Below are 87,286 nucleotides of genomic sequence, written 5' to 3'. Positions count from 1 at the left end.
GATGCTCGCTTTCCGCGGGCATGCACCCTCCGCTACAAGCAACTAAAAACTGTAGTAACATACGTTAGTATTGAACAAAAAAAAAATTTTAACGGTAAATAACAACCTAATATTCCCCTAATCAACACACCTGATAACATTAATATAAACATTAATTTAACAGAAGAAAAAACTAAAAAAGATAAAAAAGAAGTTCAGAAAATTGCACGTAATATTATAAAACAAAAAGGATTTAACCCTGATTTATTCCAAATTAATGTGACAAATACTATTATCATTGAATAACTAGTTCATTATAAAAAATTCTGGTCCATCTGCACCACCACATGGACTTGTAGTTTAGCAACAGCCTTTTCTTCTTCTTTAACTCTAAGTTCTTACTCTTCTTTAGCCTCAAGTACAGCATTTTCTTAAGCTATTACTTCTTAAGTTTTACCTGCTACTTTTTCTTTGCTCTCTGTATTGGATACGTTGTCATAAGTAAAGTTACAAAATAAACAAGTCCAGTTAGGTTATTTCTTTTTTATATCAACCTTAAAGGCGGTGTGAGTGGTGCCACCCTGTTGCCATTGCACTTGCCGAATAAACTTGATAATCAGATAAAAAATTCCGATAAGAAGCATTCATGGATCAAGCACTGAATTTGGCAAAGTATCTCAAGAAAAAAACGTTAGTGGAATATATAATAGATAATATGTTCCTTCATACAAAAAGGCCGTGTTCGTAGTTATTGTTGTTGGTTTCCTTATTCCATTTTATGTTAAAGTGAGGTTAGATATTAAAAATCTTCATTGGACAGGTTATTATATTGTAATGGGATCAGGGGGATGGATTATGGATACTGAGGGGCTTATCGTATTCACAGTAGTCGGATTGATTTGTATTTTTTTAGGATATTTGATTTGGTTTAAAAAGATGCTTTTTTTAATCGCGGGTTACAATGAATCAACTTTTGAAGGGGATAAAGAAAAATTAGCAAAGGGAATAGGAATTGTTGCTATCATATCAGGTATAGTAACAATACTTTTCCCATTCTTTTTATACTTGTTTGGAAACACTGTTGGGATAACATATTGCCTAATCATCATTATAGGGTTAATAGTAATATTTTGGATTTTTGATAAAAAGTAAATGATGAACAAACTTCTATCAGCTGCGTTTATATAATTCTTCAAAATAATTGGGACAGGTTAGACAGCACACCTTATACTTTCAACAGTTGTAAATGTTGCACTTTGGTAAGAAAAAACAACATTTCTTATGTTTTATCTTGAAGTGATAATTTCTATGTAGTCCAAGGAAGCGATGTCAGAACAAGTAGCTGTCGAGATGTTTAGTAGCCACTCCTTGGAACCTGTCCATCCATTTTTTAAGTCGTTTATGATACCGTTAACGTGTTGTATAGAATAGCAGCCCTTCTTATATCCCCCTTTACTTACATTATTTAATACAAACTCCATTTACTTCTATTACCAATTCAAAATCTCCTTAATAGACAATATAGAGACCTGCTTGCTATTAAGGAGACCTGCTCATCCATTGTTATTCTACTTCTTGAACTAACCCATTCTGTAATTGATACATTTTATGATACAAACCATTTTTCGCAAGTAACTCTTGGTGTGTTCCCTGCTCAACAATTTCTCCATGATGCAGCACTAAAATTTGCTCCGCATCTTGAATCGTACTAAGGCGATGTGCAATAGCAATTGTCGTTCGGCCTTGACGCATTTTATCGAGGCTCGCTTGAATGGCTACTTCTGTTTCCGTATCAATTGTTGCGGTGGCTTCATCTAACACGAGAATTTTTGGATTCGCCGCAACCGTTCTCGCAAAAGCAATGAGCTGACGTTGCCCACTTGAGAACGTGGACCCACGCTCAGTTACTTGATGTTTATAGCCCTTTGGCATTTGCTCGATAAATTTATCTGCTTGCACAAACTCCGCTGCAGCTCTCACATCTTCATCTGGTAACTCCTCATTAAATAGCCGGATATTACTTTCAATCGTACCGTAAAACAGAAACGGATCTTGTAGTACTAACCCCATTTGCTCTCTTAATGTTTGTTTCGGATAATTTTTAATCGACTGACCGTCTATTAAAATATCACCTTTCTCAAATTCATAAAAGCGCATTAATAAGTTAATGATGGAACTTTTCCCGCTCCCCGTATGACCAACAAGTGCTACCGTCTCACCAGGATTTACGTTGAATGAAATATTTTTCAATACATCTGTTTTTCCATCATAAGAGAATGTCACATCGCGAAACTCGATGCGACCATCTGCCATTTTCACAGTAGTATCCTCCATCTGACGTGGGTCAAGCTCATGATCATCCAATAAAGTAAAGACACGAGACGCTGACACAATAGCTTGTTGGAAAAGTGACAACCTCTGCATCACTTGGTTAATCGGCTCAAAGAAACGATTAATATAAGTGATGAACGCATAAATAACCCCGATTTCTATTGGATCATTAAAAGATGTAATACCAAAAAAGCTTAGCAGTAAAATAACCCCTAACGCATAAACCAAATCAATTACTGGTCGCAAAAGCAAGCCATCTAGCTTAATGCTACTCATTACTGCCTTGTAATGCTTCTCATTAATATCGTCAAACTCATCGCGGAAGCGTTTTTCCTGACGAAATGCTTGCACGATTGACATACCAGATAGCGATTCTGCTAGTTTGGCGTTTAATTGACTTAGTTGTTCACGCATATCCATATAATAAACGGCACTATATTTTCGATACGCATAAATGATCCAATAAAGGAGTGGTAGTAAAATCATCGTTGCAATTGCTAACTTCCAGTTTAGTGTAAACATTGCGATATAAACACCGATGATTAAAAAGCCACTCTGTACAAAGCCGATTAACACACTTACGAACATTTCCATAATCGCTTCCGTATCATTCGTCACTCGCGACACGATACTACCCGCTGGTGTACGGTCAAAATAACGCAAACCAAGCTTATGCACCTTCGTATATACATCAATACGTAGCTGTTGAATGACCTTTAAAGCTAATACGTGAAAGCGCAGCATTTGTAAATAACTAATAATGGCATTCAAAATTTGTATACCAATATATGTAACACCTAGTATGATCAAAGGATTCGTAGGGAAATGACGCGGTGTTAAATAGTCATCCATAAACATTTTAATCAGCAATGGACCGAAAATATCACCAAGAACTGTAATAATAAGCAATAATAACGCAATCGAAATTGATTTTTTATGTGGCTTTAAATAAATTAGTAGTCGCTTTAATACTTGCCACTGGTCTTTACCTGTCAGGGTGATTTTTTGATCTTCATTCACGATGGCTCACCCCCTCTTTCCACTAACTGCTCAAGCTGCTGTAATTGATACATTTCAAAATAGCGTCCTCTTAGAGCCATTAATACATCATGTGTTCCCTTTTCTACAATTGTCCCTTCATGTAACACAATGATGAGGTGCGCATGTATTAGTGCACTTAATCGATGCGAAGTAATAATCGTCGTTGCATCTGTTCTGGCCCCTTTTAATGCCGCTAAAATAGCTTCTTCTGTCTTCGCATCGACCGCTGATAACGAATCGTCTAGAATGAGCATTTCAGGTTTCATTAACAACGCACGTGCAATCGAAATCCGCTGCTTTTGACCACCAGAAAGTGACACTCCACGCTCACCGACAATGGTATTATACCCTTTAGTAAAATGCAGTATATCATCATGGATTTGTGCAATTTGCGCAGCATTTATCACTTCTTCTTCAGTAGCCTCCGGGTTTGTAAATGCGATATTTTGATAGATTGATGCCGAGAATAAAAAATGCTCCTGTGGTACATAGCCAATTGCCTCACGAAGTTTTAATGTTTCGTAATCACCTATAGCATGGCCACCGTAAATAATGTTACCGTCATAACCATCAAATTCACGCATTAACAGCTTTAATATGGCTGTTTTTCCAGCACCCGTTTTACCAACAACACCAAGTGTTTCACCACGTTTTAATATGAATTGTATATTTTTTAGTGATGGTGTTTCCTCTCCTGGGAAAGTAAATGATTGAATATTAAATGCAAGATTCCCTTGTGGACGAATGGCTAAAGCATCTTCTTTATCCTGTATATCCATCTTTTCAGCTAATAAATTCCGGATCCGGTCATACGATGCACTACCACGCTCCATAATATTAAAGAGCAAGCCAAACGCTAGCAACGGCCAAACAAGGAGCCCTAAATAAGATGTAAATGCGACCAAATCACCTAACGTCATATCTCCAGCAACAACAAATTTAGCCCCAAACACAATCGTTAAGAAAAACGATATACCTACAACGAGCGAAATCGTTGGATCAAATAGCGAATCCACTTTTGCAACTCGTATATTTTTCTGTACAACATCATCAGATAAACGTTTAAAATCCTCGATATCCTCTTTGTCCTGACCGAATGTTTTCATCACTTTAATGCCAGTAATACTCTCTTGCGTTTTATCATTTAAATCCGAAAATGCAGCTTGAGCATGATGAAAATGTTTATGCAAAAGTTTACCGTAGTAATTCGTTGAAAGCGCCATAAATGGCATTGGAATCAAAGCGATTAACGTCAACTTCCAATCAATTGTAATAGCCATCGCTAATATAACAAAGCCACCCGTTGTAATAGAGTCCACAAGCGTTAAAACCCCATTACCTGCTGTTTGTTGCACAGCTGATACATCATTTGTTGCATGCGCCATTAAATCGCCAATACGGCGCTTTTGATAAAAAGACGGCGCCATTGATGTAAAATGGCGAAATAAATCTGCGCGGAGCTTTTTAGCTAGTGTCATAGACGACCCATAAATCATAATCCGCCAATAATAACGAATCACATACATAATGAGTGCGGAAGCAGCTAATACGCTCAGCCATTTTACTAAGGAACCACCAGTCAAATTGCCTGCACCAATTTCATCGACAACAACACCAATAATTTTCGGTGGCACTAACTGTAATATCGCCACGATGATTAAAAGTGAAATCCCCATGAAATATTGCTTCTTGCGTTCTTTAAAAAACCAACCTAATTCAAAAAATACCTTCATCTCTATTCACCCACTTTTCTTCATAAATTATAGTTTATCAAATATTCTGAAATGGTAAAAGATGTGAAAGGAAAATAATTTCGGATATTGAAATATTTTTTAAAAATGATGGAAATTGATTAAATCAGTTCCTATTTAACAAATCATTGCTACGTTATATGAGCAGAAGAAGCGTATGACAACTTCAACAACCAACTAGAAGAATTATTAGAGTCTTTCTTCATAGAGATACACACTGATTTGATAGATGTAGTTGAAAACTAACCCTTTTTCACATTTCATAATGAATGGACTTAAGCAAAAACAAAAAACCAACTCCCCTCTGGAAGTTGGTTTTGCTGGAACATATATGTATGCCCATAGCTTATGGAATTAGTTCTCCTCTGTGAACGTTCTTCCAATCTATTTTTTTATAAACATTCTTTCGCTTTTGCAATTTGAATTTTTACTTGATCGAAACCAGTGCCACCTAAGGAATGACGACGTTTCACAGCTGCTTCTGGTGCTAACACATCAAATACATCTGATTCGATTAATGAACTCGCCTCTTGCAAGTCTTCAATTGGTAAGTCCAATAAGTAAATACCACGTTGGATACAAAGGAATACTAATTTTCCTGTAACGGCATGTGCCTCACGGAAAGGCATGCCTTTTGTTGCTAAATAATCCGCTAATTCCGTAGCATTTGAGAAATCTTGATGCACGGCTTTATGCAATGTTTCTTTTGCAACTGTCATAGTACGAACCATTCCTTCGAAGATCTTCAGTGAGCCGACAATTGTATGTAATGTGTCGAACATACCTTCTTTATCTTCTTGCATGTCTTTGTTATAAGCTAATGGAATCCCTTTTAATACTGTAAGTAAGCCCATTAGATTACCGTAAACACGACCTGCTTTACCACGGATTAACTCCGCCATATCCGGATTTTTCTTCTGTGGCATAATACTTGAGCCTGTAGAGAACGCATCATCTAACTCGATGAATTTGAACTCTTCACTTGACCACAAAATAATTTCCTCAGCAAAGCGTGATAAATGCGCCATTAAAAGTGAACCATTACTTAAAAATTCCACGATGAAATCACGATCACTTACTGCATCCATACTATTTTGGTAAACAGCAGAGAATCCTAGTAGTTCTGCACTCATTTCACGATCAATTGGGAAGGTCGTTCCAGCTAGAGCACCTGCCCCAAGTGGTGAAATATCGATTCGTTTTAATGATTCCACGAAACGTTGTTTATCGCGTTCTAACATCCAGAAATATGTCATCAAATGATGCGCAAATGAAATTGGTTGTGCACGCTGTAAATGAGTATATCCAGGTGCTAGCGTATCAATATTTTCTTCTGCTTGTGTCATAATCGCTTTTTGGAAAGCTTCTATTAAAGAAACAACCTCATGCACACGTTTTTTTAAGAACAAGTGCATATCTGTCGCTACTTGATCATTTCGGCTACGGCCAGTATGAAGTTTCCCTCCTACTGGACCAACCAAATCAATGAGCATTTTCTCTAGATTTAAGTGAATATCTTCATTAGCAATCGAGAACTCAAGAGAGCCCTCAGTTGCTTTTTGTTGTAATTGATGTAGACCATCTTTAATCGTGTTGACTTCGTCCTGTGATAAAATGCCACAAGCACCCAGCATCGTAACGTGAGCAATACTGCCTTCAAGATCTTCCGTTACAAGCTGTTGGTCAAACCCGATGGATGCCCCGAATTCATCTACCCATTGTTCGGCAGAATTTTGGAATCGCCCGCCCCATAGTTTACCACTCATGCTTGCACCTTCTTTTCTCCTTTGTTTACCATAGAGTTCACTACTGTTGGAAGACCCCATAGTTCGATGAAACCTACAGCTGAAGCGTGGTTAAATTCATCTTCTTTTGTATATGTTGCTAATTTTTCATTGTATAAAGAGTTTGGAGATTTACGTCCTTCAACAATTGCATGGCCTTTGAATAATTTTACGCGAACTGTACCATTTACATATGTCTGAGTTTCTTTTAAGAATGCTACTAATGCTGGTCTTAATGGAGAGAACCATAAACCTTCATAGATTAATTCAGTTAATTTTTTCTCAATTACTGGTTTGTAATGAGCGATTTCTTTTACTAGGGTAATATCTTCTAATTCTTTATGTGCTATTAGTAAAGTGTGTGCACCTGGGATTTCGTATACTTCACGTGATTTAATACCAACTAAACGATTTTCAACATGGTCTATACGGCCAACGCCATGCTTACCAGCTACTTCGTTTAATTTTAAGATTAAGTCAGCTAATTTATACGCTACGCCATCTAGTGCTACTGGTACACCTTGTTCGAATTCGATTTCGATCACATCTGCAGTATCAGGAGCATCTTCAAGAGCAACTGTTAAGTCATATGCTTCTTCTGGTGGTGCAGCCCAAGGATCTTCTAAAATACCACATTCGTTAGCACGTCCCCATAAGTTTTGGTCAATTGAGAATGGTGAATCTAAAGAGATAGGAAGTGGAATATTTTTTTCCTTCGCATATTCGATTTCTTCCTCACGGCTCCAAGCCCATTCACGAACTGGTGCAAGAACTTCTAAATTAGGATTTAATGCTTTAATAGAAACTTCGAAACGAACTTGGTCATTCCCTTTACCAGTACAACCATGTGCTACTGCAACTGCGCCAGTTTGTTCAGCTACTTCTACTAATTTTTTAGAAATAAGTGGACGAGATAGAGCTGATACTAATGGATACTTTTGTTCGTACCAAGTATGTGCTTGAAGAGAAATTAATGCGTATTCTTCAGCGAATTCGTCTTTTGCGTCGATCATGTAAGATTCAACTGCGCCAACTTCTAATGCTTTGTTTTTGATGAAGTCAAGGTCTTTCCCTTCACCTACGTCTAAGCAGCATGCTACTACTTCGTATCCTTGATCGATTAACCATTGAATTGCAACTGATGTATCTAAACCGCCTGAATATGCTAGTACTACTTTTTTAGCCATGTAACATTCCTCCGTATTATGTATTTTTATGCGAATTTATTTTATATTTATGCACTCATCATAGCATGGAATAAAAATGAATACAAGTGTATTTTTTTGCATTTATAAAAAAACTTTAATATTTTTTTATTACGCTTCTATCATAACTACATTCATCTGAAACCACTATATATAAAAGAAAAAAGGACTATTCAAAGTAGAAATCCCCTACTTGAATAATCCCTTTAACGGATGAATCTATTTATACACTCAATACAGTTATTTCTGCATAAATATAATTTCTGATAATTAAAGTCATCTATAATTCCAAATACAATAATGTATATTCATAAATTTACTTTTTATTAAAAAATCGCTTCCCTAGTTTTTCTACAATAGATGGAGCAACCGCATAAAGCTTACTTGTAATCGCCATATACGATGGTAAATTAACTTCTCGTACATTTCGCCCAACCGTCTTCACTGTCGCTTCCGCTACTCGCTCTGGTGTTAATAGCACATTTTTCATCGAGTCGCGATATGTGTCTGTTTTATCCGCATGATCCAAAAATGGTGTATCAATTGGACCTGGATGAATCGCTGTCACATGAATGCCAAATGGTGCAAGCTCCATGCGCAAAGCATTTGTAAAACCGATAATCGCATGCTTTGTTGCTGCATATACAGAAGCTTTCGGAGTAGCAACCTTCCCCGCTTGTGAGCCGATGAAAATAAGTTGACCACTTTTTCGCTTCATCATATTACGCGACAACTCTTTTGCTAAAAGGATCGGCGCTTGGATATTCACATGAAGCATCTGCTCAATTTCTATTTCCGTTAAGTCAGATGCATACTCAAAAGTACCAACACCAGCAGAAAAAATTGCCACATCAATTGCTGGTAATTTTTTAAGTAACAAATGAATTCCTTCTATAGTAGAAAGATCAGCTTGAATCGTTTGTATGTTCGGTGCGGTAAATGACTGCAAAACTTCTATAGAACGGCCAGTCGCAATTACCGTATGCCCACTAGTCGCAAGCAAAGCCACGATACATTTGCCAACTCCACTCGTGGCTCCTGTAACGAGGATTGTTTTACGCTTGTTCATAAAGATAGACGCCTTCTTCATTCATGTTCTCCTTAATCAGCCCTTCAGCTAATAAATAATCTAGCTGACCAATTGTTTCTGATAAAGTCAAACCTAGCTCCTTCTCGTAAGCATATGGGAATAGCTGCACAGTGAGGTCAAACGTAGTCTTTGGTTCACCTTGCAACATGCCAAGTACTTTCATCGCACGATTATGCTGCTTTTCAAGGCGTTCCTTTATAAGCTCATGCACATTGCGAACTTCTTCCCCGTGACCGCTATACACTACATCAATAGGTAAAGTTAATAACTTTTTCAATGACGCATTTTGCTGTAATAATGATTTTGCACGCTTCGCTTTCGGGTTCAATGGTGGTTCAATTAAAGGATTGGGTGAAACATGGGCAATCAGTAAGTCCCCACCAATCATCTCTTGTTTTTCTTCATGCCAATAAACTAAATGACTTTGCGCGTGTCCTAGTGTCTCCATCGCAATGACACCAGGATGTCCCGGTAGTTCATCCCCGTCATGCAAAATAGATGTTAAAGGTTTTGTTCCGACAAAATCAGTAGATCTTGTCATCTTTTTTACCCAAGAAAAATATTCTTTTGGCACGCCCTCTTCTATTAAGCGATCTGTATAAAAATCAAAATGCGACGCAAGAAAGACCGGATCTCTACGTAGCCAAGCATCATTATATACATGACCCAGCACCTTAGCGTTTGGAAATGCATCAACTAAGCCCATATGATCTGGATGATGATGCGTTAAAATAACTTGCTCTATATCTTCAAAGCGATAGCCCGCTTCTTTTAAACCAAATTTTAAAGCTTCATACGCTTCCGGCGTTTTCGTCCCAACATCAACAATAGATAAAGCGTCTCCTTTTAGTACATATGAATTCACAGTCCCAACTGCAAATGGCGTTGGCGTGATAATCTTTTGAATCATGACAAAATCCCCCTAAAAAATGAATGACTATTCACCTCATTGTACAAGATTTTCACGAAACCGTCACCTGAAAATGTTGACAAAGTATTGTTAAGACACTATACTTGCAATCACATACAAAAAAGCGTAGACGAAGAATACTACAAATGATGATGGTGAAAAGAGAGTGTGACCACCGGCTGCAAGTCACATGACCCGCTCAACATTTGAAACCTACTTCAGAGCTGCTATGAAAACATAGCCGTCCCTTAGCGATAATAAGGAGCGAAAGTTGTGCTAATTCATTTAGCAAAACAAGGTGGTACCGCGGAAACATGCGTTTTCGTCCTTTATATAAAGGATGGGAAGGCTTTTTTTATTGAAAAAAACAGGAGGCGACAATTATGCAGACAATTGTATTTGCTGGCGCAGGTTCAATGGCAGAAGCAATGATTCAAGGTTGGGTAAAAGAAGGTGTCGTATCACCTAAAAAAATTCATATTATGAATAAATCTGATCGTCAAAAACTGAATCGTATCGCTAATGCTCATGGCGTACAAATTGTTTCTGACAGTCGCGATATTGTAAAAGTTGCAGATTGCATTATTTTGGCTATGAAACCGAAAGACGTTATAAAAGGAATGGAAGCTTTAGCACCCCTTATTCAAGAACACACCGCTGTCTTATCCGTTGTTGCAGGTATTTCTATCTCAACAATTGAAAATAGTTTAGGGAAACGACCAATTGCTCGCGTTATGCCAAACACATCGGCAACAATCGGCATGTCAGCAAGTGGCGTATCATTTAACGAACAAATTGATGCTAGTTTAAAACAAGAATTTATGACAATGTTAGAAGCAATCGGTACAGTAATTGAAGTAGAGGAAGATAAACTACATGTAGTAACAGCCGTTTCAGGAAGTGGCCCCGCATACCTCTATTATCTAATCGAAGCGTTTGAACAAGCCGGTATGCAATACGGTCTATCACGCGAAACCGTACGGTCACTTGCCGTTCAAACAATGGCAGGTGCTGCAGAAATGCTAAAACATTCTACCGATGATCCCGCTGATCTTCGTCGTAAAGTGACAAGCCCAGGTGGCACAACTGAAGCCGGCATAAAAGCCTTAGAAGAAAATCACTTCAAAGACGCCATCATCGCATGTATCCATGATGCAGAAGCAAAATCACGTGAATTAGCGAAAAGTGAATAATATGAATGACATTAACCCTGGAAAAGCATCGATTTACTATGCTCTTTCAGGGTTATTTTATTCAATACTTATAGCTAAATGCGAATGAAAGATGCTTTTTTACTTGGAACAGTAGAAATTCACATATTCATCCTCATAATTGTTCTGAAATATAACCTCATACAAAGCCATTACATCCCCTGCCCGTTTCGAATACGATTTTCCTTACCGTCAACCATATAAGCAACAATAGCCTTCAGAACATTTAAACGGTTACACGCATATAATAATTGAGGAAAGTCGCACTTTCAACGTAAATTATTCATACGATACCTTTTATTTAGTATGATGTGAAGAATCATTCACCGTGAGTTACGCTCCTTCGCATATGTAACGTGAAGAAGCATGATTTTGTCATACAGCACTATGAACAAACGATTAAAGAATTGAGGTACTTTTATGAAAATTAGTTTTATAACTCCAGCCTATAATAGCGAAAAATGGATTAAGACAATGCTAGACAGTATTCCTAAAGAATATGCATATGAATTGATTGTATGTGATGATTGTTCTACTGATAAAACAGTAGAACTATTAGAAGAATATAAAAAAACTTGCCCACAATTAAAAATATTATTTAACGAAAAAAATATTGGTGCTAGCAATACTTATAATAGATGTATTGCCGAAGCAACTGGTGATTATGTAGCCATAATTGATAGTGATGATCTATATTTGCCTACTATTAGAGAAGTTTTAGCACAAATAGATGGCGAACATGACATCTATTATTACAATATGATCACAAAACTTGGAGAACATTATATAAAAAGGGAAACAGACGGTTATTTATGGCCTGGGCAATTTAAAATTATTAGAAGAAGTTTTATAGGTGATGCAAAATTCACAATTAGACAAGGTGTTGCTGGTGATTGGGATTTTAATAGATCATTGGTTGATAAAAATCCTAAATGTAAGTTCACTGGTATATTCGCCTACTGGTATAACTTTCCTAGAGGAAATTCTGAATCCGATTTGCATATAAGAGGGCTGAAATAATAGTATATGCATAGATATTTTTTTGAACAAAATACTTAATTGTGGTGTGTATATATAATCGGATATTCATTTATAAACGTTGCTAACAACTGGTGGGGCTGGTTCATTTGGAAACATCATATTACAAGAATTGAGGTACTTTTATGAAATTTAGTTTTATAACTCCAGCTTATAATAGTGAAGAATGGATTACGACAATGTTAGAGAGTATTCCGAAAGAATATGCATATGAAATTATAGTATGTGATGATTGTTCTACTGATAAAACAGTAGAACTATTAGAAGAATATAAAAAAACTTGTCCTCAATTAAAAATATTATTTAATGAAAAAAATATTGGTGCTAGTGATACATATAATCGATGTATTGCAGAAGCAACTGGTGATTATGTAGGCATAATTGATAGTGATGATAAATATTTGCCCGCTATTAGAGAAGTTTTAGCACAAATCGACGGAGAATATGACCTATATTATTACAATATGCTAACTAAAGATGGTCAGGAATTTATTAAAAAGGAAACAGATGGTTATCGATGGGCTGGGCAATTTAAAATAATTAGAAGAAGTTTTATAGGTAATGCAAAATTCACAAATAGAAAAGATCTTGCTGGTGATTGGGATTTTAATAGAGTCTTATTAGATAATAAACCCAAATGTAAATATACTGGTATATTAGCGTATTGGTATAATTTCCCTAGGGATAATTCCGAATCCGATTTGCATCTAAAAGGGTTGAAATAATGGCATATGTGTTGTGATATTTCTATAACGTCCTACGGAAAAGAGAGGTGTGGAGATATAATTATATGTTTAAAGATAAAACGTTGCTAATAACAGGTGGTACTGGCTCATTTGGTAATGTGGTATTACAACGATTTTTAAATACAGATATCAAGGAAATTAGAATATTTTCAAGAGACGAAAAAAAACAAGATGATATGCGCATTTTATATCAGAATGATAAAATCAAATTTTATATTGGGGATGTACGTGATATTAGTAGTTTAAATAATGCTATGTATGAAGTGGACTATATTTTTCATGCGGCAGCCCTTAAACAAGTCCCCTCATGCGAATTTTTCCCAATAGAAGCCGTAAAAACGAATATACTTGGCACAGACAATGTATTAACTGCTGCGATAAACGCAGGTGTAAAAAAAGTTATTTGTCTTTCTACAGATAAAGCCGCATACCCTGTAAATGCTATGGGGATTTCTAAAGCGATGATGGAGAAAACATTCATTGCCAAGTCTAGAATGGTCAATCCTGACAAAACGCTAATTTGTGGAACTAGATACGGTAACGTTATGGCATCTCGTGGATCGGTCATACCATTATTCGTAGAACAAATTAAGGCTGGAAAACCTTTAACGGTAACTGATGCCAAGATGACTCGCTTTATTATGAGCCTAGATGAAGCTGTCGAATTGGTTTTATATGCTTTTAAAAATGCTGCGAATGGTGATATTATGGTTCAAAAATCACCAGCTTCTTATGTAGCAGATTTAGCACAAGCACTGAAAGAATTATTTAAAGTGGACAATGAAATTGAAATTATCGGTACTCGTCACGGAGAAAAAATTTACGAAGTACTCCTTACTAAAGAAGAAGCTGCCAAAGCGAATGATTTGGGTAAATTTTATAAAATCCCCGCAGATAACCGCGATCTGAATTATGGGAAATATCTTGAAAAAGGTTCTCCTAAAATCACTTTAACGGATGAATACAACTCAAATAACACTAAAATTCTTAAAGTAGAAGAAATAAAAGAGAAATTGCTAAAACTTCCTTTTATTCAAGAAGAACTGCGCAAATGGAATGGAGGAATAAATTGAAATTTTTAGTTCTTGGAGCAACTGGAATGGCTGGTCACACGATCTCATTATATTTAAATGAGAAAGGTCATGAAGTCACTACCTATTCGAGAACATCTTTTCCATATTGCGAGAACATAAATGGTGATATTACGGAAAAGTTATTATTACATTCTATTCTATTAAACAACTATGATGTCATCATAAATTGCATAGGTATCTTAAACCAATCATGTGATGCAGATCCATCAAAAGCTGTCTATATAAATAGTTACTTTCCACATTCCATTGTTGAACAATTGAAAAACACCCATACTAGACTAATTCATATGAGTACAGATTGTGTTTTCTCAGGAAAATCAGCACCGTATACTGAAAATAGTGTTCATGATGGTGAGACTTTTTATGATAGAACAAAAGCTTTAGGCGAAATTGATGATAATAAGAATTTAACCTTCAGAAATTCGATCATTGGTCCAGATATGAAAAAAGAAGGTATTGGCTTATTTAATTGGTTTATGAAACAAAAAGGAACCATTAGCGGCTATACGGGCGCTATTTGGACTGGAGTTACTACCCTAACTTTAGCCAAAGCGATGGAGAGAGCTGCAATTGAAAATGTTACCGGGCTATATAATCTTGTGAATAATACGAGTATTAGTAAGTTTGATTTATTAAAATTATTCAATGAAAATTTCAAAGAAAATGAAGTAAATATTTTGCCTAGTCATTCCGTTAATGTTGATAAAACATTGATCAATAACCGAAACGATTTTTCATTCGAAGTACCCAGTTATGAAAAAATGATAATAGAGATGAAAGAATGGATCTGGACACACAAGAACTTATATCCTCATTATTTTAGTGAAAGTTGAACATGCGCTTCGGATAAAAGCGAATTACTCCATTAAACTCCTCCATTACTGAAAACAGTCACTTTATTCCCTCTAAAAAGCTACTATTTTTCAATTCCATTCGGAAAGAAATCTATACTCCCATGAAATAATGTGCTGAATCCTATGCATATTAGTAACGGGAGTTTTTTTATCTCTTTTGATATTGGCATTTATTTGGGGGAATATGCAGCAAGAAGAACTGCAAATGACTTTCCAACAGTAGAATCTAGTCCTATTAGTACAAGTATAAAGAGCATTCGGATTTCTCCACATTGAGAGATTTCCATACGCTCTTCTACTACTTTCTGATACTAAGCAACTTCCTCAAAATCAGCTTCTTTTTTGTAAACTTCGCCTAGCCATCCATAAACTGTTTCATTTCTTTATCAAATTCATCCAACTTACACATACCCTTTTCCTTAAAAACTTTCCTGCAACTATATTTTTTATCTTATTCTATAGTTTTTTTGAGTCATAGAAGCTAATACCTGAGTCACAATAGATGGGCTGCGAGTCATAGAAGTTGATGCCTGAGTCATAATAGAAGAGCTGCGAGTCATTGAAGTTGATGCCTGAGTCGCAATAGACGGGCTGTGAGTCATAGAAGATGATGTGAGTCATAATAGATGGGCTACGAGTCATTGAAGTTGATGCCTGAGTCATAATAGAAGAGCCGCGAGTCATTGAAGTTGATGCCTGAGTCACAATAGATGGACTGCGAGTCATTGAAGTTGATCTGAGTCATAATAGAAGAGCCGAAAGTCATAGAAGCTGATGCCTGAGTCACAATAGATGGACTGCGAGTCATTGAAGTTGATCTGAGTCATAATAGAAGAGCCGAAAGTCATAGAAGCTGATGCCTGAGTCACAATAGATGGACTGCGAGTCATTGAAGTTGATCTGAGTCATAATAGAAGAGCCGCGAGTCATAGAAGCTAATGCCTGAGTCACAATAGATGGACTGCGAGTCATAGAAGTTGATCTGAGTCATAATAGAAGAGCCGCGAGTCATAGAAGCTAATGCCTGAGTCATAATAGATGGGCTGCGAGTCATAGAAGCTGATGCCTGAGTCACAATAGACGGGCTGCGAGTCATAGAAGTTGATGCCTGAGTCATAGTAGAAGAGCCGCGAGTCAATATTTACCTGACTTCTCTCTCAATATGAGCAAGCAGGGCTGAAGCAAAAAGCGTAAGTATTTCTTCTAAAAACCATAACTTCATTATGAATTGCTATGTCGAGTTTTAATGCTGATTTTTTCTTAAAAGTTGGTTGTATTCATTCCAAAAACCTTCATACATTTCTTTATCAAAGTCATCTATAATTTGTTTTTCATTCGATTGTTCAAATAGCTTTTTTGCTTCCAGGGCAAATGAAACAACTTGGTTTTTATAGTCGTTTTTATTTAATCTGATTTCGAGTCCATTAAAGTGCACACTCCCAGATTCCGGGCTAGTTGTAGTAACTTTAACAAAATCCGATAGAATCACTTCGTCGTCCATATGTTTTACAGACCAATGAATTGAAATCGGACAACCCATCATTAAAATTAAACCGCAACCATGGAGAATTAGCCCTTCTTCATGATTAGGGTCACAAATATAATCTTTATCAAGGGTTCTTAACAATGCTAATGCAGACTCACTAATCCCCCATTCTTCGTATATACCAGATTGTGTAATAATAGTCTCATTAACGTTCAAGTAAATTTCACCGTGTGAGCATAAGTCTTCTTCATCGTTGTAGAGCCATTTTTGATTTTCAATTTTTATTATCAAGCGGTTAGAGTGTTCCATCAAAATTCACCTTTTCCATTAAATTCAGTTCAACGAGTAACAAATTACATCTCTTAAACTATTATAGGGTTCATTGGGTGAATTTAAAGAACTTTCCACAATCATTTTACTCTCTGCTTCTTGATCGCTACAATGTTTAACACCAACTGAGAAATGGAACCAATTCAAATAATGGTCACGATACTTTATATTATGTCATTGAAATGATGCAAGTGAACTAAAACCCGATATTACATCTTCAATGAACACTCTCATCAAAGTACTGTAATGTATTCAAGTCTTTTTAATAAACCTAATTCCTACTGTTTTGCTATAATATAGTCATTAATAGAATTGGAGTGATTTCATTCATGGCAAAATTATTTGAACCCTATACGATAGGTAATGTAACATTAAAAAACCGCATTGTAATGTCACCCATGTGTATGTATGAATGCTCTGATGAGGACGGTTTGGTCCAGGATTTCCATAAAATTCACTATGCAACAAGGGCTGTTGGTCAAATAGGTCTTATCATTTTGGAAGCGACGGCCGTGCAAGAAGAAGGACGTATCTCACCACAAGACCTCGGTATTTGGAGCGATGAACATGTTAATGGCTTATCTGAATTAAATCGCTTAATGCATGATGCAGGCTCCAAAACAGGTATTCAGTTGGCACATGCTGGCCGTAAAGCACAGCTTGAAAGCAATATTTATGCACCTTCTGCCATTGCCTTTAGCGATGAATATAAAACGCCAATTGAAATGACAACAGATGAAATAAACAATACGGTAGAAGCATTCAAAAAAGCAGCTATTCGATCAAAAGAAGCGGGCTTTGATGTGATTGAGCTACATGGTGCACATGGCTATTTAATAAATGAATTTTTATCGCCATTATCAAACAAACGTACAGATGAATACGGAGGCTCAGCAGGAAATCGCTACCGCTTTTTAAGTGAAGTCATCGATGCTGTAAAAGGAGTATTTGATGGCCCATTATTCGTCCGCATTTCTGCGAAAGACTATGCAGATGGTGGAATGGAGCCATCAGATTATATTCCAATGACACAATGGATGAAGGAGCAAGGTGTCGATTTAATAGATGTTAGTTCTGGTGCAGTTGTTCTTGCAAGAATTCCAGTATTCCCAGGCTATCAAGTACCATTTGCTGAAAAAATCAAACATGAAACACCTATTGCAACAGGTGCTGTCGGACTTATTACTTCCCCACTACATGCCGAGGAAATTTTACAAAATGACCGAGCAGACCTAGTCTTTTTAGCAAGAGAATTGTTACGTAATCCCTATTGGTCATACCGTGCTGCGAAAGAATTGGGTGTTGATATTGAAGCACTAAACGGCTCATATCAACGTGGTTGGAAATAACTTTCGTATAAAAAACTAATAGCCATTGTGCAAATGTCAATAAAGTCATTTAACTATATAGTTTGGCTATGTTAATTGATATTGTTGATATTTCAATAATAAATAAAAAGGACCAATTTTAAGGTCCTTTTTATTGTGTGCTTGTTCAACTAAAGCACTCCGTTCGTATTATAAGGTCAGCCAGATATTTCTAGTTGACCATTTTTTATATCGATATATGATAACTGTAGCCGGGGAGCAGCTCTCTAAACTCATACTTGTAGTTCATTTAAAGAAACCTGACCAATAATCTCAAACCCCAAACCTACCCCACGAGGTTTTACAATAACTGTTCCCATGTATGGGATTGCCCCCAAACCAATCCCTTTCGGAAAGCTGTGGGCAATGATAACTTTATTGCTACCTGCTGGTGGTGGAATTTCTAGGGCTGATTTGAGGTTATTTAGGATTCTTTGTTGTTCTGCTGCGCTTGAGTTGCTGCTTAAATTATATGTTTCAAGCCAGAAAGGGTCGACTTGGACGTTTTCTTTACCGAAAGCCAATTCTGCGGTTTCTCTCGTTCTACAAAATGGGCTGGCGAGGACAGGATAGTAAATAGGTATGTAAAGAGAGCGAAGTGCCTCTCCGTAGGTCATTGCTTGTCTTTTCCCTTCCTCAGAGAGATTTCTTTGGGTCGAACAATCCTGGAAGTTCATGTTTGCTTGATCTTCTCCTATTGTTGCTTCCCCGTGCCTAGCATATAGATTATATCCGCCATTACGAAGTAAAGTAAGTATTGGACTTGTTAGGAGTTTATCCCCTTTTGGTTTCATCGCTTCTGCTATCGTTGCTTCGTATCTGTGTGCAAGTGCTTTATTAAGATATTGCTGTTCTGCGTATTGATGAAATAAGGCCGGATTGTTTGCAGAAGCCATTTTTAAACGCTTGTAATGATCTACTTTTGCCAAATGGTACGACACTAAATGGTTAAGGCTTGGATTTTGTCGGTTAGTCAATGTTGTTTCTCCTTCAAATTGAATTTCCTTGACTATTACAATCTATGTTACTCGCCCTAAAGTGTAAATTATGTTTGCCTATTTAAAAACCAAATATGAGATACTTAATCCTTATTTGTATTTGATTTAATTGTCCTACCTTATTTAACAACCTCATCTTCAAAGAATTCTTCTACGTCGCCACGTAATAGTAAATTATATAGCAGGAAAGCAAGAAAATAAGCGTCAATTACAACCCTCCTAAACAACAGTTGGGATATATTTGACGCTTACATAAAAAAATAATATTTAGTTTGAAATAATACCTTAAAAGAGGATTATTTCACAATTTTTCAAACCTCACTTACTTATGGTACTGTTCACCGCACCAACTACTGTATATAATTGTAAAACACCAAAATGATTTGGCCCCTTGATTTAAGTCAATGACCAGTTATAATCTTCCTTTTAAAATGAAACCAACATTATAATATAGGAGGGTATATTATGGTTAACTCAGTAAAAAAACTATCGTATCAACGAAAATCTACTCTGATTGCTGGCAACTCCTTTGATTAAGTCATTATGATCAACAGCATCTTTGTATTACAAAATCTTAACAAGTATTTTTAAAAATGAATTTTCTTACTTTTATAATATCTATAATACTAAAAGCCGACACTAATAAATAATTTAGTGTCGGCTCATGATGTTATGGAAAATAAGGAACAATCGTAAAATAATTAGCGAGCGAAATAGCGCTTAATAATAGGGTAAATTACCTCCTAAATTGACACATAAACACGGATTTAGGCGGCTGGTCTATTTTGTCTATAAAACGTGGTTAACTATAATGAAACATGACCTATAGCCGTTTGGCAACCTTTCTACTTACTAGGCTATAATTCATATTTTTATTCTCTTTCCTCCATCCAAAATATTGTTTCTTGTATTCCCTGGCTGTAAGGTGTATTGGGTAAAGAGCCAATTTCTTTTTCATACTTTTCTCCACTCAATAGGACTGGGATTTCTGTTAAATACATCATTTCCACCATTTCTTTCATAAAAGGCGAAAAAACTCCAAGGAAGCGAATCATTCCTTTCGAAATACTCCGAACCTTTTTTGTATATCCAGTTGCATGGCAAATTATCATGATCAACTCTTCTCCTGTAATAGGGTGAGTTGAGGGAATATTCCAGTTTTTATTATACGTATCGGAGCGTTCCGCCAATTCAACCATTGCTCTGGCACCATCGTATGTATAAAGAAACTCTCTAGCCACCTTCGTATTTCCAACAAAATTCACTTTTTTATTATGAACCATGTTTTTTATCGTTTCATGAAGTATAGTATTTTCAGCATTTGGTCCATATAAATCAGGCATATGGACGATTAATGCTGGAACATTACAATTTTTTAATTTGTTTTCCATCTCTAGACGAATTTTCCCCTTTTTAGTGTGAGGGTTCTTCCTCATTTCTTCTGTTACCTTCAGTTTAGACTGTTGCCTTCCATAAGCATAAATATTATCGACAAATGCAATTTTTGCATGTTGTGATTCTGCAACCTTTATCATTATATCTAAGCATTTAAGATGTTTCTGAGCCCATTCTTGATAAGGAAAACTAATTGCATGAAAAATAACATCCACACCTTTTGCGGCCTCTAACAATTCACTTTCATTTAAAGCATCTCCTGAAAAGATGGTCACTTTGGATTGATCTTTAAAAAGAGATTCTAGCTTATCTTTATCTCTAGAAAATGCAATAATATCTATATTTCTAGAAACTAATTCCCTAACTAATGCATAACCCATTCCGCCGGACGCACCTACCACTAATGCCTTTTTCATAAATATTACCTCCCTTTAATTAACCACTGGTCAATAAAAATGAAAAATTTTCTCTAGATCTATAAATTAGATCTAGAGATTTTTTCTGAACTTAAGGATTTGATTAAAAAATCTACATGTGCATATGCAGCATCTTTTACTTCTTCAAAACAGGTAGCATACCCTCGATAAAAGACAACAAACCCATGTAGAGAAATGAATACAGCATAAATATCTTTAATTAACAATGTATTATTAGATAAGGTTTGGACAGCTTGAGCGAATTTTTGATAACTAAAATTTGCTGCCTCTTGAGACAACACATCTATTTCACTGTTTCTCAGCATGAACATAGATTCATATTGACTTTGATTGTTTAAACCAAATTCAATAAAGCTGATAAACAATTTGTAAAGTTTAGTACAATTTTCTTCCCTGTTAATAACAACCTCGTCTATAATCCCATTTAGCTCCAAAAAATACTCTTGCAAAACAACATAAAATAATTCGGCTTTGTTTTTGAAATGATAATAGATTGCCCCATGACTACAATCCAGTTCCTTTGCAATACTTCGCATAGATACTTGATGAAAACCTTCTTCGACAAACTTAGTACGTGCTTCATGTATAATCATTTCCCTAGTTAATTCTTGTGATGATTGTTTACGTGGTGACATTTTCTCCCCCCTTTTATTGACCGCTGGTTAATAAAAAGTATAACAACCTATAATTAATTTGACAACTACATATTATTATTTTAAATTACTGAAACAAATAACATTTCTTTTATGATTTTTTCAAATGCCCTTTAGTTTAGAGAGTGTAACTGAATAAATAGAAAAAGAAAGACCCTTTTTTGTAAAATTAAATCATCAAAACACAATTCACAAAAAGAAGTCTTCCCTATGGTTTCAAGCTGTTCTTTTCCACATAAAAATTAATCACCGATCTATTCCTTATTTAATATGGAATGTAGTATGACTATGGCCCTCTTTTGATTTTTTCACTTCTAAAATAGCCGGCATAGCTGCTTTAAGTTCTGCGACATGTGAAATCACGCCGATCATACGCCCTGATTTTTGCAAATCAATCAGTGTATCAATCGCTTTTGTTAAAGATTCCTCATCTAATGTACCAAAACCTTCGTCAATAAACATCGTATCGATTCGGATATTTCCTTGGAAACTTTGAATAACATCTGACATGCCTAACGCTAAACATAGTGAAGCATTGAACTTTTCCCCTCCTGATAGTGTTTTCACATCACGAGTTTGCCCAGTATAGGCATCATATACATCTAAACCTAATCCACTTTGCTTACCTCTTGCTTCTTGGCGATCACTGCGAATTAAATTGAATTGACCATTCGATAGCGGTTTTAAACGCTCATTTGCTGCATGAATAATTTGTTCTAAATACTCAATTTGAACATACCGCTCAAATGATATTTTCATACTATTTTGACCACGAAGTAAATCATAGAGACCAATAATCCGGCCACATGATGCCTCAAGATTAACTATATTTTTACTGATATCTGATAGATCATTGATCAGTTGAACGATTGTTTGATGATGCTTTTTAGAGTTATTCCATTGTTCAAATGCAACTTCATAAGCATGTTTCAGCTGATTCACAGAAGCTAACAATATAGCGAGGTCAATTACTTCTTTGCCCGCTACATATTCTTTTTCTTCTTCGATTTGAATTGCTAGTGTATACACTGTATTTTTATATTGCATACAGTCATCTTTTAATTGCTGGCATTCGGATTCATTTCTTCTAGCAGCTATATAGTCTTTCCCTTTTTCAAACCCAGCTTTTTCAACAGCTTGTTTAAACTCTTCTTGCGCTTTTTCAAGTAATTTATTGGACTCAAGTAAAGCAGTTGTTGCATGATTTAAATTTGCTTGTGCCGTTGTATTTTGCTCACTGGCTTGTTGCATACACTGTTGTGCCAATGTCCAGTTTTCCGCTAATTGTGTTTTCAACTGAATCGCTTCATTTATTAATTGATATAAATGATTTAGCGAAGTGATGTTTTGCGGAATGGATTTTTGTTTTTCTTCATAAATAGCCGCTGCATTGTTCAAGGCATTTAATTGATGTTGATATTTTTTTTCAAGTTGTTGCAATTGAATCTGGAATTCGGATACAGCTTGTTTTTGAGCTTTAGTTTTCTCTTTTAACTCATTCCATAGCTCTTTTTCTTTCTTTAATTGCTGAACATTAGCGAATAATGCTTTATATCGCTCCGTCAGTAATGGTCCTTGTTCTATCGTTACACTGAGTTCTTGCAGACTTTCTTCCAGCCCTTTAAATGTCTCCATTTCAGCCTGTAGCTGACCGTTTGTTACAAAGAATTGCTGCTCCAAATTTGAAGCATACTTTCGAACTTGTTCTAATTGACGCTCATCAATTACTTCTGCCGTTCCCTCATGTATCGTTGAATGCTCAGTGCTACCACAAACCGGACAGGGGGCACCTTCTACTAACTGTGCTGCAAGAATACTTGCTTGATTTGCAACCCACTTATCTTGTTCAGCTTTCGCCTTTTGTTCTGCATCTTTAAATTCTTTTTCTTGCTTATTCACTTTTACTTTTAAGTCGATTACCTTTTGTTGTTGCGTAGACCATGAATGGTAAACATGCGCGCGGTCTTTCAGTTGTGCGAGCTGCTCTATCTTTTCATCTAATGGATGTATTGTAGTTTCAAGTGTTGCAGACTGCTCTTCCACCGCTTGTAGTGATTGCAATCGCAGTTCATATAGCTGACTTTGCTCGGTAAATACAGCTTGTAGCTGATTAACTTCATGCTGTAATCTATCTTTTAGCTGACTCTGTTCTTCTAGTTCTTTGAATACAGGTTCAAAAGATTGTAGCTGCATGACCTTTTTCAAACTGTCATTACGCTCTGTCTCTTTTTGTTGTTCAGCTGTAAATTGAACGTTCACTTCTTCTAGTTGAAGCTTCATTTTTTGCTCTGCATTTTTAGCTTCTTCGAAAATTACCTCCTTCTGCAAAATCGTTTGCTTCGCCTCTCGGTAATACTGCTCAATCGGTATAATATGGCTTGCCTTTTCAGCCGCTGCCAGTTCACGTTCTTTTTCTAAGAAAAGTGGTTCTTGCTGTTTTAGTGCGAGAAATTTTTGTTCCTTCTCTTTAAATGACTCTATCTTTTGATTTAACGTAATGGCTTCATAGTGTTCTCGTTGTTTATCTTCATGTTGCTTTCCAACAGCTTTATAGTTAGTTTCATCTTTTGCTATTTGCTTTTCATAAAAAATGATTTCTTCCTGTAGCGCATCAATCAGTTGGTACATATTAAATTGATTTGTTTGTAGTAGCAGAAAAAGATTAGATTCCCTATTAGGGAGCGTGCTTGCAATTTTACTTGTGTGTAAGTCACGGACGGCTTTCGCCTGTTGTAATTGCTTATCAGCCTCATCCTTTTTCACCTTAAGCTGATCTGCTATATGTCGGTAGGATTCTGTTTTGAAAATTTTACGTAATATAGCTTCTTTATTTTCTGTTTCAGATGTTAACAGTTTACGGAATTCGCCTTGAGGTAGCATTACAATTTGTTTGAATTGATCTTTCGATAGGCCGATAATATCTTCTATTTTTTTATTAATTTCACCGACTTTTTGAGATTCAACTACTGGCTTTTCTCCAGTAGGAAGAATTTCGACAAGTTCAAATGATTCGCCTGTAGCAGTTTTATTTCCCTTTTTACGATGGGCTAGCTGGCGAAGAACACGATACTGTCTATTATGAATTTCAAAGATCAATTCTGCTGATGTATGTGTATCTTCATCTGCGAAGTCGCTTCGTATTTCTTTAATATCTGCACGATCCTCGCCGCTCGCACTTCCATACAATGCAAAGCTAATACCATCAAAAATTGTCGTTTTTCCAGCACCAGTTGCACCGGAAATAACAAATAAGCGATGCTCGCCTAATTCTCGAAAATCAATTGTTTCTGTTTTTTTATATGGACCAAATGCGGTCATTTTCAGTTGAATTGGCTTCATTTAACATCGCTCCCTACTTCACGTTCTTTCGCTAAGCCTTCTTGTAACACTTCTTGGAATAGTTGTTTTGTTGCATCTTCTACTTCTGCACCTACTATTTCCTTATAAAACGCCTCAAAGAGTGTTAAGTCGTCCATTTTTTGCCTTGATGTTGTTAGTTGCTCAGTACCATCTATTGTTTGTTTCATCAATTTGCGCTCCACATGCATAGCATTTGGGAAAACTGTGCGAATTTTCTCCATTGGAGAGATGATCGGTGCATCGTCAAGTAATTTTACATAAATATAGTCTTCACTTACTTCTGTTTTAAGTAAATTATCTAAATGATCCTCTACCGTACGCATATCTCTACGTGGCTGTAGTAATTTTTTCTCGATTGTCACTTGTCCATCTTCAGCTAAATCCACGATTAAATAACCTTTCTTATGATTTTCCTCAGAAATCGAATATTTCAAAGGTGAACCCGCGTAACGAATTGTTTCATTTAAAACGAAATGAGCTTGGTGTAGATGTCCAAGTGCGGTGTAATGAAACGGCTCAAAAAGTGCAGCATCAATGCACTCAGTACCGCCGATTGCTAAAGGTCGTTCAGATTCACTCGTATTCTCCTCTTCTTGCCCATGAGAAGTCACAAAAGCATGTCCAACAAAGACATGTCTAACCGTTGGATCCATCTTCTTTTTCAACTCATCTGTTATACGTTTCATCGCAGATTGGTGAGATTTGATGGAGTCATCATTAAACACATATCGAACTTGCGACGGATCAGCATATGGAATTAGGTGAAAATGCACTTTTCCGAATTCATCGTTTAGCACGACCGGTGATAGCTTGTCGTCAAGATTCCCTACTATATGTAAACCACTTTCCTTCATTAAATGACTACCAAAATGTAAACGACCTGGACTGTCATGATTTCCGGCAATGCTAATAAGCGGTATATGCCTTTTCAACACAATTTCCTCGAAAATATCGTCTAACAAACGGACCGCTTCTGTCGGAGGTACAGCTCTGTCGTATAAATCACCGGCTACAATTATGACATCTGGCTGTTCTTGGTCAATTTCAGCTAAGAATTGCTGTAAAATATATGCTTGATCTTCGGTCATATAAACCCCTTGAACAAGCTTACCTAAATGCCAATCAGCTGTATGAAATATTTTCATGAAAATTCCTCCTTTTAAATCGTATTATCTATTTTAACACTCTATCGATATTGTCGTGATTGAAAAATATTACACAGAATTCATTGTAAATTCAGTGTAACATAATCACAATACCAGAACAAGTGTTCCTTTTTATTTCAACTTATCAAATAGCTTTCAATTTGTAGATGTTTTGAGAGATTATACGCATTAGAACGTTAATATATATATATTAACGACCAGAGCTTTGAAAAGGGAAAATATAATTGATACGATGGTTCAGTTAGCTCATTTACTTGAGAGCGGCAAATGACGTCTGTAAACTAGTTCAAGAGTACATTGATCGGATTGTTGCGTATGATGAAAATAGGACCAAACTGAATTCCATAAACTACTTACACCTTCTGGAACAAGCTCAGGATTAGTTGTTGCTCTAGCTGCAAAATTCCGTCTTAAATATTCTTCAATTGTTTGTTCAGAACTACTTCTTTAAATACATTTAAAAATTCACTATATAATGTGAAAGCAGAGTTGGTTTTAATAAGAATCTAAAATAAAAAAAGAACCGAAAAATTCGATTCTCTTACACTTCAAAATATAAATGATAATGTGCCTCACAGCGCTCGTTAAATGCAGATCCACATTGTAAACAATGATTCGTCCCAACATATTCCGCAATCGTATGCTCTTTGTCACAGACACCACAGAGAATCGCTAACTCAGCCCATTCATTCTTTGACCAAACTTCCGGCATATGATCTTCACATGCAGCATGGCATTCAAAACAAGGATAGTATTTATCGCAACACTTAAATTTCAAGGCTACAATATCTTTTTGAGTATGATAATGCAGACAGCGTGTTTCATTATCAACTACCATTCCATATACTTTCACCTATTAACCTCCTAGCATCTTCAATATTAAAAAAGTCCCTACCATAAAAAGGCTAATACTCATCGCTATATAATCACGGGTTTCAAATCGCAATGTCTTATACCGCGTGCGTCCACTGCCATCGCCATAAGCTCTTGCATCAATGGCATTCGCTAAGTTTTCTGCTCTATTAATTGATGTAAATAAAAGTGGCACGATAATCGGTATATAACTTAATACCTTTTTCATAAGTGATTTATCTTCAAAATTAACGCCTCTAGCTTTTTGTGCTTCAATAATTTTGTCTAACTCCATTACAATTGTTGGGATAAAACGCAATGTAATAGCTAGCATTAAAGAAAATTGCTCAACTGGAAAACGTAGTTTTTTCAGCGGTTTGCAAAGTACTTCGAAGCCATAAGCTAACTCAAGTGGTTTTGTAGTTAAGGTTAATAGCGAGGTTATTAATACGAGCAAAATAATACGCACTACTAAACGACTTCCACTAATAATTCCTTCAATATATATAGACAAAATGCCGTAATGAAAAAGCAAGTTCTCTCCTTTTGTAAACAAAATATGATAAACAATCGTAAATGAGAGAATAAATAATATTGGCTTTAAGCCCTTTAAGAAAATGCGCCACGGAATATGTGACAACGTAATACAGCCAAATACAAAGAGGCCTGCTAACAGATAACCTGCAGCGTTATCGATTAAAAAGAATGCGATGACAATACAAAATATGCTTATTAATTTCGAGCGAGGGTCTAAACGATGGAAAACAGAAGATGTTTCAACAAACTGTCCAACTAGCACATTTTCAATCACAAAAGGTCATCCCCTTGTTTCGTAAAATATGCTACAACCTCTTCTAGAACAACTTCTTCCTGTAATGAATGTACTTCAATACGTTTACCAAAACGATGCTCAAATAATTTCAGAAGTTTTACAGAGTCAGGTATATCTAACCCAAATGCCTTTAATTCATGATCATGCTCTCGAAAAAGCGCGATTGGATTCTCTTGAAAGACTATCTCACCGTCATTCATAACGAGTACTTCATCCGAATACTCGGCAACTTCATTCATTTGGTGTGTTACGAATATGACGGTACGCTGTCCACCTCCAGCTTTTTGCCAATCATGGACTAATTGTAAAATCAGCTTACTTCCTTGTGGATCTAGACCAGCTGTAGGTTCATCCAAAATCAATACTTCCGGATTCATCATTAGCACTGTTGCAATTGCCACTCGTCTTTTTTCACCACCGCTTAATTCAAATGGTGCCTTGTCAAAATACGCTTCGGATAAACCAACTAGCTCTATAATAACCTTTGTTCTGTCATTGATTTCTTCCTTCTTCACGCCTTGATTTTTAGGTCCAAATGCTAAATCTTTCAAGACAGTTGTTTCAAATAATTGATGTTCGGGATACTGAAACACCAGTCCAACCTCTTGAATAATTTGGGCATTGCCCTTTTTAGAAAGCTTATTTTCTTGTCCATTGATTAATAATCTTCCAGCCGTAGGAGCTATTAATCCTTTTAATAGTTTCATTAAAGTAGATTTCCCTGAGCCTGTTTGGCCAATTACGGATAACCATTTTCCCGTTTCAAACATACAATTTAGTTCTCGTATGCTTTCCCAGCTGTCATTTGAAAGACTTGGATATTTGTAAGAGACATTTTCTAATTTGATGTCCATATATAATCAACAATCCCTTCTAGAGTGACTAGCTGCTTCGGAACTACAATTCCTGCTTCACTTAAGCGGCCCTTTAATTTCAAAGGAAGTGGTACATCCAATTCATTATTTTCTATCACCCTACTATTATGAAAAACATCTACCGGAGCCCCTTCTGCCACAATGACGCCACCATTTAAAACGAGCACTCTTGTGGCCTTAAGCGCTTCTTCCATAAGATGTGTTATATGAATAATCGTGAAGCCTTCATCATGTAGATGCTGCATGAGTGTCATAATACTTTTTTGGCCGTTGGGATCTAACATCGCTGTGGATTCATCAAAAACGATATATTTTGGTTTCATCGCTAAAATGGCTGCAATAGCTACACGCTGTTTCTGGCCCCCTGAAAGCTTATGCGGCTCTACATCTTTATAAGAAAGCATACCGACCTTCTTTAATGCATCTTCCGCAATCGATTGCATTTTATCCGGTTCTACCGCAATATTTTCTAAGCCGAAAATCACCTCATCAAAAACCGTCGTCGATATGAATTGATCTTCAGGATTTTGAAAAATCAAGCCGACAATTTGACGGATTTCTTTTAAGTTTTGTGGACTTTGCGTATCTAATCTATCCACCAATATTTGTCCTAGATACGGCTGGATTAGGCCGTTCATTAATTTTGAAAGCGTCGATTTACCTGAGCCGTTTGGACCGATAATTGTTAGAAATTCACCTTCCATTATTTGTAATGATATATTTTTCAACACCGCTTGCTGCCCATATGCAAACGATACATTGTCAAAAGTAAGCAAATCTTGCACCTTCTTTTATTAGTTTTCTCTACAAACTATGTCTTTTAGTTCTTCCAGCGTTAGTTCAGCATGTGAGGGTTTTTCCCATTTACCGATTTTGGAACCATTGACTGAAAACACTTGACCAGATACAGTACTGCTATCATCAGCTATTAAGACAACAACTTTAGCTACATCCTCTGGTGAACCCACTTTCCAAAAATCAGGGAACGGCTTGCTTTCTGCCTCACATTTTGCTTGAATACGCTCAATAACGGGTTGTGTCATATCTGTTAAAGCGGCAGGTGCTATTGCATTGACACGAATGCTAAAACGTTTAAGTTCTTCTGCCAATGTCCAAGTAAGCCCTAATATACCGGCTTTTACAGCACTATAGTTCACCTGACCAACCGTTCCCATCAAACCTGCTGTTGATGTCATATTTATGAGGCACCCGCCTTCATCACGAGTCTTCATATGTTGTACAACGGCTCTTGTACAAGCAAAAGTGCCTGTCAAATGGACATCTAGTACTTCCTGCCAAGCTTGATCTGACATATTGACTAGCAATTGATCCCTTGTAATACCTGCATTATTAATAAGAATGTCGATTTTCCCGAAATGTGTCAAAGTCTTGCTAACTATATATTCTGCCCCTGCAATTGTGGCAACACTTTCACAAATACCCATTGCATGTCCGCCTATTGAATGGATCTCATCGACTACTATTTGAACGCTATTCGCATTCGTTCCATTTACAGCAACTAAAGCACCCTCTTTTGCCATTTGTAGTGCAATACTTTTACCAATCCCTCTTGTGGACCCCGTTATTAGAGCAACTTTTCCCGTAAGCAATTTATCACCCTCTAACCTCTGTAAATTGAATAACACCGATGATCGCAGTATTTTCGTTTTCTTTCGTTGCCTCAATTTTTATAGCAATCGTGTCTAGTTCCTCTTCGATCACTACATATGAAAAAGTTAATACTTCGCCAACCAATACTGGCTGAATAAATTTTGTTTCATAAGAGACAACAACACTTGTTGGGAAAATGGTAGATAATCGACTTTCCGCAATTCCCATCACAAGCATGCCATGAACAATTTCACGTTCAAATCCCGCTTTTACAGCACTCTGAAAATCTAAATGAATTGCATTAAAATCTTTTGAAGTTTCAGCGTATTTTTTTACATCGTTTGCTGAAATAATCACGCTCTCATTAGCACAAATATAGTCACCTACAGTGAATGAAACCAATTATTCCACCTCATTTTCATCAAGTTCTCTTAAAATCAAAGTTGTTTCTGATGTGAAACATAATCTTTCATTTTGATAGCCTTCTAGTACATGTTTCAAAATCCATATAACGCTTGTAGAGCCTTGCTTTTTCATTACATCTTTCAAAAAAATTCTGCACTTATATATATCTCCAGCGACTATTCGTTTTATATAAGTAAACTTTTGTTCTCCGTGGATTAACGGGGCTTCTACTTGCTCTAACCAATCCAGTTTCGCATTTTGCCAAAATAAAATAGGTAATGTAGGAGGAGCAATAATATCGGGAAATCCAGCCTTTTTCGCAGTTTCCAAATCGTAATGTAACTGATTTCTATTTTTTATACTTCTCGCAAAGTTTTGAATGTCTTGTCGGTCAACTTTCACAGTAAAAGAATCTGACACCATTCCAGTTTTAAAGTGCATGATTACCTCACCCCTTCAAATAATGTAGCGAGTCCTAATCCACCACCAATTCCTAAAGTAGCGATTGCTTTCTTAAATGGCTTTTGCTGTATTTGGGTAAGCAATCGAGTAACCAAAATGGCTCCAGAAGCACCATACGGATGTCCTAATGCAATAGCTCCTCCTCCAGCATTTACTTTCGATTTGGGGATGTCCAAACATTTTAATGATGCAAGTACTTGAGAGGCAAATGCTTCATTAAATTCCATATATTCAATAGTTTCGATATGTAATTGGTTTCTATCTAGTAATTTCTTAACTGCCGGGACTGGACCAATGCCTAAATAGTTTGGATCGACTCCAGCTGCTACTGCATCAACGAACTTCATAACGGGTTTCAACCCAAGCTCACGACATTTTTCCCCTGACATAAGTAAAGCAACTGCTGCACCATCGTTTATCGGACATGCATTACCTGCAGTTACAACCCCTTTTTCTTTAAAAATCGGTTTCAATGTAGCCAATTTTTCTACATCTGTTGTTTTCCGCGGACACTCATCTTCTAACACAGTGACAATCTCTTTCCCTAACTTAACCGTGATGGGCACAATCTCTGATGAGAAATCTGTAGCAAGAGCTTTTTGATGACTTTCATATGCATAAGCATCCTGTTCCGCGCGTGAAATATTGTATTTCTCCGCTACATTTTCAGCTGCAATGCCCATATCAGGATCTCCGATTGTATCTGGTGAAAATCTTGAGCGCATATAAATTTCTGGTGCACCATTACTATATAGCGATGATGGTTTCTTCATACGCCAAGGCGCTCTACTGACACTTTCTACTCCACCAGCTAAGTATATATGTCCAGCACCACTTTGAATTAGCCGGGCTGCCATATTGATTGCTTCTAGACCTGACCCACATTGACGATCTACTGTCACACCAGGTACTTCTACAGGGAGACCTGCTGTTAATAAGGCAAGTCGTGCAATATTACCACCGGGTCCAACCGTGTTGCCCATGATAACATCATCAATTTCCTTTACTGGCAAATTGGCTTCACTCACAATATTTTGGATAACTTGCGCTAGTAGATCCTCTGGTTCAATATCCTTTAATATGCCACCAAGCTTGCCAATAGGACTGCGTTTAGCAAGTATGATAAATACGTCTGTCATATCAGAATGCCTCCAATAATTGTTTTTTCATCTTATCTCTAGCAATTTTCCCACTACTCGTATATGTAAATTGCTCTACGGACATTATGTTTTGTGGTATTTTATAAGTGGCTAAATGCTTCAGACAATACGCTTTTATTTGTGAATGTGTCATCTCTTTTCCTGCCTCCCACTGGATGATTGCAACAATTTTTTCTCCCCAGTACGTATCAAATTGACCAAATACCATCACTTCAGAAACTTCATCTGCTGCAAGAAGCACCCCTTCAACTTCTTCAGGAAAAACATTTAATCCACCACTAATCATCATATTTTTCGCTCGACCTGCAATATATAAATAACCGTCTTTATCTAATGATGCATAATCTCCGAGTGCTAACCAACCATTTTGCAACACTTTAGCTGTTTCTTTTTCATTGTCGAAATATCCTTCAAACATCATTTCACTAGAAACAAATAACTGTCCAATCTCATCCGTTTCAACCTCACTCCCATCATCACGACGAATTGAAATATTCACCTTAGGAAATGGTTTTCCAACAGATTGGGGCTTAAGCATTTGCTCAGCAGCTGTTACATAAGCGATAAAACTTGCTTCTGATGATCCGTAAAATTCAAAAATAGTACTGCCGGGAAAGAATTGCTGTGCATCTGTTTTCGATTCGATAGACCATTTTGCTCCAGAAGAAAGTATCGATTTTGGTGCAAAATAGATGCTAGCATTTTGTTTTAAATATGGAAGTATACCTTCTATCATTGTTGGAACGACATAGAGAATCATATTTTCAACTTTTTGCAATACATGTACCACTTTCTCTGGAGAAAATTTATCGATTAAATGGAAGGTAGCCCCTATGAAAAGTGTATGTATTGCAGCAAAAAGTGTCATAGAATGTACTAGTGGCCCTGGTGCAATGACGTGATCTGTTTGTTTTATTTGAAACGCATCATTTGTTGCATAAAAACTTTCGATCCAGGAAAGGTGGGACCGCATGAAGCCTTTTGGAGTACCTGTTGTGCCTGATGTAAATCCTATAAATAGTGTCGATGGTTGATGTAGAATAGTAGGAATGCTTCGTTTAAATTGCTGTTTCCACTCTGAATAACTTCTTCCTATAAAAATGATAGGACAATTATTGTTCAGTAGCTTCTCTTCAAATTCTTCATCTATAAAAAGCACTGCAGGTTTACACATGCCCAATACATAACTTATTTCCTTATCACTCCATTTTGGATCCATTGGAACTGGTATGAAACCTGCTGCAATTGCACCTAGGAAAATCTCAAAGAACTCCACTTTGTTGCGCATGAAAATCGCTACTTTGCAATGCTTTTGTGTACTTATACTTGAAAGACCAATAGCAACTAGGTCAATCGAATGGATAAGGTCTTTATATGTAATAGAAGCTCCAGCAAATTGAATCGCTATTTTACTTGGAGTCAACTGTTCATAAGATCGTATTTGATCGACAATATTCATAGAATTATCACGCCTTATAACTTAAATTTTATAAAAAAAGAGGAGAATTTCTTGTCTCCTCCTACGAAAATTCAACTAGATTGTTGCATGCCTTGTCTTAATACAGGTGCTTTTTTCGTGATGGGACTTACTGCTTTTAGCTGAACAGCAATCATTGCAGCGACTACTGCTTTTATAGTATCCCCTGGCAAAAATACAGCTGATCCTGTAATACCTGCCCAAATAGATGTGTTAGTCATAATGGCCATAATCGGTGCCCCAATTAAATTAATAAGTAGTACGCCACCAACAAAGTTCACGATGATCATCTTCCAGATTTTCATATTGTCCCATAATTTTTCTGTTAAATAACCGATAACAAAAGCCGCGATTGGCCAACTAATTAAATAGCCCACTGTTGGGCCCATAAAAACTGCAGGTCCGCCTCGTCCGCCTGCTAAAAGTGGTGCACCTAATGCAACCAATACGAGGAAAACGAGGACGCTCAAGCTACCCACTTTACGTCCTAAAATGCACCCTGCAAGCATAATGCCTAATGTTTGTGCTGTAATCGGTACTGGAATAATTGATATTGTAACCGGTGGAATAAGTCCTAGAACTGCAATTATTGCGGCAAAAAGTGCTGCCATTACCATATCTTTTGTCTTCAAAAATGTCATCTCCGTTATTTTATATTTATGTATCATTCTCACATCGTCGACAATGTAAATTAAATTAAAGCGCTTCAAAGAATTGTGTACGAGATCTAGGGAAGTAAAGTATGGAAATGATCTTCGTACACTATTATGATAATAAAACTTTTCACGCTGTTTGTAAACCTATTTTAAAATTAGGTTAACACAAATGATTTGCATAAAAAAACCTAAGCCAATATTTCACGACTTAGGTCTTTATTAATACGATTAATATTGAAGTATTGAATATACTAAAACGACTGTAATAACGATTGGTACTACGCAAGTCATTAATAGTTTCCACGTTTTGAAAAACACCGGAGATATGTGACTACCTTGCATAAACTCATCTCTCACAAGTGATTTCTTTACTTTATGCATGATGAAAATGGCGATTAACAAATTCCCTAATGGCAGCATAATATTACTTACTAAATAATCTGTCGCATCGAAAATACTTTTACCGAATATAGCAAAATCACTCAAACTGCTCGATGATAAAGCAGCTGGAATAGATGCTATAAACACAACCCCCCCTAAAGCAAACGCAATATTACGACGTGCATTTGGCCATTTCTCAACAAGAGCTGCTACGATAATTTCATATAAACTAAATGATGAAGTCAGTGTCGCAAATAAAAATAGCAATAAGAAAATCGCTAAAAATAATTCACCAAACGGTAGTTGGCTAAATACTGAGGGCAACACCATAAATAATAATCCAGGCCCTTCTGCAGGTTCAAAACCAAATGCAAAAACAACAGGGAATATCGCAAGTCCTGCAAGTAATGATACGAAAATATTCATCAGTACGACAGATCCTGCTGAATAAGGTAAGCTTTCATCCTTTTTCAAATAAGAGCTATAAGTCACCATGCAAGAAAATCCTACAGCTAAAGCAAAAAACGACTGCCCCAGCGCATACAACACGGACTTACCTGTAATCTTTGAAAAATCAGGTGCTAAGAAAAATTTTACTCCTTCCATTGCCCCATCCAATGATAATGCACGAATAACCAGAATAAAAAAGAATATAAATAATAAGGGCATCATATATTTATTTGCCTTTTCAATACCATTTTGCACACCTAGTGAAATAATAAGCACGTTGATCAATGTGAAAAGTGCTAGTCCAACTAATGTAATCCAAGGTGTTCCTGTAATCATCCCAAACAACTGATCTGGCGTGGTTCCGCTTTGAATAACATTACCAACAACCGCTTTGCCACTATAAATGAGTATCCAGCCACCTACTACACTATAAAAAGATAGCAATAAGAAGCATCCGGCAACGCCAAGGCGTCCAATCCAAACCCACGCACTTTTTGGTGCCAGTCTTTTATATGCTGTGATCGCTTCTGCACCTGTTCCGCGACCTATTATGAATTCTGAAATTAGCATTGGTAAACCAATTAGTAGCGTAAACATGACAAATAATAAAAAGAAGGCTCCACCTCCACTTTGTCCTGTTACATACGGCATTTTCCAAATGGCACCTAGCCCAATTGCCGCTCCAGCCGACGATAATATAAAACCAATTTTCGTCGACCATTGTCCTCTTTTTGAATCCAAAGGTAATCCTCCTCTACTCTGCTCAGCTCAACAATTCTGACAATTGATGAGACGTAAATAATCACTCCCTATTCTATCATGGAAAATAGCCATTTTGAAAAAAGCTTAGTCATTTTTAGCAAAACATGTTAGACACTATGAATACTACTCATGTAGACTAGTAGTTGCGTAGTATTTTTTGAAGGAGATGTAGTATGGAAAAAACAGCATTAAGTGAGCGTGCGATTTCTAAAACATGGATCGTGCTCATTTTAGGTTCATTGACAGCATTTGGTCCACTTTCAATGGATATGTATTTACCCTCTTTACCAACGGTCGCAACTGATTTAGGTACGACCACATCATTTGCACAGTTAAGTTTAACAGCTTGCTTATTAGGTTTAGCTTTCGGTCAGCTGATTTTCGGACCATTAAGTGATATAAAGGGGCGTAGAAAACCTCTACTTTTCACATTAATTATCTATGCGATTGCCTCGTTACTGTGCGCCTTTAGCAGCAATATTTGGATGCTAATTGGGTTACGCTTTATGCAAGGTTTCTCTGGAGCTGCGGGAATTGTAATTGCTAGAGCTTCAGCAAGAGATATGTACGACGGGAAAGAATTAACGAAGTTTGTCGCTTTATTAGCATTAGTGAACGGTGCGGCGCCAATTCTAGCACCTATTTTTGGTGGTATGGTATTAAAATTTGCACCGTGGCCAATCGTTTTTATCGTTTTAGCAATCATTGGACTAATCATGTTTGTTTGCGTCGTCACTATTTTACCAGAAACATTGCCAATTGAACGCAGAGCGACAGGCGGTGTTTTCGCTACTGTCAAAACATTTGGAGGCTTAGTGAAAGATCGTTCCTTTATGGGTTTAGCTCTAACACAAGCCTTTATTATGACAGCCATGTTTGCATACATAGCAGGTTCTCCCTTTGTTTTGCAAAAAATATACGGCCTCTCACCTCAAGCCTTTTCACTGTTTTTTGGATTTAACGGCATAGGTATAATTATTGCCTCACAATTGACAGGAAAATTAGCGCAAACAGTCGCGGAAATTAAATTACTTTTTGCTGGGATCTTAATTGCTTTTACAGGCAGTCTACTATTAGTAACTGTCATTGCCTTTAAGCTACCGCTTGCCTTTATACTGTTATCATTATTCATCATTGTTTCGACAGTCGGTATCGTTGCGACAACCGCTTTTTCACTTAGTATGCAAAAACAAGGTAATAATGCAGGAAGTGCCTCAGCTTTACTTGGCCTATTACCGTTTATCGGTGGTGCCATTGTCTCACCATTAGTTGGCATTGCAGGTGAGATGAATGCCTGGCCAATGGGCATCATTATGTTAACAAGTACAACTGGTGCCATCATCGCCTTTTTGTCATTACCGAAAAAGTAAAATCAACCGTCCTATTTGATGGAAATCAAATAGAGCGGTTTTTCTATTGTTCATTAATGAGAGAAAGGAATTTTTCTATGTTTCGCATGCTTTTCTTGCAAATAATTAGTATTTTCGTGCAATTTCAGCAACTTGGAATACAACAGCATTTATCTGTACTATAATAGAAGAAAGCATTGATTTTAGGGGGATTTTTATGAAGGTTACAACTACACGACTTGAGGCAGAGGATGCCAAAATTGTTTATCAAGAAACAGCTGGTTTAGCCATTATTACCATTCATCGCCCACAAGCAAAAAATGCGTTAACGGCTAATATGTGGGATCAACTACGTAAAATTGCGCTGCAAACATTAGAAAATCCAAAAAACAACGTACTTATTATCCGTGGTTACGGTGAACAGTTCACTGCTGGCTCTGATATTAAAGAATTCCACTCTATTTCTCTTGAAAAAGCGGAAGAAGCTTTTATTCATATGGAAAAAACCATTTCAACAATCGAGCATTTACCGATTCCAACGATTGGTGTTATTAATGGACCCGCAATGGGAGCTGGCCTTGAATTAGCACTTGCTTGCGATATTCGTATCGGTTCGGACAAAGCAAAACTAGGCATCCCAGTTGGTAAATTAGGCATCACACTAAACAACAAATTTGCTCAACGTCTAGTAAACTTAATCGGTCCAAGTATGACGAAAGATTTAGTTTATACAGGACGTATACTAAAAGCTGACGAAGCGTATCGTGTTGGTATGCTAAACTATTTAGTTGCTGAAAAAGACTTAGATCGCTACGCTATACGCATGGGTAAATTAGTCGGCTCTATGTCTCCAGCCTCACTACTTGCTGTCAAACGCTCTGTACAGGAATGCGTGGATTCGGCACCGGATTTATGGAAAGGATCCACTCCATTTGTAGATGCCACAGACTTTCCAGAGGGTGTTAGCGCATTCGTAGAAAAACGACCAGCTAAATTCGCACGTCAACTGCATAAAACAGAAGAATAAAAAAATACCTTCTTTGGGGCTGACACCCTGTTTGAGGCAGGGTGTCAGCCCCTTATTAATAGAAGGTTTTTTATACAATCATATGTACTAGGTTTTACTATTTAAATTCGATATTTCTGGGAAATAATTCAACAATACCTTCCCCTCCTGCGTTATAAACATAGAGAGAATAAAATCCATTAGGGGTATCCACATCCGGGTAATTCCACTTCATAACTTTACCTTCTTGAAGCGTCCCAGTATGGAAACGAGAACCGTCGGGAGTAATGAGTACCCACTTAAAGTAAGTAGTTCCTTTATTTGTGATTTTCACTTCTAATGACTGCCCTCCTCGATACATAAAACCGGCTAAACCTTCATTTTGGAAAATAGTAGACTGGTTCACTAGTGTTGCCTTAGGGGTAATTAAATTTTTCTCTCCAGAGGAATTTGTACTGTTTTCCTTGGTTAAAGTCTCTACACTCTGTTGATAAAAATGCTATAGTTGTTTTCCATGAATCTAAGCTAGCAGAAGTGGTGTCTTTTTTATTGCCTTGATTTATAAAAACATTTGGTATTCCTTTTGCCTATTGCATGTCCGGCACCATGATATACAATATGTTTGTAATAATGCGTTGGTTTACTCTTTTCTAATGATCAATAGCTCTTTTAGAAAAACTACAGGTAACATCTGTTGGTTTAGAATAAAGTTTGATTAAAATTAATTGAACCCTTAATAATCCGATTTTTTATTTTCGCCAAAAAGTTGAACAGTCTGCCTTATCGAAAATATTAAACTCAATCATTTTCTCAAGTAATGAGCAATCAACCGGACTATTCCACTGGATACGCATCAACTGCTTCGTGTGATCATAGCCAGCCTGCACAATTTCATCAGAAAAATGATTAATCCCTGCACTTTCAGGGGCAACAGCCAAATGTTGTTTGGCTACGCTAAAGCCAATAATAAATGTGTCGTGATCGGTAAACATAGGCTGATTCCACGCAATCTTTGGCTTTAAATTTGGAAATGTCTTAGCTACCCAAGCCAAAACTTCTTCCGTTCGTTCCCGATGTTGCGGGTTATCAATCTGTGCTAAATACTCTGCAAAAACTTCCATGTTGTTCTCTCCTAAACTAAAAAATTATTAAAGAAATAACCTCTTACAGGCATCATACCTGAAGAGGTTATTTTTTATCAATCTTTGTTATAAATTATCAATCTTTATTCTAAATCTACAATAATATTAGATCTCAAGAGTTTATGACATTGGTGATTGCTTTACTTATACCTAGATTATTCACCAATCAACAGAAAAACTCACTGAAAAGCTGATGAGTCAGGTTTTCAGTGGGTTTTTCTACTCCACTTAAAAAGTGAAAAAAGAATCCACTTCTGTTAAGGTTAAATCGACTAAGAACTAACCAATAGAAAGGATTCTTCTAATGAGTAGATTACCGCAAACGACGCTTCATTTCAACCGCCGACTGAAATTATCCAACGATGGCGGCGAATTATCTTCAGATACAGGTCAATTTTTATTCCGTGAGTTTGACGAAAAATCGTTTTTTCACAAACTATCGCCAAACATCTCCACTTAAAAGATGAACATTCTTTTTGTATGCATCCAAACGAACAGCTGCTTCGTCAGGCATAATGGAAGGCACCAATAATAAAATTAAGCTCATCAAAAGACGGAGTTTTGGGTATCGAAACGACGCCCATTTCTTCCTGCGATTTCGCTTGGAAACCGGACGTTAATTTTGTCATCCCCGACTTTTGGTGATGAACCTTTTATTTACTAAAATAACATATCATTTCTAGGTAAATAAATCGAACAGTTTTTAGTATATTCAGAATTTTTCGCAGAAAAAGATATAGAAACAATAATATTTATTCGATTTCTATTGAAAATAGCATAACTGCTATCTCTTGTTGCCAGTTAGACGTAATGTGATAAATATAAATTCCTTTTTGTGAAGGTACTGTAATTTTATTATCTTTAATTTCTACATTATCACTTGTGTTTTCGTTCACCCATTCTTCAACTACAAGGCTTCCTGGCAATGGTTCACTGTTAAACTGAATATCTATTTTAGAATTTGGTTGTACTGCAACTGGCGTATGTTCCTGACCCATTTCAAAAGGGGATGCATAAACTTTATCTACACAACGACCCATTCCAATAACTTTCCAACAATATGAGCCTTGAGTAGTGGGTATCTTAGTATCTTTTATAGTCACTTTTGGCATTGGAGGTTCAAAATATATTTTTGTACTGACTGAATAAATACCAAATCCTATTAAACCAAGGCTAACCATAATTAATATTATTTTCTTCAATGAAGTTCCATCCTTTAAATGTTAATTGTTACCTTAATATTATATTAATACCAATTTTTTTATTTATATTATATGTTAATTTGATGATATGTGTTAGTTTGGAATAAAGTTTGATTAAAACGAGTCTCCCCCTCTTATTACTATTCGATATATTTTATAAAAAAGTTTGTTCACCTTTCATTTTTACTACTACAAAAATTTAATCTAATAGATCAAAATTCAGATCATATGCTACAGAATACAAGTCTATTGATTTGATTTCACAATATGTTTTTATATCATTCCACATAGGCCATCCCTTAACTTGATTAAGTTTGCTAATATAGGTAACACAATTTAAATAGCCAAACTTCTCTAAATAACGTGTACCTAGTAAATCATCAATTGCTTTAAAAAAGCTCTTGCAAATTGTTGAAAGGCTCCCGTCATAAGGACAATCAATTTTGAGCCAAACAATTTGTGTACGATTAAACGGCTGTTCTTCGTATACTTCATGTTTAATCACTTGTGGATACATCAATAATAGGCGCTCGATTGCAGTAGTTTTACCAATTCCTGAAATACCAATAATGGAAAGACTGTCAGCTGTCGAGCGAATATAATTTAAACGCACATCAATATATTTATGTGCTTGTTCCTCATCTTCACGTAGTTTATGCAACACTTGTAAATTTGTAACAAAATTGGATAGAAATAGCTTACAAACCTTGATTAAACTACATTATGGTCTATAAAACATTGAGATTTTGATCAATCTTTTTTCAAAACGGTACAACTTTTTTATAAACGAACAAACTTTATTTCAAATCAACAACATCCTCTCGTCGAAGCATCTGATTTTGTATTTACCAAATCGACACCTCTTTTATAAGATCTAAAGAACCAACTAGACACTTACTTCTCTTTCCATTATAAAATGCCTCTTTCATCGTTGCGTTTTTTGATTGAACTAGTGAAACATTTACTGAAATAATCCTTGAAGTGCAGTTAATTGAAAATAAGACGGCTTAAAGACCTTACTGAGTCACCTTCTTTTAGTATGATTCTACAAGTATATCTATTCCATCAATCCACTTCCTTCAATTTTAAGTAGAACTTCATGAAAACGGTGTTATTTTTAAATATAGATCGATGGCTCTCCAAGAACCCCAATATTAAGGGGAAATAAAAAGAATCCATTTTGAAAAATATGACTTCAAAATGGATTATTCTCTGTGTTTTAGTATACAGCTCTATAAAAAATGAGATCATTTTTCAATTTAAAACGCCTTTTTATTGCAACACTCTTAATGGAATAAGAAAGCACTATAGTCAGTTGAATTGGTTACTAAAAAATCTAAACAACTAACTCAACTTCATATTTTATTATTCTGCAAGTGTAAGTAAAAGTTCTCTAATCGTTTTACAAGCAATTGCTGTAGATGCCCCTGATGGATCGTAAGGTGGTGATAGTTCTACAACATCAGCTGCAACAATTTGATTTAGCTCTTGAAATTGTTTTATAGCTTCTAGCAATTCACGATACGTAATTCCACCAGGTTCTGGTGTTCCAGTTCCAGGGAAAATACCTGGATCAAGTACATCTAAATCAATCGTAATATAGACTGGCACATTTTGCATTTCAAGTATCTTCTCTTTTAGAGTTTCAAGGGAAAAACGTTCGAGATGCGTATGTTCTTTTGCCCAGGTAAACTCTTCCTTCAGACCCGAGCGAATGCCAAATTGAAAAATACGGTCGTCTCCAAGAAATTCATGGCAACGGCGAATAACCGATGCGTGCGAGAGTTTTTCTCCTAAATAATCCTCACGTAAATCTGTGTGAGCATCTATATGAATAAGGTGTAAATCTGGATATTTTTCGTACGCTGCTTTAATAGTAGGCAAACTGACAAGATGCTCTCCACCAACCATAAGAAATTTCTTTCCATCTGCCAACACTTCTTGGCTGTACTCAAAAATCTGATCTAAAACTTTAGCCGGATTTCCAAAAGGCAAGTCCAAATCACCGCCATCGAAAATCGCTGCATCTTCTATATCTTTATCTAAGTAAGGTGAATAGGTTTCTAGCCCATAAGAATCTGGTCTAATAGCTTGCATCGCAAAACGGGTTCCTGGACGAAAACTCGTTGTACCGTCAAACGGTACTCCAAACAACACAATTTCTGCTTCGCTATAAGATTTTTCACAGCCGATAAAGGTGCTAACATTCATAGCTTTATTCCTCACGTTCAAGAGCCTCCTTTACGTAATTTGGCAACCCGAACGCGCCAACATGTAGATTTGTATTATAGTATTTCGTTTTAAGACCAAATTTCCCCCAAGCTTCGGCATCCAAGTTTTTAATTGGATCAAAGGATTTAGATGCAAAGCCAAACAGCCAATGGCCAGAAGGATAAGTTGGCATATGGTATTGGTAAACGTTCGTAATTGGGAAAATGCTCTTAATCTTCTTACGTGCCTTTTTCATATTAGTAGCATATTCTTCAAAGTAAGGTGATTCATGCTGATTAATTAATATACCTTCATCATTTAAAACGCGATAACATTCTTTATAAAATTCAGTTGTAAAGAGCCCTTCACCGACTGAAATCGGATCTGTAGAATCTACTAGAATTAAGTCAAAAGAATGATCAGGTGCATTCCTTACATATTCCAAGCCGTCCTCAAAATGTAGCTTCATACGGCTGTCTTCTTCAACACCGCTTGCAGTAACCGGTAAATACTGCTGACATAAACGGAAAACACGTTCATCAATTTCTGCCATGACCACTTCTTCCACTGTCGGATAACGCAGCACTTCACGCGCTGTTCCGCCATCTCCACCACCAATAATTAGCACCTTTTTAATACCTGGATTTGTCGCAAAAGCAGGATGTACGATCATATCATGGTAAATGAATTCATCTTTCTCATTTACCATCATCAAACCATCTAAAGTGAAAAATGTACCAAATTCTGTTCCTTGATAAAAATCAATTTGTTGAAAAGGGGTTTTTTCACTGTATAATTCTTTTTCATAAGCAATTGAAAATTTACATTCTTTACTCCACTGTTCTGTATACCAATTCATTACTTAACACCTTCTAATTCTGTTTTTACTTGAATTTGCTCGATTTCTCTCTCAGCAAATTGGCGTATTTTATCAGCCATGCCACGTGGAATTTCGAAAGATTCTGTTTTTGTAGCTTGCAGCTTTTCAAATAAGTAATCTGCTGCTTTCCATGGATTTACTGAATCGCCGCAAGTATACACATCCACAGAAGCAAAACCATATTCTGGCCATGTGTGGATCGTCAAATGTGATTCTTCAATAATGACCGCACCTGAAACGCCATATGGATTGAAATGATGGAAAACCGACTCAACAATCGTTGCACCAGAGTAATCTGCCGCTCCCCTCATATACTTTTCAATCGATGCATTGTTCTCAATTATTTCACTTGGACAGCCATAAAACTCAATCAAAACATGTCTCCCTAAAGTTGATAATTCTAAACCCATTTACGCTTCCTCCTTGATTACTGTAATATGATTTGCTTCTTTGGCTTCCGTTAGAACATTCCCTAATGTCTGACAATAATAACGATATTGCTGAAGAACATCATGAGAGATCAATTCTCCTGGAATAACAAGAGGAATACCTGGCGGATAGATCATCAAAGAGTCTGCACTTATCCTACCAATAGCAGCTTCAATTGCGATCGACTCATGTTCAGCATAGTAAGCTTCCCGTGGACTTAAAACCAGCTCGTTAACTTGATCAGCTGTTACATAGGTTGATATAACCGTTGTACTCTTACCTAAGTTCTTTTCAATGTCCTTTAAAGCAAAAACAAGCTTGCCAATCGATTCTTTCGTATCGGAACTAGTAATTACTGCCATAATTACATAACCTTCTGCCAACTCCATCTGAATTCCGTACTTTTCTTTTAAAACAGTATAAACCTCGAAACCAGTTAATCCGATACCATTTACTCGTATGACTAATTTTGTCCAGTCATACGATTGATTAAAATGTTCCTTTAAGTAACGAGCTTTCAAAACTTCATAGCATGAACCCGATTCAATCGCTTTCACTGCTTCATCTACAACTGGCTTTAAATCACTGTACCGCTGTTTTCCATAAAGCGTTATTTCTCTTCGGGCCGCATCTAAAGAACTCATCAACAAGTAATTTGCACTCGTTGTCTGCAACATATTTAATACTTTTTGTATTTTATCTGGTGCTATCCTGTCTTTCTTGAGGAGTAGCATAGAACTTTGAGTTAAAGATCCACCTGTTTTATGCATACTTACAGTTACCGCATCTGCCCCTGCGGACATCGGGTCTATCAATTCGTCTGACATAAAGCCAAGATGAGCTCCATGTGCACTGTCAACAATGACTGTTATATCCTGCTCATGGGCGATGCAGCAAATTTCTTGCAAATCGCTCATAGAGCCAAAATATGTCGGATAAGTAATAAACAAAACCTTCGCTTCGGGATGTTCATACATTGCTTTTTTTACATTGGCTATTGAAATACCATGTGAAATACCAAAATGGTGATCGACTTCTGGTCTTATAAATACTGGTTTTGCTCCACTTAGAATAAGCCCATTCATAACAGATTTATGGCCATTTCTCGGTACCAATATAGTATCTCCAGGCTTACAAGTGGCAATAATCATTGCCAGAATACCTACAGTTGTTCCATTAACTAAAAAGTATGAATAATCCGCGCCGAAAGCTTCCGCAGCCAACTCCTGAGCTTGTTTAATAACAGTTTGCGGATGACTTAATAGATCAAGTTCTTTCATGGAATTAACATCCATTCGCATGGTCATTTCCCCGAGAACCATTTTCAAAGAATTCATTTGTGCGCCCATTTTATGACCAGGTACATCAAATGGTGTGACATCTTGCTGGACATATTGCACTAATGCCTCAAATAAAGGCATCCTATCTTGAGCTACCAAAGTATTGCTCTTGGCAACAAGCTCTTGTACATCGTTCATCATTGTCCTACTCCAGCAAATTCATAAGTTGCTAATACTTGTTTTAGTTCCTCTACTTTATCCGTTCTTTCCCACGGAACATCAAGATCACTTCTGCCGAAATGCCCATAGGCAGCCACCTGTTTATATTGAGGCTTACGCAAGTTCAGCATATTGATGATTCCATCTGGTGTTAGATTGAAAATTCGGCGAATTGCACGCAGTAATTGCTCATGTGGTACTTTTTCAGTTCCAAATGTTTCGATAGCAATACTAATAGGTTCACTCACTCCAATTGCATAGGACAACTGAATTTCACATTTTTTTGTCAATCCCGCAGCAACGATATTTTTTGCTACATAACGGGCTGCATATGCAGCTGAACGGTCAACTTTCGTGCAATCTTTACCAGAAAATGCGCCGCCTCCATGACGTGCAGCTCCTCCATACGTATCTACAATAATCTTACGCCCAGTTAAACCAGCATCGCCATGAGGACCTCCAACAACAAATCGTCCAGTTGGGTTAATCAAAATTCGAAATGATTGATTTAGATTAAATTCTCTTGCAGTCTCTTTAATAATGTTCTCTATTACATAATTTTCAAATATATCTTTATCAAAATCCCCATCATGCTGAATAGACATTAAAATGGTGTCAATTCTTGGCTCCTTAGGATTTGTATAATCGATTGTTACTTGTGATTTCATGTCTGGTCGTGCCCATTTAAACGCTCCGTTTTTTCTTAACTGTGATGCTTTTTTCACAAGTGTATGTGCCATTTCAATCGGTAATGGCATTAAGTTTTTCGTTTCATCAGTCGCATAGCCAAACATAATACCTTGGTCACCAGCCCCAATTGCCTTAGTATCACTTGATGAATCAATACCCATCGCAATATCAGGAGATTGCGTGTGGACCAATACTTGTACATCACAAGTACGTCCGTCTATTCCGAAGCGATCATCGATGTAACCAATTTCAATTAATGTATCACGTGCGATTTTCTCAATATCTAAAATAGCTGTAGTGGTGATTTCACCGCCTACTATTACCGTGTTTGTTGTATCAAACACTTCGCATGCCACCCTAGATAATGGATCCTGTTCAAGAGCCGCATCCAACACAGCATCAGAAATTTGATCTGCGATTTTATCTGGATGTCCTTCTGATACAGATTCTGAAGTAAATAAAATTTTTTCAACCAACATTAAACACTCCTAACAAATAAACACATTTTTTAGGCACAAAAAAAGCTCTCCTCCAACCAAAGGAAAGCTTCGATTAATATCAGCTGCTTATCCTCTTATCGTTCACAAAACAAAATGCTTTGCGCTCAGGTTGGGCACCCATGATCTGATTCACTTTGAACCAAATTGGTTTGCCACCGTATCTTCGACCCCTCGTCTCAACGGCTATTAATAAGATAGACTTTATTTATGTTGGTGCTAATATTAATAGATTTTAATAATCATGTCAATTTTTTTTTTTTTGATTTATTAGTTAATATAAAACCTTCTATAAATGCCCCAAAAAAGCGATGCAAAATTTCGTTGTAACAATATCTTCAAATATTGTGGGTAAAATAATTTCTCCACTCATTTACCCACAATTCTTGACTTGTACTTTAGTTCATCAATTCTTGAGAGAATAAAACAGAGCAACCTATTCCATAACCTACTAATTCTCTAGGTAAAGATCATACAGCATCACACTTTTTCAATTAGTAAATCTTTATTTCTTGAAGCATGTAGATGTAGAATATACGCTTATTAATACAGAAAATATGGCGCAGTTTAGCGAATAGAATAATATTATAGTTACTGTAGCTTTTTGGTTAGTAAATACACTCGCAAAAGTAGACTATAAACCCCTTACTTTTTCTCTTCTGATGCCCATAATTTCTCTGTTAATCCAAGTGAACAAGTATACTTTTGTCTTTAAAAGGAACCTTCAATAGATTACGTTTGTTCTTATTTTTAAGCACATTAGAATTAACGTGAAATTCTTTTGTTGTTTATATCTTTGGTAACTGGAGTTAAAGAAAATGGTTGAAATTATTGGAGTCCATCATTTTTTGTTTTATAAGCACTTGACTGCTTCTATGTTCTGGCAAAAAAATAAGGTACCTAGTCTTATTACAATCTTGAATAGTTCCATAACCTCGTACCTCACTACTACTCTTTTTCCTATTCCAAGGTGTTCCTAATAACGGAAGTGCCCATCGATCTAATCCATACCATCCATCAACTTTCCAAGTAAGTACTAACGAAGTCGCAAGGATAAATAGGATTGGGTTTGTACTAAGTGTTCCAGCAAACAAAAAACTGGCATTCATTAAAGCACACAAAAAAGCGGCAATCCCTGTCAATAAAACCGAAAACCAAACCTACTAACAATTCACCATACATCGACGACAAACGAGAATATTTTTGCATTTGGAAGCACATTGTTTTCAAGAAAAGTAGCATACTATCCAGCCATATCCGCCGTTTCCTCTGATTTTGCAAGTGTACCTTTCAAAAATTCTTCGAGAGTCGCTCCGGCGTTTTTCCCCGTCCACGCATCACTTTGTACCTTCCGCCATCCAGCCTTCAGCCAACAATACCCCACATAAAGTCGAATAAATAACCATATGATTGCAGAACGAGAATCACTAAATAAAAAATGTGAGACTGAGTTTTCTGGAATATAAACGGCGTTTTTATAATTCATTTCAATCAACATCATTACATATATAATACATTTTATAGTTACATTTTACCTATATAGTTACAGGCGCGGGCAAGCACCCTCCGCTACGATCAACTAAAAAATGTAGTAACATACATTATTATTGAACATAAAAAACCATTTTAACGATAAATAACAACCTAATATTCCCCTAATCAACACACCTAATATAGCTATTAAATACAAATTGAACGTTTTGAAGCATCTTTCAAGAAAGTATCGAAATTCCAAATTTTTATGCATAAAAAAGAAGCAGTCAATATTTATAACTTGACTGCTTCTTCTTTTATAACTATTGTCTCTCACTCACTTTCTCTTTCGACCGAATACTATCCATTTTAATGTAAAGCCATATATAACAAAGTGCAATAACAAGAACTAAGAAAATCTTCAACCATATATTTAGTGCTGAATCTACAACAGTAAATACGATAGCTGCAACAAGGATACTACCTAACATACTTATTATTTTATAAATCATTTTTATTAAAACCTCAACTCATCTGTATTTGATTAACTGTCATTCGGATTTCTGCTAATTCCAAGTCAAAATGTTTATCAAATTGCTTGGCGATTTCTTTTTGTAATGTAAGCATAGCGTTTGGAACTGAATAATCGATTGGACCGTTCAAAATAACTGTAATATGTACCATCGGTAAAGGCAGATGATGATAGTGAATTTTGTTGCATCTCGCAATATACGGGCTCAGATCACAAGTAATTTTTACGATATCTGTGAACGCTCTTTTTTGAATGACAATCGTTTCATCATGAAAATCTGGCTGTACAATTGTCGTTTCTCCAATTTTCTCACGCTTTGATGTGAAAATTTCAACACCCTTTTGGATAAAACGTTTAAAGAAATTTTGCTCGACTTGCTTGACTGGAATTGGCATAATATGCTTACCTTCCGTTTTACGTATAAACTTCGCAAGCTTCATCTCAATAGAAGAACGTAAATCACTAATGTAATAAAAATGAGCCACTTCTCCGCGATTAAGTCGCTCTGCAATTTGCATCGTCATTTTATCAGAAGTACCTATGAGTAATAATTTCTGAAGTTGATGATGATCAATAGCCTCTTGTACATCCCGTAAATGATCAGAATCCATGAAAATTGCTCGCTTTACAGCCTTAAAAACCGACTTCTCAAATTTCGCAGATGTACCCGCTGCCTTTTCACCATTAACAATAAGTAGGCCATCATCGATAATGGCTTCAATTTGATGTATATGTGCAAACTCAATTGCAGCCGAACTTTTCCCTGTTCCGCTCGGTCCACTAAGTGAAAATATCTCCATGATTCAATCTCCCTATCAAACAGTACTTGATAAGCTTATTATAGCAAATGATAGCCGTATACATCCGTTTATTTAAAGTAGACTATGTAAAAACTAATTTTTGTTATTGATTTACACGAACATATCACTCTATTTAAAGAAATTTTCTGCGCAAATGAAAATGATCACATTATAAGATGATTTGGGATATTTACGGGTTGTGCAGTATAATACTCCTATACGAGGAGGATGACTATGAAAAATTTAACTAAAACAACGATTATATTAAGTAGTCTTGTAGCTGTCTTAATCATTTCTTTAGGATATGTTTTATATCTAAATCAGTGGCATCAAAAACAATACTTCCTGGACAACACGCAATCATCACTTGTTGAATTACAAGGAATTATAGCCTTTCAAGAAGATGAAAACTGGGAAAATCCACAGCTAATTTCAAATAAATTACAAATAATCATTGATGATTTATGGTATGGAACTACATCGTATACGTTTCCTTCAAAAGTATTGAATAAAGAAGAACTTACTATGTTAGTCACTATAGCTAATACTTTGCAACAACTTCCAAATAACGATGTTTACGCTATTGCTGAATGGTCAAAGGAAGATATTGAAAAAGCTAAGATAGTAAATAACGCTTTAATTAAAGCGGATTTAAAAATGGAAACCACTATTTTAGTTGATTGGGAAACATTTATCAAACAATGTGCAATATTTAAAGAAGAACTTTCAAAGATACATAGCTTATAAATTCAAAAAGCATAGATTCTATAAACGTTTACGGCTTTTATTTAAACACCATTGAAATGTAACATAGTCTTAATAAAAAAGGCACACAAATGAATTTCACCTGTGTGCTCATCATTATTTTAATATAAATTTTTCAATTGCCTTTGCAACGCCTTCATCGCTATTGGTATCTGTAATATATTGAGCGATTTCTTTAACAGCAGGAACTGCATTTCCCATAGCAATTGGTAGTCCAGCAAATTTCAGCATCGACAAATCATTCATAGCATCTCCAATAGCCATGACATTTTCAGATGTCATATTCAATGAAGAGCTTAACTCTTTTAATGCGTTGCCTTTATTGGCCGTACTTGAATTGACCTCAACATTTTGCTGAAACGAAGTAGTAATGCTGTAGCCAAGCTTTTCTAGTTGATTCCACATAGCAGCCCGTTCCTCTACCTTTTTAAAATACAAATTAAATTTGTCGATCGGTAAATTGCGTTCAGTAATAAAATCATGAATATTCGGTACGGGTGTACGTGTTTTAATTATAAAGTGTGCAAATTCACCTGCCCCATACTCCACAGGTCGATCGTAGCAATGTTGTCTAATATACACTTTACCATCCGCGAATGCTTCAATGCGTAGATCAATCTGCTCTAACAATTGCAGAATTTGCATTGTTTGTTTGAGTGATAAAGTATTTTCGTATATTTTTTCCTTGGTAGCTAAGTTCCACACCGCTGATCCATTTCCCGCTATTACATATTTCACAAATGGTAAGTGTAAAAAGACGTCTTCTAATTCATCAAGTGTCCTTCCAGTACAAATGACAACTTCTACATTGCGGTCTATCGCTCTTTTAATGGTCTCAATTGTCTTTTTTGTTAACTGTAAAGCAGGTGTTAAAGTCGTGCCATCCATATCTAATGCAATTAATTGTATACTCATTTTGTTTCCCTCTATTTCATTTATTTCTAATCATGGTGATTTTTTAATAAGGATTTTAATATTAGAATAACGATCCATATGATAGAATTGAATTATATGATCGATTAGTTAAAGGAGCTCCATAACATCATGTCAAAAATTGTGCCCTATTTATTAAACCCATTTTGTATAACGGTTGTTGTTGTTTTAACGATATTTTTTGGTAACCAAGCACTAGTTAAATACGCGACTAAATCGTATCCCCTTGCCACTTTATACCTTACAGTAACAATTGCTTGTATCGCTTTTATCACCTATTTGATCAAAGAATTTCGATTAAAAGCCAAGGCTGAAAATATTGAGAAGGATTAAGAGCTGGCATGTGCTAGCTCTTTTTTATTCATACATTTTTAAATAGGTATCTATATTCTTTAACCAGGTATCTAAACTTTAAATATACCTCGTCTACTTGTAAATAAGGTATGCCTTATAAGTATCGCCACTGTGCCTAGTTAACCTTGCAAATGTTGAATCATCAATTCCCAAATATTCATTGACTTCAGCTCTATTTAAAAGTGGACCATATGTTCTTTCCTCGTTTGCGATTTCTAAAATCACTCATAGTTCACCTGCATTACTTGAAAAATTCCGACTAGCCATACACCCTCCAATTACAATACAAATTCCTATAAAGTAAAGCGGCTTTATAAATGTATTTACGTTATCATATTCAAGGTTCTTCATAGCTTGAACTCCTTTTTCACAGTCTGGTTAAAATATTTCTTGCCACTGTGCATTATTTTTTAAATAAATATCTAATTCTGGATACTAGAACAATTTGCAAAGCCTTGTGGTGGTGTGAAATGCTACTTTCCTTTAAAAGTGTTCAATAAAATTGGTTTAACTAGCTCTTGTAAATTTAAAACAGGATACGCATATGTAAATTTTGTATGACAATCATTGAATAGTTGATCGCCGTTGCCTATGATCTGAAGTAGGCGCTGGTTCATAAATCCAAAATTATAGGTTTGTTTGGAATTTTCGAACAAAACTCATTGACCTTTTCCTGTAATTTTATGAGATTACAAAAGGCTATTCGAATACTTATGAAAATACCTCTTGTCATAAAGGTCCCCTCCTTTTTTCTATCTTACAGAAAACCCCCTACGAAATGTAGAGGGTTGGCATGATTAATATTTAAATTGGTTCACTAATTGCTGTAGCTCTTCTGCCATTTTAGACATTGTTTCAGCTGATGATGTAATTTCTTCCATAGTAGCTAGTTGCTCTTCTGATGCTGAGGCAACGATTTGGGTTGTGCTTGTTGAGTTTTTCGCAATATTCAATGTATCTTCTACCGATGCATGGACATTTTGAACAGTATCGTGCATATTTGTTGCGATCGAACTCACTTCTTGAATTCTTTCTGATACTTGTTTAACGGATTGCATGATCTTCCCAAATCCTTGTTTTGTTTCTTCAACAACTAACATACCTGAAGCTGTTTCCTTGGCACCAAGCTCAATTGCTTTTACGGCTTTGTCCATCCCTTGTTGCGTTTGAGAAATCAATTCCATAATTTGCGCTGCCGAGACTTTTGATTGCTCCGCTAGCTTTCTCACCTCATCAGCAACGACGGCAAAGCCTTTTCCGTGCTCCCCAGCTCTCGCTGCTTCAATAGCAGCATTTAAAGCTAATAAATTTGTCTGCTCTGAAATGGCTTTAATGACTTCTACAATATTACCAATTTCTTTTGATTGCTTGCCTAATTGATCTATGGATACGGCAGCATTTGTTGTAGCATTATTTATTACATCCATTTGGTTAATCACTTTTTGCAAAGAATCATTTCCATTTTGTGCTTCTTTACTCGTTTCTTTCGCAACATTTGAAACTGTAGTTGATTGGTCGACGACTTGTTGTAAATTGATACGAACTGCTTCAATTGCCTGAAAGCTTAAATGAGCTCCGCTTTCTTGGATTTCAGCGCCATCTGCAATTTCATGAATCGATTGCGCAATTTGGCCTGTCGCATCAGTTGTTTGTTCAGCATTTGCAGATAGTTCTTCTGAAGCTGAGGCAACATGTACTGCTGAATCCCCAACTTGCTGCATCATTTTACGTAAGCTCCCTAGCATTTGATTAAAGGATTGCGCTAATTCACCTGTTTCATCATGCGTAGTGATGGCAAGTTCCTGCGTTAAATCACCCTCACCTTGCGCAATGTTTTTTAACTGGAGATTGATTTTAGCGATTGGTTTCACAAGTGCACGCGTTAATAAAATACTGCCAATTATAGCAATGGATCCACCTATTAGTAAAGCTAATATTATTTTTGTTAAAACGTCCATAGTAATTTCATCAATCTTCGTAAGAGGTTCCCCTGCAGACCACATCCCAATGATTTCACCGGAGGTATCCTTTAAAGGTTTATAGATTGTTACGTAGCTTGTTCCTACTACATCTGCTACTCCTATATAGGTATTTCCCTTTTCGAGTACTTGATCGATGACAGTTTTAGAGGCTTGTGTGCCAACTGAACGTTTTCCGTCTACTTGTACATTTGTTGCAATACGAGTATCTCCCTTAAATATCGTTACTACACCACTCATAGTTTTGCCTATTTCATCAACTAATTCAGTTTCGTTCGTAAAATTATGTTCCCCCTTATACAGCTCGCCATCTTTTACTGCCCAATCTCCTTTGAAACGATCGTTTACAACGGTCGCCCCCATTACAGATGCCTCAGTTACCTGGTCTTCAAATGTTACCATCAACGACTGTTCAATTTGCCATTTCGCTACGATTGTTATGAGGATACATAAAAATACAATTACGCCCACTTGCAAAGTAGTAAATTTCATACCAATTTTAATATGTTTTAACTTATTCAAAAAATAGCCTCTCCCATCATCTCAAATCATTTTTATCTTTATTGCAAAATTATGATAAATGTCGTGATTAATTTCATAAAAATTCTATTTATTTAGATAATTATATATAATATAGTATACGGGAGATAAATAATAGTAGTTACCAAAAATTTCATTAAAAAGACAAAAAAACCTATTCTCCTCTTTATAAAAGAAGGAGATAGGTTTTTAAGGTTAAATGATTATACTTTAAACCTTTATATCAACGCTTGGAGCTCTAATACTAGCCACTTCGTTCTTGCACGACACTATTAATTTCATATAATGTCGCATTTTGTCTTCAATAGTATCTGGAATGTTGATCCTATAAGCTGCTGCAATTTTAGCATTCGTAGCGAATTCTGTTACAGCAACTGTTATCTTGCTTATAATTGTTCTTAAAATGGTTGAAAAACTGCAAAACCTTCCTATATAAATGGTGTTTTCAGAATCAAAACCCTCCTTATTCATTAAATTCGCCCAGTTGATATTTATCCAATAAATAGTCTTTTAAAAATTCTCTACAGTCATTAGATAGCTCACTTTTTGTTGGATGAATGATATCACCATATGGCATCTCTCCTACAAAACGTACCATACCTTCATATTCATTATTATTATCACCGTCAAAACCAGAAAATTTTACAAAGCAAGTTTGCGGTCCATTATGTATAAAATCTATAATCACTACTTTATGATTAGTCATATTACTACCTCCTATCACTTCATTTTAAGAAATGGTTAATTGCGAGTATTATGAGCACTTAACCATTTCTAGTTAATACCCTAGTTCTTAGTTCCTTTATTATACTTTCTTACATTTTGAATTTCCCTAACACAAAATACAATTAAAAAAATGCAAGCAACGATAAAAACTATAGTCTTAGGTGAAAATCCATGATCCAAAACTAGCGCTCGATAAAGGAATATCGACAAATTGACGAAGCCTGCTAGTAAAAATAAAATGGGAGTAAGTAATTTCGACAAAATAGTCATCTCCTATTTAGATTTTTATTTAGAAGCAATTAATGCATTTTCTTCTTCTTTTATAACATCTTGAATATAATTCCATTTTTCAATTTACCTGTTTCCAAGAATAGCAAAAATAATGATAATGGACCACATCTCTTTAATTCATCATTAGGCGTGTTGATTAACCAATTTCAACCATTACTATTAAAGTGGTAGGTTGATTTCCGCTACGGGATGCTCGCTTTCCGCGGGCAAGCACCGAGCCGCTTCCCGCAGGAGTCGAGCACCCTCCGCTACAATCAACTAAAAAATGTAGTAACATACGTTAGTATTGAACAAAAAAATTTTTTTAACGGTAAATAACAACCTAATACTCCCCTAATCAACACACCTGATTCATCATATCAAATTAGCATATTATCGGAAATATAAAATAACATTCACTTAACTCATAACTAATTGACTACATTCATATACTAATTATAGATCATTTCACAAAAAAACACCTATTAAAGTAACGAAAACAAGATGAAATAAGCTGTTACTTTAGACTTATTTTTTGAATATAAATAATTTTCTATTAATGACGTAAATTAAAAATCGTTTAAGTCTTATTTCAAATTTATATGATTAACATTCCCTTTCTTAAAAAAAAGATAAAAATTTATTATATTTCTACTTCACTATACTAGTGTATTGAATTAAACATAATTGTTATTTAATAGTATGATATCTATGAAAATATATTTATGTAATTTATTTGTTTATCTAACATTATTTTTTTGTTATATTGAAAGTGAGCTTCTCACAAAGGCTTATTACTAAAAACAAGGGGGATTTAAATGACTAAAAAGAAGAATTATTTATTGTTAACTTTTTTGGCAATGATTTCTTTGGTGCTAGCTGCTTGTAACTTCGGTGGCGAAACTTCTAAGGATGACGACAAAGGAAAAGATGGCGGAGACAAAGCTAAAACAAAAGAATTAAATTTGGTGATTCCTTCAGAGCCACCTTCAATGAATCCACAGTTAGTTACAGATAGTACTTCTGGTGCACTAATAACAAGTGTTTTTGAAGGACTAACTCGTCTGAACAAAGAAGCTAAAGCAGAAAATGCAATGGCAGAAGATATTAAAATTAGTAAAAATAAATTGACTTACACATTTAGATTACGTGATGCAAAATGGACAAATGGTGATCCAGTCGTTGCAGGCGATTTCGAATATGCTTGGAAATTCGCACTAAATCCAGACAATGCTTCTGAATATGCTACTCAACTTTACTATGTTAAAGGCGGCGAAGCTTATAACAAAGGCAAAGGTTCTGCTGATGATGTTGCGGTAAAAGCAGTAGATGAAAAAACGTTAGAAGTTACTTTAGAAAACCCAACACCTTACTTCCTTGAATTAACATCATTCTATACTTATATGCCTGTTAACCAAAAAGTAGCTGAAGCAAACAAAGATTGGTCCACTGAAGCTGGTAAGGATTATGTAACAAACGGACCATTTACTTTTGATGATTGGAAACACGATACTTCAGTCACATTAAAGAAAAACGCTGACTACTGGGATGCAGCCACTGTAAAACTTGACCAAGTTAATATCAGCATGGTTGAAAAAGAAGCTGTAGCTGTACAAAAATTTAAAGCTGGAGAAATTGATTATTTAGGTCCTCCTTATCAAAACGTTGCGCTTGATTCAATTGATGAATTTAAAAAGAATAATACACTGAATATTATGGATGTCTCATCAGTTTATTGGTATAAGTTAAACACAAAAGGTAAATTTACTAAGAACGCTAACATTCGTAAAGCATTAACATTAGCAATGAATCGTCAAGATTTAATTGACAACGTAACAAAAGGTGAACAAAAACCTGCTCTTGGCATGATTCCAGGTGCGATTGCTGGTTTTGAAGAGGATCGTGGTTACTACAAAGACAATGATATGGAAGGTGCAAAAGCTGCACTTGAAGCGGGTATGAAAGAACTTGGTATTAAAAATGCATCTGATATCAAAATCGCAATTTCTATGAATACTAGTGAAGCACATGCCGCTGTTGCACAATTCATTCAAGAAGGTTGGCATAAAAACTTAGGTATCAATGTAACAATTGATAATGCAGAGTGGCAAGTATATCTAGATAAATTATCAAAATTAGATTATGACGTAGGACGTCTGGGATGGAATGCTGACTATAGAGATCCTTACACTTTCCTTGAAATGTTCTCAACTGCCGATAACGGCAACAATGATACTGGATGGGAAAATGCAGACTATAAAGCACTTATGAAAAAATCGGTTGCTGAAACAGATTATGAAAAACGTGTTGACATATTAAAAGAAGCTGAAGGAATTGCTATGAAAGAATTCCCTGTTGCACCAATCTATTACTACACAAACTTATCTGTTAAAAAAGAATCGGTAAAAGATATGGGTCCTGACCCGATTGCTAACGTACAGCTTAAATGGGTAGATATTACTAAATAATATTATTGCAGAACTAGCTGTATAAACAATAACGTTTATTAAAGTTTGACATTATTACTAACAGCAAAGAGCTGCCTCATTGCCGTTCATTCGGTTTATGGGACAGCTTTTTTTAGACTTTTTAACCTGTTTGTCAATCGACAACTTAAAGGAGGATGTTCATGTGATTAACTATATTGTGAAAAGGCTAATGTATATTGTACTTGCCCTTTTCGTTATTATAACAGCCACTTTTTTCTTAATGAGAATGGCACCTGGTAGCCCATTTGCGAGTGAACGTAATTTCCCACCGCAAATTGAAGAACGTTTAAATGAGAAATATGGTTTAGATAACCCATGGTATATTCAATATAAGGATTATTTAATCGATTCTGTAACTTTTGATTTTGGAGAGTCCATGAAATATAAGTCACGTTCTACAAATGATATGATTTTAGAAGGCTTCCCAATCTCTTTAACTTTAGGTATTCAAGCAATGCTTATAGCTATAGGTCTAGGTATACTCCTAGGTGTCATTTCTGCACTATACCACAATCGTTTTCCGGATTATTTATCCACCACAATTGCTGTCCTTGGTATTTCAGTTCCTTCCTTTATTTTAGCAGGTTTAATGCAATATTTATTAGCATATAAACTCGGCTTATTCCCTATAAGTGGATGGAAAGGATTTATCTATAGTATTTTGCCTGCCCTTGCCATTGCCATGTCGCATATGGGTTTTATCGCTAAACTAACACGCTCCAGTATGCTAGAGCAAAACAACAGTGATTACGTTAAAATGGCTCGAGCGAAAGGAATTGGAAAATGGACAATCGTTTTCCGTCATACTTTGCGTAATGCCCTTTTACCAGTCGTTACATATCTTGGACCTTTAACTGCTGGTGTTGTAACTGGTAGTTTTATCGTAGAACAAATTTTTGCAATCCCAGGACTTGGTAAACATTTCGTACAAAGTATTACGAACCGTGACTACACAGTCATTATGGGTACAACGGTGTTCTATTCTATCATTCTTCTATTTGCTGTATTTATCGTAGATATTTTATACGGCATTATCGATCCGCGTATTAAGCTGAGAGGAGCGAAAAAATAATGTCACAACAACAATTTGAAAAAATAGATAAAGAAATGTTTGAGATTGTCGGAGGAAAACATGAAGAAACGGAAAAGCTTGCAGATAAATCCGTATCCTTTTGGAAAGAAGTTTTTTTACGATTTTCTCAAAATAAATTAGCAATTTTCGGCTTAATTGCACTAGTCATCATCATACTGATGGCCACTTTCGTACCTATGTTTTCACAATTTAGTTATCGTGAACAACTAGGTTTATATAACACTCCCCCTTCATCTACACATTGGTTTGGTACGGATGATTTAGGACGAGATGTATTCGTTCGTGTATGGGCAGGCGCACGTATTTCTCTATTCATCGGAATTACTGCTGCGGTCATTGATCTAATTATCGGTGTGCTATGGGGTAGTATTTCAGGCCTTGCAGGTGGACGTGTCGATAATATTATGATGCGTATCGCTGACGTATTAACAGCTGTGCCGTACTTATTAGTTGTAATCGTGCTATTAGTTGTTTTACAGCCTGGCTTAGTACCAATGATTATCGCGCTATCGATTACTGGTTGGATTAACATGGCCCGTATCGTACGTGGTGAAGTATTATCCATCAAAAATCAGGAATACGTACTAGCTGCCAGAACTTTAGGTGCCAATACAAAACATTTAATTATTAAACATTTAATCCCAAACGCATTAGGCGCTATTTTAGTAACAATGACTTTAACGATTCCAACAGCCATCTTTACAGAATCATTCTTAAGTTATTTAGGCTTAGGTGTTCCTGCTCCAACAGCAAGCTGGGGAACGATGGCATCTGAAGGTAATAATGCAATCACAAATGCGCCTTGGCGACTATTTTTCCCAGCAATATTCATTTCATTAACCATCTTCGCATTTAATGCAGTTGGTGATGGTTTGCGTGACGCACTAGATCCAAAATTACGGAAATAAGGAGGGTGTCAAGAATGAGTGATACGATTTTACAAGTACAAGATTTAAGAATCAACTTTAAAACGTATGCGGGCATTGTACAAGCCGTGCGCGGTGTCAATTTTGAATTAAAAGCAGGAGAAACACTTGCGATTGTAGGAGAATCTGGTTCCGGTAAGAGTGTTACGAGTAACGCGCTAATGAAGCTGATTCCACAGCCTCCTGGCATATATGAATCTGGTAAAATCCTATTTAATGGTCGTGATCTAATCCCCCTTTCGGATAAACAAATGTCAAAAGTACGTGGCAATGAGATCGCGATGATTTTCCAAGATCCAATGACTTCTTTAAATCCAACGATGCGAATTGGTAGACAGATTACGGAAGTTATTTTACAACATAAGAAAATTTCACGCTCTGAAGCAAAAAAGCGAGCTATTGAATTACTAACACAAGTAGGTATTCCTATGCCAGAAAAACGTTATAAACAGTATCCACATGAATTTTCAGGCGGCATGCGTCAACGTGTTGTAATTGCGATTGCATTAGCAGCAGATCCGAAATTATTAATCGCCGATGAACCAACAACTGCTCTTGATGTAACGATTCAAGCACAAATTTTGGAACTTATGAAGGAAATTCAAAAAACAAGCAATACATCAATCATCTTCATTACCCATGATCTAGGTGTTGTAGCGAATGTCGCAGACCGTGTTGCCGTTATGTATGCAGGTCAAATCGTTGAATACGGGACAGTGAATGAAATTTTCTACAATCCAAAGCATCCGTACACTTGGGGTTTACTTGGCTCAATGCCAGATATTGATAGTAATTCAGATGAATTATTACGTACGATTCCAGGGTCACCACCAGATTTAATCCATCCGCCAAAAGGCGACGCATTTGCAGCACGAAATGAATTTGCACTAGCAATTGATTATGAAAAAGAACCACCAATGTTCCAAATAAGTGAAACGCATTTTGCAAAAACGTGGTTATTGCATCCCGATGCACCTAAAATTCCAATTCCTGAAGCCGTATCAAAGCGTATTGAAGGTTATTTGGCAAAGGAGGATCAATTGAATGTCTAAAAAGCTACTCGAAATCAAAAACTTAACACAACACTTTGGCTCATCGAATAACCCAATTAAAGCTGTTGACGGTATTAGCTTCGACATTTATGAAGGTGAAACACTTGGACTTGTTGGAGAATCAGGCTGTGGAAAATCAACAACAGGACGCTCTATCATTCGCCTCTATGATATAACAGGCGGCGAAGTTATCTTTGATGGCAAAGATGTACATGGCAAAAAATCTGCGAAAGAATTGAAGCAATTCAATCGTGAAATGCAAATGATTTTCCAAGATCCATACGCCTCTCTTAACCCGCGTATGACAGCTGGGGAAATTATTAGTGAAAGCTTTGATATTCATGGTCTTTACAAAAACAAAAAAGAGCGTCGTGAAAAAGTAGCCTCATTACTAGAAGCTGTTGGTCTAAATAAAGAGCATGCAAATCGCTATGCACATGAATTTTCAGGCGGACAACGACAACGTATTGGTATTGCACGTGCGCTAAGCTTAAATCCAAGCTTTATCATTGCTGACGAACCAATTTCAGCACTTGACGTATCGATTCAAGCACAAGTTGTAAACTTATTAAAACAGCTACAAAAAGAACATAACTTAACATATCTATTCATCGCTCATGATCTTTCAATGGTGAAATATATAAGTGATCGTATTGCCGTTATGTACAGTGGGAAAATCGTTGAAATTGGATTAGCAGATGATATTTATCATTCTCCTGTCCACCCATATACGAAATCCTTACTCTCGGCTATTCCATTACCGGATCCATTATCAGAATCGAGACGTACGAGAATTCCTTATGTACATGAAGAAGTAGATGAAAGCGCTTCATTCCATGAAGTTTCTGACAAACACTTCGTTTACGGTACGGTAGCAACAGTTCAGAAATGGAAAGATACCGAATAATCATTAGAGGATATTCAATCTCGTAGCATTTAAAGTTATGATTTATTAATCGATATCTGGTATTATTTCACTTTACTGGACAAGGTGAGAAAACTATACGCAAATCCTCTAAAAATGGTATGGCCAAATTACGAATATAGGCCATACCATTTTTGATATTATGTGCACAAATTTTTAATGACTTACTACTAAGTTTTACTTACTATTGACCTTCAGTTGTTTAATAGTCTCTCACGAAAATACTATTCGCTGCATATACCCCTAATGGTTGAAGATAGCCAAGATCCTCTGGACAATAACAACTTTGTTCATTCATAATCATATTTAACTTCACTTTTTTCCGTATTAAAGTTTACGGATTGTAAATGCATTGTGAAGTAATGGGAGAAGTTCAACATGTTCAATCATTAATATAGCCATTGCTTCTTCATTTGTTAATTCTTTATCTTTACTAACTTCTTGAGCTAGTGTTTGCAAGTCCATTTTGTTTTTCACTTTTCGTTGCAAGCATTTTTTTCACTATCGGATATAGACGGATAGCTAATAAACTTGTAAAAATAGCAAGCGCAAAGTCAACACCCACTGTACTAAAAAATCCGGCTACGAGCACATGTGATACGCTAGTTGGTACATCCATCCAAAGATTCAATGCCATATAAAGATATGGTACACCTACAGCATAAATCACAACAGTACCAACTAAATTCGCCTTTATAAAATCTTTACGTGTAGGTTGTTCCACTCGTTCAATTATGCAACCAATCACATATGCACCTGCAGCAAAGCCAATTAAATAACCAAACGTCGGCTTTAATACATACATAAAACCACCACCTTCTGCAAAGACGGGTAGCCCAGCTAGACCAACGAGAACATAAACTAATTGACTCTGTAAACCTCGCTTACTCCCTAACAATGAACCTGCTAAAAACACAACAATAATTTGCAGAGTAAAGGGTACAACGGGTAGTGGAATTTTAATAAAAGCGCCAATTGCGGTCAACGCAGCAAAAATTGATACGAGTGAAAGAGAAAAAATACGTGCATTTTTCAATTTACTTACCTCTTTCCTTGAAAAATTGAGTTATTACTTCTTTAGTTGTGTCAACCATCCATGTCATTTCATCTTCGGAAATGACGTATGGTGGCATAAAGTAAATAATGTTACCAAGTGGGCGTATAAGGAGACCTTTTTCAAGTGCACGTTGATAAATTTGATAACCGATACGCTCTTCACTTTGGAAAGGTGCCTTCGTCTTTTTATCAGCTACCAATTCGATTGCGCCAACAAATCCAGTTTGACGGTATTCACCTACATAAGGTAAATGGGCAAATGCCTCATGAGCTAGCTCTTTCAATATTTTTTGTTTAGATTCCAACTGAACCAAAACCTGTTCATCCTCAAATATATCTAATACTTCCTCAGCGACCCGAATGGCAAGTGGGTTGCCCGAATAACTATGCGAATGTAAGAAAGCTTTCATCGTACCGTAATCATCATAAAAAGCGTTATATACCTCATTTGTAGTTAATACAGCGGAGAGCGGTAAATACCCACCCGTAATTCCTTTTGATAAACATAAAAAGTCTGGTGTAATACCGGCTTGTTCACAAGCAAATAAAGTACCTGTACGACCGAAACCAACTGCCACTTCATCTGCAATAAAATGAACATCATATTCATCGCATAATGCTCTTAATTTTTTTATGTACACAGGGGGATACATCTTCATACCTGCTGCCGCTTGAATTAATGGCTCAATAATAGCAGCTGAAATTGTATCTGCATGTTCTTTCAATTGTTCTTCCACATATTGTGTGCACGAGGCGTTACAAGTCTCTGGTGACTCCTCAAAAGGACAGCGGAAGCAATCAGGTCCCTGTGCACGTACAACATTAAGTAAAAGAGGAGCATATACTTCGTTGTATAAATCGACACCTCCAACAGACAGTGCACCTAGTGTTTCGCCATGGTATGCACCTGTTAATGCTAAAAAGCGTTTTTTCTTTGGCTGACCGGTTTGAGCTCGATACTGAAAGCTCATTTTTAAAGCGACTTCAATTGCTGAGGAGCCGTTATCGGCAAAGAATACTTTTTCCAAACCTTCTGGTGTTAACGCAACGAGTTTTTTTGCCAGGTAAATTGCAGGCTTATGTGTAAAGTTTGAAAAAATCACGTGTTCCAGTTTTTGAGCTTGCTCAGCTAAAGCATTGCTGAGACGCGGATTTGTATGACCAAATAAATTGACCCACCATGAAGAAACAGCATCTAAATAACGCTTGCCTTGCTCGTCATACAACCACACCCCCTCACCACGCTCTATAATAATCGGTGGAAAGGATTCATAGTCTTTCATTTGTGAACAAGGATGCCAAATATGTTCAAGGTCAAGGGATTGAAGTTCTTCATACGTCACATGTCATCAACCTTTCTATAATTGATTCATGATCGAAGCTTTCAATCGTACGATTCGCCTCAATGACCAAAGTTGGCACAGAAGTAAAGCGGCGTATTGTATCAATATTATTTTGTTCTAACGCATTCTGTTGGAATTGGTTAAACACGATACCAAGTAATTCAATGTTTTGAGTTTTTAATGCCTCTACAGACAACAATGTATGATTGATTGTACCAAGCTTCGTATTCGCTACGAGTATTACTGGTAAACCAGATTGCTTGATGACATCTAGCAATATCAAAGTAGTATCCGAATGAAGTGGAACATATAGTCCCCCTGCCCCTTCGCAAATAATCGTGTCATATTGTTGCTTTAATGATTCAATAGCTTTTTGTAGTCTATCTTCTTGTATGGTTTCTCCTTCAAGCTCTGCTGCATAATGTGGGGAGGCAGGCGTGGGGAAAGAATATGTATTAAGTGACTCTTTTATTAAAGGTTTCAAGCTGTACTGTAAATAGCTTGTTGTATCATGATAATATTTGACATCTTCATCCTCCACTTCGCCCGTTTGTACAGGTTTGTATGGCATTACGTTATCTCCTTTCTTTTGTAGCTGACGCATGAATATTGTTGTGATAAACGTTTTCCCAACATCTGTGTCCGTACCCACTACCCAAAAATGTTGCATGTATTGTCCCCCATTTACTATATTTTCAAAAATAGGTTAACCTACAGTTATTTGTGTTAACTATATTTTTAAAAAGGTTAACACAAATATTCTTTTACGTAAATATGTTAATTAAATAATTTCGAAAATCCTACATCAACATCTCTCCAATAGGGGTCTTTTAAGGCCTTTATCATCGATAACCCATCGTTTATTATGCAAGTCTAAATTGGCAATTCATTATACAAAAACAAGCATTCTCGCCCTAAATGTAACGCTTTAGTTCAAGAAACAGGGATAATTCCCACCAACAGAAGGCGCTAGAATAAAATTATCGATTTGATTAAAGACGCTTTCTTTCTAAAACTTTGTACAAAACTATAGGAAAATATGAAATCCTACAATCACAAAAGAAAAAAAGCAAACTAAAAAGACTGAGCCTTATACAATATAAGGCTCAGTCCTTTAGTTACTTAATACAGTTGGCTAACTTTTTGGTCCACTTTATGCGTATACTTATCTCTAGATTCCAATCTACAGGCCAGTTCAAAGAAACGGTGGTTTTCAACTATTTTTCACTTTTCTACTCCAGCTGTTTCCTGCTTTACTTTTCGCCATTTTGAACGTAATTCCCAAATCGTAATAGCCGCTACAAGCAAAACAAAGCCATTATTAAAGCTAATACCGCTTGATGATTTCCCACCAAGTAGCTGCATTACTATGATAGCTACTACTAAATAACCTGTTAAAAACGCATGCCATTTAAAATCATCCAATGCATTTGTTTTCTGTTTTCCAATCGGTAAAAAGCTAATCAGTATTAACACTAAAGTAAGTAATATAATAACTTTTTTAGGTATAACTGTAAATATCGGTAGCTGCGAGAAAAAATCCATTACGAATAATATCGTAAATCCGCATAAAATAACAATTTGTTTCGGTTTCAAAAATGACATGAAGGCTAACTCCTAGTTTTCTTCTAGTATATCAAAGTGGCGTGATTGAAAGTGTACTAATTCTCTTTATACGTAAACTTTTCAATATCTCGAAGCATGAAATTCATAATATCTTGAGGAACCTCATTTGGATTTGTTGAATCTGAAGGATCTCCATATCCCCAGTAGTGTACATTTTTCTCACCTTTCACTTTAACATTTACGAAGCCTTCAGAATTGCTATTTGAAGGGAAAGAATGCTTATCGTATGTCAATTCACCGGTATAATAAATAAATGTATGTTCATCCATATTTAAGAAAAATACGGGTGTTTTGATATTTCGAAACGTCTTTTTCCATTTCTTCTGAGACAATTCATTAAAATACTGATCCGTTATATAGAAAGCATCATAGGCCGTTTTTGCATTGTTTAGTTCATCTGCTTCTACATTTGTAAATGTCACTTGATTATAGGTTCGTTCTAGATTCTCTCCGATGATAGCTATGTTTAATTTGCGCCCATCATATGCCCTTGTGTAAAAAGCATTGCGACTTGGTATTGCTTTTCCACTGCCATTTTGATCAATAAATCGCACCTTCTTCTCTTCACTCTCACTAAGCCCGTACCAGAGGCGCTCACCATTTGGCGTATCAATGATTGTAGCTTGCTTTTGGTCAATCGTTACATTTGAAATGCGATCATCAGTTAAATGACCAAATGTAATAAAAGGTTCTTTATCCATTGCAATCTAGAAATTTACTGTGTCATCATCCGCTAACATTGCATATTGCCTTTTCCACTGCTTTTTACCTTTCTCAAAATAGCCAAGAAAATACACAGTTTTATCCAATTTATTGAGTTCATTGCGTTCTCCTGTACTTTTTAAATGCCTACTATATAAGACAATGACATCTCCATTTTTCATCGTTTCTGTATCCATTTTTAAAATTGTATTTTTCACCTTAATAGAACGATCAATGCCCGCGTTATCCTTTTTCAATTGCTCTTCAAAAAACTGTTCAAACTCAGCTCGATTAAAAGCACTATTGTCACTTTGGTGCTTTGTCCATTCCGTTATAGCTAAAAAGCATAATACTATGATAAACGTTGTTAATATAACGGGATACTTCCACTGCATACGCTTTTTCGTCGGTTGCTGTTCTTTTGCAGCTAGGAGTATTTTCTTCTTTAAATTCGAGTGAAATCGTGGCTTCTCCCCTATTGAACGATCCACCTCTTTTTTCATCTTATTCACTTAACAGCACCTCCCAACTTTGCTGTGTTAACTGTTCTCGTAGTCGCTTTTTTGCTCTTTGCAGTCTGGTCTTTACCGTATTCTCTGAGCAGTTTAAAATCATCGCAATTTCTGTAATCTTATATTCTTGATAAAAGTATAGGATAATGACTTCTCGATATTTAACGGGTTACTTAAATAAATTCTGTAATAGCTCACTTTTTTCATCGGCCAATAATATGACTTTTTCTGGTGAGTAATCTGTTGATCCTACATGTATTTTCTGAAATAAATAGGCCTTTTTATTTTTCCAACTTCGTAAATAGTCATGGCATTTATTAACCGTAATTTTCACTAGATAGGTTTTCAACGATGCTCGATATTCAAATTGATTTTGCTTTTGATAATATGTTAGAAAAACATCTTGAATGATTTCCTCAGCAGTAGCCCAATCTTTAACATATAAATAAGCGACACGCATGCAGTATTCACCGTGTTCTTCCATTACCTCTTCTAAATTCTCAATAACAGCAGCCTCCTTTCTCTCATTTACCCTACAGACGGATATAATTTTATAATAGTTTCACTTTTTCGTAATTCATAAAAAAAATCCGATACAAATTAATGAATGCGGCTCATTAGTCACTTTTATGTAAAAGTGCACTGTAATGATATTAAAACTAATAAATTTGGATGATCGATTAGGCAAAACGACAAATAGGGTTCATTTTAGGTGTTTGACTTAATCATTGATTATCTCAATTGGATCGACTGATGAATAGACCATCACTCTGTATTTGCTGCCACTTTGCATTGGTTAGAACATTAAAACCCCTCTAAGATGTGCTTAGAGGGGTTCAAAATCAATATTTAAACAAAGGAGCTACAAGCTCAAAACCTGTTCCTCATACTAGGCTTTTTCATTTTTCCTTCTTACTCAATAATTCCTGATCTTTAAATTGTTCTATTTCATCTACCCTATTAAGCCACTCACTAACGAGAGAATTATGTAATTCCTCTTGTTCTATTTGTAAATTATGTCCCGCTCTATCAAGTACAGCAAAAGTTGCTCTTGTAAAATTCCTTAAAATGTTCCACGCATCTTCATACCCTACAATTGAATCTTGTCTTCCTAACAATAGAAGAACTGGTTTAGTAAAATTTCTACCTAGTTTATCCACATCAAATGAAAACCCGTATCCATTTTCTTTAAATCTTTCTAAAAATATATTATCAGCTAATTTAATACCCGCTACTATTTCGTTTTTATATCGTTCATAAATATGTTTGCTTTGAACCACCGCCATTGAACTAAAGTCTTCTACTTCTTCTGGTGTTAGGCCATGTAGTAACTCCTGATCATTTATTAAAACAATAGGTTCTGGAACAGTTCGCTTATTATAATCTGCTATTATAACTGGGCAAGTTAATAAAAGGCCTTCTACCCTATCAGCCATCTTGTAGATTATACCTCTTGACAAATAGCCACCATATGACTCACCTACAAGTATGAAATTCTCATCTGGAATTATCTTATTAATAAACTCAATTATAATGTCAAGCATCGCATCAGCATTAATAATCCCTTCTGCACTCTCTGACTTTCCCATGCCTGGTAAATCGATATATATCCTTCTATAACCATCTCTACTTCTAAAAATAGGTTCCATACATCCGATCATTAATCTGTGATCTGGAGAAAAACCATGTAACATTATAATGGGCTTCCCCTCTCCTATTTCTTCATAATTGATAGAGATATTATTTATCTTACATTCCATTCTTTTTCCTCCTCTTATTCAAGCACACATTTTTTTAACCAGATTAAGTAAGCTTCAAATTTCAATGTTTGGATGAGTATGAAATTTAGAAAGGTATATCATGAATCCAGCCCTTCCTTTATTGGCATTGGTAAAGTGATCATTTATTTTAACAAAAAGATATTGGGTAACGAATGAATTTTATATATAGACTACCGAGGTGTCTATATATCGTATGATTAGTTATGTATATAATTATACACCCTATTTTTCCCTGTAAATATTTTATTTATAAAATTATGGTAATAATGGGTATGTTGTATATGTCCAAGTTGTGAAAATAGGTATATATATACGTGCCAATACTAATAATGAATTACTAATTTAAGGTAAATATGATATTCTAATATTAACAATATACTAGCCATACAGCATTGTTCTATCAACACGACATAGTATTGTTGCAAAATTTAGGAGGTTGGTTTTTATATGTGCTTATTTAATATTAAACACGCAGAAGGTATTCACCGCATCACTGACGTCAAAAAACACAAAAACAATATTGAATTACGAACGGTTACTGGCGAGAAATTATACATCGTCGCATTTTCTGATGAAACATATACTGTTTACGATGACCGTTTTGCGGGTGCATCAAAACAAATGAATTCAATCGAAGCGTATGAAATAGATGGAAGCTTCCGTAACTTAGATTTCGATCCGATGCGAAGCTTATTCGCAAACTCATTTAATCGTTTAATAGAGGAGCTATCCAATTTTGTAGGTTCCAATAAATTGTTTAATCTAGATGATGTAAAAGAAGAGATTACGAAGGAAATTAAAGGTGTTCACTTTAAAATCATCACGGACACGAAAAAATATCAATATTAATTGCTGAAGCTGTTGCCTATACGGAGCAGCTTTTTCTATTCCATGGAATTTTCACTTCACAAAATGTTCTTTCTATTTAAAATATTATCATTCTTATAAGAAAGGTATGTTTTAAATTCGAGTCCAGTTCCTTCAATCCCTAGACCTTTAGTACGTGTCAATCAATGGACTATTCTTTTGAGCGTCATAATTGGTATCGAGGCGAATTGCGACATCTCATCTACAAACATATATGGCCTTGCTCTAAAATAAACATAAATACATGTTATCAATACAACAACTGTCGCTATTGACAACATTTTTTCTTTCAATCAACACATCCCCTTTTCACAAAAAATGACGTAGTAAATTCATGATTAGAGAATACTATACTCAATTTAAGAACATACACTCTCTAAGATCATTCAAAATAAATAAAAACTTCAAAATTGAAATCATTTTATATTTTTAGTAATATTATACTAAAAATAAATAAATTAGAAGGATGTGCAAATTTGGCACTATTATCAATTTATGTTTTTATCCTTAATTTACTTTTTTATGTTCTATCAACCTTCGTTAATGTTGATCTTGTTCCAGGGAAGGTATGGCTGGGTGTATTAATCATTTGTCCGATAATCGGTGTTATCTTAGCTTTGGTCTATTCTAAAGGGAAATTGAAAGTTATAGGGCTATCAGGAAATCTACTTATTTTTTTCATCGCCATACTTTTCCCATATATTGTCACAACCTTTATTTGGAACCGACCATAAATCATTGCTAATTTAATTTTAAACTTCAGGTGTGTTGATCAGGAAAATATTAGGTTGTTATTTAACGTTAAAATGGTTTTTTATGTTCAATATTAACTTATGTTACTACATTTTTTAGTTGATTGTAGCGGAGGGTGCTCGACTCCTGCGAGAAATGCAAGCGAACCGAGACCCTGCACAGAGCGTAGCGAAGGAAGCGGCTTGGTGCTTGCTCGCGGAAAGTGAGCATCCCGTAGCGGAAATCAACCTACCACTTTAATGGTAATGGTTTAAATTGGTTAATCAACACGCCTGGTTAAACTTAATAATTCTTCCACAAAAGCGAGTTTTAATTCAAGTAAGAAAGAGCACATATTTTACATTAACAAATATGTGCTCTCCTTTATTTTTCAAGATTTATTTACTATTGATATCGGTAAGCATTTCCTACTGCTTTTTCTTATGCACCAATAAACAAAACACACTGGCTAATCGCAATGAAAAACGATGGATTTTGAATGGGTGAATGGTCTTCTATTTCTAACTCCATCGTAAACTCTTCACCTGAAACAGCCTGCCAACGTGCTACATCCACGCCGTCAACTGCAAAGCGAGACCAGCCTTCCATTTCTTTATGTAACATCATCTTCATTTGCCCATCTGTAATGACTAGATCCGGAATCATACTTTTCCAGCCATCATATGCAAGCATATATTTCTTCGATTCTATTACATCTTGTGCTTCATAAAAAACTTTACCTTTACGTGTTACTTTTTTACAAGTAAAAAGGGGTTGTTCCTGCACATCCAAAACGTCATATCTTAAAAAATACCGATAATCCATCACTTTATCGATCATACGCTTTAAACCATTTGAATAATGGCGTTGAAATGTGTATACAGCCTGACCTGCCTCATCCATTACTGTAATCTTCGGTGTCGTTTCAATTGAATTCGGGTGTAAATAAGTATATCTTTGCATCATTTTGCTCCTTTAAATCTATACGTTCATTACTCAAACTATAGCATTTTCACGGTGGGAATGCACTTTCTCGTGAGTGTTAACTACAGTAGAAAAACTAGTTATTTCATGTGAGATTGGCTTATAATTGGAAGTATAACTTGATTGAACAATATAGCAGGCCTACAATCTACCCTTCCTCAACTCAACTTGCAGATCTTCTTTGGGCAGGTAGTTATCTGCGTATTATTTTAGAAACATAAAGAATCTTATTAAACCGTTTCCTTGTTCCTCCACCATCGTAACCTGTTGCTCTATTAGTAAAAATCCTTTTATAACGAAATATTAGCTTCTGACTTGCCCTTCTCCATAAATAAAATATTTACTTGAAGTCATTGCTGGTAAACCCATTGGGCCTCTAGCATGAAGCTTTTGCGTGCTAATGCCTATTTCTGCACCGTAGCCAAATTCAAAGCCATCTGTAAAACGAGTTGATGCATTATGATACACCGCTGCTGCATCCACACCGTTCAAGAATAGGGCCGCTGATTCCGCATCCTCAGTTACAATTGCCTCTGAATGCTTCGTTCCGTATACATTAATATGCGCCACTGCATCCACAACATTTGAAACAACTTTTACACTCACTGTTAAAGCTAAATATTCGGTTGCCCAGTCCTCGTCTGTTGCAAGTTTTGCATCAGAAAACGCCTTACAAACAGTTTCGTCTCCAATAATCTCAATGCCATACTCTTTTAACTCTTCCAATAGCGCCAAACCATGCACTGCAAACCATTTATCATTTATTAATAAACTTTCTGTTGCATTACAAACAGATGGGCGCTGTGTTTTTCCGTTTATCACAATGCTTGTTGCCATTTGAAGCGATGCCGTTTCATCAATGTAAATATGGCAATTTCCTGCACCCGTCTCTAAAACAGGCACTGTCGCTTCACTCACAACGGTATCGATCAATGCTTTGCCCCCGCGAGGAATGAGCACATCTAAATACTCTTTCAAATGGAATAATTCCTTCGCAGTTTCGCGGCTCGTATCTTCGATTAACTGCACTGCATCTACTGGTAAAGACGTCATTTGAAGTGCCTTATGAATAGATGATACTAATGCGATATTCGAGAATTTCGCTGATGAACTACCACGTAAAATAACGGCGTTGCCTGTTTTTAACGATAGAGTTGCTGCATCGATTGTTACATTGGGTCTTGCTTCATATATCATGCCGATTACGCCAAGTGGCACGCGTTTCTTTTTAATATGTAACCCATTTTCTTTATTAATCTCTTCTAATACTTCTCCAACGGGATCATTTAACTGCACTAACAGTTGAATGGCGTCTGACATATCTTGAATACGTTTATCATTTAAAAAAATGCGGTCCAGCACGGATTCAGCTAGTCCCTTTGCTCGACCTGCTGCAATATCTTTTTCATTTTCCTTCATTATTAAATCTTGATCGATTAGTAACTGTTCAGCAATTTTCTGTAATGCTATGTTTTTTTCGGCTGTTGTTTTACCGTTCATATGATAGCTTGCTGTTTTCGCTAATTTACCTTTACTTTTTACTTCGCTCATTGTGTTACCTCCTATTAATTATGCTTTACCCATCTATCCCGATGAATGACTTCTATATTTGATACGACTAATTCGTCCGTTCGTTTGCCCATTGATTGTTTTAGTTCCTCTGTTGAATAGAGCACCTCGCCTCGACCAAGGACGCCACTTGCACCGTAAACCTCGACAACATCGCCTTTACGGAAGTTGCCCTCTATCTTGTATACACCTGCCGGAAGTAGACTACTACCTTGAGATACAAGTGCTTTCTCAGCACCTTCGTCAACAAACAATTTGCCAGCGACTGCTGAAAATAATGATATCCATTGTTTATTATTATTTAGAACTGGCAGTTCATCTTTCTCAATATATGTGCCGTCCCCTACCCCTTCAAGCACCTGCAATAATTTCCTCTCACCTTTACCATTCCCGATAAATACTTTTACACCAATCTCATATGCCGTTTTGGCAGCTAATATTTTCGATTCCATACCACCCGTACCCACTTTTGAACCTGCACCACTAGCAAATGACAACATTTCATCCGTTACTTCAGATAAAAAGTCAATGCGCTTTGCATTTGGATCTTTATTTGGGTTGGCATTATATAAACCATTAATATCTGTCAAAATGATTAACTGATCCGCATGCACTAAACCACTCACTAGCGCTGATAACATATCATTATCACCAAAAGTTAGCTCTTTTACTGACACCGTATCATTTTCATTTATAATCGGAAGCACTGAGCGGTCCAATAATTCTGATAATGTAGAATAAGCGTTTTTATAGCGGTGCTTACTCGAAAAATCCGTTCTTGTTAATAAAATCTGGGCCGTTACAATATCATGCTTACTTAACTGCTCTGTATATGATTGTACTAATAAACTTTGTCCAACAGCCGCGGCTGCTTGCTTTCCTTTTAAAGTAACGGGTCTTGAGGAGTAGCCTAGCTTACGAAAACCACAAGCAACTGCACCAGATGACACTAATACCACTTCATGACCTGCCTTGCGCAGTGCTGCAATTGCTGTAATATGATCTTGGAACTTCACTTGATCAATCTCACCCTTAGCATTCGTCAAAGAGCTACTCCCTATTTTCACGACAATTCGCTTTTTTTCCATCTATATTTCCTCCAATACAACATAAAAAACCCTTCTCGCCCCCGATCAAATCAAGGACGAAAAGGGTTACTTCTCGTGGTACCACCTTAGTTGAATGCAAATTTTGCATCCCACTCAACCTCATAACGCTTGAGACTGCGCCTATGTTTGCATAGGAGCTAAGAAGTAGGTTCCGTGTGTTTGCTGTTACGATGCCTTGCAGCCGGTGGACATCGCTCTCTTATACAGTAAGTTCACACATACTAGTCTTCTTTTCGCTAAATATTTAATTATAAGCATGCAACAGATTCTTTTAACTGTCAATAATCATTTTACAATTAAAGAAAAAATGCATAATCTCAATTCGATTTGTGTTACTTCTTACACCTTTAAATCTCAGAATAATTCATGTAAAAACGACTATCAGTCCACTCAGTGATAGTCGTTCCCTGTTATATATTCGGTAGTATCATTACATTTTCGATCTACTTATTGCATCTTTTATAGAAAAAACAGCAGTGATGATGGAAATCACAACGGCAACTAATACGATTAAGAAAACACTACGTTCCTCTTGCATATCAACATAAGTCAATAAGTACTTCGTAAATTCCGGTTCAATAATATTTGGTCGTGTAATGATAATGATAAAGGCAGCAGTTGAAATTAGCTCATAGAATGACTGAAAAATAACTACTTTTTTAGTCCATTGACCTTGCTGTAGTTTGTAAAGAGCTAAAGCAATTCCGAGGACCGCAATAACCACAATTAGAACCCAAAAATCATTTAAAATTTGTTGATTGAATGTAGAGAATTTAAAAACGAGATTATCTGCTTCATTCACATACACCCCGAGTAAACGATCAGCATTAAAATAAATCGAAACCCAAATTGCAGTCCATACTAAAGTACCAAAAAATGCATATTTTGAAATAGAGTTATGTGATGTAGTTAGCCGAACTTTTTTTAATGCATCAGGTGTCCATTTTCTATTATTGCTCGAAACCAAATCTTTATCCGGCTCTTTAGCGACTCGTTCAAGCACAGCAAATACTAAAGTCAACCAAAAGAAGGCTTGAATGGCAACTTCTATCATTTCACTAATACCTTCACCAACAATTGATAAAACTACCTTTAATAAGGCTTCATCCCCTGTATAACTAAAGGCGAAATCTACTACAAATACAATAAGCGCAATTGTCATTGCAATTGGAACTATTATTTTTAAAAGAGATACATAGATTTGATAATATAAAGGACCGATTAAATACATTGGTTTTTCTTGATAGCTATTTGCAAGAACTGCTGGATCACCTAATTTCTTTAGTGCCTCTTTTACGTCATCTTCCGTAAACTCAAGAGGCAACATATCTTCAATTGACGCCTTTAATTCAAGAGCAATAGCTCCTCGATTTTTTTCTGGTAAACGACGTGTTACTTCATGAATGTATTTATCAATTAACTCCAATGTCACTTTCCCCTTTGTATTAATACTTTCAAAGCATTATGTATTACTTATACTTGCTGTATATCATAGCCAATTTTATTATATGCATCCATACTTTCCCATGTTCAGTTTAATAAAAAAAAGACTATCTGCTACTTAAGCTATAGTCGTTTACTCTGGCATATGTATTTGCATCATTCTTCAGTTTTCCTTCCAGTTTATATGTGCCGACTATTGTATATTGCTATATATATGAAAATCATTTCTAGAATTGGACAAGGGGTACCCTCAGCATGAGAGTACCCCTTAATTTATAATTAGCTAATTTTAATAAAACTCAAATTTCAACCCGATCATCCGGGGAATATTTACTCAAAAGCTTGAAGCTTTCTGTACCGCGGTAAAATTCCACTGGTTAGCTTTCTAACCTAAGCAACGCAAACCCTACCTTCTTTTGCGTCCTTGTGACCCCAAAGTCACGCCAGTGTGAATAAGTATCTACAAAAACATTTAGTAGAATGCCAACATTTATAAACTAGCTAATCAGCATAGATAATAGTATCTCACGAATAACTATTTTTGTCAATGGAGATGCTTCACTACTTCTTATAACCTTGTACTATTGATAAACAAATTACGTTAAATTCTACACTAATTATATCGTATGTTATCTATGTATTTATTTCTTCCACTATGCTGTTGATTAGAGCAATAAGTTCTTGCTAAGTATTCTCGTCTTTTACTGTAGCATTATCATTAAATTTAGTGACCACAGACGAAACCAGTAACGAGCCTTTTTTAGCAACAATAGTATCCATCATTCCTAGGACCTCCTATTTAACAACAAAACAGACCTATCCCAGTATGTTAATAGGTCTGTTTTGTTATCATTTAATTAATTTATCCCCTTTAAGAGATCTTGTTTCCTTAATTAGAGGATTTTTCATTTGATGTTACTCATATTGAAAAACTCTTGATTTATAGTTTTTCTTTTAATTCTTCAATCTGTCCAATATGCCTTTTTTCGTGATACCCGATAAACGGAACCCATTGTTCTAGACTTATTAATCCGAATGTCGGATGCAGGTAGGCTTTATCTTTCAATTGATCCTTGTTGCTATTTGAAACAACCTGAAGAAGAGCATTAGATGACTGTTTCAGTTTAACTTTCATCTCTTCCAATGTAATAAAGTTTTCATCTGGTTCTGCAAATGAAGGTGCTTTTATCTTTGTAGAACGGTCAACCGTTAATTCAATTGGCATGGCTTTACCAGACTGCTTTTCACCTTTTTTCAAAGTATATTGAATTGCTTTTGCTACTCCAAATTCTATTAAATACAGGTGATGAAGTACTTGCATAATCGTCCAACGACCTTCTTCAACTTCCTTATTTAATTGCTCGTCCGATAAATGGCTTACACTATTCAGTAATTCATCTCTTATACTTTTGTTATGCTCTAAATACTGTTCCACCTTATATCCCCTCCAATACCATATTATTAGTATATCTATGTGAATATTAGATAATAAATAACAGGCTTTTATCCTCAAATGAATGCAATGTTCTATATATTTAGTACTAACTATATTACAAGGAGAAACTATCACGAATCAATACTTCCATTTTTCAATTTCATTTGATTTAAGTATTTTCAAGCTTGCTTTTTTAAGCAACTCAGCTTAAAGAAAATCTTTCATTTTCTTTAACGTATAAATGAAATACTCCCAATTATTTATAGTTGAAGATATACTTATATGCTCATCTGGCGTATGCACTAAGAATATATCTGGTCCAATAGAAACAGCATCTAATCCAGGAATCTTTTCGATAAATACTCCGCACTCAATACCGGCATGTACAGCAATTACTTCCATCTCTTTGCTGTATTTTTCTTTATATGTTTCTTCAAATAATTTCTTTGCTTTTGAATTAGGGTCGAAAGGCCATTCTGGATAATCAGAATCGATAAGCACTTCACATTCAAGCATTTCTGCTATCGTTCTTACTTGGGTGACCATACTGGATTTTACACTTTTAAGCGAACTTCTGATTTCACTTTCAAAAGTTATAGTTGAATCAGTTGTCGTAACAACCCCTAAATTCGTCGAACTTTCCACTAATCCCAATATTGCCATACTCATTCCTTGTACTCCATGTGGGATTAAAAGTAAAGATGTAATGGCTTTATGCATTGTTTCAGAAGAGAAAACGTTTGTAGAACTGATATCTCTTTTTTCAAAGAAAATCGATACGTCTGGATCTGAAAACTGTAGTTCGTTTTTAAAAATATCATTGTATTTCTCAATTTTTTCATTTATAGGCTCAACATCATCCGTTTGTATAAAGACAATTGCTTCTGCTTCACGTGGAATCGCATTTGGTTTTACCCCCCCATTAATCTGTTGTATTGAATAATGGAACTCAGATGATAAATCATGTAGTACTCTACCTAATAATTTATTAGAATTGCCTCTTTCTTTGTTGATTGAGATACCTGAGTGACCACCCTTTAATCCTTTAATACGAATCCTATAAGCTACTTCATTGTCTGTAGAGTTATCCCATTTAATCGGCAATACTTGCGTGACATGTACTCCCCCTGCACTACTAACAAGTAATTTGCCATCTTCTTCTGAATCAATATTAATCAGAATTCTACCTTTGAAATGCTTAGCATCCACAGCAATAGCACCATTCATCGTTGTTTCTTCTTCAGTTGTAATGACTACTTCTAACGACGGGTGAGGTAAATCATCTGCATCTAACAACGCTAAGGCATAAGCAACAGCGATCCCATTGTCTGCACCTAATGTTGTATCTGTAGCATACAGCATGTCCCCTACTATTCTTAATTGAAGAGGGTCCTTTTCAAAATCGTGAATCGTATCTTGATTTTTTTCACAAACCATATCCATATGCCCTTGAATAATGACTGTCGGTACATTTTCATAACCAGTAGTAGCAGCTTTTTTAATGATGACGTTTAATACTTGATCTTGTATTACTTCAAGGTTTCTCTCTTGTGCGAAGCGAACTAAATAATCACTAATTGCTTTCTCATTCCCTGAACCTCTTGGAATTTTGGATATCTCCGCAAAATAATGAAATACTTTATGACTGGTTAGTTCTTTTAGATTACTATACATACGATACACCTTTTCTTTAACAATATTTGAAATGTTTAGTAGTATTATAGCTCAAGTTATGAGTAAGATGTTGTTCTTCACATCAATTATCAGAATATATAAAATTCAGGTGGTCGACAATAAATTCGCATTATTATGGCCAAAATATTTTGAATGAAGAATTTACTGGAAGATTTTAGTGGATGGTTTTGACTTAGAAAAAATGCATGCCTTATCCGAAGAAGATAAGCACTGGAAAGATGTAATTACAGCGACACCAAAACAAAATGAGATTACAATCTGAAGGAAAAGTATTGAACATATAAAGGATCAACCATATGCAATATTAGAGCTTAGACGTATTCGCGTACTAAGTCCCCTTGAAATGGCTGGCGTACTAATTTTAGATGCTCTAAGCTCTTTAACAGGTAAGAAAATCGCATTCCGTATTCATTCTTATGATTGTGAAGCTGATGTAGTTATTGGATCTAGAAAAGATACAATTGACCAAATGGCTGCTATTACAATGAAATATGTTAAAAAAGACGATATTATAATTGCAGTTGTACAAAACGTTAAGCAAAAACCAAGAATCGTAGATGTCGGAGGTATTCTTTCAACTATTCCATTCGGTGAAGTGCGTTACGGTTGGGTTGAAGATTTACGACAGTTGATGTAATCGGAAGGAAAAGCATCTTAGAAATTTTCGGTATCGATAAGCAGCGTGCATGGAGCCCCTAGCGATATAATTTAGGCTAAGAACCCTCAGTAACAAGCTTAGCGGCAAACCATCCTATCATATCGCCCACTCCATGTAAATCGTCGGTATACGTGAGTTTATGCATACTCTTAATGACCATAACCAGTGTCAGGACAACAAGTTCAGGTCCTAGTTGTTAAACAACAACTAGACTTCGTAAAAGCCAATTTTGGTGGCAAAGAAAACCAAGAGATTCACATTGGTTACATTATTCTAATAACCACTTGTAATTGTATTTAATTTCCACTAACCTTATGTAAAGATGTTTAAGAAATGGGGATGGATACATTTCATGAAAAAGGCACTCATTACCATCATTATTGGTATTATATTAGTGGCAGGGTCTTATGGCGTTTTTCAATATAATAAGTATAAAGAAAAACCAATAACGGATATCCTTACTCACCTAGAAGATAGTAAAGTTAGCTCTATAACTGTAGATAAGATAGCAAATTTAAAAATCGAAAATACTTACCAATTTGATGAAAGCGAAACAGAAATAATAAAATCGCTCAAGGAACTAAAAGTGCATCGTACAAAAAGTGATTTTGGCGTATTAGATTGCGAATATAGTGTATCGCTAGTTTTTGAAAAAGGGATTGATACTGTATATTTATATGGGGATAAAAAAGAAATCATTATCGCTACCGATACTGAAAGTTGGGGCAATAGACATTTTAAAGCTAGTAGTAGCGACTTTTTTGATATCGTAGAAACATTAATAGCTAATAATAAAGAACATGAGTAAAAAAATATAAAGGGGCGATTCAATAAGTCAATTTCTCGACTATTGGACGCCCCTTTGTTTATTCATCAATGTTGAACTATCGCATTTTGGTATTATAAATTTCAGTAAAACTATCCTTCTAAGATATCTCAGTCACCTCTTATTTTGCACGTTTAATGAAAAGTGAAACAACAATAGCAAGTAAAACAATGATAAACCCTAACTTAAATGCATCATCAAAACCTGCCGTCAGAGCTGCGACTATTTCAGCAGGATCATTTGGATTTTCAGACTGTGTTAAATAATCAGTTTGTCCAGATGACATTTTACTAATGAATAATGCTGTTCCGATGGCTCCTGCTACTTGCTGTAATGTACTAAAGATTGCTGTACCATGTGGATACAATTCTTTAGGTAACTGATTTAAGCCATGTGTTTGTGTAGGCATCATGACAAGTGAAATCCCAACAAGTAAAATACAGTGAATCGTAATAATATATCCAGTTGTTGTTGTAACATCAATTCCTATAAACATCCACATTGCAACAGCTACTAGTAAAATCCCTGGAATGATGATAGTGCGCGCACCGAATTTGTCAAATAGCTTCCCTGAAATTGGCGCCATAACACCATTCAATACACTACCGGGTAACATGATTAAACCAGATTTAAATGCTGATACTAAAAGAATTCCTTGTAAAAACATTGGAAGTAATATCATAGTTGAGAACATTGCCATCATAACGATGACAATTAGTATGACCGTTAACGAAAACATTGGATACTTAAATGTGCGTAAATCGAGTATGGGATTTTTGATTTTCAATTGTCTAAAGATGAACCAGATTAATGAAGCAACACCGATAATTAAAATGCCATAAACTTCTGCATCTCCCCATCCTAGCTCCCCTGACTTACTAAAGCTATAGACAAATCCACCAAATCCGAGAGTTGATAAAATAATTGATAAGACATCTACTGCTGGTCTAGTTAATTCAGAAACATTCTTTAAATACTTTGCTCCAACAATAATTGACAGCAGTGCAAGTGGGATGACGATGTAAAATAACCAACGCCAATTAAGTGTATCAATAATAATACCTGAAAGAGTCGGTCCAATAGCTGGTGCAAACATAATTACTAGACCAATCAAGCCCATTGCTCCACCACGTTCTTCTGGTGGGAAAATGATTAATATTGTATTCATCATAATCGGTAGTATTAACCCCGTCCCGAATGCTTGTATAATGCGTCCTAAAAGCAAAAAGCTAAATGTAGGCGCAAAGGCGGCAATAATTGTCCCTACTAAAAATAAAATCATCGCAGATAAAAATAATTGCCTTGTCGTAAACCATTGTTGTAATAACGCAGTGACAGGTACTAATACACCTACAACGAGCATATAGGCCGTAGTCAACCATTGAATAGTTGGTGCCATTACTCCAAATTCATGCATCAATTCTGGTAATGCATTACTTAATAGTGTTTCATTTAAAATAGAAACAAAAGCACCAATAATCAAAGCAATAATAATAGGTCTTTTTTTAATATTCGATACATCGATATTGTCACTTGGCAATACTTGTTTGGTAGTATTCAAATTTATTTCCTCATTCCTAATTATTTGCTACACTTGTAAGATAAAACTACATATGTCTACAAAATAATATACACATATAATTTTAAAGTTGTAAGAATCAAAATTAGTTGAGTATCTATATAAACTACAAAATAAGGGGTAATGTAGATGAATTTTAATGATAAAAAGATTGATCTTCGGGTTAGAAGAACATATAAACTATTATGGGGAGCACTTGAAGACTTACTTTCACAACCAGGGCAGGAGTTTAATTCAATCACCGTCAATCAAATTTGCGAAAAAGCAATGGTTCACCGAACAACTTTTTATAAGCATTTTGAGGATAAATATGACTTATTATATTATGGAATTGAACAATTCCACGAAAAATATGTGAAAAACAGCTTAGAAGAGCGCGTTTTAAAACCATTCCAATCCATAGAAGTTTTTCCGAATATTGAATTACTAGACAACATCGTGCAATCTAATAAAAATGATGCAATTTTCAATAACTATATGAATTTACGTAATAAAGAAGCACTCAAGCACGATTTTCTAGAGTTGAATAGCCGTGGGGAAAAATTTACGGTACCAATTGAAATTATTGTGGAGTTTTACTCTGGAGCTCTTTCTTCGCTTAGTGCATGGTGGGTTCAAAACGGCCGCAAGGTTTCAGCAAAACAGATGGACCAATATTTTTATGAAATGATAAATAGAGAATTTTTCTCAAGTTCAAAATTGTGATTCATTATTGGCGCATCTTCTATCCCTTTTTACTTCAGTAACATTGTTTGAACAGCCATTATGACAGTTCAAACAATGTGATTAATAATTCCCTCAGAAAGCGTTTAAGTGAAGAAATTCTTATATCTATATAGATATTGCAAAATCGTGTTAGGGTATATTCCAGCGCGTTTTTTGTGACAGGGTTTCTGCACAAGTCACAACAACATTTCCATAATAATAGGGAAACTTCAAAAACTATGAATCGTGCACCGACACTGCTACTCCCTCATGTAGGCTACTATTCATGAACAGTCACAATTACTCCGTCCACATTGTTCCCTGAAATTTCATAATGCTGATTCACGGGGACATTAACTGTCGTACTCTTTGAAATTTGATAATAAGATACTGTATATTTTTTCCCCTCAGCATTAATTGAAATCTCCTTTTTCTCTTTCAAGAAATCTAAGTATTCTTCTAAAGTAAACTTCTTTTTCTGCATAATGGCACTATGAGGTAAACCGACATAGCGTATATGCCATGGTTCATATTGAATACCTGTAATGTTCGTTTTGTTCTTCGGATAGCGTAGAACAAAGCCATACTTCCATACCTCTTCTTCAATCCATTTTCCTTCAGGAGCATTCTCCATTTTCATTTGAGTAGATCCTACATCGAGTGACAAACCTAAATTATGTTCGCTATATCCTGCTGGCAATGCATAATCAGAGCCCATTTTTTGATATAATTTCCTTTGCTCTTCAAAATCTCGATAACTACTGCTGATCAAAAAATTATGAACACCTTCTTTTTCTGCTGCATCTACGACCCTCAAAAATTTATTCACAATTTCCCTTGATAGACGAAGATTTCTATCAAGTACTCCATAACCTCTTACTAACTCTTTATTTTGAGATAAATTTATAATATCAGATTTTACACCATCTTCCTTAACCGGGTGATTTTTGTTAACTAGTAATAGATTGCCTTTATAAATTTGCTCTTTTGTAATTTCTTTCTTTTCGGTATGCGTAGAAGTTACCTTATCATCCTTGTCCAAAACCTTAATCTCTACACCATTTTGAATTAATGGTGCTAAATAAATACCAACACATACTGTGCATAATATAAGTGAAAATAATACCCACTTTTTCATTTCTTGTTTCCTCCTTAACCTTACTTAGTATAGGATAAAAAAAACTATTTAAATAAAAAGTGGGGTAAACTTAAAATTTTTATTAAATTTTTAAATTAGATTCATCACCATCGTCCGCTGGTAATCTTACTTCAAATATTGTTCGTATTAAATTACTTTCGGCAGAAATCGTTCCGTTATGTTGCTCTACAATATTTTTGGCAATAAATAAACCAAGCCCTGTACTATCTTGCCGCTGGGTTCGTGCTTTATCACCTGTATAAAACATATCGAAAAGATACGGCAACTCTTCCTCTGGAATACTATCTCCATAATTAATAATTTGTACGACAACTTCTCCATTATCAATATGCCCATTCATATCAACAAACTGTCCGTCATAGCCGTAACGGATTGCATTGGTTAAAAGATTTTCAAATACTCTTGCCAACAGTTTACCGTCTCCATAAATGTTTAAATGAGGAGCAATATTCATTCTAGCTACTAAATCTTTCTTCTCTAATACAGGATATAATTCCTCATCTAACTGTATAAGTAATTCACTTATATCAATCGGCCTTTTTTCAACCTTTAGCATGCCATAATTCATTCTTGTTATTTCAAATAACTCATCAATTAGACCCTCTAGTCGTTGAGATTTCGTAAAAGCTATCGTCGAAAAATGTTTAATTTGTTCTTTTGTCAAATTCTCGTCTTTAAGAATTAAATCTAAATAACCTAAAACAGATGTTAATGGTGTCCTTAAATCATGAGCCAAATTTAAGACTAACTGATCTTTACTGCTTTCCGCAAAATCTCCTCTTTCAACAGCTTCTTTTAACTTTTCACTTGCTAAATTAATTTCGTGTGCGATATCACTAAACTCGTCATTAGATGAAACATGAACTCGATTTGTAAAATCACCGTTAGCAAGATAATGAATTCCATTAGAAATTTCATTAAAGTACTTTGAATACGGTCTAGTAAGAAAAAAGAAAAACAAAATAGACAGAGGGATAAATATAATTAAAAAGAAATTAACATCTCCAATATTCCTAATCGTTGACCGGAATTGAGTTAAAGGATCCTCATAACGAACCATAGTTTTATAATAGAGCTGAAGCCCTTTGTAGATCATATACGTGATGCTACCAGCTAGTATCATGCTTAAAGCAAATAGTGCAATCATTTTAGAGCGGAAGCTTCTTAACATTTTACCCATTGAATGTATAACCTACCCCCCAAACAGTTTTGATCAATTTATTCTTCCTCTTATCTTCTCCAAGTTTTTTCCGTAAGGTACGAATATGTACCATAACCGTATTTCCTCCTTCATAATACTCTTCGGCCCACACTTGTTGAAAGATATTTTCCACTGTGTATACTTTTTTCGGATGACTCGCTAATAAATATAAAATATCAAACTCTTTTGGAGTTAACTCAATATGTTCACCGTAAAGACTAACTGTCCGTTGCTCAGGATAAATGACTACTCCACTAATCTCCAAAATGGATTTATTTTCAGTAGCTTGCGGTTGATTTAACATTAAAAATCGTCGTAACTGAGCATTTACACGAGCAACTAATTCAATCGGAGTGAAAGGTTTCGTCATATAGTCATCTGCGCCTATTACAAGTCCTGTCACCTTATCGAAATCAGATGTTTTCGCACTCAAGAAAATGATAGGCATATGATATTGCCCTCGAATTTGACGCGTTACTTCATATCCGTCCATTTTAGGCATCATAATATCTAAAATCACCAACTCAATTGATTGAGATTGGATAACACGAATAGCTTCTTGCCCATCAGCTACTTTAACGACATTGTAGCCTTCTTTTTCTAAATGTATCGCAATTAAATCAGCAATTTCTGCCTCATCGTCAGCTACCAAAATTGTAACTCTCTTCATTTTATTACACCTCTATATCATTTCATGCCATACCACTAACACTCTACAATTGTTTTTATTCTATAATTTCACATGCTCTATTTTAAACCCTCTGCACTGTTTGTACAATAAAGATGTACGGCAACGATTTAAAAAATAACCCACCAAACCTGAAGAAATTCTCAATTTGGGGGCTTTCATTTTAAAAGATTCCTATATAAAGCTAACCTTTAGACATTAATAATTTCGCAAATATCTTGAAAAATCGTATTGCCTGTTCTCGAATATTAAAGTTGTTAAAACTAAAAGCCCATATGTTTTTTAGTTTCGCGCTGAATTGCAGTTCCCCTTAGGAGTAGCATTACTATGTAATTAAAAGGAATTTCCCACTTAAAACACCACCCTAATCAAACCATACATAACTTTCTTTTATAGTCCAAAGATCATAAAAATAATCTAACCGCTTCAGTGAATCTACGGTAAGTAAATCATCATATTCTTCTTCTGTAAAAAAGCATTTTGCTATATCAAATTCAATAGGTTTTATCATTTCAATATCTACACCAATTGAAAATTTATCAATAGCACAAACAACCCATTCACCTGAATGAGAAATATTAAATTCTAACTTATAAAAACCCTGTAAATAGGGCTTTCCATAAAAATTATTTTGAAATTCAATTTCTTCATTTAATACATTATATTTTCGTATAATCAAGTTTCTGACAAGAAGGTCCGCAATGAGTGCTCGATAAGCATCTTCCTTTCTACGGAAACTTTGAATCTTCTCGCACTTTTCATTAGAAACACACTGTAATAACTGTTGAAAAAATTTATTCTCTATTTTTGCAGGGAATTTTCACAATATATATTTCTATCATCTAACTTCGACCACCTTTTATAATTATTTTATGACTCCTTATTAGATGGTTCAATCCCACTTTATTCATAGAAAACAAGAAAAAAGCGAGAAATCCTTATTAGACTAAGGAACTCTCGCTTTTTTATTTTCACCTTTTAAGTGAAAAGAACCCTCATTTTTGATATGTTTTAATCACCACAAAAAAAACAAAAAATGTGAGGTTCTATATGAAGAGTGTACAAGAAAAAAGCGTAAGTTACAAGAAAAGAGTCAAAATTAATTTTGATGGTGGTCATCTTTCATCAGATTCGGTACTTCTTTTATACAAAGAATTTGATGAGAAACTCGGTATTACGAAAACGGTCAAAGAAAAAATTCACGTGTCAGATACCGCCTCTCATCACACCCATTTTAATTATAATTCATCATGCAAAAAGTATACCAACATTTGGCTGGCTATCATACGGACAACGCAGCCGATGATTTACAAGTTGAACCAACCATGTTGCGGGCTTCTCAACCCACCATTTCCCGTTTAAACTCCAAGGCAGACGAAGAAACGATTGGTCAATTTCAGGAGACGATACAATGCCTATTTGATCGCGTACAACAGGTGAAGTCAAGTGAGGGCTTTATCTTTGATATCGACTCCGCTAATTTTAAGACGACTGGTAATCAGGAGGATACGACTTATAATACCCATTACCAAACGAAGGGCTTTCATCCTTTATTTTTATTCGATGGGGTCACAGGCCATTGTATCAAAGCAGTCCTACGCACTGGAAATGTGTATAAGTCTAATGGTGTAGTAGCTTTTTTGGAGCCTGTTCTCATTCATTTTAAAGACCGCTATCCCCACTGTCCCATCATAATTCGTGCACG

Annotated in this window: 79 protein-coding genes, 6 pseudogenes and 1 other annotated feature; of the genes and pseudogenes, 25 read left to right on the top strand and 60 right to left on the bottom strand. The window is 35.7% G+C overall.

Translation table 11 applies throughout. From position 1 onward, the window contains the following. Positions 1-834: 834 nt before the first annotated feature. Positions 835-1,131 carry a DUF3784 domain-containing protein gene (locus JFL43_RS10170; protein ID WP_200748970.1) on the top strand — a complete coding sequence of 99 codons (297 nt, stop codon included), beginning with the start codon at positions 835-837 and terminating at the stop codon, positions 1,129-1,131. A 59-nt stretch (positions 1,132-1,190) separates the two neighbouring features. Here JFL43_RS10170 and JFL43_RS22515 read toward each other — a convergent pair. From JFL43_RS22515 to JFL43_RS10135, 7 genes and pseudogenes are all read right to left on the bottom strand, one after another. Continuing rightward, positions 1,191-1,442: pseudogene (locus JFL43_RS22515) on the bottom strand (IS1595 family transposase); the annotation flags it as partial. A 100-nt stretch (positions 1,443-1,542) separates the two neighbouring features. After that, positions 1,543-3,330, bottom strand: a complete 1,788-nt coding sequence (locus JFL43_RS10160; RefSeq protein ID WP_200748969.1) for an ABC transporter ATP-binding protein — start codon at positions 3,328-3,330, stop codon at positions 1,543-1,545. Continuing rightward, positions 3,327-5,084 (bottom strand): ABC transporter transmembrane domain-containing protein, encoded by a 1,758-nt coding sequence (locus JFL43_RS10155; RefSeq protein WP_200748968.1) that lies wholly within the window; start codon positions 5,082-5,084, stop codon positions 3,327-3,329. Before JFL43_RS10155 ends, JFL43_RS10160 begins: the two co-directional genes overlap by 4 nt. A gap of 410 nt (positions 5,085-5,494) precedes the next feature. Then, entirely contained in the window at positions 5,495-6,868 is a 1,374-nt protein-coding gene (gene argH / locus JFL43_RS10150) for an argininosuccinate lyase (protein WP_200748967.1), read from the bottom strand. After that, entirely contained in the window at positions 6,865-8,073 is a 1,209-nt protein-coding gene (locus JFL43_RS10145) for an argininosuccinate synthase (RefSeq protein WP_100797106.1), read from the bottom strand. Before JFL43_RS10145 ends, argH begins: the two co-directional genes overlap by 4 nt. Before the next feature lie 334 nt (positions 8,074-8,407). Continuing rightward, a complete protein-coding gene (locus JFL43_RS10140; protein ID WP_234447712.1) occupies positions 8,408-9,181 on the bottom strand; it encodes an SDR family NAD(P)-dependent oxidoreductase in 774 nt (257 codons plus the stop codon). Then, positions 9,147-10,091, bottom strand: coding sequence for an MBL fold metallo-hydrolase (locus JFL43_RS10135; RefSeq protein ID WP_200748966.1), 945 nt, complete (start codon positions 10,089-10,091; stop codon positions 9,147-9,149). The genes JFL43_RS10140 and JFL43_RS10135 overlap by 35 nt, the downstream gene beginning before the upstream one ends. 383 nt (positions 10,092-10,474) lie before the next feature. Between JFL43_RS10135 and proC the strand changes: the two genes are divergently transcribed. The 5 genes from proC to JFL43_RS10110 all read left to right on the top strand — a co-directional run bounded on the left by proC (position 10,475) and on the right by JFL43_RS10110 (position 15,013). Continuing rightward, the gene (gene proC, locus JFL43_RS10130) at positions 10,475-11,284 is read left to right on the top strand and encodes a pyrroline-5-carboxylate reductase (protein WP_200748965.1); all 810 of its coding nucleotides are present in this window, start codon (positions 10,475-10,477) and stop codon (positions 11,282-11,284) included. A 438-nt stretch (positions 11,285-11,722) separates the two neighbouring features. Further along, positions 11,723-12,322, top strand: coding sequence for a glycosyltransferase family 2 protein (locus JFL43_RS10125; RefSeq protein WP_200748964.1), 600 nt, complete (start codon positions 11,723-11,725; stop codon positions 12,320-12,322). Positions 12,323-12,465: 143 nt separating this feature from the next. Beyond that, positions 12,466-13,065, top strand: a complete 600-nt coding sequence (locus JFL43_RS10120) for a glycosyltransferase family 2 protein (RefSeq protein ID WP_100797102.1) — start codon at positions 12,466-12,468, stop codon at positions 13,063-13,065. Between the two features lie 65 nt (positions 13,066-13,130). Then, on the top strand, positions 13,131-14,159 hold the full coding sequence (locus JFL43_RS10115; protein WP_200748963.1) for a polysaccharide biosynthesis protein: 1,029 nt from the start codon (positions 13,131-13,133) through the stop codon (positions 14,157-14,159). After that, positions 14,156-15,013, top strand: coding sequence for a dTDP-4-dehydrorhamnose reductase family protein (locus JFL43_RS10110; RefSeq protein WP_200748962.1), 858 nt, complete (start codon positions 14,156-14,158; stop codon positions 15,011-15,013). The genes JFL43_RS10115 and JFL43_RS10110 overlap by 4 nt, the downstream gene beginning before the upstream one ends. A gap of 1,264 nt (positions 15,014-16,277) precedes the next feature. On the opposite strand, the gene JFL43_RS10105 is transcribed toward JFL43_RS10110, so the two are convergent. Beyond that, positions 16,278-16,829, bottom strand: a complete 552-nt coding sequence (locus JFL43_RS10105) for a hypothetical protein (RefSeq protein ID WP_200748961.1) — start codon at positions 16,827-16,829, stop codon at positions 16,278-16,280. 350 nt (positions 16,830-17,179) lie between these two features. On the opposite strand from JFL43_RS10105, the gene namA reads away from it, so the two are divergent. Next, a complete protein-coding gene (gene namA, locus JFL43_RS10100) occupies positions 17,180-18,199 on the top strand; it encodes an NADPH dehydrogenase NamA (protein WP_200748960.1) in 1,020 nt (339 codons plus the stop codon). Positions 18,200-18,450: 251 nt separating this feature from the next. Here namA and JFL43_RS10095 read toward each other — a convergent pair whose 3' ends face one another. The 16 genes from JFL43_RS10095 to JFL43_RS10020 all read right to left on the bottom strand — a co-directional run bounded on the left by JFL43_RS10095 (position 18,451) and on the right by JFL43_RS10020 (position 36,128). Further along, complete coding sequence (locus JFL43_RS10095; protein ID WP_325166659.1) at positions 18,451-19,194, bottom strand: histidine phosphatase family protein; 744 nt, start codon at positions 19,192-19,194, stop codon at positions 18,451-18,453. 893 nt (positions 19,195-20,087) lie between these two features. Then, complete coding sequence (locus JFL43_RS10090) at positions 20,088-21,026, bottom strand: SDR family NAD(P)-dependent oxidoreductase (RefSeq protein ID WP_200748959.1); 939 nt, start codon at positions 21,024-21,026, stop codon at positions 20,088-20,090. Between the two features lie 59 nt (positions 21,027-21,085). Next, entirely contained in the window at positions 21,086-21,682 is a 597-nt protein-coding gene (locus JFL43_RS10085; protein ID WP_200748958.1) for a TetR/AcrR family transcriptional regulator, read from the bottom strand. Positions 21,683-21,961: 279 nt separating this feature from the next. Next, positions 21,962-25,039 (bottom strand): AAA family ATPase, encoded by a 3,078-nt coding sequence (locus tag JFL43_RS10080; RefSeq protein WP_200748957.1) that lies wholly within the window; start codon positions 25,037-25,039, stop codon positions 21,962-21,964. Beyond that, complete coding sequence (locus tag JFL43_RS10075; RefSeq protein WP_200748956.1) at positions 25,036-26,205, bottom strand: exonuclease SbcCD subunit D; 1,170 nt, start codon at positions 26,203-26,205, stop codon at positions 25,036-25,038. The genes JFL43_RS10080 and JFL43_RS10075 overlap by 4 nt, the downstream gene beginning before the upstream one ends. 562 nt (positions 26,206-26,767) lie before the next feature. Then, positions 26,768-27,064 carry a CHY zinc finger protein gene (locus JFL43_RS10070; protein ID WP_200748972.1) on the bottom strand — a complete coding sequence of 99 codons (297 nt, stop codon included), beginning with the start codon at positions 27,062-27,064 and terminating at the stop codon, positions 26,768-26,770. 18 nt (positions 27,065-27,082) lie between these two features. After that, a complete protein-coding gene (locus JFL43_RS10065; RefSeq protein ID WP_200748955.1) occupies positions 27,083-27,889 on the bottom strand; it encodes an energy-coupling factor transporter transmembrane component T family protein in 807 nt (268 codons plus the stop codon). Further along, complete coding sequence (locus JFL43_RS10060; protein WP_200748954.1) at positions 27,886-28,764, bottom strand: ATP-binding cassette domain-containing protein; 879 nt, start codon at positions 28,762-28,764, stop codon at positions 27,886-27,888. The genes JFL43_RS10065 and JFL43_RS10060 overlap by 4 nt, the downstream gene beginning before the upstream one ends. Next, positions 28,749-29,561: an energy-coupling factor transporter ATPase gene (locus tag JFL43_RS10055; RefSeq protein ID WP_200748953.1), complete on the bottom strand. Its 813-nt coding sequence runs from the start codon at positions 29,559-29,561 to the stop codon at positions 28,749-28,751. The genes JFL43_RS10060 and JFL43_RS10055 overlap by 16 nt, the downstream gene beginning before the upstream one ends. A gap of 18 nt (positions 29,562-29,579) precedes the next feature. Further along, positions 29,580-30,395, bottom strand: a complete 816-nt coding sequence (locus tag JFL43_RS10050) for an SDR family NAD(P)-dependent oxidoreductase (RefSeq protein WP_200748952.1) — start codon at positions 30,393-30,395, stop codon at positions 29,580-29,582. Positions 30,396-30,399: 4 nt separating this feature from the next. Beyond that, positions 30,400-30,798, bottom strand: coding sequence for a MaoC family dehydratase (locus JFL43_RS10045; RefSeq protein WP_200748951.1), 399 nt, complete (start codon positions 30,796-30,798; stop codon positions 30,400-30,402). Further along, complete coding sequence (locus JFL43_RS10040) at positions 30,799-31,242, bottom strand: FAS1-like dehydratase domain-containing protein (protein ID WP_200748950.1); 444 nt, start codon at positions 31,240-31,242, stop codon at positions 30,799-30,801. Positions 31,243-31,244: 2 nt separating this feature from the next. Beyond that, positions 31,245-32,402 (bottom strand): thiolase family protein, encoded by a 1,158-nt coding sequence (locus JFL43_RS10035; RefSeq protein WP_200748949.1) that lies wholly within the window; start codon positions 32,400-32,402, stop codon positions 31,245-31,247. A 1-nt stretch (position 32,403) separates the two neighbouring features. Next, complete coding sequence (locus JFL43_RS10030) at positions 32,404-33,882, bottom strand: AMP-binding protein (RefSeq protein ID WP_200748948.1); 1,479 nt, start codon at positions 33,880-33,882, stop codon at positions 32,404-32,406. Between the two features lie 71 nt (positions 33,883-33,953). Next, positions 33,954-34,532, bottom strand: coding sequence for a biotin transporter BioY (locus tag JFL43_RS10025; RefSeq protein WP_200748947.1), 579 nt, complete (start codon positions 34,530-34,532; stop codon positions 33,954-33,956). A gap of 252 nt (positions 34,533-34,784) precedes the next feature. Next, entirely contained in the window at positions 34,785-36,128 is a 1,344-nt protein-coding gene (locus tag JFL43_RS10020) for a sodium-dependent transporter (RefSeq protein ID WP_200748946.1), read from the bottom strand. Between the two features lie 194 nt (positions 36,129-36,322). Here JFL43_RS10020 and JFL43_RS10015 point away from each other — a divergent pair, with 194 nt between their 5' ends. Continuing rightward, complete coding sequence (locus tag JFL43_RS10015) at positions 36,323-37,519, top strand: multidrug effflux MFS transporter (protein ID WP_100797092.1); 1,197 nt, start codon at positions 36,323-36,325, stop codon at positions 37,517-37,519. Positions 37,520-37,715: 196 nt separating this feature from the next. Beyond that, positions 37,716-38,525, top strand: a complete 810-nt coding sequence (locus JFL43_RS10010; protein WP_200748945.1) for an enoyl-CoA hydratase/isomerase family protein — start codon at positions 37,716-37,718, stop codon at positions 38,523-38,525. Positions 38,526-38,622: 97 nt separating this feature from the next. On the opposite strand, the gene JFL43_RS10005 is transcribed toward JFL43_RS10010, so the two are convergent. Then, positions 38,623-38,910 (bottom strand): hypothetical protein, encoded by a 288-nt coding sequence (locus JFL43_RS10005; RefSeq protein WP_200748944.1) that lies wholly within the window; start codon positions 38,908-38,910, stop codon positions 38,623-38,625. A gap of 343 nt (positions 38,911-39,253) precedes the next feature. Then, positions 39,254-39,625 (bottom strand): iron chaperone, encoded by a 372-nt coding sequence (locus tag JFL43_RS10000; RefSeq protein ID WP_200748943.1) that lies wholly within the window; start codon positions 39,623-39,625, stop codon positions 39,254-39,256. A 325-nt stretch (positions 39,626-39,950) separates the two neighbouring features. Between JFL43_RS10000 and JFL43_RS09995 the strand changes: the two are divergent. Continuing rightward, positions 39,951-40,156 (top strand): annotated as a pseudogene (locus JFL43_RS09995) (transposase); the annotation flags it as partial. Then, a pseudogene (locus tag JFL43_RS09990) lies at positions 40,150-40,266 on the top strand (transposase); the annotation flags it as partial. The pseudogenes JFL43_RS09995 and JFL43_RS09990, both read left to right, overlap by 7 nt. A 132-nt stretch (positions 40,267-40,398) precedes the next feature. On the opposite strand, the gene JFL43_RS09985 reads toward JFL43_RS09990, so the two are convergent. The 9 genes and pseudogenes from JFL43_RS09985 to JFL43_RS09945 all read right to left on the bottom strand — a co-directional run bounded on the left by JFL43_RS09985 (position 40,399) and on the right by JFL43_RS09945 (position 49,859). Continuing rightward, positions 40,399-40,848: a hypothetical protein gene (locus JFL43_RS09985; protein ID WP_200748941.1), complete on the bottom strand. Its 450-nt coding sequence runs from the start codon at positions 40,846-40,848 to the stop codon at positions 40,399-40,401. Between the two features lie 325 nt (positions 40,849-41,173). Beyond that, positions 41,174-41,515 (bottom strand): annotated as a pseudogene (locus JFL43_RS09980) (ATP-binding protein); the annotation flags it as partial. A 698-nt stretch (positions 41,516-42,213) separates the two neighbouring features. Next, positions 42,214-43,059 carry an agmatinase gene (gene speB, locus JFL43_RS09975; RefSeq protein WP_234447718.1) on the bottom strand — a complete coding sequence of 282 codons (846 nt, stop codon included), beginning with the start codon at positions 43,057-43,059 and terminating at the stop codon, positions 42,214-42,216. A 4-nt stretch (positions 43,060-43,063) separates the two neighbouring features. Further along, positions 43,064-43,918 carry a polyamine aminopropyltransferase gene (gene speE, locus JFL43_RS09970; RefSeq protein ID WP_200748939.1) on the bottom strand — a complete coding sequence of 285 codons (855 nt, stop codon included), beginning with the start codon at positions 43,916-43,918 and terminating at the stop codon, positions 43,064-43,066. Further along, on the bottom strand, positions 43,918-44,349 hold the full coding sequence (gene speD / locus JFL43_RS09965) for an adenosylmethionine decarboxylase (protein ID WP_100797089.1): 432 nt from the start codon (positions 44,347-44,349) through the stop codon (positions 43,918-43,920). Before speD ends, speE begins: the two co-directional genes overlap by 1 nt. Further along, positions 44,350-45,849: an aminotransferase class I/II-fold pyridoxal phosphate-dependent enzyme gene (locus tag JFL43_RS09960; protein ID WP_234447711.1), complete on the bottom strand. Its 1,500-nt coding sequence runs from the start codon at positions 45,847-45,849 to the stop codon at positions 44,350-44,352. Continuing rightward, positions 45,846-47,036: a methionine adenosyltransferase gene (gene metK / locus JFL43_RS09955; protein WP_100797088.1), complete on the bottom strand. Its 1,191-nt coding sequence runs from the start codon at positions 47,034-47,036 to the stop codon at positions 45,846-45,848. The genes JFL43_RS09960 and metK overlap by 4 nt, the downstream gene beginning before the upstream one ends. A 974-nt stretch (positions 47,037-48,010) precedes the next feature. Next, positions 48,011-48,540 (bottom strand): annotated as a pseudogene (locus tag JFL43_RS09950) (DoxX family protein); the annotation flags it as partial. A 512-nt stretch (positions 48,541-49,052) separates the two neighbouring features. Then, complete coding sequence (locus JFL43_RS09945; RefSeq protein ID WP_200748938.1) at positions 49,053-49,859, bottom strand: nucleoside/nucleotide kinase family protein; 807 nt, start codon at positions 49,857-49,859, stop codon at positions 49,053-49,055. A 234-nt stretch (positions 49,860-50,093) separates the two neighbouring features. Here JFL43_RS09945 and JFL43_RS09940 point away from each other — a divergent pair, with 234 nt between their 5' ends. Then, complete coding sequence (locus tag JFL43_RS09940; protein ID WP_200748937.1) at positions 50,094-50,606, top strand: hypothetical protein; 513 nt, start codon at positions 50,094-50,096, stop codon at positions 50,604-50,606. A 114-nt stretch (positions 50,607-50,720) separates the two neighbouring features. On the opposite strand, the gene JFL43_RS09935 is transcribed toward JFL43_RS09940, so the two are convergent. Beyond that, positions 50,721-51,539, bottom strand: a complete 819-nt coding sequence (locus JFL43_RS09935; protein ID WP_200748936.1) for a Cof-type HAD-IIB family hydrolase — start codon at positions 51,537-51,539, stop codon at positions 50,721-50,723. Between the two features lie 129 nt (positions 51,540-51,668). On the opposite strand from JFL43_RS09935, the gene JFL43_RS09930 reads away from it, so the two are divergent. Next, complete coding sequence (locus JFL43_RS09930; protein WP_200748935.1) at positions 51,669-51,890, top strand: hypothetical protein; 222 nt, start codon at positions 51,669-51,671, stop codon at positions 51,888-51,890. 246 nt (positions 51,891-52,136) lie between these two features. Here the strand turns inward: JFL43_RS09930 and JFL43_RS23045 are convergent, their stop codons facing one another. The 4 genes from JFL43_RS23045 to JFL43_RS09915 all read right to left on the bottom strand — a co-directional run bounded on the left by JFL43_RS23045 (position 52,137) and on the right by JFL43_RS09915 (position 55,136). Then, on the bottom strand, positions 52,137-52,262 hold the full coding sequence (locus tag JFL43_RS23045) for a hypothetical protein (protein ID WP_267907780.1): 126 nt from the start codon (positions 52,260-52,262) through the stop codon (positions 52,137-52,139). A gap of 446 nt (positions 52,263-52,708) precedes the next feature. Continuing rightward, positions 52,709-54,412 carry a methyl-accepting chemotaxis protein gene (locus tag JFL43_RS09925; protein ID WP_200748934.1) on the bottom strand — a complete coding sequence of 568 codons (1,704 nt, stop codon included), beginning with the start codon at positions 54,410-54,412 and terminating at the stop codon, positions 52,709-52,711. A 228-nt stretch (positions 54,413-54,640) separates the two neighbouring features. Continuing rightward, the gene (locus JFL43_RS09920; protein WP_200748933.1) at positions 54,641-54,901 is read right to left on the bottom strand and encodes a hypothetical protein; all 261 of its coding nucleotides are present in this window, start codon (positions 54,899-54,901) and stop codon (positions 54,641-54,643) included. Then, complete coding sequence (locus tag JFL43_RS09915) at positions 54,894-55,136, bottom strand: hypothetical protein (RefSeq protein ID WP_200748932.1); 243 nt, start codon at positions 55,134-55,136, stop codon at positions 54,894-54,896. The genes JFL43_RS09920 and JFL43_RS09915 overlap by 8 nt, the downstream gene beginning before the upstream one ends. Positions 55,137-56,244: 1,108 nt before the next feature. On the opposite strand from JFL43_RS09915, the gene JFL43_RS09910 reads away from it, so the two are divergent. The 5 genes from JFL43_RS09910 (at position 56,245) to JFL43_RS09890 (ending at position 61,893) form a co-directional block, all read left to right on the top strand. Further along, entirely contained in the window at positions 56,245-57,894 is a 1,650-nt protein-coding gene (locus tag JFL43_RS09910; RefSeq protein WP_200748931.1) for a peptide ABC transporter substrate-binding protein, read from the top strand. 163 nt (positions 57,895-58,057) lie between these two features. After that, on the top strand, positions 58,058-58,987 hold the full coding sequence (locus JFL43_RS09905) for an ABC transporter permease (RefSeq protein ID WP_200748930.1): 930 nt from the start codon (positions 58,058-58,060) through the stop codon (positions 58,985-58,987). After that, complete coding sequence (locus tag JFL43_RS09900; RefSeq protein ID WP_200748929.1) at positions 58,987-59,916, top strand: ABC transporter permease; 930 nt, start codon at positions 58,987-58,989, stop codon at positions 59,914-59,916. The genes JFL43_RS09905 and JFL43_RS09900 overlap by 1 nt, the downstream gene beginning before the upstream one ends. Before the next feature lie 14 nt (positions 59,917-59,930). Then, on the top strand, positions 59,931-60,986 hold the full coding sequence (locus JFL43_RS09895) for an ABC transporter ATP-binding protein (RefSeq protein WP_200748928.1): 1,056 nt from the start codon (positions 59,931-59,933) through the stop codon (positions 60,984-60,986). Then, positions 60,979-61,893, top strand: a complete 915-nt coding sequence (locus tag JFL43_RS09890) for an ABC transporter ATP-binding protein (RefSeq protein ID WP_200748927.1) — start codon at positions 60,979-60,981, stop codon at positions 61,891-61,893. The genes JFL43_RS09895 and JFL43_RS09890 overlap by 8 nt, the downstream gene beginning before the upstream one ends. 345 nt (positions 61,894-62,238) lie before the next feature. Here the strand turns inward: JFL43_RS09890 and JFL43_RS09885 are convergent, their stop codons facing one another. From JFL43_RS09885 to JFL43_RS09845, 9 genes and pseudogenes are all read right to left on the bottom strand, one after another. Then, on the bottom strand, positions 62,239-62,376 hold the full coding sequence (locus JFL43_RS09885) for a hypothetical protein (protein ID WP_200748926.1): 138 nt from the start codon (positions 62,374-62,376) through the stop codon (positions 62,239-62,241). Beyond that, a complete protein-coding gene (locus JFL43_RS09880) occupies positions 62,345-62,947 on the bottom strand; it encodes a biotin transporter BioY (protein ID WP_200748925.1) in 603 nt (200 codons plus the stop codon). The genes JFL43_RS09885 and JFL43_RS09880 overlap by 32 nt, the downstream gene beginning before the upstream one ends. 1 nt (position 62,948) lies before the next feature. After that, positions 62,949-64,310, bottom strand: coding sequence for an adenosylmethionine--8-amino-7-oxononanoate transaminase (gene bioA, locus JFL43_RS09875; RefSeq protein ID WP_200748924.1), 1,362 nt, complete (start codon positions 64,308-64,310; stop codon positions 62,949-62,951). Continuing rightward, positions 64,300-64,980, bottom strand: coding sequence for a dethiobiotin synthase (bioD, locus tag JFL43_RS09870; RefSeq protein ID WP_200748923.1), 681 nt, complete (start codon positions 64,978-64,980; stop codon positions 64,300-64,302). Before bioD ends, bioA begins: the two co-directional genes overlap by 11 nt. Before the next feature lie 554 nt (positions 64,981-65,534). Next, entirely contained in the window at positions 65,535-65,915 is a 381-nt protein-coding gene (locus tag JFL43_RS09865; RefSeq protein WP_200748922.1) for a hypothetical protein, read from the bottom strand. 56 nt (positions 65,916-65,971) lie between these two features. Further along, complete coding sequence (locus JFL43_RS09860; protein WP_200748921.1) at positions 65,972-66,637, bottom strand: hypothetical protein; 666 nt, start codon at positions 66,635-66,637, stop codon at positions 65,972-65,974. Positions 66,638-66,643: 6 nt separating this feature from the next. Further along, the gene (locus JFL43_RS09855) at positions 66,644-67,150 is read right to left on the bottom strand and encodes a hypothetical protein (RefSeq protein ID WP_200748920.1); all 507 of its coding nucleotides are present in this window, start codon (positions 67,148-67,150) and stop codon (positions 66,644-66,646) included. Next, positions 67,143-67,634, bottom strand: a pseudogene (locus JFL43_RS09850) (RNA polymerase sigma factor). The gene JFL43_RS09855 and the pseudogene JFL43_RS09850 overlap by 8 nt, the downstream one beginning before the upstream one ends. A gap of 415 nt (positions 67,635-68,049) precedes the next feature. After that, positions 68,050-68,910, bottom strand: a complete 861-nt coding sequence (locus JFL43_RS09845) for an alpha/beta fold hydrolase (RefSeq protein WP_200748919.1) — start codon at positions 68,908-68,910, stop codon at positions 68,050-68,052. A gap of 468 nt (positions 68,911-69,378) precedes the next feature. Here JFL43_RS09845 and JFL43_RS09840 point away from each other — a divergent pair, with 468 nt between their 5' ends. Together JFL43_RS09840 and JFL43_RS09835 are read left to right on the top strand one after the other, a co-directional pair. Then, positions 69,379-69,780 carry a hypothetical protein gene (locus JFL43_RS09840; protein WP_200748918.1) on the top strand — a complete coding sequence of 134 codons (402 nt, stop codon included), beginning with the start codon at positions 69,379-69,381 and terminating at the stop codon, positions 69,778-69,780. A gap of 494 nt (positions 69,781-70,274) precedes the next feature. Then, positions 70,275-70,532, top strand: coding sequence for a hypothetical protein (locus JFL43_RS09835; protein WP_100797065.1), 258 nt, complete (start codon positions 70,275-70,277; stop codon positions 70,530-70,532). A gap of 439 nt (positions 70,533-70,971) precedes the next feature. Here the strand turns inward: JFL43_RS09835 and JFL43_RS09830 are convergent, their stop codons facing one another. From JFL43_RS09830 to JFL43_RS09805, 6 genes are all read right to left on the bottom strand, one after another. After that, positions 70,972-71,496 carry a tubby C-terminal domain-like protein gene (locus JFL43_RS09830; protein ID WP_234447710.1) on the bottom strand — a complete coding sequence of 175 codons (525 nt, stop codon included), beginning with the start codon at positions 71,494-71,496 and terminating at the stop codon, positions 70,972-70,974. Between the two features lie 321 nt (positions 71,497-71,817). Then, positions 71,818-73,065 (bottom strand): glutamate-5-semialdehyde dehydrogenase, encoded by a 1,248-nt coding sequence (locus tag JFL43_RS09825; protein ID WP_200748917.1) that lies wholly within the window; start codon positions 73,063-73,065, stop codon positions 71,818-71,820. A gap of 14 nt (positions 73,066-73,079) precedes the next feature. Further along, positions 73,080-74,171 carry a glutamate 5-kinase gene (proB, locus tag JFL43_RS09820; protein WP_200748916.1) on the bottom strand — a complete coding sequence of 364 codons (1,092 nt, stop codon included), beginning with the start codon at positions 74,169-74,171 and terminating at the stop codon, positions 73,080-73,082. Between the two features lie 49 nt (positions 74,172-74,220). After that, positions 74,221-74,435, bottom strand: a binding site (T-box leader). 187 nt (positions 74,436-74,622) lie between these two features. Continuing rightward, complete coding sequence (locus JFL43_RS09815) at positions 74,623-75,618, bottom strand: HAAS signaling domain-containing protein (RefSeq protein ID WP_200748915.1); 996 nt, start codon at positions 75,616-75,618, stop codon at positions 74,623-74,625. A gap of 957 nt (positions 75,619-76,575) precedes the next feature. Beyond that, the gene (locus JFL43_RS09810; protein WP_200748914.1) at positions 76,576-77,070 is read right to left on the bottom strand and encodes a DinB family protein; all 495 of its coding nucleotides are present in this window, start codon (positions 77,068-77,070) and stop codon (positions 76,576-76,578) included. 207 nt (positions 77,071-77,277) lie between these two features. Continuing rightward, complete coding sequence (locus JFL43_RS09805) at positions 77,278-78,744, bottom strand: aminoacyl-histidine dipeptidase (protein WP_200748913.1); 1,467 nt, start codon at positions 78,742-78,744, stop codon at positions 77,278-77,280. A 364-nt stretch (positions 78,745-79,108) separates the two neighbouring features. On the opposite strand from JFL43_RS09805, the gene JFL43_RS09800 reads away from it, so the two are divergent. Together JFL43_RS09800 and JFL43_RS09795 are read left to right on the top strand one after the other, a co-directional pair. Then, positions 79,109-79,402 carry a hypothetical protein gene (locus JFL43_RS09800; RefSeq protein ID WP_200748912.1) on the top strand — a complete coding sequence of 98 codons (294 nt, stop codon included), beginning with the start codon at positions 79,109-79,111 and terminating at the stop codon, positions 79,400-79,402. 373 nt (positions 79,403-79,775) lie between these two features. Then, positions 79,776-80,231 (top strand): hypothetical protein, encoded by a 456-nt coding sequence (locus JFL43_RS09795; protein ID WP_200748911.1) that lies wholly within the window; start codon positions 79,776-79,778, stop codon positions 80,229-80,231. Positions 80,232-80,370: 139 nt separating this feature from the next. On the opposite strand, the gene JFL43_RS09790 is transcribed toward JFL43_RS09795, so the two are convergent. Beyond that, positions 80,371-81,810, bottom strand: coding sequence for a DHA2 family efflux MFS transporter permease subunit (locus JFL43_RS09790; protein WP_200748910.1), 1,440 nt, complete (start codon positions 81,808-81,810; stop codon positions 80,371-80,373). A gap of 147 nt (positions 81,811-81,957) precedes the next feature. Between JFL43_RS09790 and JFL43_RS23185 the strand changes: the two genes are divergently transcribed. Continuing rightward, entirely contained in the window at positions 81,958-82,533 is a 576-nt protein-coding gene (locus tag JFL43_RS23185) for a TetR/AcrR family transcriptional regulator (RefSeq protein ID WP_200748909.1), read from the top strand. A 280-nt stretch (positions 82,534-82,813) separates the two neighbouring features. Here JFL43_RS23185 and vanY read toward each other — a convergent pair whose 3' ends face one another. The 4 genes from vanY to JFL43_RS09765 all read right to left on the bottom strand — a co-directional run bounded on the left by vanY (position 82,814) and on the right by JFL43_RS09765 (position 86,326). After that, the gene (gene vanY / locus JFL43_RS09780; RefSeq protein WP_200748908.1) at positions 82,814-83,671 is read right to left on the bottom strand and encodes a VanY-A/VanY-F/VanY-M family D-Ala-D-Ala carboxypeptidase; all 858 of its coding nucleotides are present in this window, start codon (positions 83,669-83,671) and stop codon (positions 82,814-82,816) included. A gap of 82 nt (positions 83,672-83,753) precedes the next feature. Then, positions 83,754-84,872, bottom strand: a complete 1,119-nt coding sequence (locus tag JFL43_RS09775; protein ID WP_200748907.1) for a HAMP domain-containing sensor histidine kinase — start codon at positions 84,870-84,872, stop codon at positions 83,754-83,756. Then, positions 84,865-85,563 (bottom strand): response regulator transcription factor, encoded by a 699-nt coding sequence (locus JFL43_RS09770; RefSeq protein ID WP_100797049.1) that lies wholly within the window; start codon positions 85,561-85,563, stop codon positions 84,865-84,867. Before JFL43_RS09770 ends, JFL43_RS09775 begins: the two co-directional genes overlap by 8 nt. A gap of 382 nt (positions 85,564-85,945) precedes the next feature. Continuing rightward, on the bottom strand, positions 85,946-86,326 hold the full coding sequence (locus tag JFL43_RS09765) for a 4'-phosphopantetheinyl transferase family protein (protein WP_407701971.1): 381 nt from the start codon (positions 86,324-86,326) through the stop codon (positions 85,946-85,948). A 305-nt stretch (positions 86,327-86,631) separates the two neighbouring features. On the opposite strand from JFL43_RS09765, the gene JFL43_RS23490 reads away from it, so the two are divergent. Both JFL43_RS23490 and JFL43_RS09755 read left to right on the top strand, forming a co-directional pair. Beyond that, entirely contained in the window at positions 86,632-86,943 is a 312-nt protein-coding gene (locus JFL43_RS23490; protein WP_200748906.1) for a transposase, read from the top strand. Continuing rightward, positions 86,853-87,286 (top strand): transposase (locus JFL43_RS09755; RefSeq protein WP_200748905.1); only part of this gene is annotated, 434 nt, incomplete at its 3' end. The genes JFL43_RS23490 and JFL43_RS09755, both read left to right, overlap by 91 nt.

Source organism: Viridibacillus soli (genome assembly GCF_016612995.1).
In the GTDB taxonomy this organism is placed as follows: Bacteria; Bacillota; Bacilli; order Bacillales_A; family Planococcaceae; genus Viridibacillus; species Viridibacillus soli.
Note: the sequence above shows the minus strand (reverse complement) of the source record. Positions and strands in the feature narration are given on the sequence as shown.

Coding starts and splice junctions, on each gene's coding strand:
- JFL43_RS09910 (WP_200748931.1), top strand. CDS start 56,245: ATGACTAAAAAGAAGAATTATTTATTGTTAACTTTTTTGGCAATGATT.
- JFL43_RS09805 (WP_200748913.1), bottom strand. CDS start 78,744: ATGTATAGTAATCTAAAAGAACTAACCAGTCATAAAGTATTTCATTAT.
- JFL43_RS09890 (WP_200748927.1), top strand. CDS start 60,979: ATGTCTAAAAAGCTACTCGAAATCAAAAACTTAACACAACACTTTGGC.
- JFL43_RS10035 (WP_200748949.1), bottom strand. CDS start 32,402: ATGACAGACGTATTTATCATACTTGCTAAACGCAGTCCTATTGGCAAG.
- JFL43_RS10115 (WP_200748963.1), top strand. CDS start 13,131: ATGTTTAAAGATAAAACGTTGCTAATAACAGGTGGTACTGGCTCATTT.
- JFL43_RS09930 (WP_200748935.1), top strand. CDS start 51,669: ATGTCAAAAATTGTGCCCTATTTATTAAACCCATTTTGTATAACGGTT.
- JFL43_RS10010 (WP_200748945.1), top strand. CDS start 37,716: ATGAAGGTTACAACTACACGACTTGAGGCAGAGGATGCCAAAATTGTT.
- JFL43_RS10125 (WP_200748964.1), top strand. CDS start 11,723: ATGAAAATTAGTTTTATAACTCCAGCCTATAATAGCGAAAAATGGATT.
- JFL43_RS10075 (WP_200748956.1), bottom strand. CDS start 26,205: ATGAAAATATTTCATACAGCTGATTGGCATTTAGGTAAGCTTGTTCAA.
- JFL43_RS09915 (WP_200748932.1), bottom strand. CDS start 55,136: ATGACTAATCATAAAGTAGTGATTATAGATTTTATACATAATGGACCG.
- JFL43_RS10085 (WP_200748958.1), bottom strand. CDS start 21,682: ATGTCACCACGTAAACAATCATCACAAGAATTAACTAGGGAAATGATT.
- JFL43_RS10070 (WP_200748972.1), bottom strand. CDS start 27,064: ATGGTAGTTGATAATGAAACACGCTGTCTGCATTATCATACTCAAAAA.
- JFL43_RS09940 (WP_200748937.1), top strand. CDS start 50,094: ATGAAAAATTTAACTAAAACAACGATTATATTAAGTAGTCTTGTAGCT.
- JFL43_RS10090 (WP_200748959.1), bottom strand. CDS start 21,026: ATGAAAAAGGCATTAGTGGTAGGTGCGTCCGGCGGAATGGGTTATGCA.
- JFL43_RS09885 (WP_200748926.1), bottom strand. CDS start 62,376: ATGGACTTGCAAACACTAGCTCAAGAAGTTAGTAAAGATAAAGAATTA.
- proB (WP_200748916.1), bottom strand. CDS start 74,171: ATGGAAAAAAAGCGAATTGTCGTGAAAATAGGGAGTAGCTCTTTGACG.
- JFL43_RS09795 (WP_200748911.1), top strand. CDS start 79,776: ATGAAAAAGGCACTCATTACCATCATTATTGGTATTATATTAGTGGCA.
- bioD (WP_200748923.1), bottom strand. CDS start 64,980: ATGCAACATTTTTGGGTAGTGGGTACGGACACAGATGTTGGGAAAACG.
- JFL43_RS23185 (WP_200748909.1), top strand. CDS start 81,958: ATGAATTTTAATGATAAAAAGATTGATCTTCGGGTTAGAAGAACATAT.
- JFL43_RS10135 (WP_200748966.1), bottom strand. CDS start 10,091: ATGATTCAAAAGATTATCACGCCAACGCCATTTGCAGTTGGGACTGTG.
- JFL43_RS10000 (WP_200748943.1), bottom strand. CDS start 39,625: ATGGAAGTTTTTGCAGAGTATTTAGCACAGATTGATAACCCGCAACAT.
- JFL43_RS09865 (WP_200748922.1), bottom strand. CDS start 65,915: ATGTCATTTTTGAAACCGAAACAAATTGTTATTTTATGCGGATTTACG.
- JFL43_RS09800 (WP_200748912.1), top strand. CDS start 79,109: ATGGCTGGCGTACTAATTTTAGATGCTCTAAGCTCTTTAACAGGTAAG.
- JFL43_RS10145 (WP_100797106.1), bottom strand. CDS start 8,073: ATGGCTAAAAAAGTAGTACTAGCATATTCAGGCGGTTTAGATACATCA.
- speB (WP_234447718.1), bottom strand. CDS start 43,059: ATGAATGTTAGCACCTTTATCGGCTGTGAAAAATCTTATAGCGAAGCA.
- JFL43_RS10030 (WP_200748948.1), bottom strand. CDS start 33,882: ATGAATATTGTCGATCAAATACGATCTTATGAACAGTTGACTCCAAGT.
- JFL43_RS09775 (WP_200748907.1), bottom strand. CDS start 84,872: ATGGGTAAAATGTTAAGAAGCTTCCGCTCTAAAATGATTGCACTATTT.
- JFL43_RS09900 (WP_200748929.1), top strand. CDS start 58,987: ATGTCACAACAACAATTTGAAAAAATAGATAAAGAAATGTTTGAGATT.
- speD (WP_100797089.1), bottom strand. CDS start 44,349: ATGGGTTTAGAATTATCAACTTTAGGGAGACATGTTTTGATTGAGTTT.
- JFL43_RS09830 (WP_234447710.1), bottom strand. CDS start 71,496: ATGATGCAAAGATATACTTATTTACACCCGAATTCAATTGAAACGACA.
- JFL43_RS10155 (WP_200748968.1), bottom strand. CDS start 5,084: ATGAAGGTATTTTTTGAATTAGGTTGGTTTTTTAAAGAACGCAAGAAG.
- JFL43_RS10170 (WP_200748970.1), top strand. CDS start 835: ATGGATACTGAGGGGCTTATCGTATTCACAGTAGTCGGATTGATTTGT.
- argH (WP_200748967.1), bottom strand. CDS start 6,868: ATGAGTGGTAAACTATGGGGCGGGCGATTCCAAAATTCTGCCGAACAA.
- JFL43_RS10105 (WP_200748961.1), bottom strand. CDS start 16,829: ATGGAACACTCTAACCGCTTGATAATAAAAATTGAAAATCAAAAATGG.
- JFL43_RS09840 (WP_200748918.1), top strand. CDS start 69,379: ATGTGCTTATTTAATATTAAACACGCAGAAGGTATTCACCGCATCACT.
- JFL43_RS10120 (WP_100797102.1), top strand. CDS start 12,466: ATGAAATTTAGTTTTATAACTCCAGCTTATAATAGTGAAGAATGGATT.
- JFL43_RS09825 (WP_200748917.1), bottom strand. CDS start 73,065: ATGAGCGAAGTAAAAAGTAAAGGTAAATTAGCGAAAACAGCAAGCTAT.
- JFL43_RS10140 (WP_234447712.1), bottom strand. CDS start 9,181: ATGAAGAAGGCGTCTATCTTTATGAACAAGCGTAAAACAATCCTCGTT.
- JFL43_RS09845 (WP_200748919.1), bottom strand. CDS start 68,910: ATGGAATGTAAGATAAATAATATCTCTATCAATTATGAAGAAATAGGA.
- JFL43_RS10080 (WP_200748957.1), bottom strand. CDS start 25,039: ATGAAGCCAATTCAACTGAAAATGACCGCATTTGGTCCATATAAAAAA.
- JFL43_RS10060 (WP_200748954.1), bottom strand. CDS start 28,764: ATGGACATCAAATTAGAAAATGTCTCTTACAAATATCCAAGTCTTTCA.
- JFL43_RS23045 (WP_267907780.1), bottom strand. CDS start 52,262: ATGAAGAACCTTGAATATGATAACGTAAATACATTTATAAAGCCGCTT.
- JFL43_RS09935 (WP_200748936.1), bottom strand. CDS start 51,539: ATGAGTATACAATTAATTGCATTAGATATGGATGGCACGACTTTAACA.
- metK (WP_100797088.1), bottom strand. CDS start 47,036: ATGTTGGTTGAAAAAATTTTATTTACTTCAGAATCTGTATCAGAAGGA.
- JFL43_RS09860 (WP_200748921.1), bottom strand. CDS start 66,637: ATGGATAAAGAACCTTTTATTACATTTGGTCATTTAACTGATGATCGC.
- speE (WP_200748939.1), bottom strand. CDS start 43,918: ATGAATTGGTATACAGAACAGTGGAGTAAAGAATGTAAATTTTCAATT.
- JFL43_RS10040 (WP_200748950.1), bottom strand. CDS start 31,242: ATGCACTTTAAAACTGGAATGGTGTCAGATTCTTTTACTGTGAAAGTT.
- proC (WP_200748965.1), top strand. CDS start 10,475: ATGCAGACAATTGTATTTGCTGGCGCAGGTTCAATGGCAGAAGCAATG.
- JFL43_RS23490 (WP_200748906.1), top strand. CDS start 86,632: ATGAAGAGTGTACAAGAAAAAAGCGTAAGTTACAAGAAAAGAGTCAAA.
- JFL43_RS09770 (WP_100797049.1), bottom strand. CDS start 85,563: ATGAAGAGAGTTACAATTTTGGTAGCTGACGATGAGGCAGAAATTGCT.
- namA (WP_200748960.1), top strand. CDS start 17,180: ATGGCAAAATTATTTGAACCCTATACGATAGGTAATGTAACATTAAAA.
- JFL43_RS09895 (WP_200748928.1), top strand. CDS start 59,931: ATGAGTGATACGATTTTACAAGTACAAGATTTAAGAATCAACTTTAAA.
- JFL43_RS09920 (WP_200748933.1), bottom strand. CDS start 54,901: ATGAATAAGGAGGGTTTTGATTCTGAAAACACCATTTATATAGGAAGG.
- JFL43_RS10015 (WP_100797092.1), top strand. CDS start 36,323: ATGGAAAAAACAGCATTAAGTGAGCGTGCGATTTCTAAAACATGGATC.
- JFL43_RS09960 (WP_234447711.1), bottom strand. CDS start 45,849: ATGATGAACGATGTACAAGAGCTTGTTGCCAAGAGCAATACTTTGGTA.
- vanY (WP_200748908.1), bottom strand. CDS start 83,671: ATGAAAAAGTGGGTATTATTTTCACTTATATTATGCACAGTATGTGTT.
- JFL43_RS09945 (WP_200748938.1), bottom strand. CDS start 49,859: ATGGAGATATTTTCACTTAGTGGACCGAGCGGAACAGGGAAAAGTTCG.